Consider the following 109,593-nt stretch of genomic DNA (forward strand, 5'->3'; position numbering starts at 1 on the left):
CGGTCTACTCATGGGACGGAAAGTGATCGCCGCTGCACTCTGCGCAGTCCTGGGGCTGGCGTCGTGCGCGTCGCCCCCTCCTCCCCCACCCCCTCCGGCGTCGCCGTCGCCGTCGGCTTCGCCACCGGTCGAGCCGGCCCGGTTTCCGGTCGGGTCGCGGCAGGTCGCCTGGTCCCGCGGCGCCGATCGACCCTTGCGTACGCTGCTGCTCTTCCCCGCCGCGACCACCGCCGACAACCCGGGCCCGGCACCGGCACCGGCCGCCGTCCCCATCCGGCGGGCCGCCCCGCCGCGCACCGGCAGCTACCCCCTCGTGCTGTTCAGCCACGGCCTGCACGGCTCGCCCGAGGGCTACTCGGCCGCGGCGGCAAGCTGGGCCGCGGCCGGCTTCGTGGTGGCGCTGCCGGCCTATCCATACACGAACCACAGCGCCGACCCGTACCGCCGCAGGGACATGGTCAACCAGCCCGCCGACGCCGCCTACCTGCTACGCAAGCTGATCGCCGTGGCCGCCGACCCCGGAGATCCGCTGTACGGCCACATCGACACGACACGCGTCGCCGCGGTCGGCCACTCGGCGGGCGGCTTCACCACCACCGGGCTGTTCCGTGCCGGCCACGACCGGCGCCTGGTCGCCGGCGTGGTGATCGCCGGCTGGATGGCGCCCGGAAAGTTCGGCGGGGCGCCGGCCCGGCTGCTGTTCGTGCACGCCGACAACGACAAGGTCATTCCCATCGCGGACGGGCGGGCGGCGTACGCCCAGGCGCCGTGGCCGAAGAAGTTCGTGGTGCTGCCCGGGGCGACCCACGCCGCGTTCATGCACCCCGGCGAGCCCGGTTATACCGCCATGGACCGGACAGTGACCGCTTTTCTCCGTCAGACACTCGGTGGACATTCCGCGTTTACCACGAACGCGGCATCATCCTAGGCATGAGCGCCACCCACGGCCCGACGCGACTGGTTCACAAGGCTCGCGACGTCGCCCAGATCCTGCTGGCCGGCCTCCCCGAGCGCTGGCGGCACACGATCGGCGTGGCCCGCCGCGCGGAACACGCCGGCGCGACGGTCGACCCCGCCGAGAGCGAGGTGCTGGAGGCCGCGGCCTGGTTGCACGACATCGGGTACGCGCCCGAGCTGCGCGATTCCGGCTTCCACCCACTCGACGGCGCCCGCCACCTGGCCGCCACCGGCTGGTCCGACCGCATCGCCGGCCTGGTCGGGCACCATTCCGCCGCCTTCTGCGTCGCCGAGGTCCGCGGCCTGGCCGCCGAGCTGGCCCGTTTCCCGCACGAGGTCTCCCCGGTCAGCGACGCCCTGACCTACGCCGACCAGACCGTGGGCCCGAACGGCAGGTTCATGAACTTCGACCAGCGCCTGGCCGACATGCTCGAACGCCACGGCCCCCACTCCCCCAACGCGGCCGCCCACACCAAGCGTTCCCCTCTCCTACGCGCCGCCGTCGAACGCGTCGAACGCCGCCTGACCGCCGCCCACTCCCGCCCCGCCGCCTGACCGCCCGCCCCACTCCCGCCCCGCCGCCTCACCGCCGCCCACTCCCGCCCCGCCGCCTCACCGCCGCCCACTCCCGCCCCGCCACCGCACCGCCGCCCACTCCCGACCCGCCACCGCACCGCCGCCCACTCCCGACCCGCCACCGCACCGCCGCCCACTCCCGACCCGCCGCCTGACCGCGGCGCCGCCCGCACTCCAACGCCGGCGCGGCCGTCACAGAAGCTCAGCGCGGCCGGACTACGGCGGCCAGCGGTCGCGGGCAGGCACAATTGGCCGCGTGCCGAGGCGTACCCCACTGATCTTGACCCTGGTTCTGACCCTGACCGCGGGCTGCTCACCCACCGCCACACCCGCCCCGAACCCCTCGGCACCCGCCGCCGGAGCACCCGCGTCCTCCGCCTCAGCGCCCACGTCCCTCGCCACACCGCCAGGGTCCTCTCGGGCGCCGGCCGGGTCCTCCGGCCTGGCCACGCGAGCCGCCCCCGCCGACGACCTGCCCATCGCCAGCCGCGAGCTCGACCTCCAGCGCGGCCAGGACCGCCCCCTGCCGACCACCGTCTGGTATCCCACCGCCGGCCCGAAGCCGTTCCCTCTCATCGTCTTCAGCCACGGCCTGACCTCCGAGCCCGAGGCCTACGCGACGATCCTCGAGGCGTGGGCGCGGGCCGGCTTCGTCGTCGCCGCGCCCAAGTTCCCCCACACGAAGTACCGGGCCGAGGACTACGACCCACTCGACGTGATCAATCAGCCGGCCGATGTCAGCGAGGTGATCACCCGGATGCTCGCCTATGGCCGAGAGCACGACGGCCTGATCGACCCGAGCCGCATCGCCGCGGCCGGGCACTCCGCGGGCGGCATCACGACGGTCGGCCTCTTCAGCGGCACCCGCGACAAGCGCCTCACCGCCGGCGTGGTCCTTTCCGGCCGCCAGGTGCTGCCGGTCCCGTTCCAGGGCGCGCCGGCCCCGATGCTGTTCGTACACGGCAAGCTCGACAAGACCGTGCCCTACGCCGACGGCAAGGCCACATTCGACGCCGTACGCTGGCCAAAAGCCCTGCTCACCGTGACCGAGGGCGGCCACGTGGCGCTGACCAAGGACTTCGCACCGGTGATCGCCACGACCACCGACTTCCTGCGTTACGCCCTCTATGGCGACGCGTCCGCTCGCAAGCGCCTGAAGAAGGACGCCACCAGGGGCGGCCTCGCCACCCTGACCGACGACCTCTGAGCCCCTGACCCCGGAAGCCGAAGCCGCGTCAGCGCGAGTGGTCGAGGACCACCTTGCCGAACACCGTGCCCGAGTGCAGATGCTCGAAGGCCTCCGCCACCTCGGCGAACGCGAATGTCGAGTCGATGATCGGTCGCACCTCCCGCTCGGCCAGGAAGCCGACCAGCGACCGCAGCTCGTCGGCCGTCCCCATGGTCGCGCCCAGGATCTCGAGGCGCATGGCGAAGACCCGGCGCAGGTCGACTGTGGCCTGGTGGCCGCCGGTCGCCCCGCAGACCACGATGCGCGCCTCGGGCTTGGAGCTTTTCATCGAGTGGTCGAACGTCGGTGCGCCGACCGACTCGATCACCACGTCGACCCGCTCGGGCAGCCGGGCACCGGGCTCGACCGCCGTGGCGCCGAGCGCGGTCACCCGCTCACGTTTCCATTCCTCGCGGCTGGTCGCGTAGACCCGCTTGCCCATCGCCACCGCGAGCACCACCGCGGCGGTCGCCACCCCGCCGCCGGCCCCCTGCACCAGCACCGCGTCGGCCTCGGCGACCCGGCCGCGGGTGGTCAGCATGTTCCACGCGGTGAGCCACGCGGTCGGCAGGCAGGCCGCCTCGGCGAAGGTCAGGCCGGCCGGTTTCGGGATGAGGTTGGCCGCGGGCACCGAGACCCGCTCGGCCAGTGCGCCGGGGTAGCGCTCGGACAGCAGCGACAGGCCGCGCGGGTCGCCGTCGTCGGGGACCACGGAGTAGACGATGACCTCGTTGCCGGCCGGGTCGACCCCTGCGGCGTCGCAGCCCAGGACCATCGGGAGGCGGTCGGCGGGCAGGCCGACGCCGCGGAGCGACCAGATGTCGTGGTGGTTGAGCGAGCTGGCCCGCACGTCGACGGTCACCCAGCCGTCGGGTGGCGTGGCCTCGGGCAGGTCGCCGACCGTCAGCGCGGACAGCGGGTCCTCGGAATTCGCCTTCGTGGCGTACGCAGCTCGCATGCCCTTGAACTTAGACCGGTTGGGCCGCGACGGCCGGAGTGCCTGTGGACAACCGCCGGGCCACGCCGTCCCGCTCGGCCGCCGCGGCCACCGCGGCCGCCACCGCCGGCGCCACCCGCGGGTCGAGCGGCGACGGCACGATCGCGTCGGCCCGCAGGTCGTCGGCGACGACCTCGGCGATGGCCTCGGCCGCGGCCACCTTCATGCCCTCGGTGACGGTGGTCGCCCGGGCGTCCAGCGCGCCGCGGAAGATGCCGGGGAAGGCGAGCACGTTGTTGATCTGGTTGGGGAAGTCGCTGCGCCCGGTGGCGACGACCGCGGCGTACCGGTGGGCGATCTGCGGCATCACCTCGGGCGTGGGGTTGGCCAGGCCGAAGATGATCGCTCCGGGGGCCATGCCGGCCAGGGCGTCCTCCTCGATCGTGCCGCCGGACACGCCGATCAGGACGTCGGCGCCGATCAGGGCTTCGGCGATGCCGCCGGAGCGGCCGGAGAAGTTGGTCAGGGCGGCTAGCTGGGCCTTGGCCGGGTTGAGGTCGGTACGCTCCGCGTGCACGATGCCGCGCGAGTCGCAGACGATCATGTTGGCCCCAGGCACTCCGGCCGCGACCAGCACCTTGGCGATCGCGACGCCCGCCGCGCCGGCCCCGCTGATCACCACGCGCAGGTCGCCGAAGCGCCGCTCGAGCAGCTTGGTGGCGTTGCGCAGCGCGGCCAGCACCACCACCGCGGTGCCGTGCTGGTCGTCGTGGAAGACCGGGATGTCCAGCTCGGCGTCCAGCCGCCGCTCGATCTCGAAGCAGCGGGGAGCGCTGATGTCCTCGAGGTTGATGCCGCCGAACGACGGTGCCATCGCCTTGACGATGGCGATCAGCTCGTCGACGTTCTGGGTGTCCAGGCAGACCGGCACCGCGTCGACGCCGCCGAACTGCTTGAACAGCACCGCTTTGCCTTCCATGACGGGCATCGCGGCGCGCGGGCCGATGTTGCCGAGGCCGAGCACGGCCGAGCCGTCGGTAACGACCGCGACGGTGTTGCCGGTCCAGGTGTAGTCGGCGGCCAGGGCGGGGTCGGCGGCGATCGCCTCGCACACCCGCGCGACGCCGGGCGTGTAGGCCAGCGACAGGTCGTCACGGCTGGCCAGCGGGACGGTCGCGGCGATCTCCATCTTGCCGTGCTGGTGCAGGTCGAAGACGGGATCGGCGGCCAGGGCGGGGTCGAGCTCGAAACTGAAGTAAGACACGGTGACTCCCAGAAAAGGCATCTGTGGAAGAAGGCAGCCGGTCGGCGGCGCGAGTCTGCGCGGCGGCGGCATGCGATGCGGGGGTCACCCGAATGCAGAGGACCCTATCGGAGACGTCGCGGTCGCGGCCAGTAACGCCACAAAACCCTCCCGATGACATCTGCCACTCCGTACGCCCGTGAGTCATCGGTCACGAATTCGTTGTCGCCCCTTACCCACCAGCCGCCGTCCTGTTCGCGCACGGCCCGCTTGACGACCAGCAGTCCAGGACGTGCACGAAACGTGGCAACGACCACATCACCAGCGTTTATGCGACCGCCGCGCCACACCAGCAGAGCGTCGCCGTCGTGCAGGACAGGCGTCATCGAGGGGCCGCGCACGAGGGCGGCGAAGAGTCGCGGTCGCATGGCGTTACGCCCGTTCGGTAAGGGGTAGTGTCGTCCACGGATCATCGCAAATTCCAATGGAGGGGTCCTGATGCGACTTCCGCGTTTCCTCATGCCTCGCACCGTGGTCAGTGCCCACTGCGACCTGCCGTGCGGCGTCTATGACCCGGCCCAGGCCCGGATCGAGGCCGAGTCGGTCAAGGCGATCGCCGAGAAGTACCAGGCCAACACCGACCCGGAGTTCCGGACCCGGGCCATCTTCATCAAGGAGCAGCGCGCCGAGCTGGTCAAGCACCACCTGTGGGTCCTCTGGACCGACTACTTCAAGGCGCCGCACTTCGAGAAGTACCCGAACCTCAACCAGCTCTTCAACGAGGCCACCAAGCTGGCCGGCGCCTCGGGCGTGAAGGGCTCGCTGGACCCGGCCGTGGCCGACCAGCTGCTCGCCAAGATCGAGGAGATTTCCAAGATCTTCTGGGAGACCAAGCAGGCCTGAGTCCGGAATCGGACGAAGAGTCACCAAAGGTGGGCGCGCCTCCCGGTGGGGCGCGCCCACCTGTGTGGGCCTCCCCGCATCGGCCGTTCAGCGGCTAGAGTCTCGTCCATCGGGAGGATGGGTACGGTGACGCAAGCGACTCAGGCGCATCAGGAGCCGACGATCGGGGACGACGTCGTTCTGCTGACGGTGCCGGCCGACGGGGGCTATCTCGGGGTGCTCCGGACGGCGACGGCCGGTCTGGCCGCGCGCCTGCATTTCGCCCTGGACGAGATCGAGGACCTCCGCATCGCGGTGGACGAGGCCTGCGCCATGCTGCTGGCCATTGCCACCCGCGGCGCCGAGCTGGAGTGCCGGTTCGCGGTCACCGACGACGCGTTGACGGTCGAGGTGGCGGTGAGCACGGTCCGCGGTGCGCGGCTGCCGTCCGAGTCGTCCTTCGCGTGGAAGGTGCTGACCGCCCTGACCACGTCGGCCGAGGCCGAGACGAACGGGCAGACGGCGACGATCCGGCTGCTCACCCGGCGTACCGAGAACTAGGCTTTCAAAGCGAGGCGACGAAGTCCAGGTGCCGCCGCGCCGCGCCGGTGGCTCCCTCCATGTCGCGCGCCTCGATCAGGCCGAGCAGCTCCCGATGGTCGGCGTCGATCCGCTGCCAATAGTTGGCCGGTGCCGTCTCGATCAGCTCGCTGCCGAAGGTGACCTGGTAGAGCGGCCGGGTGACCAGTTCGAAGAGCGGGTTGGCGGTGGCCTTGGCGACGGCCGCGTGAAATTCGGCGTGCGCCCGCACCATCACCGGCGGTTCGTCCAGGTCGGGGTCGAAGAGGGCGGACCGGATCTCGCACAAATGCTGGTCGGTGCGGCGGGCGGCGGCCAGCCCGGCGGCCGGCACCTCCAGCGCGCGGCGCAACTCCAGCAGGTCGGCCAGGCCGATCTCGGCGGCGTTGCTGAGCAGCGTCAGCCCGGTGCTGAGCGATTCGGAGATCTGGGCCGCGTCCGGGTGCGCGACGAAACTGCCGCCGGTCACCCCGCGGGTGGTCACGATCAGGTGCTGGCTGGCCAGCAGGCGCAGCGCCTCACGGACGGTGCTGCGACTGACGCCGCTGCGCACGCACAACTCCGGCTCCGGGGGGAGCCGTTCGCCGGGCTGCAGGCGGCCCGACGTGATCTCGTCACGCAGCTCGTCCGCCAGCACCTGGTAAGCGGGCGGGCGCACCGTAGATCCGGTCACAGGCTCAGGGTAGGACGAAACCAGCAGTTCGGATGGGTTTAACGCAGGCCAAGTCGGGAAGCCGCCCGGATCAGTCGACGCCGAGCGCGCGCGTGGTGGCGGGCATGATGACCAGCGCGCCGATCAGGACGCCCCAGACGATCAGCAGCCAGCCGGCCCAGGCCGGACCGGTCTGCACCAGGAAGCCGCCCGATGCGATCACGAAGAGTTGCACCACGATGGCCGGACCACGCGCGCCCTGCGTACGTCGGCCCAGCGCACGGGCCACCGCGACGATCGCCGCGGACCCCAGAGCGGCGAGCACGATGAGTGAGATCGCCACACCCAGGTGCACGCCATCGGTCGTCAAGAGCCGCACGATGAGGTACGCGGTGAGCACGGCGAGCCCGGCCGCCTGCACATAGAGCAGCCGGATGGTCCAGGTCAACGTCCCGGGATTGTCGGATTCCGCACCGGTCACCGGAGCACCATACCGACAGCTCCGTAGGCGTTCGCGATGTACAGTGCCGCGCATGCGAGCGTTACTGGTGGTTAACCCCAAAGCCACCACGACCAGTGAGCGCAGCCGCGACGTTCTGGTGCGGGCCCTGCGCAGCGCGGTCGACCTCCAGGTGGAGTACACGCTGCGCCGGGGCCACGCCGCCGCGCTGGCCCGCGCGGCCGCCGAGAGCGGCGTCGACGTGGTGGTCACCCTGGGCGGCGACGGCACGGTCAACGAGGCGGTCAACGGGCTGATGACGGCCGCACCGGCGCTGGGCGACCCGGACGCGGCGTCCTGTTACCGGCTGCCCGCGCTCGGCGTGGTGCCGGGCGGCTCGACCAATGTCTTCGCCCGCGCCCTGGGCCTGCCGCACGATTGGGCCGACGGCACCAGCGTGATCCTCGACGGCCTGCGCGACGGCCGGCACCGGGTGATCGGTCTGGGCAAGGCCGACGACCGCTATTTCACCTTCTGCGCCGGCATCGGGCTGGACGCCGCCGTGGTCCGGCGGGTCGAGCAGGCCCGCCGCCGCGGCCGCACGTCGACGCACGGGCTCTACATCCGCTCGATGGTCGCGCAGTTCCTCAGTGGTGAGGACCGCACCGCGCCGCCGTTGTCCCTGGAGCGCCCGGGCGAGCAGACGCAGTCCGAACTGAGCATGGTCATCGTTCAGAACACCGCACCGTGGACCTACCTCGGCGACCGTCCGATCAACCCCAACCCGGACGCGTCCTTCGACCGGGGGCTTGACGCGCTCGCGGTTCGGCAGCTCTATGTCCCTAGCACCATACGGACAGTGACGCAGATGGCCTCTCGTAAGGGTGACCCGCACGGCAAACAGGTGCTCAAGCTGCACGACCAGGACCAGTTCACTGTGCTCTCCGCCCGGCCCCAGCCGTTCCAGCTGGACGGCGACTACCTGGGCGAGCGCCAGAAGGTGCACTTCGTGTCCGTCCCCGAAGCTCTGCGTGTGATCTGCTGAGTTCGGGGTACCAGCCGGTAACGAGATCGGCCGATCATCACGATCCGTTACAGAAATTCGGTCGAACACTCGGCTTTGGGGCCCGGACCGTACTACATTGATGGAGGCGGTGGTCATCCGGTCCTGCGGAAAATTCGCAGAACCGGACATAGGGGTTGTGGCTCAGCTCACCCGGCCGGAGAAACTTCCGGCGCTACCCTTGACATCGCGAGAGTTCGTGAAAGCATTCACAAGCGATAAGAAGTAACCGGTGGCCGCTCGCGCGCGTTCCTAATCCAGAAGCGCAGCAACGGTAGCCGAACCAAAGCTTGCTAACGCATGGGTGATGGGACGGATGCAGTCCGTCGGGTCGCCAAACGCGTACGCATTTGAGTAAGACCGAACCGCATTGTTTTCCACCCATCCGAAACAAGGAGTGTTGCCGCCATGGACTGGCGTCACCATGCGATCTGCCGCGACGAGGACCCGGAGCTGTTCTTCCCGATCGGGACGTCTGGCCCCGCGCTCCTGCAGGTCGAGCAGGCCAAGGCCGTCTGCCGGCGGTGCACCGTGACCGAGGCTTGCCTTGCTTGGGCCCTCGAGTCCGGTCAGGACGCCGGCGTTTGGGGCGGTATGAGCGAGGACGAGCGGCGCGCAGTGAAGCGTCGCGGTGGCCTTCGGGTCGGCGCTCCCACCGCCTGATTCCCCAACTTCACAGCATTTGCGCCCCGAGCCGATCGGTTCGGGGCGTCTTGCTGTTTAGGGACCGGTGCTGAGTGTGACAGCACGACTGCGGAGAATATCGATCACTTATAGGTTCGCGAAATGATCTCGAAAATGCTCGCCAACGCGTTTAGTTTCGAGTTGCGCACCGTCCGCAGTGGATCCTGAGAAGAAGTTGAAAGCATGACCGACGCGCCCGGAGAAGTCGCCGAGAGGACCGGTTTCCGCATCGACACGCTCCGCTACTGAGAGCGCACCGATCTGTTGTCCCACATCGACCCCTGGCCGACCGGGCCTCGGTCTGGAGAACTCGGCCTGGATCAGGCGGCGGCACCACGTCCGGATGCTCGCGACGTGCCGCCCGGTGGCTAAGCCGCCACCAACCCTTGATTCAGCGCACCGGCGACCTTCAGGCCGACCAGCGTCACCAGTTCGGGTGCGTCCTCCAGGGGCGGCGCCACGGCCACCGCACCGGCCGCCCGGGCCGCCTCGACCGCCTTGTCGTAGAGCCGACCGGGCGCGAGGAAGTAGGCCGCGACCCCGACCCGCCCCGGCAGGGAGGCCACCGCGACGTCGGCGGTCGGCGGTGCGGCCGAGGCGTACGCCACCGTGCACGGCAGGCCGAGCCGGGCGCCCAGGGCCTCGGCCGCCGCGGCGACGGTCGTGCGGGCGGCGGCGTCACGTGTTCCCGCCGCCGCCAGCACTACCGCGTCCAGTTCCGTCGTCGGCAACCGCCGGACCAGACCATCAACGAGCAATTCGGACACCGTGCCCAGCACGTCGGCGAGCGTGATGTCCAGATCCAGCGACGAAGCCTCCCGCACCACGGCGGGAATGTCCACCTTGCCGTGGTACGCCGCGGTCAGCAGCAGTGGCACCACGACCGCGCGGCGGCAGCCCGAGACCGACAACCAGCGCAGCACGTCCAGCGGCCGCGGCCCGGCGTGGTCCAGGTAGGAGGCATGCACCTCCCACTCCGGATGCGCCTCAGCGACGGCCGTGGCGAGGGCGGAGGTGGCAGCGGCCGCGCGTGGATCCCGGGACCCGTGCGCGACCAGGACCACGCCCACTCTCGAACTCGCCGCACGGGCGGGCGTCGCGCCGAGCGAACTCGCCGCACGGTCCGGCGTGGGACCGAGCGAACTCGAAGGCGGGCGCCCTAGACGTGGAGTCCGCATTCGGTCTTCTCGAACATCGCCCAGCGGCCGGCCCGCGGGTCCTCGCCGGCCTTCGTGCGGCGGGTGCACGGCCAGCAGCCGATCGACCCGTACCCCTTCTTGAAGAGCTCGTTGACCGGCACGTTCCAGCGCGCGATGTACTGGTCGACGTCGGCCTGGGTCCAGGCGGCGATCGGATTGACCTTGACCTTGCCCTTCTTCGCGTCGAACACCACGACCGGCGTGTTGGCCCGGGTCGGCGACTCGTCGCGGCGCAGCCCGGTGGCCCACGCGTCGTAGTCGGTCAGGGCCCGCTCCAGCGGCTCCACCTTGCGCATGAAGCAGCACTCGTCGGGGTTGCGGGCGAACAGCCGCGGCCCGTACTCACCGTCCTGCTGGCCGACGGTCATGTTCGGGCGGATCGACCGCACGTTCACGTTCATCGTGCGGGCGACCGTGTCGCGCACCTTCAGCGTCTCCGGGAAGTGCAGGCCGGTGTCCAGGAACACCACGTCCACGCCCGGCGCGACCCGCGAGAACAGGTGCGCCACCACGGCGTCGGCCATCGAGCTGGTCACACAGAAGCGGGCGCCGAAGGTGTCGGTGGCCCACTTGGCGATCTCCTCGGCCGGCGCCCCCTCCAGGCGAGCCGCAGCGTCCACGGCCAGCTTCTCCAGCGAGGGCGCGGCCGGCGCCCCCAGGGACACCAGGCCGAGCGAGGTGGCGGTCACGACCGTCATCGGTTCACACCCTTAGATAGCAACCCGTTGAACTTGACCGTGAAAACTCGCGCGCAGGAGTGGCACTCCCACGCACCGTGCGACGCCTCGTTGGGCCGCAGATCCTCTTCGCCGCAGTACGGGCAGTACAGCGGGGCGGAGCGTGCGTCGCTCATGCCAGCAACCCCTCGTCGGCGCGGACGACCCAGGTGGCGAACGACTCGTCGGCCGAGTCACGGTCGGCCAGGTAGTGGCGGGCCAGCCGTTCGACGTACCCCGGAAGCTCCTCGGCGGTTGTCTTGAGGCCGCGCACCTTGCGGCCGAAGCCGGCGGTCTGACCCTGCGCCATACCGAGGCCGCCGCCGAGGTGGACCTGGAAGCCCTCGACCTGCTCGCCCCGCGCGTTCATGACCAGCTGACCCTTGAGGCCGATGTCGGCGACCTGGGTTCGGGCGCAGGCGTTGGGGCAGCCGTTGATGTGGATCGAGATGTCGGCGTCGAAGTCGGCCAGCTGCTCCTCCAGCCGCTGGACCAGCTCCTCGCCGCGCGCCTTGGTCTCGACGATGGCCAGCTTGCAGTACTCGATGCCGGTGCAGGCCATGGTGCCGCGCCGCCACGACGAGGGCCGCGCCTCCAGGCCGATGTCGCGCAGCCCGCGGATCAGCCCCTCGACGTTCTCGTCGGCCACGTCGAGGACCAGGAGCTTCTGGTACGGAGTGAGCCGTACCCGCTCCGAGCCCGCGGCCTGCACCAGGTCGGCCAGCCGGGTCAGCTGCGCGCCCGAGGAGCGGCCGACGACCGGCGCCGCGCCGACATAGTTGAGCCCGTCCCGCTGCTTGTGCACGCCGATGTGGTCGATCGGCTTGGCCGGCAGCTCCGGCGGCGGTCCGTCGATCAGCGCCCGGCCCAGGTATTCCTTCTCCAGGACCTCACGGAACTTGGCCACACCCCAGTCGGCCAGCAGGAACTTCAGCCGGGCGCGGTGCCGCAGCCGCCGGTAGCCGTAGTCGCGGAAGATCCCGACCACGCCCTCCCAGACGTCCGGGATCTCTTCCAGCGGCACCCACACGCCGAGCCGCTCGGCCAGCCGCGGGTTGGTCGACAGGCCACCGCCGACCCACACGTCGAAGCCGGGACCGTGCTGCGGGTGCTCCACGCCGATCAGCGAGATGTCGTTCGACTCGTACGGCGTGTCGGCCAGCCAGCCGATCGACGTCTTGAACTTGCGCGGCAGGTTCGAGTACCGAGGGTCGCCGACGTACCGCTTGACGATCTCGTCGATGGCCGGGGTGCCGTCCAGCACCTCGTCGGCCGAGACACCGGCGACCGGGCTGCCCAGCACCACCCGGGGGCAGTCACCGCAGGCCTCGGTGGTCTCCAGCCCGACCGCCTCGAGCCGGCGCCAGATCTCCGGCACGTCCTCGACCCGGATCCAGTGCAGCTGGATGTTCTGGCGGTCGGTGATGTCGGCCGAATCGCGGGCGAATTCGGTGGCGATCCCGCCGATCACCCGCAGCTGCTCCAGGTTGAGGGCGCCGCCGTCGATGCGTACCCGCAGCATGAAGTACTCGTCCTCGAGCTCCTCGGGCTCCAGGACGGCGGTGCGTCCGCCGTCGATCCCGGCCTTGCGCTGGGTGTAGAGCCCCCACCAGCGGAATCGGCCGCGCAGGTCGGCCGGGTCGATCGAGGCGAAACCGCCGTGGGCGTAGATGTTCTCGATGCGGGCCCGCACGTTCAGCGGGTTGTCGTCCTTCTTGCTGCGCTCGTTGGGGTTCAACGGCTCGCGGTGACCCAGCGCCCACTGCCCCTCGCCCCGGGCCTTGCGCGGCCGGGCGGCGGGTCGTGCCGGGGTGCTGTCGATCGCCATGCTTGGCGTTCCTCCTGCTAAGGGTGGGCACGGAGGAACGCTGCACGGCCACTCTCAGGCGGAGGCTCGTGACATCAGTGTCAGGAGAAGGCCGGCGCGTCATCCGCGCCCGACGAGAAAGGTCGGGGCGTCAGGAAGCCGGACAGATCGCGCTGCGGACGCGGCCGTAGTCGACGTGGCGGCGAGCCACGAAGCGGCGGTCAACTGCAGCGGTCATGAGGGCTAGCCTGCCACGAGGATCGATTCTCGGCCAGAGCAGTCCAGATTGCGGGAGTGTGCGTCGCGGCACAATCACTCACCGTTTACCCAACGGCACCACCAGCACCGCTTCCGTTCCACCGCCGGCCCGGTTACGAAGTTCGATCGTTCCCCGTAGTTCTCCGGTGGCCAGAGCCCGCACGATCTGAAGACCCAGCCGCCCGCCGGCGTCGGCCCGGAAGTCGTCCGGCAGACCCCGCCCGTTGTCGGCCACTGTCACGTGCAGCTGCTTGCGGAACCGGTGCGCGGTGACCACCACCTCGGCCGTCTCCGGCGGCGTCCCGTCGCCCATCTCGTTGAAGCCGTGCTCGACCGCGTTGATCAGCAGCTCGTTCAGCACCATCACCAGCGAGGTGGCGATCTCGGCCGGCAGCACACCGAAGTTGCCCTCCCGGCGCATCTTGACCGACACCTCGGTCGACGCCACCTCCATGGCCGCGGTGGCCACCCGGTCGACGATGCCGTCGAACTCGACCGCCTCGTCACTGGACATCGACAGCGTCTCGTGGACCAGGGCGATCGACGCGACCCGACGGACCGACTCCTCCAGCGCGTTCTTCGCCTCCGGCACGTCCACCCGGCGGGCCTGCAGGCGCAGCAGGGCGGCCACGGTCTGCAGGTTGTTCTTCACCCGATGGTGGATCTCCCGGATGGTGGCGTCCTTGGTCATCAGGGCGCGGTCCCGCCGGCGCACCTCGGTCACGTCCCGGACCAGGACCAATGCCCCGATGGGTACGCCGGCCGGCAGCAGCGGCAGCGCCCGCATCAGCACTGTCGCGCCGCGCGCCTCCACCTCCTGCCGGGGCGGCGACTCCCCGCGCAGGGCGGCCAGGATCCGCTCGGACGCGTCGTTGCCCTCCAGCGGGTCGGCCGCCACCCGGCTGAACAGAACCGCCAGTTCCTCGCCGACCAGGTGCGCGTTGAAACCCAGGCGGCGGTACGCGGATTGAGCGTTCGGGCTGGCGTAGGTGACCTTGCCCGCGGCGTCGAGCCGGATCAGCCCGTCACCGACCCGCGGCGCCGACGTCGTCTCGCCCGGCACCCGCGGCGGCGGGAACGTGCCGTCGGCCACCATCTGGGCCAGGTCGTCGGCCGTGGTCAGGTAGTTGAGCTCCAATTGGCTCGGGGTACGCGCGGTGGACAGGTTGGTGTCCCGCCCGATCACCGCGATGACTTCCGGGTACGCGTCCGGCGCGACCTCCTCGTGCCGGCGCACCGGGATGGCCTCGTGCCGGGCCGGGGTGTCGCCATACCAGACCGGGTCGCCCTCGCGCCAGATCCGCCCCTGCGAGAACGCCACGTCCAGGTGCGCGACCTCCGGCCCGCCCACGATCTTGCCGACCTGGTCGTCCTGGTAGGCGGTCGGCGCGGTGACCGGCCGCACCTGGGCCACGCAGAGGAACGACCGGGGCCCGTGGTCGCCGCGCACCGGCACCCAGAGCAGAAGGTCGGCGAACGACAGATCGGACAGCAACTGCCAATCGCCGGCCAGCCGGTGCAGCTGATCGATGTCGGCCGGGCCCAGGCCGGTGTGCTCCTCGGCCAGATCACGCAGGGTGGACACCCGTCCAGCCTGCCACGTCCATGTTTCGGCCAAGTCCCACCTCTGCCGCCCCACCCACCACCCGCGCCGCAGCAACGCGGGGGGCGGCGGACGGGCTACAGCGTCGAGGTGACCTTCTTGAGGCCGCGAGGCGCGTCAGGATCGCCGCCACGGGCCAGGGCCAGGGACAACGCGAGGCGCTGCAGCGGCAGGATGTCGAGCAGCGGCGCATAGCGCTCGTCCACCGGCGGCACCGCCAGCCGCCCCGATGCGCCGGTCACGTCGACCGGCCCGATGGTCACCACGTCGGCGCGTCGCTCGCCGAGCCGGTTCACCACGTCGCTCATCGCCTGCCCGCCCGGCCCGCCACCGACCACGGCCAGCACCGGCACGTCGGGGTCGGTCATCGCCAGCGGCCCGTGCAGCAGGTCGGCCCCGGAGAAGGCGAGCGCCGGCAGGTAGGACGTCTCCATCAGCTTCAGCGCCGTCTCGCGGGCGGTCGGGTACGCGTACCCGCGACCGGTTGTGACCATCCGGGAGGCGAACCGGTAGCGCTGGGCCAGGTCGTCGACGGTGCGGTCGGCCAGCACCTGCTCGGCCAGCGCGGGCAGTTCGCCGATGGCCTCGCGTTCGTCGGCCGGCAGCGTGCCGTCGCCGTTGCGGACGCCCTCGACCAGCAGCAGCAGGGCGAGGAGTTCGGCCGTGTACGTCTTGGTGGCGGCGACCGCCCGCTCGTGCCCGGCGCTCACGTCGAGGGACAGCTCGGCCGTGGTAGCCAGCACCGACCCGGGGTTGTTGGTGACCGCCAGGGTCAGGGCGCCGGTCTCCCGTGCCACCTTGAGCACCCCGGTCAGGTCGGGTGAGCCGCCGCTCTGGCTGACCCCGACCACGAGCGCGTCGGAGAGGTCGGGCCGGGCCCCGTAGAGCGTGATGGTGCTCGGCGAGGCGAGCCCGACCGGAATTCCCAGCCGGATCTCGGTCAGATAGGCGCCGTAGAGCGCGGCGTGGTCGGATGTCCCGCGGCCGACGAAGACGACCTGCCGCGGCCGGCGTTCGGCCACCTGCCGTGCGACCTCGGCGATCGCCGCCGCGTGCTCGCCCTCGAGCAGCCGGGCGTACCCCTCGGGCTGCTCCGCGATGTCCGCGGCCATGCCCGCGCCACGTTCCGCCACAACGTCCTCCCACCACCGCCGAGCGTTCCGAAGAACGCAAGATCTGCTTGCTCTATGCGCAATGTTGCACGGAACAGGGCTTCATCGCAACGTTTCGCGCAGCTGCACGCACTGACAAGGGACTGACATATCGAGGATCGTCGCCTAGGCTTCGCACCGTGGCGCGCTCGCGCGCAACTTGCACGACTTGGCACAAAGTTCCGGAGAGAGGGCATGGAGGAGTCCCGGCAGTCGGCCGACCGCGACCTGGCGCAGGCGCGGGCGGCGATCGAGCGCGGTGAAATGCGCCATGCCGCGGACCATCTGGCCGGGGCGATCGCGCAGGCGCCGACCCTGCCCGAGACCCATGAGCTGCTCAGCCGGCTGGCCGCCCGGTCCGGTGGCGCCCTCGAGCTCTTCCCGCTGGAGCAGAACGCGTTCGTCGGCACCGTCGTCGCCCGGGCCCATCTGCTGGCCGCGGCCGGCCGCCCCGAAGACGGATTGCCGCTGCTGTTCGCCGCGAGCGGGCACACGCCGGGTCGCGACTGGGCCGGCGTCCCCTGGGTCACCGACCCGTCGCTCGGTGTCAAGGTCGAGCCCGGACTGCTCGCCCGCAACGTCATGCAGCTGTGCACCGCGATCGGCGACCCCGACGCCGAGGCCGCCCGCTCGGTGCTGCGCCCCTATCTGACAGTGGTCCGGCACGCCATCGCCGCGCATCCCGAGCACGCTCTGCTGCTCGGCGCCGGTTCGGCCCTGGCCCGCCGGGTCGGCGAGCCCGAGACCGCCGTCGACTGGGCCCAGCGCGGGGCCCGGGCCCGGCCGTCCAAGCTGGCCGAGATCTGGCTCGGCTACGCCTATCGCAGCGCCGGCCGCGTCGGGGAGGCCTTGGCGGCGCTGCGCCGGGCCGTCACCCACGACCCCGAGGATCTGTCCGTGTACGCGGACATCGCCGCCACGCTGGCCGACGCCGGTCGCATGGACGACGCCCTAGCCTGGGTGGAGCGTGCGCTGGCCAAGGACCCGTCCTTCGACTGCGCCGTGCACACCGCTCATCGGCTCCGGTTCCGCGCCGACGGCCGGCTCAGCCACCTGGTCGACCTGGCCGATTTCGCCGCCGAGCACCCCGACGACACGCACGAGCACACCGACCTGGCCGAGTGCTGCGTCAACCAGCCCTGGCTGGGCGGCGTGCCGGAGGCCGCCCGCGGCACCGACGACCCGCGCCGCCGCGCCCCGTCGAGCGAGCCGCCCACCGCGGCCGCGGTCGAGCGGCTGCTGCGCGTCGCCCGGCCGGCCTGGCCGCATCCGCCGGCCGCCTACGACGCCGCGCTGGGCCTGGTCCTGGTCGAGCCCGAGCAGCTGCTGGCCCTCCTGGCCGACCCGCCCGGCAACACCGAGAACGATCGCCGCGCGGCCCTCGTCTGGGCCTGCCTCGGGCTGCTGCACCACGACACCGACGAGGGGTGGATGGGCTCGTCGCGCCGCCGCCGACTGGTCGAGCTGGCCGTGGGCGGCGCCGACGCGATCACCGAGGCGGCGATGTTCGCGCTGGTCGCGTACGCCTGGGTCGACCCGGCCGCCCGCACCGACGTGACCGGCCTGATCACCGGCCGGCTGATGAGCCTGGCCGGCCCGTCCCGCAAGAACCGCCCGCCGATCGCCTGGTCGGTGGCGCAGCTGGCGCTGGCCACGCCCGACCTGGCCGACGAGACCCGCGAGATGGCCGCCGCGGTGGCGAAGGCCGAGGAGGAGCGCAACCGCCCCCGCATCCCGCGTCAGCGCCCCCGCAAGCCCAAGAAGTCCCGCCGCCAGCTCCTCCGCTGGCTCACCCGCTGACCTGAGCTAACCCTCGATGACGGCGATCAGGTCGCCCTCCTGGACCACGTCACCCTCGTTCACAGCGAGTTGAGACACCGTGCCGTCCGATTCGGCCACGACCGGGATCTCCATTTTCATCGACTCGAGGATCACCAGCGTGTCGCCCTCGGCCACGGTCTGACCGGCGGCGGCCACGACCTTCCACACGTTGGCCACCATCTCGGCGCGGACTTCCTCAGCCATGGCTCTCCTTCATCCGTGGTGTCCGGTCCATCCCATCATGATCTGACCGGATGGGGCGACTACCATCGTCGGGTCGAGAGGAGTCAGTCATGGCGAAGAAGGCCCGCAAGAAGAAGGCTCGTAAGAAGAGCAGCGCGAACCACGGCAAGCGCCCGAACAGCTAGATACAGATCGAGCCCGGTCCTCTTGCTTGGACCGGGCTCGATGGTTTCCCGAACTCAGTATTCTTTCGAGACCTCGAGCAGCTTGGCGCGGAGGCGGGCGCGCAACTCGGCCGGGGCGGTCTCGTCCCCGCAGCACCGGCCGACCAGGGCCTTCACCTCGTACTCGATGTCGTACTCGTGGAAGCAGTCGGTGCAGTCGTCGATGTGCTGCTTGATCAGCGCACGCCGCGTCTCGCTGCACTCCAGGTCGAGGTAGAGGTACACCTCGGAGAGAACCGTGCCGCAGTCGGCCTTCTTCTCCTCGTCACCCATCTCGCTCACGCCTCCTGGGGTTCCGTCGCGGCCCGGGTGATGCCCCGGTCGGCGGCGTAGTTCTCCAACAGCCTGCGCAGGCTGCGCCGGCCACGGTGCAAACGGGACATCACCGTGCCGATCGGCGTACCCATGATGTCGGCGATCTCCTTGTAAGAAAACCCCTCGACATCGGCGAGATAGACGGCGAGCCGGAAATCTTCCGGCAGCGACTGCAGCGCCGACTTGATGTCGCTGTCCGGCAGGCGGTCGAGCGCCTCGGTCTCGGCCGAGCGCAGACCGACCGAACTGTGCGACTCGCTGGAGGCCAGCTGCCAGTCGGTGATCTCCTCGGTCGGCGCCTGCACGGGCTGACGCTGCTTCTTCCGGTACGAGTTGATGTATGTGTTGGTCAGAATGCGGTACAGCCAGGCCTTGAGGTTCGTACCCTCTTCGAACTGGTGGAATGCCGCATATGCCTTCAGGAACGTCTCCTGCACCAGGTCTTCCGCATCGGCCGGGTTGCGGGTCATCCGCAGGCCGGCGGCGTAGAGCTGGTCCACGAACGGCAGCGCGTCACGCTCGAAGCGCGCGCGGCGTTCGTCCGTACGTTCTCTCTGGGCCACTCGTTCCTCTCCCCTCGACCGCTGCGCCGAGGATACGGCTAGTGCCCCGGGAACCGGCTCGAAAACCGCGGGTGTGCTGACGCTCACCGTCTGCGTTTCCGCGGCCGGCCATTCCGGGGACCTCAACAGTGTCCGCACCCGGTTCACTTCCCGGCCGTCCCGATCGAGCTCAACCATTCCGGCTGGCACTGGCGTTCACCCCTTCCGACGTAGGGTCGTTCCGGGTGATGTAACGGCGGCGCACCGGCCGGCATTCCTTACTTGGCCCAGCCCTTCCCGACCAGCCACCGCAGCACGACCGCGCCCGTGCCGGCCAGGTCTTTGCGCAGGTCATGGGTGGCGCCGGGCCGCACCGCGACCTCGATCAAACCCGATGCGGTGGGTACGCCGAACGGATCGCGATCCCCGTTGACGATCAACGTCGGGAGGTCCTGGGGCAGCTCGCCGGCCCGCGACCGGTCGGGCTTGCCCGGCGGATGCAGTGGGAACGCCAGGCCGAGCACGCCCACCGCGCCGAGCTCCGTCGCGGTACGACAGGCGACCCTGGCCCCGCTGGACCGGCCGCCCACCACCAGCGGAAGACCTTGAGAGAGGACGCGTACACAAGCCGTCCAAGCCTCGTCCAACTGACCGGCCGGCGCCGGCGCACGACGCCCGGCCACCCGATAGGGCTGGGTGACCAGCGCGACCCGCACTCCCGCGGCGACCGCGACGTCGTGCACGCGGGTGAGATCCGGGGCGTGCACCCCACCGCCGGCACCGTGACCGAGGACCAGCAGACTGACGGGCGGACCGGCGGGGTCGGTGATCTCGACCTCCGCCGGCCCACGCGGCGTTTCTATGCGCACGGCCTCATTCTGCTAGCCGTTCAGCGGAATCAGCGTGAGCAGCTTGCGATCTTCCTCGTCCGGCCCGTCATCGACCGGATCACCGTTGGGCTGGACGCGCTCGCGCCAGGCGACCAGCATGGCGCGGCGTTCACGCGGCGTCGTACCGCCCCAGACGCCGTGACAGTCACCCACCTGCAGCGCCCAGGCCAGGCAGGCGCCCCGCACCTCGCAGCTGCCACAGAGCGTGACTGCGCCTTCGGTCGGCTCGTTCGGCGCCGGAAAGAACGTCTCCGGATCGACCTCGCGGCAGGCGCCGCGGATCCGCCAGGCCTCATCGGACCGGCGCTGCTCGATCGCCTCCAGCAGCCTCGGGTCGCGCCTGGCAATGGCGACCTCGTGCGGACGCGGCATACGTGCCCGTGTCATCAGCCCACCTCCCCCGTGGGACCGGTTCCACCCGTGGTGGGGTCTGTTCTGTCGACCGGCCGAGTGCTTGACAACCGCGCTCCCGGCCGGTCGACAGGACAGACCCCGGGCCCCCCACCCCGTGCAGAGGGCACCACAACCGGCACGGGTTTGTATCCCAAGACCCAAGATCGAGGCAAGGGTTCGTGTCGATCTCGAAACAAACTTCACAGTAAGTGGGCAGGACATATCCTGATCAATGCCCGCGAATCGGGAGTCAGAAGAGTGTCGGGATTTCCGGTTCTTGCACGTGCCGCGCAATCAATTGCGGGCCATTGTTGTGCACGTTCCCGACTTCGGCCCCGACCGGGCGAATCTCGATGAAGCCGAGCTCGTCCGCACCCATCGGGCGCACACTCGGCGCGTCACCCACGAGCCATTCCCCCCAGCGCTCCGGCGGAAGGATCAACGGCATTCGATGGTGTACGCCGGCCAGCCCGCCGACCGCCTCGGTAGTGATGATCGTGCTGGTCAGAACATCCCCGCGCCACATGCTCCAGAGCCCCGCGAAGGCCAGCACCGAGCCGTCGGCCGGAGTCATGAAATAGGGCTGCTTCCGCTGCCCGTCCCGCACCCATTCGAACCAGCCGTCGGCCGGCACCAGACAACGCCGCTGAGCGAACGAGGGCCCAAAAGCCGGCGAACTCGCCACCGTTTCCGCCCGCGCATTGATCATCCTCGATCCACTCCGCGGATCACCGGACCACGAGGGGATGAGCCCCCACTTTGCCCGATCCAGCACACGCCGTCGCTCCGCGACCCGCACCACCGGCACCGGATCCGTAGGCGCCACATTCCAGCTGGCGTCGAAGCCGTCGGTCACATCCTCGGCCTCGAAGAGCAGCGTGAGGTCGGCGTCGCTCCTGGTCGTCGCATACCGCCCGCACACACGAGCGACAGTACGCCTCCGCCGCCCTTCCATGGGGGCACCGAACCCCCACACCGGCCGCCCCTGGCGCTTCCCACCGCCCCCGCCGCCTGCGGACAGGGGACCCGGCAGAATGTCCGGGTGACCGCATGGACCGCCCCGCACGCTTCCGCCCCGGTGACCGCTTCCCTCCGGCTCCCCGGCTCCAAGTCGATGACCGCCCGCGCCCTGGTCCTCAGCGCCCTGGCCGACGCCCCTTCCCGGGTCGTCCGCCCGCTGCGCGCCAATGACACGACCCGCATGGCCGCCGGCCTCACCGCTCTGGGCGCGGTGGTGGACACCGCCGACGACGAGGTCTGGACGGTCACGCCGGGCCCGCTCCGGGGGCCGGCGACGATCGATGTGGGCCAGGCGGGGACGGTTATGCGGTTCGGGACTCCGCTCGCCGCTCTGGCCGACGGGACGGTCACGATCGACGGGGGCGCGCAGGCCCGGCGGCGGCCGTTGAAGCCCATTGTCGACACGTTGCGGGCGCTGGGGGTCGATCTGGATGCCGATGAGGTGAGTGGCGGGCTGCCGTTGACTGTCCGGGGGACGGGGCGGGTCGAGGGGGGCGAGGCGGTGATCGACGCCTCGGGGTCGAGTCAGTTCGTGTCGGGGCTGCTGCTGTCGGCGCCCCGGTTCAGCAAGGGGCTGGTGCTGCGGCATGAGGGGGCGCCGGTTCCGTCGGCGCCGCATCTGCGGATGACCACGCACATGTTGCGGGCGGCGGGGGCCTCGGTGGACGAGAGCGTGCCGGATGTGTGGGCGGTGGAGCCGGGTGTGCTGCGCGGGCGCGAGTGGGTGATCGAGCCGGATCTGTCGGGGGCGGCGCCGTTCTTCGCGGCGGCGCTGGTCACCGGTGGGGCGGTCACGCTGGCTGGGTGGCCGGCCGAGAGCTGGCAGCCGGTGGAACGGCTGGCCGAGTTGGTCGCGCTGATCGGTGGGTCGGCCGTGGTCGACGATCAAGGTCTGACGGTACGCGGGACAGGTGCGCTGCACGGCTTCGACGCCGATCTGTCGGAGGTCGGCGAGCTCACGCCGGTGCTGGCGGCGCTGGCCGCGCTGGCTGACGGGCCGTCGCGGCTGCGCGGGGTGGAGCACATCCGCAGCCACGAGACCGACCGGCTGGCCGCTTTGGCGACCGAGCTGGGCAAGGCGGGGGTACGGGTGACCGAGCACCGGGACGGCCTGGACATCACGCCGGCGCCGCTGCGGGCGGCCACCTGGGCGACCTACGACGATCACCGGATGGCGCACGCGGCGGCGGTGATCGGGCTCGCTGTCGAGGGCATCACCCTGGACGACGTAGCGTGTACCGCGAAGACGCTGCCCGAGTTCCCCGAGCTGTGGGAGGAGCTGACCACTGCCGGCTCGTAAGCGGGAGTACGACGAGGATGACGTCCGGATCCGCCCAGGCCGGTCGTCCCGGCCGCGTACCCGGACCCGGCCCAAGCACGAGGACGCGGTGGACGCCCTGGTGGTGACCGTGGACCGCGGCCGTTACGGCTGTGTGCGCGACGACGACGTTGACATCCTGGTGGCCATGCGGGCACGGGAGCTGGGCCGCAAGTCGGTGGTCGTGGGTGACCGGGTGGCGCTGGTCGGTGACACTTCGGGGGCGGCGGGGGCGCTGGCCCGGATCGTGCGGATCGCCGAGCGGACCTCGGTGCTTCGGCGTACGGCGGACGACGACGACACCACGCCGGAGGGCCGGCTCGAACGGGTCGTCGTGGCCAACGCCGACCAGCTGGTCATTGTGAGCGCGCTGGCCGATCCGCCGCCTCGGACCGGGTTCATCGACCGGTGTCTGGTGGCCGCCTACGACGCCGGCATCGAGCCGCTGCTCTGCCTGACGAAGGCCGACCTGGCCGGCCCGGAGCAGGTGCTCGACTACTACGCCGAGCTCGATCTGCCCTATGTCCTGTTGCGCCCGGACGCCGATCTGGCCGACCTGCGTACCCGGCTCGCGGGGCGGATGTCGGTGCTGGTCGGCCACTCCGGTGTGGGCAAGTCCACCCTGGTCAACCGTCTGGTGCCGGAGGCCTTGCGCGCGGTCGGGGTGGTCAGCGCGATCGGCAAGGGCCGCCACACGTCGACCAGTGCGGTGGCGCTGCGGTTGCCGGTGGTGGGCCGGCGCACGGGCTGGATCATCGACACTCCGGGCATCCGCAGCTTCGGTCTGGCCCACGTGAGCGCCGACAGTCTGTTGCACGGCTTCCCCGACCTGGTCGAGGGCACTTTCGACGACCAGCCCAACTGTGATCACACGACCCCGGACTGCGCCTTGGAGAAGTGGGTCGCCGAGGGCAAGGCCGACCCGCGCCGCCTGGCCTCCTACCGCCGCCTTCTGTCCTCCCGCGCCGGCGAGGAAGCCTCTCGTTCCGGCGAAGAGTCGTCCCGCTCCGGCGAAGGCGTAGAGGCCTCCCGCCCGGGCGAAAGCGAAAGCGCAGGCGAAGAGGCCTCCCGCTCGGGGGACGAGGGTTGAGAAAGAGTGACCACTCCCGCACGTGGAGCGAAGCGACCCTCGGCGGGAGCGACGGTCGGCACCACCCACCGAGCTACGACTTCACGCTCTTGAACTTGATCTTGAAGGGTTGACAATGGCCGGTTACGCGGACGATCTCGCGCTCGCCCACCTGCTCGCGGACACGGCCGACACCATCTCGATGGCGCGGTTCCGGGCGCTCGACCTGCGGGTGGAGTCCAAGCCCGACCTGACCCCGGTCTCCGACGCCGACACCGCGGTGGAGAAGGCGATCCGCGCCACGCTGGCCCGGGCCCGGCCGCGTGACGGCGTGCTCGGCGAGGAGTACGGCATGTCCGCCCCGGCCAAGGGGACGCGACACTGGGTGATCGACCCGATCGACGGCACCAAGAACTTCGTCCGCGGCGTACCGATCTGGGGGACGCTGATCGCGCTGATGGAGGGCGATGTGCCGGTGGCCGGGCTGGTCTCCGCCCCGGCGCTGGGCCGCCGGTGGTGGGGCGCGGTCGGTCACGGTGCGTACGCAGGAAGGCACCAGCGCGCCGCCAGCCGGATCATCGTCTCCAAGGTGAACCGGATGGCCGACGCCAGCTTCTGCTACTCCAGCCTGACCGGCTGGGCCGAGAGCGGCCGCCTGGAGCCGATGCTCGACATCATCCTGCAGGTGTGGCGCAGCCGGGCCTACGGCGACTTCTACGGCTACATGCTGCTGGCCGAGGGCGCCCTGGACGCGATGGTCGAGCCCGAGCTGTCGTTGTGGGACGTCGCCGCGCTCATCCCGATCGTCACCGAGGCCGGTGGCCGCTTCACCGATCTGGACGGTGTGCCGGGGCCGGGCGGGGGCAGCGCGATCGCCTCGAACGGCCTGCTGCACGACGAACTGCTGCGCCGCCTGACGGCGGAGAAGGACAGATAGCCGCTACCAGGCTGGTCTATCCTCGCTCAGGTGGTGACTCCGGGCTGGTTCTTCCTCGCTGCGATGATCGCGGGGTACGGGGTGGCCAACCTGTTGCAGTCGAAGGCGATCGCCCGCACCACCGTGCACCACACTTTCGATCCGGGGCTGCTGCTGCGGCTGGCCGGTCACCGCACCTATCTGCTCGGCATCGCCTGCCAGGTACTCGGCTTCGTCTTCGCCTTCCTGGCCCGCCGCGACCTGCCGCTGTTCCTGGTGCAGGCCAGCGTGGCGGCCGGGCTGGGGGTGACCGCGGTGCTGGGGGTGGTGATCCTCAAGTGGAGTCTGCCGCGGGCCGAGGTCGCGCTGCTCGGGTTGCTGCTCGGCGGCATCACCGCGCTGGTCCTGTCGGCCCAGCCCGCGCATTCGCGCCCGATCGGGACGGCGGGGCTGGTGGCGCTGGGCGTCGCGGTGGCGGTCTTCGCGGTGCTGGGCTTCTTCGCGGTACGCCTGCACGGCGCCCTGGGCTCGGTGGTGCTCGGTTCGCTGGCCGGTATCGCGTTCTCGGCCGCGGCGATCGCGGCCCGTCCGCTCGCGGGTGAACATTCGGTGGCCGGTTTCTTCACCAACCCGCTGCTCTATCTCCTGATCGCACATTCGATCATCGGTCAGCTGCTGCTCGGCCTGGCCATGCAGCGCGGGTCGACGACGGCGGCGGTGGCGGCCATGGACGCGGCCGGTGCGGTGCCGGCGGCGATCGTCGGGCTGCTGTTCCTGGGCGACCAGATCTCGCCGGGGCGGGAGTGGCTGGCCGGCGTCGGCTTCGTGGCCACGCTGGCGTCGGTGATCGGTTTGACCCGGTACGCCGAGCCGCAGCACCACCACGCCACCTCGGCCGCCCCGGCTCGGCCGGTCTCCCGGGGCAGCTCCAAGAGCACTGTTCCGGGTGTACGTGCATGAGGTTACGTCGAGCGGGTAACCGCTTGACCGTGGCGATCCCGCGCTTACCACGCCATTAGCCCATACCACTCAAATGGGACTAAATGGTCGTGGTGCGTCCGCTCCGAATATGCGTGGAGGAGCTGCCCTATGCACAATGGAGCGATCATGCCGAGCGAGGTTGCACACCTGGTGGACACCGATCAGACCTTTCCGGTGATCCGCCTCTCCGGGTTGCTCGATCCCGCGGCGACGCCGGCGGTCCGCTCGGCGCTGCTCGAGGTGCTCGCCGGCCAGCCCGAAGCCCTGATCGTGGACGTCGCGGGCCTGCGCCCAGCCGACGCCACCTCGGCCGGCGTGCTGGCCGAGGTGGCCGCCGAGAACGCCGAGTGGCCGGCCACCCGCATGGTCCTGGCCGCCACCGGCGCCACCGGCTGGGCCGGCAGCGGTCTGCCGATGTGGGACGACCGGGACGCCGCCCTGCACGCGCTCGGCCCGGCCCACCCGGACGACCGCCGCGAGCTGCTGCTGGAACCGGTGGTTGGGGCGGCCCGCCGCGCCCGCGAACTCGTCACCGCGGCGTGCGAGCGGTGGGACCTGACCGACCTGACCGGCTCGGCCCACATCGTGGTCACCGAGATGGTCAACAACGTGGTGGCGCACGCCCGGACGCCGATGGTCGTGCTGCTGTCCCGGCAGGGCGACGCGCTGCGGGTGGCGGTCCGCGACCACTCCGGCACCACGCCGCGCTTCACCGGGCCGGTGGCACCGACCTCGTACGGCGGCCGCGGTCTGCTGCTCATCGACTCGGTCGCCGACCGCTGGGGCAGCCTGACCGTCCCCGGCGGAAAGATCGTCTGGGCGCTGATGTCCGACGCCACGACCGGCATACCTGACCCCGCGCAGGGGTAGGTTTCGGTCATGCGTGACAACGACTACCCGGCCGAGGTGACCGACCCGGAGGCCTCCGGGTTGCCAGACACCGCGGACGACGATTCCAGCGCCTACGACGAGGTCGACAGCCCCCGCTGGGCCGACGGGGCCGACCCGTCGGCGCTGGCCGGTGTGGGCCCGGGCGGCTCCAACCGCTTCGGTGACACGGCCGAGGAGGCCCGGCAGGGCGAGGGCCTCGACCGGCGGCTGCGGCAGGAGGAGCCCGACTTCGGCGCCGAGGACCCGATCCCGCCGGCCCGGGATCCGTACGACGAGACCGTCGACAGCTCCGAGGAGCGCGGCCGGCTGGCCGACGAGTGGGGTGCGAGCCCGACGTCCGACCCGAACTCGCAGATCTCCCTGTACGACGACGGGCAGCTCGACGACGACACCCCGGGCACGGTCGGCCGGCTGGTCGCCCCGGACGAGGGTGGCGGCTTCGACGACGAGGAAGACAGCGTCGCCTACGACGCCGGGTCCGCCGGTGGCGGCGCCTCGGCCGAGGAGCTGGCCATCCACGAGACCAACCCGCCCAACTACCAGTAGCCGGTCACTCCAGGCCCTGCTCGATGGCATAGCGGGTGAGCTCCACCCGGTTGTGCAGCTGGAGCTTGCCCAGCGTGTTCTGCACGTGGTTCTGCACGGTGCGATGGCTGAGCACGAGCCGCTCGGCGATCTGCCGGTACGAGAGCCCCTTGGCCACCAGACGCAGCACCTCGGTCTCGCGTTCGGTCAGCCTGGGGGCGCCCGTGTCGGCGGACGGCGGCTGCCCGGCCAGTCGCCGGAACTCGCCCAGCACCAGGCCGGCCAGCCCGGGGGTGAAGACTGTGTCGCCGGCCGCGGTCCGGCCGACGGCGTCCAGGAACTCCTCGAGCGCGGCCGACTTGAGCAGATAACCGGTGGCGCCGGCCTTGACCGCGTCGAGGACGCTCTGCTGCTCGCCCGACGCCGACAGCATCAGCACGCGTACGCCCGGCACCGCCGCGCGCAACCCGTTGACCACCTCGACCCCGGAGATGTCGGGCAACTGGAGGTCGAGCACGACGACGTCGGGCCGCGCCGCCGCCGCGATGCGCACCGCCTGCCGGCCCTCGCCGGTCGTGGCGACCACGTCGTACCCGGCCGCGGTCAGGTCCCGGCTGACCCCTTCCCGCCACATCGGGTGGTCGTCCACCACCATCACGCGCACCGCTTCGCTCACCGGCCCACCTTAGGTAAGACCAGCTCGACCTCGGTGCCCGCCGGGCCGCTGGTCAGCGCCGTCCGGCCGCCGAGGGCCGCGACCCGGCCCCTGATCGACTGGGCCACGCCCAGCCGGCCCCGCGCCTCGGCCTCGGCCAGCCGGTCCGGGGCGATCCCGCACCCGTCGTCGCGCACGCTGACCGTCACCGCGCCGGGTTCGTCCTCGACCAGCACCCACGCCTTGGTGCCGGGCGGGCAGTGCCGGGCCACGTTGTCCAGCGCGGCGCCGACCGCCGCGGCCAGTTCGCGGGCCTCGTGTCCGGGCAGCGGCACGGGGCCGGCCGGCGCGGCCACCGACACGGTCGTCGACGCGTACCCGGACAGCAGCGTCACCAGGTCGAGGTTCCCGGCCGAAGCGGCCGCCGGACCGGTGACCAGCGCCCGCAGGGCGACCTCCTGCTCGCCGGCCAGCCGGGCCAGTTCCCCGGCCTCGCCGTCCAGTCCCGCCCCGCGCCGCTGGACCAGCGCCAGCACCTGCAGCACGGAGTCGTGGATGTCCCGGGCCAGCCGTTCCCGCTCCCGGGTGGCCGCTTCCAGCTCGATCGCCCGCTGCAGCCGGGCGTGCGCCTCCTCGGTGATCCGCACCAGGTAACCGACGGCGAACGCGGCCAGCAGCATCAGCACGGTGCCGGTGACCGCCTGGTTGCTGCGGGCCCGGATGAGCAGGTCGGTGGCGCCCATGGCCAGCGCGGCGACGATTCCGGCCCGGCGGCCACCGGACACCGCCCAGGCCAGCACCGGGGCGGTCTGCCAGGCCACGGCCAGCGTGGACGTGCCGGTCCGCAGGGCCTCCGGGCCGACGACCCAGAGGCTGACGGCCAGCACGGCCATGGTGACCAGCTGATCGGCGAGCAGCAGGGGCGGGCGACGGTTGGCCGGGCGGGCGTACGCGTAGGTGGTGACGACCGTCCACGTGGTCGACACGGCCAGGACCGGCCCGGCGAGCATCGGGCGCGCGTACCCGGAGACGTTGTTGATCACGAGGACGGCGACGTAGATCAGCGCCGCGATCCGGAACACCGAGATGGCCCGCCACAGCGGCGTCAGCGGGCTGCTCGGCCGGGACACCGCGACGCTCATGGGCCGACCATGCCACATCCGCGAGCTGCGGAATGATCAGCACGGCACTACGGTCGACGCATCGGCGCCGAGGTCCTTCTCTCCCAGAGTTTCGACCGTGGCCGGGTGACCGGCCTGCGGCACGCCGTCGCGTCCTGCGCCGGACAGGCCGGCCTGTCCGGGTCGCGGCTGGACGACTTCGTGGTCGCGGCCAACGAGCTGATGACCAACGCGGTACGCCATGGCGGCGGACTCGGTCACGTTGCGTTGTGGCGGGAGGCCGGGTCGGTGGTGTGCGAGGTGTCCGATCACGGGCGCGGAATCGTGGATCCGGCGCTTGACCATCCGCATCGCCCACAGGCCGGCGAACCGGGCGGCTGGGGCCTTTGGCTGGCCGCCGAACTGACCGATGACCTGCGGCTGAACACGAGTCCTGAAGGGACGACAGTTCGCATCTCGACCCGGTCTTCTTAAGGGAGCTTTAAGTCTCCGAAGCTGGCTTGCGCGGGGGACGGCCAATATCCGAAAGTTCTTCTGCCTTTCCAGAAGGCCGCCGAAAAGGAGGACCTTCGTCCATGCCCCCCAAGCGCCGCTTCGTCGCCCGTCACTCCGCTCCGTCTCGCACGGTGCGCACACGCTCCGTGATTACGCTCGCTGTCGCGGCCACCGGCCTCGCGACCGCCGTCTGGCTGCCCGGCCGCTTCGACCAGGCCGAGGCGACCACCCAGTCGCCCGAGCTGACCCAGGTCTTCGCGGACGAGTTCGACGGCGCCCGCGGCGACAACCCGGACGCCGGCAAGTGGTCGGTCGACGGCCGTGGCGTGCGCCTGGACGGCGACGGCAACGTGGCCATCTTCGCCCGGGCCGACCGGCGCGAGCAGCTGGCCGACGCCGGCGTGCAGAGCCGGTCGACGTTCCGGTCGGCGGCGGGCAAGGTCGAGGCGAGGGTACGGGTGGCCGACGGCGAGTCGGTGCGGTCGGTCTTCCAGTTGCTGGGGGCGGACGACTCCCGGCTCGACGTGATGGACAACCGGGGCAACCGGTCCAAGTTCCTGCACGGCGCCCTGGGCCGGGACGTCACCGGGCAGCTCGAGTCGCCGCAGTCGTTCGCGGCCGATTTCCACACGTACGCGGTCCGCTGGCAGCCCGGCCAGGTCGTCTGGACGGTCGACGACCGCGAGTTCCTCCGCACCGAGACCGACCTGGACCAGTCCTTCGCGGTGGCGCTCGAGGTCACCGCCGGCGCCGTCGACCGCGACACGACGGCCCGGCGCATGCTGGTCGACTTCGTGCGCGTTTCCACCGCCCGCGAGGACGAGGAGCAGCCGCCCCCGGCGGACGACCCCACCACGCCGCCGCCCGCCGAGGACCCCACCACGCCGCCGCCTTCCGAGGAGCCCAGCACCCCGCCGAGCGACGAGCCCAGCGCACCGCCGTCGGAGGAGCCCAGCGCACCGCCGTCGGAAGAGCCGAGCGCGCCCGCGGCCAAGGCCTGGGAGCCGTTCCAGCAGTTCAACGCGGGCGACCGGGTCACCTTCGACGGCGTGACGTATGAGGTGCTGGCCACCCACACGTCGTTGCCCGAGTGGGAGCCCCCGGCCGTACCGGAGCTGTTCAAGAAGATCTGACCGGCTCCCGGCCCGGTGTGATCACCGGATCGAGAAGGAGTCGCCGTAGACCCGCCAGGTCAGCGGCGTGTTCAGATCGAGGTCGGCGGCCTTGAGAAAGAGTCGCTGAGCGGTATCCACCCGGGTGGTGTCGCTGTGCGCCTCTTCGGTCTTCATCGCCCGCACCCGGGCGTCGAGGAACGCGTTCAGCCAGGTGATCTCGTCGCCGCCCGGCTTCGGCGGCTGGGCCGTACGCATCGCCGCCTCGCGGATCCCCCGCAGCCCGGACATCCCGTGCATGACCGCGGCGTCGTAGTAGGCGAACTGGCCCAGGGCGCGGAGCCCGTCGGCCCGGGCCAGCGTGACCGCCGGATCGAAGTACAGCCGGTCCCGCTCGTCCTCCTGGACCTTTTGCATGACCGGGTCGGTGGCCGCCTTCTTCCAGGCCCCCGGGAAGCCCGGGTCGAGGCCGGCGTGCGAGTCCGAGCCGTCGACCGTACGCAGCGCCGGCAGGTAGCGGGCGAGCAGGTTGCCGGGCTTGCGGCGGGAGTATTCCTCGACCACCTCGAGCATGTCGGAGGTGCCGGAGGTGAAGCCGACCAGCCCGCCGGTGTAGCCGCGGCCGTCGCCGATGTCCTCGATGTAGCCGTACTGCCCGCGCCAGTTCAGGCTGGAGTTCTCGGCCGACGAGACCAGCCGCTGGGCGAGTTCCTTGGGCCGGGGCTCGGTCAGCGGCGCAGCCTGGGCCGGCACGGTCCAGCCGGGGTCGGCGATCGTCCGGCTCTCGGGGGCCGGGCCGGGGCCGTACACCTGCACCTCGGCCAGTGAGTAGCCGGCGCCGGTTCCCCGCAGGGCCAGCACCCGCACGTAGCGGCCGGTCCCGTTGAGCCGCTTGAGGTCGTCGGTTCCGCCGTCACCGGCCCGCACCGACGCCAGATCGGTCCAGGCCGAGGCGTTCGACGACACCTGGACCCGGTACGTCGTCGCGTAAGCGTTGTCCCAGGTCAGGCGTACCCGATCGATCTTCACCGGCGCACCCAGATCGACCCGCAGCCACTGTGAACCAGCCACCGCCGGGGCCGCCCATCGGGTGGTCGGGTCCCCGTCGACCGCCGCCGTGGCACTGACCTCGGGGTTCTGCGCCGCCGAGGCCAGCACCGCACGGGAGCGGGAGAGCAGCACGTCGCTGGCGGCGTCCGCGGTGACCGTCACGACCAGCGGGACGGTCAGCAGCGCGGCCACGCCGGTGCCGAAAGCCACCGCGCCGGCTCTGATCCCCACGCCTTCCACGCTAGGGCGGGAGGAGCCGGTGCCGGTTCGATTCGGCGAAATCAGCGCTTGCGACGCCGGGAGATCAGGACGACGGCGAGGATGATGCCGGCCACCACCAACAGGCAGCAGAGGCCACCGAAGATCGGAAGGAAGCCACCACTGCGACGACGGCGGTACTTGGCCGCCTCGATGGCGATGTCGGCGGTCCCGTTGCTCGCCGCCCACGCATGTACCGGGATCACAAGGGTAAGAACCATGCCGGTCACGGCTGCGGAAGCTCGCGACCACCACTTCACTGCTGCGGACATGCGACCCATCGTGACCCATCGAGGCAACGACTGAGAGGCTGGGGTCATGGACAGGGATCTGGCCGCGCTGGCGGCGGCGCACGGGGTGGCCACGTCGTACGAGGACTGGCACCGGGCCGAACGACAGGTCGCCCCGGAGTCCGTGATCGGCGTATTGGGCCTGCTCGGAGTGGATGCGAGCACCCCGGCGGCGGTCCGCGCGGCGCTGGCCGCCGTCCCGGCCAAGCAGGACCTGCCGGGCACCGTGGTGGTCCGCGAGGGCACCGCCCGTCCGCTCCCCGGCGTGTCCCGGATCACCCTCGAGGACGGCACCGGCCGCGAGGTCACCGAGATTCCGGCCGACCTGCCGCTGGGCTGGCACCGGCTGCGCCACGGCGACCGCGAGGTGACCCTGGTGGTGGTGCCCGAGGCGCTGCCCGAGCCGCCGGAGACCTGGGGCTGGATGCTGCAGCTGTACGCACTGCGCTCGGCCGGGTCGTGGGGCATCGGCGACCTGGGCGACCTGCGTACGTTCATCGAGAACAGCCACGGCGCCGGGCTGATCCTGCTCAACCCCCTGCACGCGATCACCCCGACGGTGCCGGTCCCGCCGTCTCCGTATTCGCCCTCCAGCCGCCGTTTCGCCAACCCCCTCTACCTCCGCGTTTCCGACATTCCCGAATACCAACGCGCCGATCCCGCGTTGCGCACGAAGATCGACGCGCTGCGTCCGGCCCCGACCGACCTGATCGACTACACCGCGGTCTGGGAGGCCAAGCGCGCCGCCCTCGAACTGCTCTGGCCGCTGGCCGGCCCGGTCGAGCGGAACGCCGATCCCGGGCTGACCGGCTTCGCCGAGTTCTGCGCCCTGGCCGAGAGGCACGGCGCCAACTGGCAGGCGTGGCCCGCGGATCCGGGACAGCCCGACGACGACCGCGTCGACTTCCACATCTGGATCCAGCACCTCGTCGAGGAGCAGCTGGCCGCGGCCAACCAGGCGGCCGCCGGGATGGCCGTCGGCGTGGTGCACGACCTGGCCGTGGGCATCGACCCGAGCGGCGCCGACGGCCGACTGCTGCGCGACGTGCTGGCCGCCGGCGTACACATCGGGGCCCCACCGGACGCGTTCAACCAGCTCGGCCAGGACTGGGGGCTGGCCGCGTGGCGACCGGACCAGCTGATCGAGACCGGCTACGCGGCCTACCGGGACATGCTGCGGCGGATCTTCCGGCACGCCGGCGGGCTGCGCGTCGACCACGTCGCCGGGCTGTGGCGGCTGTGGTGGGTCCCGCCCGGCCTGGGCCCGGCCGAGGGCACGTACGTGCACTACGACCCCGAGGCGATGCTCGGCATCCTGGCCCTGGAGGCGCGGCGGGCCGGTGCCGTGGTGATCGGCGAGGACCTCGGCACTGTCCTCCCGGAGGTCACCGAGGGCCTCGAACGGATGAACATGCTCGGCTCGGCCGTGCTCTGGTTCACCCGCGACTGGGACGACCCGGATCAGGTCTTCATCCCGGCCGAGGACTACCCGCGCAACGCCCTGGCCAGCATCTCCACCCACGACCTGCCGACCGCCGCCGGCTTCCTGGCCGGCGAGCAGGTCCGGGTCCGGGCCGAGCTCGGGCAGCTGGCCGGCCCGGTCGAGGAGGAGCGGCGTACGGCCGACGCCGACCGGGCCGCCCTGCTCGCCGCGCTGACCGAGGAGGGCCTGATCACCGGTGCGAGCACCCCCGAGGAGATCGTGGTGGCCATGCACGAGTTCCTCGCGCGTACGCCGTGCCGCCTGGTGACCGCCTCGCTCTACGACGTGCTGGGCGTCCTCGACCAGCCGAATCTGCCCGGCACGACGGACGAGTACCCGAACTGGCGGATGCCGATCACGACTAGCCTGGAGCAGATCGCGGTAGACCCCCGAGTACGCCGCATCGCCGGCGTGCTGAACGCACGAAAAGGAGCGGAATGAGCTTCCTGGACAAGGCGAAGGAGTTCGCCGACAAGCACGACGAGCAGGTCGACCAGGTGCTGGAGAAGATCGGCGACGAGGTCGACAAGCGGACCGGCCACAAGTACGGCTCGCAGATCGACCGTGGCGTCGACGAGGCGCAGAAGCGCACCGGCGACGGCGACACCCGACCCTGAGACCTGTTCCGAATTCGCCGCCAGGAGAAGCGCCCCGAAAGCGAATGTGAAACAGGGTTCAACTGGCCAGTGGCACGGGCGGCGGGTCGTCGTCCACCGCGAACAGCATCGGGTGGTCCGCGGCCGGCGTCGACGTCCGCTCGCGGCACCGGGTCGGCGGCAGCAGCGAGGAACGGTGCTCCGGGTGCTCGGCGCAGTGCCGCAGCGCCCGGGTGACCGCGTCCGGGTGGTGCCGTCCGCCACCGTATTCGCCGCAGCGGACGCAGTCCCACCGCCAGTAGGCCGGCCCCTCGTCCGACTCGTGGCGGCGGATGCGCAGCGCCGGACGGGACCGGCTGTGCTCGGCCGCCGCCGCGGCCAGGATCTCGGCCATCGCGCTCGCCGGTGGCGGCCCGGCCGGACGCCCGGTGAACTCGGCCAGCACACTGCTCGAGCCCGACACCTCGGCCCTCCGTCCTTCCCGTCCACGGCGGACGGGTCCCGTGGGGCCAGTGTGGCGGGACGATCCGGGCAACATGAGCATTTTGGCGAAAACGGGCGGGTATTCACCCGTGATCCACATCTTGACCGGTGCTACGGTGGCGAAGCTGACCCTCACACGATGCAGGACGCCGTGCCCTTCACGCACTCGGCATTTCTCTACGACTCCCCCGACGACTACCGCGACTTCCTCGTGCGCTTCATCCGCGAGGGGGTGGAACGCGGCGACGCCATCGCCATGGCCATCCAGGCCGACCGGGTCGAGTTGCTGCGTGAGGCTCTCGGCCCCGAGGCCGCCCAGGTGCGCTTCCAGCCGACCGAGGACTGGCAGATCCGGCCGGCCCGCTCGATCGGCGTCTGGTCGAGGCTGCTCCGGACCGCGGCCACGGCCGGGCGCCCGTCGGCGCGGCTGATCAACGAGATCGACTTTCAAGATCACCTTCCATCGTGGGTACGCGCGGAGTCCGCGAGCAACGTCTCCCTGGCCGGCCTCAACGGGCACCTGCTGTGTCCGTACGACCGCGGCGCCCTGCCCCCCGACCTGATCACCGCCGCCCGCCGCACCCACCCCGACCTGTACGACGGCCGCTGGCGCGACAGCGACGAGTTCGTCGAGCCCCGCGTCCTGCTGGCCGGCATCGAGGAACCGCCCTACCCGGCCGCCGGTCGCCCGCTGGTCGAGGTCCCGGTGGCCGACTCGGTCGCCGACCTGCGCGCCCACCTGCGCAACCAGGCCACCGCCGAGGGCTGGCTCCCGCCCGACCGGGTCGAGGTGCTGATCCTGGCGCTGAGCGAGCTCGCCACCAACGGCATCCGGCACGGCGGCGCCCACCGTGACCTGCGCGTCTGGCTCAACCCGGAGGCGGTGGTGTGCGAGGTCACCGACGACGGCCCCGACCCGCCCGGCCCGCTGGCCGGCTATCTGCCCCCGGTGCCCGGCATCGTCGGCGGCATGGGCCTGTGGCTGGTCGGCCAGATCTGCGACGCCCTCTCGGTCACCACCGCGGACGGCGTCACCCGGGCCCGGTTCGCCCTGCGCCGCTGAAAGAACCGGCCCGCGAGCGCTGCCCCACCCCTGTGGGTGGGGAGGAATGTAGCGCGCGGGTCCGACATTTTCGGGCCGTCGTCCACAGCCGCCGACCGCCCAGAAGAACCGGCCCCTCGGGTGGGGGAACCCGAGAGGCCGGTGCTGGTGCGTACGACCCGATCAGCAGTAGGTCTTGCCCTTGCTGGTCCGGGCGTACTTGCAGGTGTCGATCGTCTTGCCCGAGCCGCTGCGCAGGTAGGCCGTGTCGCCACCGTTGTCCCAGATGAAGCCGGTGCGGCCCCAGTACCGGTAGTTCGACGACGGCCGGCCGTTCGTGCCCCTACCCGTCGGCAGGATGATGTTCTTGTAGCCGCGCAGGTACACGTCGGTGGTGAAGCGGTACGTGTGGCCGGCCCGGTCCTTGATCGTCCAGTACTTCAGGTTGAACGTCGTGGTCGTGTAGTTGGTGATCCGGACGTACTCCTGGTTGAGCTTGGCCGCGGTGTCGGTGCCGGCCGGGTCGTAGGCGATCAGCGAGAAGCGGATGTCGCCGGCCTTCGGGGTGATCGGCGCCGGCTTCGGCGGGGTCACCACCGGCGGCTTGGTCGGCGTGGTGGTCGGCGGCTTGGTCGGGTCGGACGGCGGGTTGGGCAGGCCGCCGTTGATGCCCACCACGGGCGAACTGCCGACCAGCACCAGGTTCGACGGGTCCGGGCCGACCAGCGCGCGGTAGTTCTGCGCGCCGCTCTGACCGGTCAGCACGGTCGAGTAGACGCCGCTCTCCGCGGTCTGGCCGTCGGCCACCTTCGCCCACGAGCTGCCCGACTGGCGCTGGATCTCCACCGGCAGGTAGGCCTGGCCCGGCTCGGACACCACGTTCACGGTCACGCTGGTGCCGGAGACGCTCAGGTCCAGGCTGGGCTTGACCACGATGCCGACGTTGAGCGGGGCCGACCGCAGCGCCGCGTTGCCGTTGGCCTCGGCGACGAACGTGAAGCCGGAGTCCAGCCGGCGCTTCAGCGTGAAGTTGCCGCTGCTGTCGGCGGTCGTCTCGACGATGTCCTCGGGGAAGTACTGCGTCGCGTAGTCCATGTCGGTGCGGTACACGTAGGCCGCCTCGCGCAGCCGGATCGTCGCGCCGGGGTCGGCCTTGCCCTTCAGCGTCGCCCAGTTCCAGCCGACCACGCTGGCCGGGCCGGTCAGGGTGGGCACGGTGGCGGCCATCGCGGGGCTCGCGCCGAGCAGCGCGGTGCCCAGGCCCAGGGCCGCGGTCACCGTCGCGGCGGCCAGCCGCGGTGAACGTACACGCATCACAGGTCTCCTCGAGTCGATGCTCGGAGCCTATGAGCTATGACTCTGTGTGTTGATCACCCGGAACGTCGGCGCCTTTTGGCTGGTCGGACTAGGTCTTGCAACCGGATCGACAGTACGGAGCGTTAAATGCTAAACCTGGACTCATGCCTTCAAAGCCGGTACAACTAGCTGCCGATTGCGCCCGATGTGCGGGGCTCTGCTGCGTTGCTCCGGCCTTCGCGCGGTCCTCCGACTTCGCCATCGACAAGCCGGCCGGCCGGCCCTGCCCCAACCTGGCCGACGACTTCCGGTGCGGCATCCACGAGCATCTGCCCGAGCGCGGCTTCCCCGGCTGCGTCGTGTTCGACTGCTTCGGCGCCGGTCAGCAGGTGACCCAGCACACCTTCGGCGGGCGCGACTGGCGATCCGAGCCGGCGCTCGCGCCCACGATGTTCGCCACCCTGCCGGTGATGCGGCAGCTGCACGAGTTGCTGTGGTACTTGACCGAGGCCCTGCGCCTGGACGCCGCGGCCCGCGTACACCCCAAACTGCGCGCAGCGCTCGACCACACCGAACAGATGACCATGGGTACGCCGGACGAGCTGGCCGCCATCGACCTGGACGAGCACCGGCGCCGGGTCAACCCGCTGCTGCAACGGGCCAGCGAACTGGCCCGGGCCGGCGCCGGCCCGCGACCCGACCACCGCGGCGCCGACCTGATCGGGCGCACGCTGCGCGGACGCGACCTGCGCGGCGCCAACCTGCGGGGCGCCCGGCTGATCGGCGCCGATCTGCGCCAGGCCGACCTGCGGCGGGCGGATTTCACCGGAGCCGATCTTCGGGGCGCCGACCTGCGGGAAGCCGATCTCACCGGAGCACTGTTCCTGACCGCGGCCCAGATGCGCTCGGCGCGGACCACCGATAACCCCTAGCATGAGCGCATGCAGGTGTCCGGGCTGGTCTGGGCGCTGACCGTGGCAGGGATCGCCGGGCTGATGCTCTTCGATTTCCTCTTCCACGTCCGGCGGGCGCACATCCCCTCGATCAAAGAGGCGGCCATCTGGTCGTCGATCTATATCGGCATCGCCGTCCTCTTCGGCCTCGGCATACTCGTCTTCGCCGGGACCGACAACGGCGCGCAATACTTCGCCGGCTGGGTGACCGAGGCGATGCTGTCGGTCGACAACCTCTTCGTCTTCCTGATCCTGCTCGGCAGCTTCAAGGTGCCCCGCGCCGACCAGCAAAAGGTGCTGCTCTTCGGCATCGTGTTCTCGCTGGTCGCCCGGACCGGGTTCATCTTCCTGGGCGCGGCGCTGATCAACTCGTTCGCCTGGGTGTTCTACGCGTTCGGCCTGATCCTGCTGGTCACCGCGGGCAACCTGCTGCGCGACAACAACGACGACGGGGAAGAGCGGTCGGCCGACAACCTGATCATCCGGGTCGCCCGGCGCTTCCTGCGCACCTCGGAGACGTACGACGGGGACAAGCTCTTCACCGTCCAGGACGGCAAGCGCGTGATGACCCCGATGCTGCTGGTCATGGTCGCCATCGGCGGCACCGACCTGCTGTTCGCGCTGGACTCGATCCCCGCCATCTTCGGGCTGACCCAGCACGTCTACCTGGTCTTCACCGCCACCGCGTTCTCCCTGCTGGGCCTGCGCCAGCTCTACTTCCTGCTCGAGGGCCTGCTGGACCGCCTGGTCTTCCTGTCCTACGGGCTGGCCGCGATCCTGGCCTTCATCGGCGTCAAGCTGGTCCTGCACGCCATGCACGAGAACAACGTCCCGTTCATCAACAGCGGCGAGCCGGTCGACGTGGTCGAGATCAGCACCGGCATGTCCCTGGCCTTCATCGTCATCGTCCTGGTCATCACCGTGGCCGCCTCGCTGCTGAGCCCCAAGGGCCGGGCCCAGACGTACGTGTCGGCCGCCCGCCGCCACGCCCACGAGTTCCTGAACATCGAGCAGGACCCGGCCTACTGCGACGAGGTCTACCACCGCCTCCTCGACGAGGAGCAGAACCTCAGACAGCTCCCCGAGAAGTACCGCCGCCGCATCCGCGAGGAGGACGAGCTGATGGACCTCCTCCGCCAGGCCCACCAGGCCCACGACGAGCGCGTCGCCGCCGGCCACTGCTTCGTCCCCGCCCGAACCTAGATCCGGGGCCGCCGCACCGCCCAGGCCTACACGCCGGCGAGCTCCTTCTCCGGGACACGCAGCTCCGCGCCCTCGATGTCGACGTGCGGGGTGGCCCGGTCGAGCCAGCGCGGGAACGCCCACGCCATCCGCCCCATCAGGGTCAGGACAGCCGGCACCAGCGTCATGCGGACCACGAACGCGTCGATCAGGACGCCCACCGCCAGCCCGAAGCCGATGGTCTTGATGATCGGGTCCTCGACCAGCACGAAGCCGCCGAACACGGCCGACATGATCAGCGCCGCGGCGGTCACCACCCGGGCACCGTGGCCGACGCCCTCGATCGTGGCGGCCCGAGGCGACAGGCCGTGCACGAACTCCTCGCGCACCCGGGACACGATGAACACCTCGTAGTCCATGGCCAGGCCGAACAGAATGCCCAGCATGATGATCGGCAGGAAGCTGACCAGCGGGCCGGGCCGGTCCACCCCCAACAACGACGAACCCCAGCCCCACTGGAACACGGCCACCACCACGCCGAACGTGGCCCCGACGGTGAGCAGGAAGCCCAGCGTCGCCTTCAACGGGACCAGGATCGAGCGGAAGGCGAGCAGGAGCAGCAGGAACGACAGCCCGATGACCACGCCCAGGTATTCGGGCAGGGCGGCGGTCAGCTTCTCCGAGACGTCGATGCCGACCGCTGTGGCGCCGGTTACGCGTACGCTGCTGCCGTTGGTGGCCAGCGGGGGCAGCGCGTCGCGCATGGTGCGGACCAGGGCGTAGGTGGCCTCGGCGGTCGGGCCGCTCTTCGGGACGACCACGAGCAGGCTGGTCGTGCCGGCCGGGGTGGCGCCGCCGGGCGAGACGGCGGCCACGTCGGGCAGCTTGCGGGCGGCCGCGGTGATCCGGGCGGTCAGCGCCGACACCGCATCGCCCCGGCTGCCGCGGATCACCACGAGCAGCGGGCCGTTCGCGCCCTCGCCGAAGGCGGCGCTGGTCAGGTCGTAGGCGACGCGTTGATGGGACCCGTCGGGTGCGGTCCCGTTGGTCGGCAGGGCGAGCCGCAGGTCGTGGGTGGGGATGGTGAGCACAGCGAGGACCCCAACCCCGACGATCAGCAGGGGTACGCGGAACCGCACGACCCCGTGCGCCCACCGGAACCCGAAGCCCGGCTCGGGCCTGCGGTGTGACGCCCGGCGTACCCCGATCCGCCCGCCGGCGAACGCGAGCATGGCCGGCAGTAGCGTCAACGCGACCGCGACGGCGGTCAGAACGGTCCCGGCCGCGGCCAGCCCCATGGCCGTCAGGAACGGCACCCCGACCAGCCCGAGCCCGGCCAGCGCGACCACCACGGTGGCGCCGGCGAACAGCACCGCCGACCCGGCCGTGGCCGTGGCCCGGGCGATCGACTCGTCGATGGCCATGCCGTCGCGCACCTGCGCCCGGTGCCGCGAGGTGATGAACAGTGAATAGTCGATGCCCACGGCCAGCCCGAGCATCAGGGCCAGGATCGGCGCCGACGACGACACGTCGACGGTCGCGGTGACCAGGAGCAGCCCGCACATCCCGACCCCGACGCCGAGCAGCGCGCTCAGCAACGTCATGCCGGCGGCCACGAGCGACCCGAAGGTCAGCACGAGCACAGCGGCCGCGATGACCACACCGACCGCGTCGAGGGCGCCGAGTTCGGGCGCTCCCCCGCTGACCCCGCCCGGCACCACCCGCAGCGTGGTCCCGCCGCCGCCGGCCAGCGCGTCGAACGCGGCCCGGTCGTCGGCGGTCAGGTCGGCCTCGCCTTTGGCGTACTGCACCGCCACCAGCCCCACGGTCCCCGCCCGATCGATGCGGCCGCTCGCGTACGGATCAACCACGGCAACCACGTCGGGCAGCTCCCCGGCCCGCGCCACCAGCGCCACGACCTGCTTCTTGACCGCCGCGTCGGCCAGCTTGGCCCCGGCCGGCGCCCGCACGACGATGGTCAGGGAGGCGCCCGCCGCGGCCGGCAGATCGTTGTGCAGGTCATCGAGGGCCTGCTGGGACTCGGTGCCCGGGATGTCGAACTGGTCGACCGTCTTCCCGCCGAGCGTCAACGCCCCGACCCCGAGCACCACCAGCAACAGCGCCCACAGGGCGGCGATCCGTCTCCGCCGCCGGACGGCCAGCCGCCCCAGCCGATACAGCAGGTTCGCCATGACCCGGCCGCCCTTCATCCGGACATATCGTCCCGAATCAGGCTAGCGACCGGCGCTCGTGCCGTCAGGCCTTTGTCAGGGACCGGGTACGCAGCATGCGAGCGACCTGGTCGGCCCGCTCCCGCAGCGACTTGCCGACCACCGGGGCCACGTCGCCGGTGGCGGCCTCGACCGCCCGGGCCAGGTAGGCCTCGTCGCTCGTGAAGACCGGGAACAGGCGGCGGGTGTAGTGCATCGCCACGATCATGCCGCTGCGGTGCAGGGTGGGCAGCAAAGTCAGGTACTGGTCGCCGAAGCCGGCCAACGCCTCGTCCTGGCCGGGGCGCCAGAACGCCGTGGTCACCGCGTTCGTGGCACCGATCGACACGATGCGGTCGATGGCCAGGGCCTGCCAGATCTCGGCTTTGGCGGCCGGGTCGGGGGCGGCCGCCCGCACGGTCATGGCCCGGTACCTCGCGTCCGGGTCGGGGTCGCGGGCCAGCAGGGCCGCCACCTCGGCGTCGGTGTCGCCACCGAGCTCGGACTTGCGGACCAGGGCCCGCCAGGTCAGGTCGACGTCGTCGCCGGCCGCCTCGAGCAGGGCGTCGACGTCGGTGGTGACCCGGGCCAGGGCCCGCAGGGCGATCTGCCGGCGGGCGGGCGCCCCGGCCAGGCGGCGGCACATGTCGGCCACCTCGGCCGCGATGGCCTCGCGGGCGGCGGGCGGGGCGTAATAGTCGGCCACGTTGCCGGCCAGGAACAGGTACGGTTCGATGACCGCGGGGGCGGTCTCCACGCCGAGCACCGAGACCAGGCTGGACGCGGTCTCGGCGGCGGTCGCCTCGCCGGTGACCAGGGCGTCCCACACGGTGGCGACGGCCACGCCGCGGGCGATCGGGGTGGGCAGCTTCGCGGCCACCGCCGGTGCCGCCGGGCGGGACGTCGCGAACGTCAGGTCCTCGTCGTTGACCAGGTAGAAGTCGGCGCCGACGGGCAGCGGGACGGTGGTCCGCTCGGACTGGACGTCGACGATCGCGCGCTCCGTGCGTACCAAACCCTGATCTTGATTTTGGTAGGCGCTGACCGCGAGCACCTGCGGCCGGGGCGGACCGGCCGGACCGCGACCCACCAGCACCAGCTCGTCGCCGGCGGTCTCGAGGGTCAGGCGGTCGGTGCCGGCGGTGGACAGCCAGCCGTCGCGCCACGCGTCGAGGTCCTTGCCGCTGACCGCCGCGAGCTCGTCGATCAGGTCCTGCAGCACGGTGTTCTGCCAGGCGAACTTGGCGAAGTACGCGGTCATGCCGGCCCGGAACGCGTCCTCGCCGACATAGACCTGCAGCTGGCGCAGCACCGAAGCGCCCTTGGGGTAGGTGATCGAGTCGAAGATCGAAGCGGCCTCGGCCACGTTGTCGATCCGCTGGTGGATCGGGTGCGAGGTGGGGCCCTGATCGGCCAGGTACGCGTCCAGCTTGTCGTCGGCCAGGTGCCCGGCCCAGGCGTCGGTGTACTCGGTGGCCAGCGACGCCGCCCAGTTGCAGGCGAACTCGGCGAACGCCTCGTTCAGCCACAGGTCGTCCCACCAGCGCATGGTCACGATGTTGCCGAACCACATGTGGGCCATCTCGTGCAGCAGCACCTTGGCGAACAGCTCGTCCTCGGCGTGCGTCGGCGCGGCCCGCCGCAGGAACGTGTCGGCCCAGGTGACGCAGCCGTAGTTCTCCATCGCGCCGCCGTACTCGGGCATGAACACCTGGTCGTAGCGCGGCTGCGGGAACGGCATGCCGAACTGCTCGCCGTAGAAGCCAAGGCCCTGCTCGGTCAGGGTGAACAGCTTGCCGGCGTCCCGGTCGAGCACGGCGGCCAGCGACCGCCGGCAGTACAGGCCCAGGTCGTACCCGTCGATCTGCCGCCGCAGCTGGTAGAACGGCCCGGCGTTGATCACGGTGTTGTACGGCGACAGCGGCGGCGTGGCCGGGAACGCCCACACCTCCGACGACCCCGACGAGGTGACCCTGGCGTTGCCGGAATTGCTGGTCACCGTCCAGCCGGCCGGCGCGGTCACGGTGAAGACGTGCGGCGCCTTGAGATCGGGCTGGTCGAAGCAGGCCCACACCCAGCGGGCCTCGTCCGGCTCGAACGACATCCACAGGTAGACCTCGCCGTCGGCCGGGTCGACCGCCTTGTGCACGCCCGCGCCGTCCTGGGTGTTCGGCTGCTCGCACTCGACCACCAGCGTGTTGCTCGCGGCGAGGTCGGGCAGGGTCAGCCGGCCGTCGGCGGCCGGGCCCAGCTCACGGCCGTTCAGGGTGGCGCGCAGCACTGTCGCGGCGGCGTCCACGAAGGACTCGGCGCCCGGATTCGTGCAGGTGAACGTGATAGTCGATGTGCTGCGGACCCGTGGCCCGGTGGGCAGATCGGTGAGGTCAACCGCGATGTCGTACCGTTCGACGGCCAGCAGCGCCGCGCGCTCCTCGGCCTCGGTCTGGGTCAGGCTCTTCACGCTCACCCACCCCACCCTAGGGCGCATCTGACGGATCACCCAAGTGCGAGGCGAGGTCCAGAGCCCTGGGTGATCCGTCAGATGCGCCCTAGGACCTTTCTCAAATTCAGTCCCAGTTAAGGCGCCCCGAAAGCGAGTTTGAGAAGGGTCCTAAGCGCTCTTTGCCCTCAGCGCGCCCGCGGCTGCGCCCATGGCCCCCAGCAGCACCGCCACCAAGACAAAGGAGACGGTCAGGGACCAGACGTGGCCGATGCCGCCGAGCACGCCGGGCGCGATCAAACCGCTTCCGTACGCGATGCCGGCCACCCCGGCGATGTTGCGGCCGGGTGGGCCGTCCAGTCGCCCGGCCGCCGCGAAGACCAGCGGCACCACCACCGCGATGCCCACCCCGATCAGCCCGAACCCGAGCACCGCCAAGGGCACCGACCGCCCCAGGACGACGATCATCGCCCCGGCCAGCGCGCACACCGCCGCGATGCGCACGGTCAGCGCCGCGCCGAGCCGCCGCACCACCGCGTCCCCGGCGAACCGGGTCAGCGCCATCGCCACCGAGAAGATCGACACGGTCAGCGCGGCGGTGCTGGCCGTGCCGCCGAGCATGTTGCGCACGTACACCGCCGACCAGTCCAGCCCGGACGCCTCGGCGAACACCGCGCACAACCCGACCAGCCCGATCGGCAGCACCAGCCGGGACGGCAACGCGAAGGCCGGCGGCTCGTCGGCGTCCGGCTCGGGCCGGTGCGGCAGCAGCCACGCCGCGCCGACCAGGGTGATCAGACCGAGCACGACGGCCGTGGCGGCGAAGTGCACCCGCGCGTCCAGCCCGAGCTTGGCCGCCAGCGCGGCCACCGACGAGCCGGCCAGGCCGCCCAGGCTCCAGAACCCGTGGAAGCCCGACATCACCGACTTGCCGAGCCGCTCCTCGATCACCACGGCGTGCGCGTTCATCGCCACATCGGCCACGCCGGCCGTGGCGCCGTACACGATCAGCACCGCGCACAGCAGCGGCAGCGAGGCCGGGACGGCCGGCAGCACCAGCGCCGCGCACCACAGCAGCATCAGCACCCGGGTCAGGGCGCGCAGGTCGTAGCGGTGCACCAGCCGCCCGGACAGCGGCATGGCCAGCAGCGCGCCGACCCCCGGCATCAGCAACGCCACCCCGAGCCCACCGACCGTGACACCCACGTGGTCGGCGATCCACGGCAGCCGCGCCGCGAACGTGCCGGTCACCGCGCCGTGCACGGCGAACATGGTCGAGGTGGCCACACGGGCCCGGGTCAGCATGAGATCACGTTATTACTGACGGATACTTACCCGCGTGCCCCGACGACAACAGGTGATCTCGGCGGGCCGGGCCGAGCTCGTACCCGACCCGGACCGCGCCGCCTCGTGGACCCTGCGCATCGACGGCACCCCGCAGTCGTACGTCGATCTGGCCGACCCGACCCACCTCGAGTTCGAGTACGTCCGCCGGATGGCCACCGCGCTCGACCTGCTCACGCCGGCCGGGCAACCGCTGCGCGTGCTGCATCTGGGCGGTGGGGCGCTGACCCTGCCGCGCTACCTGGCCGCGACCCGGCCCGGTTCGCCGCAGCGGGTGGTGGAGATCGACGGCGAGCTGGTCGAGCTGGTGCGGCGCGAGCTCCCGATCAACCCCAAGGCCAAGATCCGGGTACGCGTCGCCGACGCGCGCGAGGTCGTCAGTGGTGCCACCGGCGGCGGGTACGACGTGATCGTGCTGGATGTCTTCGCCGGTGCCCGGACCCCGGCCCACCTGGCCTCGGCCGAGTTCTTCGCCGAGGTGGCCCGGGTGCTGGCGGCCGGCGGTTTCCTGCTCGCCAACATCGCCGACGGACCACCTCTGCGGTACGCCCGCACCCAGGTCGCCACGATCCGCACCGCGCTGCCCGAGGCCTGCCTGATCGCCGACGCCGCGGTCCTGCGCGGCCGCCGGTTCGGCAACCTGGTCGTGGTGGCCGGTCGCACCCCGCCGCCGGTGGCCGAGCTCACCCGCCGGGCCGCGGGCGACTGGTTCCCCGGCCGCGTCGAGTCCGACCTGGACCGATTCTCCGGCGGCGCCGCCCCCGCCCACGACGCCGACGCGGTCCCCTCCCCCGAGCCGCCCCCGGGTCTCTTCAGCGCCCGCCCCTGACCCGGGTGGAGTCTCGGATCGGCCGGGGCTGCGGCGTGGTCCAGGGCGCGCTTCGCACTCGGCCGATCCACAAGAACACCACCGGGGGTCGCGGACCTTATCGTCCGAAAGTGCCGGTTCGCCAGCCCTCAAGTGTCGACTATCCGCCAACTCGCGAATTCCCGGCGCGCGGACTTGTCGTTGTCGATGCGGTCCCGATGTAATCGATGCGGCCACGACGCGACGGATCGTGGTGCCGACGGGAGGCGCGCGGATGTTCGAACAGCACTTCCTGTCCCCGGACACCGCCGATCCCGCGGTCTTCGGCCCGCTGCAGGGCGGCGAGCGGGTGATGTGGCGGGGTCGCTGCGGCGTCGCCGAGTACGCATTCGACCAGGCCGCCTCGATGCCGCGGTGGACGCTGCCCGAGTCAACCGACGTCCTGGTCACCGACCGCCGGGTTATCTACGCACACACGCCCAAGGACGGCGAGCGGGTCCGGTCCGGCGAGTTGCAGTGGCTCTGGCCGCAGCACATCCGGGTGCAGCCGGGCGCCCGCAGCGACAACCGGGGCGCGGCGGCCACCCAGATCCAGCTGGTCTGCGGCGGCGCCGACGGCACGTTCCCGGCCCTGGTCTTCGCCGGCGGCGACCTGGCCACGGCCGGTGACGCCGACCGGGTGGCCAACACGATCCGGCAGGCGATCGCGCGCTTCCGCATCGACAACGCGGCCCGGCTCGACCTCGACCCGCACCAGACCCGGATGCTGTCGCGTGCGCTGATCGGCCCGGAGTTCCGCAACCATCAGGGCGGCGCCGGCCAGACGGTCTCGGTCATCGGCGCTCTGCTGGTCAACCGCCCGTCCGCGGCCGCCGCCCCGGCGCCCGGCTTCGCACCGGTGTCCGATTCCGCCCCCGCGCCCGAGTCCTCGCCGACGAACGACGATCATGCTTCGTTCCTGGACCGGGCCGAGGGCACCCGCCCGATCAGCTACCGTCCGGGCCGGGCCGCCGACGCCGCCCGCGCCATCATGGCCGCCCGGGCCGAGCAGGAGACGCAGCAGTCCGAGCCCGCGGTCGCCTCTCGCGCCGCCGACCTGGCCGCCCGCGTCGCCGACCTGGTCAACGCCTCGGTTCCGGAAGAAAAGCCGGAGGTACGGCTGGAAGAAAAGCCGGAGCCCTCCGGCGAGTCGGCCGTGATCATCGAGTTCCCGCTCCGGATGTCCAAGCGTCCGGCCGAACCGCGGATCCCCGAGCCCCGGCACTCCGAGCCGCGCTACACCGACCCGCGCCGGGCCGACGACGTACCCACCGCCAACCTCGCGGCCCGCGCCGAATCCCTGCGCAAGACCGCCGCCCGGATGGCCGCCAACTCGGGCCGGGGCCGGCTCGGCGCGCGTCGCCCGTCCGACCGGGAGCCCGGGATCACCAGCCGCGGCAACCGCGACCGCTGACCCCGGGCGTTCGCTCGCTCAGCAGCTGGCCTTGTACACCGCGTCCTTCTGGTCGCCGGACAGGTTCTGCTGCGTGATGATCGAGAATCCGGTCTGTACCTCCTTGGTGACCTGGCCACCGTCCAGCGCCGCCACCGCCTCGCCCAGTCCGACCTGGCCGATGTAGCCGGGCTGCTGCGCGATCAGTGCCTGCACCGTGCCCGCCTGCAGGGCCTTGACCTGGTCGGGGCCGGCGTCGAAGCCGATCACGTTGACCTTGCCCTTCTTGCCGGCCTGCTGGATGCCGGTGGCCGAGCCCTGGGCGGCGAACAGGTTGGCCGCGAAGACACCGACGATGTCCGGGTCCTTCTGCAGTGCCGCGGTCACCAGCTGGGCCGCGGTGGCCGGGTCGTTGTGCGAGTACTGCACGCCGACGTACGGGTACTTGCCGTCCGCGGCGGCCGCCTCGGAGAAGCCCTTGACCCGGGCGTCGGTGGTCGAGATGCCGGGGTCGACCGAGATCGCCAGCACCTTGCCGCCCTGCGGGGCGAGCTGCTTGATCGCGTCGAAGGCGGCCTTGCCACCACCCTCGTTGTCCGAGGCGATCGCCGACACCGCGTACGACGGGTCCTCGGTCGTGGTGTCCACCAGCACCACCTTGGTGCCGGCGGCCGCAGCGGCGGCCAGCGGCGCCTGCATGGCCTTGACGTCGGTCGGGGCGATCAGGATCGCGTCCGGCTTGGCGTTCACGGCCGAGTCGAGGATCGGCTTCTGCAGGGTCGGGTCGAACTTCTGCGGCCCCTGGGTGTTGACGGTGACGCCGAGCTTGGCCGCCTCCTCCTGAATGCCGCACTGCATGGTGATGTAGAAGGCGTCACCCTGGACGCCCTGGATGAACGTGACGTTGTAGTTCTTGCCGGCCTTGGTCGGCAGCGGGATCTCGGGGGTGGCCGACGACGCGGACGACGACGGCTGGGTGACGACGCCACTTCCGCCCCCGGTCGACTCGTCCTTGGTCGAGGAGCAGGCCGACGCCGAGATCACGACGGCCGCACTCAAGGTGATGGCGCCGAGAACGTTCCCTCTTCTCATGCTTTGGTTCCTTCTTTCGATTGCTTTCCACGGGGGGCACCGCGCTGCGCGGCAGCACGGCGGGTCTGGTCGACATAGACGGCGGCGATGAGTACGGCCCCGACGGCGACGCCCTGCCAGAACGGGTCGACGCCGATGATCACGAAGCCGGACTGCAGGATGGCCGGGATGAACAGGCCGACCATCGTGCCGAACATCGAGCCGTAGCCGCCGAAGATCGAGGTGCCCCCGATCACCACGGCGGCGATCACGTTGAGGTTGGTCAGCGACTGGCCGCCGATCGTGGTGGTGCCGAACTGGGCCAGGTACATCACCGCGCCGATGCCGCCGAGCACGCCGGTGATCAGGTAGACGAGCATCAGGTGCCGGTCGACCCGGATGCCGACCCGGCGGGCGGCTTCCTGGTTGGAGCCGATCGCGTAGGTGTGCCGGCCGAACCGGGTGCGGTGCAACGCGATCCCGAAGATCACGACGATGACCAGCGCCAGCAGTGGCAGCGCGGGGAGCCCCGCGAATCGTGTGTAGATGCCGAAGTCGGTCAGCGACGTCGCGTCCACGGTGATGTTGACGCCCTTGCTGAGCACGTAGGCCAGGCCCAGGGCGGCCGACAGGGTCCCGAGGGTGACGATCAAGGCCGGGATCTTGGCGTACGCGATGAGAAAGCCGTTGAGCCAGCCCCACGCCGCGCCGGCGACGACCGCGGCGAGGATGCCGGCGATGACCACCCCGGCACCGTCCCCGCCCATCGAGGCCATCAGTTTGGCCGAGATGACCGAGGCGAAGACCAGCACCGAGCCGATCGACAGGTCGATGCCGGAGGTGATGATGACGAAGGTCATCCCGGCCCCGAGCACCGCCAGTACGGCCAGGTTCTGGGTGATCAGCGAGAAGTTGTCGGCCGAGAGGAAGCGGTCGCCGCCGGAGATCGCGAAGAAGGCGATGATCACGACGAGTACGCCGAGAATCCACACCGCCTGCGTGCCGGCCAGCCGCTGGAGCAGCGTCCCGGACTCGTCGTCGTCCCGCTCGACCGCCGGCGTCGCCGTACTCGTGGTGGTCACGCCGCCTCCTTGAAGTCCAACGCACCGGTCATGGCCCCGACCAGTTCCTCCACGTTGGTGTCCTGCCCCTGATAGGTGGCCACCCGCCGGCCGAGCCGCATCACCTGCACGCGGTCGGCGATTTCCAGCACCTCGGGCATCGAGTGCGAGATCAGCACCACGGCGATGCCGCGGTCCCGGACCCGCTTGATTGACTCGAGGACGTTCTTGGTCTGCACGACGCCCAGCGCGGCGGTCGGCTCGTCCAGGAACACCACCTTGTCGGCCCAGGCGATGGCCCGGGCGATGGCGATCTGCTGCCGCTGCCCACCGGACATCGAGCCGACCGGCGAGTTCAGCGCGCGTACCGTGCCGCCGAGGTCGGCCAGCCGCTCCCGGGTCTGGTCCCGCATCGCCTTGTTGTCCATGAAGCCCAACCGGCCGAGCAGCCCCCGGGCCGGGATCTCCCGCCCGAGGAACATGTTCTGCGCCGGGTTGAGGTGCGGTGCCAGCGCCAGGTCCTGGTGCACCACCTCGATCCCGAGCCGGCTGGCGCCGGTCGGCGAGTCCAGCGTCACCCGCCGCCCCTCGAACTCGATCACTCCCGAGTCCAGCGCGAGGTTGCCGGTGAGGGCCTTGACCAGTGTCGACTTGCCCGCGCCGTTGTCCCCGATCAGCGCGACCACCTCGCCCGGGTCGATATCGAAGTCAGCGCCGTTGAGGGCCATCACGTGCCCGAAGGACCGGGACAGACCCTCCGCTCTGAGAACCGCTGTCATATGTTGCACCTCCGTCGGGGGGAACTACTCACGCATCAGGTCAGCTCGGGCCATCCGACGCCCGGGCGGCAGATCGCCACCCGGGCCGCGCCGGTCACGGTCCAGTCGCCGAGGCCGGCCGGCACCGCGTACGCCTGACCCTGGTTGATCGCCGCACGCCCGCCGGACCAGCCCAGCTCACCGGAACCGCCCAGCACGATCGCGACGGCGAAGCCGCGCGGAACGACCACCTCGCCCGGCTCCGGGCCATCGCCCGGTGCCGCGATGTCGACCCGGAAGAACGAGTCCGCGGCCGGCGGCAGCCCACGCTGGAGCGCACCGTCACGCGTCGCCGGATCGACGTGGTGCCGCAGCGTGGCCAACTCGTCCGGGCCGACCGCCCGGTGGCTGACCCCGCGCAGCGCAGTGTCGAAACCGAGGTCCAGATGCGACTCGTCGCGGGTCGCGGTGGTGACCGACCACTCCAGCAGAATCGAGAAGTCGGTGGGTTCCTGCACCTCGACCAGGAAGATCCCCGCACCCGTCGCATGCGGCTGCCCGGCCGGCACCAGCACACCGTCGCCCGGCCGCACCGAGATCTTGTTCATGTGCCCGAGCAGCCACTCCGAGTCCTGCGCGTCCACCCGCGCGGCCAGCTCCGCCGGATCGACGTCGGCCCGGAACCCGACCCAGACGGCGGGATCGTCGCCGCGCACATCCAGGATGTGCCAGGCCTCGGTCTTGCCGTAGCAGGAATGCAGATGTGCTTCGGCAAAGGGCCGAGTCGGATGTACGTGGACCGGCAGTCGCTGCCCCGCGTCCAGAAACTTCACCAGCAACCCGACATCGGCCGGTCCCGCCCCCGGCGCGCCCTGTGGAAAGCCCGTCCACCCGACCGGATCCGCCTCGACCAGCTTCGCGAACAGCGTGCCGTCCTCGAGCCGGCTCAGGCCGACATCCGGCTCACCGGCCCGATGCACGGTCGCCGCCAGCCACTCCTCCGGGCACCGCTCGCTCGCTAACGTCACGCCCCGGAGCGCGGCCAGCCGGTCGCCACCCCGATAGAAGTGGTCGATGATGTTCGGCGGCAGCAAGACCGGTCGCATGTCTACCGGCGGCATGGCAACTCTCCGGATCCCCGCTTCACCAGCGGCGTCGGCAACAGGATTTCGGCCGGGACCAGGTCGGTTCCCCCGATCCGGGCCAGCAACCGCTCGACTGCGGCGGCGGCGATCAGGGCCGGGTCGTGGTCGACCACGGTGATCCCCGGCTGCAGCGCGTCGGCGAGATCGAAGTCCCCGAAACTGATCAGCGCTACGTCGGTCCGCCCGGCCCGGTGCAGCGCACGCACCGCCCCCAGGCTGGTCCGGGCGTTCGACGAGAACAGGGCGGTCGGCGGATCGTCCAGCGCCAGCAGCTCGTTCACCGCCGTACCCCCCGGATCTTCCATCGCCAGCGACCCACGGTCGAGTTCCTTCTCCACCCGCACGCCGGCCGCGTCGAGGGCGGCCAGATATCCCTCGCGGCGGTGCACGGTCGTGGTCAGCTCGGAGTGGTCGCCGAGGAAGGCGATCCGCCGGTGCCCGAAGGAGAGCAGCTGCTCGACCGCGACCCGCGCGCCGGCCCGGTCGTTGACCCCGACCATGTCCAGCCCCGATCCCGGCCAGCCGCGGTCGACCAGCACCGCCGGCACGTCCTTGACGGTGACGTCGAAGTAGCCGTGGTTGCCCATCGTCGGCGCCAGCATCAGCCCGCGGACGTTCTCCCCGGTCATCCGCAGCAGCTGGTCCCGTTCCCGCTGCGGGTCGCGCCAGGTCGACGCCACCTGGGTGCTGAACCCGGCGGCCAGCGCGGTGACCTCGACCAACGACACCAGCGAGGCGAAGAACGGGTCGGCGATCGAGTCCACGATCACGCCGATCGTGCTGCTGTTGCCGGTCACCAGGCTGCGCGCGGCCGGATTGACGACGTACCCGAGCTCCTTGATCACGTCGAGGACGACGTTGCGGGTCTTGTCCGAGACGCCCGGAGCGCGGTTCACGACCCGGCTGACCGTCTTGATCGACACTCCCGCCACCCGGGCGACGTCGTACACGGTCGGGCGGCCCGCGGGCAGCTCAGCCACCATGCGCCACCTCCCCGGACGGTCTCATGTCATCCGTAACAGCCCCGAAACATCAACCCCAGGGCCGATCCTGCGCCCGCCCTGACAGCGCTGTCAACAGTTCCGGGTTTCGTGGTCGAATGGGAGCGCTTCCACCAGGGCAAACTCCCGTGACAGCGCTGTCTGGCCCGGCCCGAATGGGACTCATGCGCCACTGCCGGCCGGCATCCGAGGATGAAGTGGTCCTGGCCTTCCCGCGCGGCGAGATCGACTCGGAGCGGTTCGGGCCCCAGGCGCGCGAAGCACTCGACGAGGTCGGTGGGGGTCGGCTCATCCGGAAACCCGACCTGACCTCCGCGGCCGAGAACCGGGCACGGGAGCGGGCCCTCGCCACGACTCGGGGGTGGCGTGACTGTTCGAGGGGTTTCCCGATGGGCTGATTGTCGTGGGGACGCCTGATCTTCGGCAGCTCGTTCTGCTTCAAGGGCATGCGCGAGTTACGGCGTTGTTCGCCTTTCTTGGGGTGGCGGATGGGATTTCGCGGTGGGGGTGCTTCTAGAAACCGGACCCGGGGCCAGCGGTCGGTGGGACGTTGCGGTCGAGAGGCCACCTGCTCCAGCGTTGATCGTCGGAGTCAGGACAAAGGCTCCACCGGCGGAGGGGGAAGGGGGTCTTGACACCAGTTGCGGGCCGTTGCTGGCTGGGGTCAGGTCAAGACCGGGGCGCTGCGGCGGCTTCCATCGGCGCGGTGGGACTCGCAGTGCGGCTGGGGGTCGGGGCGCGGAGGCAAGCCAATCACCCTTTTGCGGGCTTGGTTTTCGGGCCGGTTGTTGGATATGCAAAAGCGCGGCCCCGGTTGGGACCGCGCTTTTGCATATCCTCTTTGTAGCGGGGACAGGATTTGAACCTGCGACCTCTGGGTTATGAGCCCAGCGAGCTACCGAGCTGCTCCACCCCGCGTCGGTAGTTAAACCCTACCCCAGGGCGTTTGCGGGGTTGTCGTTGGGTCCTAGTTGTTGCTTGTGGTGATTGGTTGGCGCAGGTATCCGCGGATGCTTAGGCTGTCGCGTCGCTGGGGGCGGCCTGCCGCTTCCAGGGTGGGGAAACGGTTCAGCAGTGCGGGGAAGGCGATCTGCGCCTCCAGGCGGGCCAAGGGTGCTCCCAGGCAGTAGTGGATGCCACCGCCGAAGGTCAGCGGGGTGGTGCCGGAACGGTCCAGGGCCAGGCGGTCGGGGGTGGGGAAACGCCGGGGGTCACGGTTGCCGGCGCCAAAGTAGGCCACCAGGCGCTCTCCGGCCGGTAGCGGGATGCCGGCGATCTCGGTCGGCTGCTGGACCACGCGGCCCACCAGCTGGATCGGGGCGTCGAAGCGCAGGAGCTCCTCGACCGCCGATGCCGCAAGGTCGGGCCGCTTCCGCAACGCCGCCATCTGGTCGGGGTGTTCCAGCAGCGCCTGAAGGCCGTTGCCGAGCAGGTGGGTGGTGGTCTCGAAACCGCCCAGCATGAGCAACGCGGCCAGGCCGACCACCTCGTCGTCGCTCAGCGCGGCCTCGTCGTCCCGTGCCGCCACCAGGGCGCTGATCAGGTCCGCGCCGGGGACACGGCGGCGCCGCTCAACGAGGTCGGTGAAGTAGTCGATGATCACCACGGCGGCGCGGTCGGCGGTGGCGATGGCCTCGGGCGAGATCCCCTCCATGACCAGAGTGAGATCCCTGATCAGATCCTGAAACTGGGCCCGGTCGGCTTCCGGGATGCCGAGCAGTTCCCCGATCACGGTGACCGGCAGCGGAAAAGCGAACGCGTCGATGAAGTCCACCTCCGCCTCACCCGACATCCGGTCGAGCAAGCCGTCGACCATCTCAACGATCGCCGGCCGCAACTCAGACACCCGCCGAGCCGTGAAGGCCCCGCTGACCAGCCGCCGCAGCCGAGTATGCCCAGGCGGATTCATCGCCACCAGATTGTCAAACACAAGCCGCAACGAAGGATGGTCACTCAGGCTGGGAAACCCAAAGGCCACCAGCTGCTCAACCGAAGCGCGCCCACACCGAGGATCCCGAACCACCGCCTCACAATCCTCATACCGCGTCACGACCAACCCCCCGTCGGCCCCCCGCACCACCGCCCCGATCTCCCGAAGCCGCGCATACAACGGATACGGATCATCCCGCCCCGCCGCCGTCCCCAACACGCCCAGCAGACCCCGAGCATCATCACTGTCAACGATGGACACCATGCCACGCGACGCTAACAGAACACCGTTTCCTTATCAAATCCGCATCGAGCTGCCACTCAATCAAGTTTCCCGCCGCCGGGGTCCGGGGGTCAGTCGAGCCCGCCCGAGCCGCCGCCTTCAAGAGCCGCACAGCTGGATCACCGGATTCGAAAGGTGCCGTCTCGCAGCGGAGACAATCACCCCTCGTGTCCCAGCTCCGCGCCAACAGCCTCCAGCCGCCCACAGCCGTTCAGCCGAGCAGATCCGCTCGCCAGATTCACCGCGGTAACGAAGTCACGAGCCGCCCCCGGCGCCCACCACCCGCCGCGCCACCCCACCCGCCGCGCCACCCCACCCGCCGCGCCACCCCGCCCGCCGCGCCACCCGCCGCCACCCGCCGCGCCACATCCTCCCCCGCGCAACCACCGCAACGTGGGGGTCTGGGGGGCTCGGCCCCCCAGGCGGAATAACGAAAGAGACCCCGGTCCAGCAAAGCTGGACAGGGGTCTCTCGTCTCTGTAGCGGGGACAGGATTTGAACCTGCGACCTCTGGGTTATGAGCCGTTCGACCCACGTCTCAGGAGCGGTGCCCATGCTCAGGCGTCGCGTCGTGAACTGCAACAACTCGCAGATGTGTCTCACCGACGCCAAGGTGTCGCATGAGTTCTGGGCTGTTCTTACTACCGCCGTACTACCAAGATCGCTTCACCGCATCCAGGTCAACACTAGAGCGAGCAGGCCCGCTGCGGCGACAAGGAGGCCGGTCAGCTCGGTGAGCAGGCGGCGCAAACGACGGATGGTGCTTGTCATGGTGGCGAGGCGAGAGTTCAGCGCGTTCCGATCCTGCCGGATCCCATCCGAGCACTCGCCGTTCCGTGAGTCGAAAACCATGCCTTCGAAGATGAAGCATCAGTTACGAGTAACATAAACTGATGCAAGAGGATGAGCTGCGAAGATACGTCAGTAGGAAGCTTCGACGCCCTCAGCTGTTCCCCGGCGTCTGGGGCCTGCTGATGCACGAAGGGTACGTCGAGGACGTCCTATACGGTGCTGAAGACCGCGACTGGCTGGTTGAGCGCGCTCGCGAGATGCTGGACTTCGGTCCTGCCGAGAAGCCAGCTGAGTCCGCCGACCAGCGTGGACCGAGCGTTGGCCAGGAACGGGCTTGGGCGTTGTCTCAACTGGTCGCCCACCATGCCGCCGGCGATCCCGACGTGGTGGCGTTCCGCGCCAAGCACCTCCCGGACGGGCTCATACCCTGGGCTGACGTCGAGAGTTGGATTGAGACCCGCTCAGCCCTGGAGGGCGAACGAACCAACGACGTTAAGTTCACAATTCCCAAGGGCACCCACATTGAGCGGGAGCGCGCAAGTACCAGATTCAACCCACCAATCGCCGAGGTGACGACCGGAATCCAGTACTCTAGCCGCACCATCGCGTACGCGATCCCCGGCGACACGGCCGTTCGTCGTCGCTTCGCCAACACCAACGGCGTGCTCGACCGACTGTCCAGACTCGGAGAAAGCTTGGCCGACGCTTTCGGTTGGCAACCCGTTCAAGGGACGGTATTCGTGCTGACGGGGGTCACCCCCCTGATCGCCACGGTCAGGCTGACCACGCCTGGGATCAAGATACGCCACAACTACAGTGTGGACTGGGCGCGGCGCATCACCCTGGACATCGACCCCGCTGCCACCTCCGACGAAGTCCTCGCGGCATTCGAGCAGGCTCGAAATGAGTTCGGGCAAGCAAGCCGACGTCGGCGTATGACCCCGAAGCATCTTCGGCTCGCGGCTTTCACCGGCGCCGAGCATGCCGACAAGCCCTGGGCGGAGCGGCACCGGCTTTGGAACGAAAAGTTCTCTGATTGGGCCTACCCAAACCAGTCCAACTTTCGTCGCGACGCAGCCCAGGCCCAGCGCCGCTTGTTGAACCCATGGAGCGAATAGCCACATCAAACGCCAGCTGACATGACCTTCGGCTCGCAATCAGGGCCCCAGTGAGTCGGCCTTACTACCGACCTACTACCGGTTTACTACCACTCAATCCAAGATCAGCGCCGGTCGGCGCTCGGTCGTCGCTCCGGGGCTCCGTGCTGCCTGGAGGACTCCCTTTGACTAACGAAACCTCGCGACCGCCACGCCGTCACGGCCACGCCGAGCGGTTGGAACGCGCCGCCTTGATCCTCATCCTCGCCGTCGTTGCGGTCCTGGCTGGCAAGGTCGCATTCGGACGCGTGGTCGACTGGACGATGGCGAACAGCCCGGACGCCATGCCACGAAGTGCCGGCTGGACCAACGGGGTCATCAGCGAACTGCTGCCGATCGGCGTCCTGCTGTTCATCCGCCACCAGAAGCGCCAGGGCCGCGCGCCGGGCGCTCTCGCGTGGATTGCACTGGTCGGCGCCTTTCTCTTCTCACTGACCGCTCAGCTCGCTCAAGCGGAATCGAACGTCTTCGGCTGGATCGTGGCAGCCATGCCCTCGGCAGCGTTCATGGTGCTGAGCAAGATGGTCGTCTCGATGCGGCCGGCGCAGCCCACCCCCGCGTTGGAGACCATCGTCGGCGAACATCACCCGAAGGTCGCTCCGGTCGTCGAGCCGTCGGTCTCCAGTGAACCCGAGCCGGAAGAGTGGCGTTCACCGGCTCTGGAAAGGGAGCCCGAACCCATCAACGGGCCGCAGACTGAGCCTGAGTGGCAAGTAGCACCCGAGTCGAAACCTCACCTGCCACGTCGGGTACACCCTCGATCGCTGACCAGCCGGACTGCCGTTGAGGCGGCGGCCAAGGAGTTGGGATCACACGCAAGCGTCACTGCGGTTGCCGCCCACGCCCAAGTCAGCGAGAGCACTGCCCGTCGGTATATGCCACGGGGTGCGTAATGGTCCCGCAGGGGCTAGTCATTATCAGGCACCGAAGGAAAAGGCGATCGATGCACTATGGCGGAAAGTAGCTGCCTATTGTCCCCCTCGCCCCGCCAGCGCAAGAAGTCGATCCTCTCTCCCGAAATCTCTTTAAACTCAGCGTTTACTGGCGAAGTGAGGCCATGGTTCGACACAATTAGAAACCTCGCATCAGGAGGCCCGGTTCTCAGATATTCAACCGCGCTCAACACCCTCCGACGTAAATGAGAGGGCTCGATCTTTTTGAATCGATAAATACTCTCGACAAGTATCGTTTCTTTATTCGTGAGAACGATAAAGTCAAAAGGATCTGTTCGGTGATGCTTGTCACCAACAAGGAGGGCGAAATCTGGCGCAACTACGGGCAGAATCGTCTGAAATGAAAGCAGCGACGAACGCAGCTCCTGCTCATACAATAGACCTGAGTCCCGAACGCTGACGCTGCCGCTGAGCCGCACAGCGCTCCGCACCTCCCCCATGAGGTCGATTGCCGCCGGGTCGGTAACCTGGAACCTCTCATTATCCGAGGCCGCCACCCCCACGCCGGGATCCTCTGCGTTATGCCGGGATATGTGCTCTGCGTCGGCCTGATCCGGACCGTTTCTATCCACCGAAGTGTCGTCAACCTTCGCTTCCTTCGCGATTGGCAGTTCGACTTCACTCCGATCAATCCGGGAAGACGGCTGAAACATCGATAAAATCGAACTTACTGTTCCCGCTTGGAGGCTATCGCCGGGAGGCTCATTCGCTCGCTGCGCCAACTCTGTCAACATTGTAAACGTCACAATATGTGAAAGCGCCTCCCTCTTCCCGCCCTCCACAACTGCCCTGTCATAGACCCAGCTTAAAGTGTCCCACCACCGATCGTGACGCTGCTGTCGCTTCGTATTTGAGAGCTGCGCCCTGGCAATTAAGGCTGCAATAATTGCAGCCAAGAGGGCCGCCAAGCCACCAGCGCCGGCCGAAGTCAGGAACCGCTGGATAAACGGTTCCATTGCGGGCGCTACAACCGGATATGTTGAGACTGCGGGGCTGGCCGGGGACACGTTGATCGGTAATGATGAGGGATCCGGACTGGGGACACCTAGAGCAGCAATCAAATCAAGCCGGAAGATCATAATTGCCAGCCCCTTCAGCGTCGCCACTACAGGATCATATTAGCCGTCCTAGTGGACTGGCCAGATCGATGACCTGTAGCGAGTAGACGTGAGAGGCCATCCACTTTCAGACGGGAATTACGAACGATCCCACAGTCGGTGTTGGTATCCGCCTGTCGTGGAGGTCTCCGCCCCGCCGGTGCGACGTGAGCGGAGACTGTCCTCAAGGCTGAAGGGCTCAGGCGTAATCGACATCAAGTTCCGTCTTGGCCACGGCAAGCAGTTCGTCCGCCAGCTTCGAGTTGTCGACGGTGCTGAGCCAGTCGATTAGGAGGTCGCGCGCCCTGTCGATCTCTGCGGCGAGTGCGGCGGGGTCGGCGAAGCGGGCGGGTGCGATCGCCCGGCGCAGGTCAGTGGATTCGATCGCGGCTGAGGCGAGCTTTTCGCCGATCCAGTATCCGGTCCGCTCGCGTACGACGAAGGTCAGGTGAACGCTCTGCTCCTGCTGACCGTGCGCGTGGGGGTTGTGCACCCATCCACGGGGCAGCACGAGAACCTGGCCGGGGCCGAGATCGAATTCCATATCCGGGCCTGCGGCCTTCAGCCGATCGACCAAGTCGGCCAAGGGGTGGGTGTTGGACGCGTGGTGGTCGCGGTGCGGCTCCTCGACGACCGGTTTCCATATCTGCCAGGTCTTGCGTCCGGCCATCTGGTAGATGATTCCCATGTTCTGGTCCCAGTGGTAGTCCAGCCCCTGCGCGCCGCCGGGGGTGACGAAGCCGGTGACGTAGCAGCCATAGCCGGTCTCGCTTTGGATGGCAGCGCACATGGCGTGCAGTGGCGGGTACCAGCGGTTGAGGTTGCGCAGTTGGAAGCTGTAACCCCGGTCCCGCCACATGGCGACCTTGGCTGGGTCGAGGTGACCGCCGGTGGTGAACGCACGGGGATGCCGTGCTGCACCATCCTTGATCACGTTGATTTCTTCGGCGGGAGCGGTACCGGTGTCAAGGTAACGGGTCAACATCTGCGCATTGACGATCTGCGGGAGATGGCTGTTGGCCGGCAGCTCGACAACCGTGGGTTTGGTTGGCCACTCGATGAGCATGTCGTGGCGGGTGGTGTCGTCGAACAGCATCGCGAGGCTCATTCTGTCCTCCGGTAGTTGACGATGATTCAGGATTTCGGGGGCATCGGGCAGGGGATCTCACGGCGATGGCTGTGCCGGCAGCAGACGGCCGCGAACACGACCTGCCCTTGGTCACTGGTGTAGTACTGCCACCAGGCGTCGACACCGTTGATCAGGCCGTCACGGCTGATGACCTTGCGACTGTCAAGGCTCACGTACGCCTGGGCGCCGCCCGGGTGTTCCATCGGGGGGTGGCGCTGGTAGTTCGCGACGAGCCAGGCAATGGCGTCGTCGGGATCGGTCCAGGTGCGGCCGGCCTCTGGGCGTCGCAGGAGGTAGTGGCCGGTTTGCAGGGGCGGCAGGGTCGACCGGATGAACGCGTCGGTCTCGGGCGCGCCGGTGGGACCGGGGCGGCGCAGAGACTCGTTTCTCAGCTCGGCGCTCGCGCCCATCCAGGAGTACCCGTGCCAATGCCGCGCCGCGGTCATGTTTCCCCTTTTGCCGTTTGCTGGGTGGCGGGCCGCGCGAAGGCGGCCCGCCGGTTTGACTGGTTCTGCTGGGTCAGGCGTTGACGTCCGGCGCCGCGGACACGGCGGCGACGAAGTCCGTCATCTCAGCGGCGCTGAACCGCAGCTCCGGGCTGGCCGTGCCGCGCTTGGTGTCGCGGATGGCGTAGGCGCCAGGGGTACCAGGGATCTCCGCGTACGAGACGCAGGACTCCAGGCTGCCGCCGATGTTGCCGCCGCACGGCGTCTGGAACGCCTCGTCCGGGATCTCCACGGAGTACAGGTCGTCCTTGGGCATGACAGGATCTCCTTTGCAGGTGCCGTTGCGGAGATGCGGTCTCCGCGCCGTAGTGCACTTGCACCCCGGCTCGGGCCGTCTGCTTTCCACGGAAGGCGGCTCCGGGCCGGGAGCCTTATCGCCGGCCGACGGCTACCTCATTGAGAGCAACGATCGGTGCGGCACTCGACAGCTCACGAACCGTGACAAGATCACCTAGTAGGCGGATACTCCTCGGTCGCAGCGAGCCGGATCATTCGATGAACGTCATTGGTGTCCTTTGTTCCGCGCCGGTGCGACGTGGCGGCGGGCGTCGAGGCATTCCGGTGTGGCCCTGCGCGGCCCTGGGCGGCCCTGGTGAGCGGGGGCGCGGACTGGGGGGTACACGTTTGCGTCCAACTCCGCCCCACGTGGATACGGCGGAGCCGGACGGCGCTTGTCCGGGCTCGCGGCGCCATTCGCTGATCAGTACGGGCCGTGGGGACGCCGGCTGGTTCGGTTCGGAGGTACCGAGCAGATCGAGGCCGTCGAAGAACGCGGCGACTTCCTCATGGTTGCGGGGGTAGAAGCCGTCCTTGCCGGGGTAGTCCTCGCCGGTGAGCCGCTTGACGTTCTCTGTCGGGATCAGGTCGTAGCTGGCGTGGGAGAGCACCAGCAGACTCCCGGCGGGCAGCGCGTCCAGCAGAGTGCCAACCACCCGGTAGGGCTCGTCGGCGTCCGAGAGGAAATGCGCGACCGCCACCAGCATCAGGGCCACTGGCTGGGTGAGGTCCAGGGTCTGGTGAAGGACGTCGTGGTGCAGGATCTTCTCGGGCTCACGCAGGTCCGCGTCGAGGTACGCGCAGCGGCCCTGCGGGGTGCTGGTCAGCAGCGCACGGGCATGGGTGAGGACCAGGGCATCGTTGTCGACGTACACGATCCGGCAGGACGGGTCGATGGCTTGTGCGACCTCATGGGTGTTGTTTGCGGTGGGCAGGCCGGTACCGATGTCCAGGAACTGCCGTACCCCCGCTTCTTCGACGGCGTAGCGGACGGCGCGTTGCAGGAACCCGCGGTTCTCCCGAACCGCGACAACGATGTCCGGCCAACGTTGCAGGATGGCGTCGCCTGATTCGCGGTCGGCGGCGAAGTTGTCCTTCCCGCCGAGCCAGTAGTCATAGCGGCGCGCGGGATGCGCGACGGAGGTGTCGATCCATGGTGCCGGTGCGCCGCCCGGATCGGTGTTGATGTTGGGTTCAGTCATCATCGGGTGCCCGCGCTTAGATGTTGATCACGGCGGTGATCAGGTAGTGGTCGGATGGGTACGGCCGACCGGCTGCCTGGCGTTCGTGGTAGCTGTCGGGGTGGACGTGCACGAGCGGGTCGGCTGGTTTGTGGACCTGGTAGCTGGCCGGGTCGACGTGCGGGCGCATCGCGTCGTTGACCAGGAGGTAGTCGACGAGGTCGGGGCCGCCTTCGCCGGGTTTGTCGGGCACGCTGGGTTGGATGGGCTGGCCGGTGGTGTGCCAGGCGAGTTCGGTGATGGCGTGGTAGCCGGCGCCGCCGTGGCGTGAGCGGGTGTGCGGGTTCCATCCGCCGATGAGGAAGTCGAGTGCGGCGGTGTCGGCACGGACCGGTCCGTGTAGGCCGCCTTGTTCGGTGTCGAAGCCGGCGTGGGCGCCTTTGTATCGGCGGAAGGCGGGATGGGCTGTGGTCCAGTCGCGTTGCGGGAAGTGTGGTCCGCTGGCCGAGCAGTTCAGATCTCCCCCGCCGATGAACGGCAGGCTGCTGTGGCCGTGCTGTCCGAGCAGTTTCGCGGCGTACAACCGTTGGCAGCCGTGCCAGGGGTCGAAGTGGGCGACCCAGGCGCCGAACTCGTTGCCGGTGGTGTTGGACCGGAACCGGCCCACATTGCGCTGATCCTCGAACACCGAGGGGTCGTGCGGGTCGTCGCCGGGCCAATGCAGGCAGGTCAGCAGGTTCTGGTTGTAGAAGATCGCCGGGGGCATCGGCCCACGCTCCAGGGTGCCGAGCAACCCGAAGTACGGGGCGCCGAACTGCTCGGTCAGGGCGCGTTCGGCCAGCCGTAAACCGCGGTACTGGTCGTGGCGGTAGAACTTGGCCTCGCAGAACAGGATCATCGCGGGTGGCGTGTCGAGGACGGCGAACGCGTCCTTGAGCGGGTTCATGTCGAAGCCGTCGCCGGTGCGGCGGTGTCCGCCGGATTGGTAGTTGAACGTGGCGATCAGCAGGCCGCTCATGAGCGGGACCCCTTCGATGTTGTGGTGGCTGTGCCCGGGGTGGGCCGGGTCGGCTTGCGCTTGCGGGGGCCGCCGCGTCGGCGCAGGGTCACGCCGGCGTCGGCGAGGAGTTGGCGGGTGGAGCCGTAGCTGCGGCGGGTGTTCCGGCTGATCTCGCGGATGGTGTCGCCGCGCTGGTAAGCCCCGACCACGACGACGCTCAAAGCGCGTAACTCGTCAGGGGTGAGCCGGATCTGCGGTTGCCGGGGGCCGTTGAACGTGCGCAGTTTGATGCCGGCTTCGGCAAGGAGGGTGCGCACGACCCAGGGATTACGCCCGATGGTGGTGGCGATGCTGGCAACGTTGTGGTCCCGCCGATAAAGATTGGCCACCCTGTTGCGTTCTTTGTCGCGTTCGGAGCCGGTTAGCCGCTTCCGGACCGGCGTCTGAGCCGGGCTCACCGCAGCGCCCCCGTCGGCGCCGTGTCGCGGATGGTCGCGTGGCTGACTGGCCGAACCTGCCGAACGGAGTCGCCGATGGTGGGCAGGATGCCGACGGTGCGCCGGCTGTCGGAGCCGGTGTGACGGTGCCCGCCGGACTGGTAGTTGAACGTGGCGATCAGCAGACGGCTGCTCATCGGCGGGCTCCTCTGCGTGTGGCTGGTGCTGATGGCGTACGCGGATCGGTCTGGCGGGCCCGGCTGGTGGCACGGGGGCCGCCGTGTTGGCGCAGCTTCACGCCGGAGTTGGTGAGCAGGCGGTGAACGGCGCCGTAGCTTCGCCCGGTGGCGTCGGCGATCGTGCGGATGGTGTCGCCGCTGCGGTACGCCCGAATCACGTAGGCGCGGTGGAACGCCAGCTGATCACCGGTCAATCGCTGGCCCCGCTTGTACGGCGGTCCGATACTCGCCGACGTGGCAGTCATCGGATGATCCTCCGTTGCGGGCGGGGCTGGGAGCGGTGCTCAGCCACACGGGCGGGCAGCATGACCACGACCGTGACGTAGAACGCGACCACCACGGCGCGCAGCTGAGTTCCGAGTCGGTTCACCGGGCCACCGCCGTCGCCGTGGTGTCGCGCTTGACCGCCCGGTTGGTGGTGAACTTGTGCCAGAGGGCTTTACGGATCGGTGGTATCCGGCCGACGGTGTGCCAGGTGTCGCGGCCGGTGTGCTGATAGCCACGGGCCAGCAGCCCGCTGGTCAGGCCGGTCAGGTGCCGGGCGCCCCAGATCGGCACCACGTCGCCGCCGAGGGTGTCGATCGTGTCCAGGACCAGCTTGTCGCGCTGCTCCAGCATGACCTGGTCGAGGTCGGTGCCCCACTCGCGTTGCATCCAGCCCGGCACCAGCCCGATCACTCGGAGACTGACGGTCAGCCGGAGCCGCATGACCGCTTGCAACTGGCGGGGGTCGAGGGCTTGTCCGGTCTTCTTGTTGGTGGTGGCAGCCGTGACGGTCTGCTGGACGTTCTGCGCGCCGGCCTGCTGCACGAAGGCCGCCATGGACAGGTCGACGTAGTGCCAGTCGTCGCGCCACCCGAACGCGAGGTGCTCGTGCGTCCACCCGAAGTGCTGCTCGAACGTCGCGGCCATGGCGAGCTGCATCTGCACGTACCCGCCCAGGGCGGTCTTCTCGGCTTCGTTGGCCTGGGCCAGGTCCGGGTCGTCGGCGGGGGCCGTTTTCGTGCCTTCGCGCAGCACGGTGGCGCCACCTTGTTGCAGGACAGTGATGGCATGCAGCAGCCGCTGGTAGTAGCCCGGGGTGCCGTAATGGTTCGTGGCGACCACGGTCACCCGACGGCCGGTCTGCGGATGCCGGAAAGCGCGGATCGGGGTTTGCAGACGACCGATCGGGGCGAGCCGGGCGAACTTAGCCATGACGGAGCAACGTCTCCTAAACGAAGAGGGGTGAAAATTTTCGACAGGGGTGGAGGTGCTTCAGAGGTGTTCGGGGCCAGGCCTGGACGTCGCCCACCCGAAGGCGGAGGGAACTTCGTGGCTGGCGACGCCCCAGCCCCCGGGCCGAGCCGCCAAACCCAGAGGTGCGCGTCTGTCGGGACCGGTCTCAGCCCGAGCGGGAAGTCATCGGCTGGCAGCCGCAGCGGCCGGTTCCCCGGCCCGGTCCGTGGTATTGCTCGCGGGTCGCCACATCGGCCACAGCTGAGGTCCGTCTCCAGCGATCCGGAACGAAGGCCGGGGTTGATAGCCGTGCCGGTCGTACAAGGCGGTGGGTCCGGACCCGGTGGACTCCAGATAGCACGGCAGCCCTAACCGGTCGGCGAGCTGATGCAGGTGGTCGAGCAGTGCTGAGCCGTATCCGCGCCGTTGCGCGTCGAGGTTGACCGCGACGAACTGCACGTACAGATGCTCGACGTCGTCGGGGTGGTTCGCCTCGGTGGCCGCGTCCAGGGCCCGGAACCGGTCGACGCGATCGCCGAAGATCTGCTCCATCCGGTGCTCGTAGGCCGGGATCTCGGGCACGCGCCGGCCGCCGCCACGCAGGAACATCACCGCGACCGCTTTGCCGTCGGTGGTGATGTTAACCAGCCCGTACTCCAGCGCGTGGCGGGTCAGCATCCCGAAGTACGGCCGGTACATGCGACGCCGCTGCGTCTTGTTCGGGACCAGCCACGGGCCGAGATCCCCGCCGACGAACGCCGAGACCAGCACGCTGGTGACGTGTACGGCATCGTCGGTGCTCGCCTGGCGGCCCTCGATCGGCTGCGAGGCCCGGATCACCGGACAACTCCGGTCGTCGGCGTCCTCAGGGCGGCAGCATCCCCGGCCGGACTGACGGTGCGGTGGGCACCGAGACCGATCCTGGCGTACACCTCAGGCCTGGCTCTACGAACGATGAACGCCCACACCACCCCGACGGCGAATACGGCCGGGTAGGCCCCGAGCAGCCACCATTGCGTGCCCGACGCGGGGTCGACCCCGAACAGCGCAGCCGCGTTGTCTACCGTCGCGTAACACACCCCAGCGAGAGCGACAAAAGCCAACGCGGGCGCCACCCGGCCTTCCCACACACCCGCCTGGTTGTCGCGGCGGGCGAAGAAAGCGACCACCGCGCTGCTAGTAATGGTCATCAACGCCAGCACCCCGACTCCGCCGAGCACGGTGAGCCAGAAGAATCCCTTGGTGAACGGGTCCCAGCCAGTCAGCACGAACGCGACGATCCCGGCGAACGCGACAACGGTCTGAGTGATGCTGCCACCCACCGGCGCCTTTGACCGCTTCCCGACCCGGCCCCACAGGGTGGGGAACACGCCCTCGCGGGCAAGGGCGAACACAATGCGCGCGTCAGTGTTCTGAAAGGCCAGGATCGCGGCGAAGATGCTGGACAGCAACAGGAACTGGCCCGTCGTGATCACCGCCGGCGGCAGGTGGGGCGCGGCCAGGTTGAAGATCAGCGCCGATCCTTCCGCGGTGGACCGGGCGACAATCTGATCCGGGCCGGCCGCCACCGACATCGCCCAGGCGCAGAAGGCGTAGAGGCCACCAATCAGAGTGACGGCGATGAACGTCGCCCGCGCCACCGTCCTGCGCGGGTCTTTGGTCTCCTCGCTGAACACAGCGGTGCCTTCGAACCCGACGAACCCGGCGATCGCCGTCGCCAACGCCGCACCCAGCCCCGTCGTCAGCAGATTCGACGGCGACAACGTCATCACCGACAGGCGCCCGCCCGCCGGATGTCTTACCTGCACCACGGCCAGCACGACCGCCACGCAGATCTCGGCGACCAGCAGCACCGACAACACCACGCCGAGCAGATCAATCCGTGTCACACCCAGCACCGCAGCGATCGCCCACGCCGCGTAGGCCCAAATCCACCACGGCATCGTCAGACCGGCGTGGGCGGTCATGAAATCGGCCGCGACCACCCCGAACCCGCAATACAGGCCGACCTGCATCAACGGCCCGTACGCGGCCAGCGCCATCAACGCGCCCCCAACACCAGCAGGCTTGCCCAGGCCACGACTGATGTAGGTGTAGAACGCGCCAGCGTTCACGATCCGCCGAGACATCGCCACATACCCGACCGCGAACAACCCCAGCACCACCGCCACCACCACATACGCCAGCGGGATACCCGTACTGCCGGTCACGGCGAACCCGGCCGTCGCACCACCAGCGACCACCGTCAACGGCGCCGCCGCAGCCATCACACTGAACACCAGCGGAGCAACACCCAGCCGCGACCTCGCCAAAGCAGCCGCGACACCACCCCGACCCATGGCGGTGGCTCTACGTACGTCAGGCATGACAATGAACTCCTCAACGAGGGGAAAGAGGGAAAGAGAAAACGTTCGGCCAGCTCACAACGGCGAACGCCCGCGCGATTCAGCGGATCAGGACACCGGCCCCGACGACCGCCTCGGTACGGGAAATCAGATCTTGCACATCAACGGGCACGAGCTGGGCGACCTGATAACGGATGTGCTGTTCAATACCGGGATCCCAGGTATTGAGGACTTCGTGGTGCAGACCCATCGCCACCATCAACCCGGCCAACACCGCATCAACAACATGCAAGTACTCGCCCCGACGGATGGTGTCCGCGATCCGAGCCGCCGGCGCCGCCGCCTCGACCGTGTCCACCGGAACAAACCGCGTCACCCGCGTCAACCCCAACGTCCGAAGCTGACGAGGCCGCTCAACACGGATCTGACGTGCCTTTACCAGCCGGTTACTCATCTCGGCGACCGCATCCAACGCCAGCGCAGCGACCCAGTCGCTAACCGGCAGCAGCTGCTGCTCCGCACGTACCCGGGCCAGCACCGTATTCGCCAAATCGTCCGACGGGGCGGCAGTGTCCACGACCATCAACAATCCGTCCCGTGACGTCACCCGGCCGACCAGCATCAACTCGGCCAGCAACGCCGCACCCAAACCGACCGCGACGACATCCGGATGCACCTCAGGCTCACCGAACGAATCATGCGCAGCAAAGAACAGCTGACCGGCCAACGCCGGCCACGCCTCCGCGCGGCGCCGATGCAGACCAGGCTGACGTGACACACCCCCAACCAGCGGAGGCCATGCACCCTGCTGCCATTCCGGCGCAGGTCGTCCAGGGGGCTGAGGGTGACGGCTGCTTTGTCGGCGCATCACGACCGCCGCACCAATTCACTAGACAGCTCCCGCGTGGATGCTCCACAACTCGGGCACCATCGGGCCTTGACCTTGAACAAAAGCAGCCCGGCCAGAAAGCCCACCACCAACGCCGCCACGAGGGCCGTGATCAACACGACGTACTCCTTTGTCGAGTGGTTGATTTGCCGGTTCACGGCCGGCACGCACCATCGCCTTCGTGCTGCCGGTCACAATGCGTTGCGATCAACAGCCTGGTTGCAAGGAGACGTGGAGCAAAGTGGACAGGCGTAAGCCGCTGTCAGCCGACACCATGATGGGTTGCTTACATCGGCCAGGGTGCGGCTAAGGTCCGTTCATGAGCACGGAGCCCAAGCGAGCGAGCGAATGGACCATCCACGGAGAGCGAGTCGTTGACGACACCCGTAGAGCAGTGCTGAGCGTCGCTGATGTGGAGCTGCCCGACGGTGTTCGATTTGAGCAGTACGTCCTGCGCGTCCCACCCGCAGCGATGGTCGTCGTCATCGACGATGACGACCGCATCCTCATGATGTGGCGGCACCGTTTCATCGCAAACCGATGGGTATGGGAGCTTCCGGGCGGCTACCTGGACCCAGCAGAGGATCCGGAAACATGTGCCGCCCGCGAAGTGGAAGAGGAAACAGGGTGGCGACCGCGAAAAATGGAAAGAATGGTTACTTTCCAGCCAATGATCGGTACAATCGATCAAGAGAACGTTGTGTACCTAGCTCGCGGCGCTGATTACACTGGTTCGGCGCCGGACATCAACGAGGCAGAGCGAATCGCGTGGATCCCGATCAGTGAAGTGCAGCGGCACATGGAAGACGGATCAATCGTCGGCGCTGGATCAGTTGCCGGCTTGTTTGCCGTCCTGCTGCTCAAAGCTCAAGGGAAGCTCTAGCTAGTCGCTTCGAACCTGTCGGAAAAGTCTCGCACGGCTGGCAGGCCTACGTGCTTGGAGAGCCGACCTGCCAGCTCAGCGAGGTAGTCGCCGGCCCTCGCTGAGGAAAGTCCTTCTGCTGCTTCGACCGCGTCAATTCCGACACGGCTTGCTTCCTCGATCTCCCCAGTTTGGACATGAGCAAGTGCGAGCAGAGCGAGGTTAAATTGACGGCCCCTTGCGTACTGCTGTCCGTCCATTTCAAGCGATCGCTTGGCAAAACGCTGAGCAATGTCTCCCCGGCCCAGCGCGACAAAACAGTGTCCGAACTTCGCCGCGAGGTACGCCTCATCGAAATATCCGATCCACTGAGGATCGGCGCCGCGATCTGTCTTGTCGAATAGTTTCTCTGCTGTATCGAGCGCCGCAGCGCACGCTGCCTCATTGCCGCTGACAGCGTGGCCTTGGGCCTCTAGGACTGCCGACTCCGCGCGGATCGCCCCAACGCCCGCTTCCAGAGCCGCTTTTCCGGCAGCGCGAGCAAGGTCGATCGCCTCGTCCGGACAACGCATGTACGAAGCCTGGTGACTCATCGCGGCCAAGATCTCCGCACCAAGTGGACGGTCGGAGGCTCCAGCCGCAAGGCGCAGCGCCTGAATCAGATACCGTTGTGCAAGCCCATGCATGCCGGCGTCGTATGAAGACCACGCAGCTAATTGCACGGTCTCAGCTACGGCGGCCAAGAGCTTCTTGCCGGTGGCAGCATTGTAGCGGCCGTTGACCAGTTCCGTTACGTCGCTGCCCAGAAAACGTACAACACTTTCCCGAACGTGACCGCCCCCAAATTTATTGTCGAGCGATCTGTACGTTGCCGTTATCTGCCGTACCATTTCTACATCAGGCAACCCAATCGCCTTCTCGCCATCCCCAGTCGGATTTTCATCGAGGGGAGACATCAGCCAGCGCATGGCTGGGGGCAGGAACGACGCTGCGCTGAATCCAGCGCTACGGAGGAATCTTCGTCGCTGCATGTCTCCCCGCCACAGGTCCGCTGCGGCATCTATGGCGCGCCGCCAGTTCGGTGCGAACTGTAGCTCGGCGGATGGTTGAGCTGCCGCCACCTCGGGCATCACCGACCGTACGCCGGTGTCGGCTGACACTTCGTAGACCAGGGCTGACAACCGTCCGCCCGCCTCTAGTGCGTCGTCGAGCAGAGTTGCGACAGCAACACTAGGCCGCTTCTTCCCCGACTCAAGATCCCACAAGTAGCCATGCGAACAATGAATCTGCTGGCCGAGGCGCCGCAACGAGATACGTCGCGCCGCACGGAACTCCTTCAGGAGGTGACCAAAACCAGGATCAGCAACGACAGTCCGTCGTGGCATGTCCAGCCCCCAGGGTTCGCAGTCATGGTTCCGTTGGCTACATAGAAGGTGAGGCTACCCGACACCTAAGCCAGGCGCCATGTTCAACCAATCGGCAATTCAATTGCAGCCTTTTGCTAGGCACTGAGTTGAAGTGGTGAACGAAAAGCAGGCCCCGCTCCGTCATGCGACGGAGCGGGGCTTGTGAGGATTCCGCTACTTGTCCGACTCAGATTCTGTTCCGTTTAGCGTTTCGACGATGCGGCCGACCGCTCGGGCGAGGCGCTCGGATGCGGTGGATGCGGCGATGCGCTCATGGCGGGCGATGGTCTTCTGTGGCCAGTCGAGGCCGAAGCGCATGATCAGGGCGCGTCGTTCGGTGTCGTTGAGCGGGGCGTGCTGCCAGCCGGTGTGGATGTCGGCGAGGTGGGCGTACAGGGTGCCGGCGTGGGCGGGGTCCGCGGTAGGTCGTGGCATGTCGGGGTCGGGGGCGGTGGGGTTGGCCATGCCGTAGGCGGTGTCGTGGTCCCAGACGGCGGGCAGGAGCTGTTCGACCAGTTCGCGGGTGTAGGTGCTCATGCCACCTCCGCTCGAATCAGCTCGTAGGAGATGTGACGGGTGCGGCGGTTAGCCTCCGTCTTAACCATGTCGACCAGGTCGCACCAGAGCCGGTGGTGCAGCAGGCCGAGACCCTTGCTCGGATCGGCGATGTAGCCGCGGACGTTGTCGGCCTGTTCGGCGAGCCGGATGACGGCTTCCTGGTACAGGTCGTCGTATTCGGTGGTGTTGCGGTATTGGGCGGCGACCTTCGCGGCGGCTTTCTGAGCCACTTCGGTGACGCCGTCGATGTCCAGGACGGACCAGTCCCCCGTGGTCAACGCACTACCTCCTTGATGTTGGTGTGTCCTTGCTTGGTGAGGGCGACGATCAGCCCGGGTGCGCCTCCGGTGCCTTTGGCGTGGCGCCACCAGGTGCTTTCGCTCTCCATAGCCGGAGGCTGGATGAACTGCCGCCAGCCGTCGGAGTCGATGAGTTCGTGGTGCAGGTGACCGGCGACCAGCAGGTCCGCCTGGTGCATGGCGCTTTCCTTGTTGAATGCCTGCTGGCGCCACCACTCGAAGTGCCGACCGGGCTTCCACTGGTGGCCGTGCGCGTGCGCTATGACGGTGCCGGCGATGTCGAGTACGACGGTCAGTTCGTCGGTGCGCGGAACGTAGAACTCGACGTGGCCGAAGGCGTTTGGGTTGAGACGTGCGGCGTCGTGGACGGCGATCAGCGATTCGGTGTCGTGACTGTCGTCGTACCTGGTGACGCCGCCCTTGCCGAACCGCACGGCTTCCCCGTGGTTACCGGGTACAGCGGCCATCGAGATCCGATTGGCCAGCGGCGCGAACACGGTCAGGGCGTGCAGCATGACCCGGCGGGTGAGCCGGATCTGATCGGTGAGCGGCAGCGGCGTCCGCCAGGCATTGGCGCCGCCTTGGGCAACGAAGCCCTCGACGTGATCGCCCATCCAGCCCACGTGGACGTGGCCGATGTTCGCCCGCTTGCGGTATTCGGTGAGCAGGTCAGCAGCTCGGTTCAGGCCGGCGACCGTACGTCTGAGCGCGCCGGCGGCTCCGTCGCCGTCGATCTTGCCGAATTGCATGTCCCCGAGCAGAACCAGAAATCCGTGATCACCGTCGGGCCGTACCGGGTTCGGGCTGTACTGGCGGACCTGGGTCACCAGCTCATCGACCGGTACCCGGGGCACCTCACCGTGTCCGGTTCGGGTGAAGGTGTAGCGGGTGCTGATGCCGTCGTCACCGTTGGGCATCGTCCAGGTCGACGAGCGGAACCCGGTGGCGATCCACCGTTCCGGGTCGAGGCCTTGGGCGCGCAGGTACGCGGAGGCCGCGTCCTCGGTTACCTGCCCGTTGTCGCCGCGGACGGTGACGGTTGCGACGTCGCCACGGACTTCGACCTCACGGGTCAGATCGCCAGGTCGAGTTTTTCGGTTCGGCAGGGTCGGGCCGATGGGCTTGGCCAGCAGTTCGTGCAGAAGTTCATCGGTCATCGTCGGGCCTCCCCGGGTGGCGCAGGGCGCGCCGGTAGGTGCGGATGGTGGAGGCGGACACCGGTGTTCCCGCGCGGTGGAGCCAGCCGGCGAGGTATTCGGCGCTGGTCCGGCCGAGCAGGTGTAGCCAGAACGCGGCCCGGGTCGGCTCGTCCATGGCGTCCCAGGCGGTGTTCAGGCGCTGGCCTGGAGTGCCGGGCAGCTCGACAACGCGGCTCATGGCGACACCTCGACGATCCGCACCCGGTGCTCGATGCGGATTTGCGAGGGGCTGTCGGTCCAGTCGGTGCCCATGTACGCCCAGTACGCGCTGTGACTGTCTCCGCCGGGGTCGCGGTATTGGCCGAGCCGGTTGCTGCCGGTGCCGTGGGTGTACCGCACGATGGCGTAGTCACCGTCGCGGAGACATTCCTTTGTGCCGCTCATGCAGCCACCTCCGTGCCGACCAATGCGTGCAGGGCGTTCGCGCCGTCTCGCAGGTAGGTGTCGGTGACGTCGCCTCGCCGCAGTCGCACGCCCTTGGCGGTACGCAGCGACCGGCAGACGCGGGTGGTGAAGTCCGCGCCGGCGTCATCGGCATCGCCCCACACCCACGCGCGGGAGAACCCGGCGAGCATCCGCCGGTGGTGTGCCTTCCAGCCGGAGGCGCCAGGGATGGCAATGGCCGGCAGACCGACGATCGTGAGCACCTGGGCGTCGAACTCGCCTTCGGCAATGTGGATCTCGTCGTCGGCCCGATGCACGGCGGACACGTTGTACACGCGGGCCGGTTCGCCGGCCAGGCTCATGTACTTGCCGTGCCCGTGCTCGCGGTGGACGTGGCCGTCGTTGAGGCAGCGGAACCGGATGCTCAGCGGGTGGTCGTCGCGGTCCAGGTAGGGGATGGCGAGGTAGCCGCGGAAGCGTTCGTGGCCGGGCAGCGGGTCAGCGACGACGCCAAGCCGGAACGTAGCCGCCGTGTGCTGGTCGATTCCGCGTGCTAGCAGGTAGCGAGCGGCGTCGGCCGTAACGGCTGCCTGATAGGTCGCTGTCGCCTCCTCCAGCGCTTCCCGTTGGGAGGCCGAGAGAGGCCGCAAGGGCTCTTGCTCGGACAAAGTCCACGCCTTCTTTCTCCATGATCAGGGTGTAGGCGTCGCCGCCTCGGCTGCAGGAGTGGCAGCGCCACAGGTCTTTGTTCGTGTCGATCGAGCAGGACGGGGTGTGGTCCTCGTGCAGCAGACAGGCGATCATCTGGGTGGTGCGTGACGGCTCGTACGGAACCTCGTAGTGCTCCAGCACTGCCGTCAGCGAGGGCTTGTCGCTCGTTGACGTCCTCCTGTTGGCCTGGCCTTGTAAGCGTCGCCCGGCATCAGCCGGATGGATAGCTGTCTCAGGTTGTCTTGGGTTGACTGGGGTTGACTGGGGTTGACTGGGGTTGACCCGGCGTGGGGTTCATCCGGTTCACAGGCCGAAGTAGTCGCGCACGGTGGTCAGCACGTACGCGTCCTTCCAGTTCTTGCCTCGTGACTTGGCGATAACGACGCCGCGCACGTCGGCCGGATCCAGTCCTCTGGCCTTGGCGTAGTTGATGCGCTCGGTCATCGCCTCGCGGACAAACTCGGCCGGATGCAGAACGCCAGCCTTGGCCTCGACCACCACGTGCTGGACGTTGCGGTCCATGCACTCGATGACTCTGACCACGAGGTCACCTTCGTCGTGCTGGCCGGCCAGGCGGAGCCGTTCGACTTCGTGGCCGTGCTCGCGCAGGCCCTTCAGCAGAGCGACCTCCCAGTCCGCTCCCGCCCGCTTGTTGCGCCGATTGCGGCCGGTGGCGTCAGTCATCGCAGGTCACCTCAGTTATCTCCAGATGCGAGAAGTCGGTCATCGATTCACCCCTGTCGGGACAGGCCGAGAACGTTGCATCGGTGACGTGGCGTGAAAGCGGGTCCGTTCGGGGTCGCACCACAGCACCGCGTACTGCCGCGCGGTCGGATCGGACGGGCCCATACGCTGCTTGATCACCGCGATGCGGAACTCCATCGAATGCGGGTCCAGCGCCACCGACAGCGACAGCTCCGGCTTCTCTGACAGGCCGCCCTTGACCTGGTCCCGGCTCGGCGGGGCCCACGGGTCGGACTTTGCCTCCCAACTCTTGTCGCTGGCGTGGTGCAGCACGATCACCGTGGCGCCGGTCGCGCGGGCCAGCTCGGTCAGCCCGGACATCACGGCCATCTGCGCGGTGTAGTCCGACTCCGCGGCGTCGAAGTCCATCAGGTTGTCGCAGACGATGACCTGCGGATAGGCGTCCCACAGCTCGACGTACGCCTCCAACTCCTCGTCGAGCGCTTGCCAGGTGATCGGCGAGCCAAATGCGAACGTGATCCGGCTCGGCGCCAGGGCGCGCAGGTAGCGGGCGCGTTGCTCGCCGCCGGCCGCCATGCCGGCTTCGACCTGCCCGGTGCTGTCGCCGGTGACCATCGACGCGAGCCGCGAGGAGGCGGTGAACGGACTCATGTCGGCCGACATGTAAAGCGTCGGCAGGTTCATCTGGGCGACCCAGAACAGGGCCAGACCGCTTTTCTGGGTGCCTGAACGGCCGGCGATCATGATGACTTCCCCGTGCCGGGGCCGGCACCCGCGGCGATACAACGCCGCGAATGCCGGAACCCGGGGAAGTTCACGACCGGACTCGGCGTGCAGGCTGAGCGACCGTCGAGGCGTCAGCATCTGCTCCGCCCCGCTCAGTCGAACGACGGCATGGCGCCGGACTCGCGGGCCGCGTCCACAGCGGATTCGCGTTGCTCCCAGTAGGCGCCGACCGCGGCCTCGGTGTCCCACTCGACGTCCCGGAAGGCATAGCCGGCACCGGACTGGGTCGGGATCTTGCGGACCACGGCGACCATCGCGCCGCCCATGACGCGTTCGAGTGTGGAGGTCAACATGCCGTGCACCACCCGGGCGCCCTTGATGAGGGCGGTCGGCTCGCCCTTCTCCAGGGCCTCGCTGGTGGCGAAGACGGTGATATCGGCGGTGACCTCGTCGCGCAGCGTGGTCCGGCCCTGGTAGGTGTTCTCGACGCCCTTGACGATGCTGGTCGGCTCGATCAGCAGGGCGAGGTCGTTCATGTGATCGGCCGGCTTGAAGAACGTGCCGCCGGAGATCGCGGACGGCTTGGCGAACGAAAAGCTCATCGTGCGGTGTACTCCCTCACGAACGTCTGACTACATTTACACGTTTGAGTACGGATCAACCCGCCCTGGTCAGGCTGCGGCCACGGACTTTCCATGCGGCGGTGACTGCCGGATCGGCGAACGCGTCCTGATTCTCGGCCCACAGCCGTTCGAGGCTGCGCACGTCCGGCGCCTGGGCGATCAGCGCGAGGAGCGGATTGGCGGCGGGCTCCGCCTGCGGGCGCTCAGCGGTTGCCTGTTCCCACGCGCTGGAGCGATCGGTTGCCGGCGGCCGGCTCGCCGCCGGGCGCGTCTGCACGGGCGGCGAGTTTCGCGACTCGACAACGGTGGCGCCCAGGCCGGAGGTCAACGCCCCGACCGCTTGGGCTGCCGTGGTCGCGTTCGCGACGAGATCCGACAGGGTCAGGCCTGCCACATCGTCGGGCTGCATCCCGAAGAAGGTCGCGATGTCCTCGCGGACCTGCTCGGTCGTGCCGTGGAACACGGCCCAGGGCTGTTCGTAGCCCTTGCCGTACTTGATCGTCACGGTGATGCCACTGGCCAGGGGGTCGGCGGGGATACCCATGCGGCGCTCCTCTCGATCGCAAGCGACTACATTTACACGATGGGTCATTGATCGACCACGACATCCGCAGCAGAGTGATCGAGCGCACGGAACGGGATCATGAGCCGACGCTTGGACCGCAACGCGCGGACCTGCTGCGCCACGAGGACGGCTTGCCAGCCGACCGTGAGGTCGATCCAGTAGACCGTGCACTGCCCGGTGCCGGCCGGTAGGTGGATGATCAGGCCCCACTGCTGGCTGACGTCCGGCAGCGGGCTGCGGGCCTGGGTGATGTGGTCGTAGAACTGGCCGCGCGAGTAGACGGCCAACTGCATGGCCATCTTCAGACCGCCGCGCTCGACCGAGCCGGTCTTCAGATCAGTGATGACGTTACCGGCGAACGGCGTGCCGTCGGGGCCGGGGCCGGCGTAGAAGCAGATCCGGTCCGGCGTACCGGCGACAGTGAGCGCGTCGACGACCACCAGCCGCTCGACGTGTACCACGTCCAAGTGCAGGGTTGCGGCCTTGTATGCGGCCATGTCCGCAACGTCCTGATCGGTGGCACCGGGAAGGGCTTCGCCGCGGTCGACGTACTCCGACAGCTTGTGCAGGTGGGTGCCCTTCTCGCGCTTGGCGTGCGCGCCCGCGAGGGCGGTGGCCCGCTCGGCAAGGCTGTTGAGGGCTCGTTTGCCGGCGGGGTCGAGCGGGTCGAGCTGGCGCGCCTGAGCGACAAGCGCGGGGTCGTGGGCGGCGCCGACCAGGACCATGCGTTTGCCCCAGGCGTTCAGGGCCGACTTGTCCTCGATGCAGTCCACGAAGGTGGTGCAGCGCGTGTACGGGGTGGGCTTGGCACGGCCCGGTATGTGGATGAGGGGGCGGTCGTAGCGATCGCGTGGAACGCCGGCCGATGACGCAGGCTCTGCGGGACTGTCGAATTGGCTTGGCCGCGTGATGCGATAAGTCAGGTGCACTACCTCCCGATTGTCGTCGTGGACAAATCCTGTTAGGACAGCAAGGGATTTTTGGGTCCGGAGTACGAGTCGGTGGTCGTCAGCCAGATGCGGACCGAACCGTCATCAAAGAGTTCCGGATCGACCTCGTCGGGGTCCATTGCTTCCAGACCCTGCGCGTTGGCGGAGGAAAGTGCCTCGGCGATATCTGCCGACGCGTAGCCCGGGGCCGCGTCGAGGTAGAACTCGAAGGCGTCGGGCTTGTTGACCAAGGTCACGAGGCTGGGAGGATGATCCTGCTCCTTGCCCCCGTGCCGGCCTGCACCGCGGGGCGATGACTGCACCATGCAACATTCACCTGCGCCTTTGGCTGATGGCTCGGGAAGCTGCCCCCGCTGACGGTTCCCGGTTCACGAGGTGACTCCACCCTTCCTGACGCGCCGAGTTCCCACCACGCGTGCATCGTCAAGAGACCCGACCGCCCAGTTGCGAGCGGGGCTCATTTTGGGACCAGTGGATCACTCTAGCTACTTAGGAGCAAAGCCGAAATGACCGTTCAATAGTGAACGTCGCCTTCGCCAGACGTGACCGAAAGAACGAGTGGGGGTAGCCCGAACGGCCACCCCAACCGCACTGCGGTAAGCGAATCAAGAAGCCCCTGGCAGGACGTTCATTCGGTGGCGCGTCGCTTACCGGTGGCGGTCGTAGGTCGCCGGATGATGTCGTCATCTTCCGGCAGACGCGGCTGCTCGGTGAAGCCGGTCGTGTCGCCGTAGTCGTAGGCGATGACCACACCGCGCTCATCTAAGCCCTTGAGCCAGCTGGCTAACCGCCCGCGATCGACGGGCCGGATGTCGGCTTCCTTGTTCTCACGGCGGCGAGCCTCCAGGCGCAACATCAGCGCCGGGTACGCGAAGCGGTCTTCCTCGCGCAGCTTCCAGGGCAACAGCTCGTCGTTCTGCGTCGTGCGGCGGTCCAGGCCGTAATCGCGGCGAATGTTGCCCCACATGCTCGGGGTCGTCGAGACGCCGTACTTGGTCTCGTACTGCTCGACCATCCACCGATACTTACGGCCCTCGGAGAACCAGCGAAGCACTTCTTGCAGGTCGACGATTTTCGTCTTGGCCGCCACCGACGCTCCCCACCAAAGCTCGCCCACTCGGGCTGGGCCCGCGCCCCCCGTTTCAACGTGTAATTAGAACCGAGGGTGTGATGGGGGTCAAGCCACGATGCGTGACATTCGAGCACAATCGAACGGTAAAGAATCCGACCGATGCGCCATCACGCACGACATCGCTTTCCTGCGGTGTTCAAGGCTCGGCAGTCGCGCCGACCCTCGTCGCGAACAGGACGTTCTTCAGCGCCACGGCGTGGCGCCATCAACCGCAGACCATATCTCGCCGCATCGCTCGAACGTATGTTCGAGCTGAGTGTGCGGGCCGATGGATCGCCGGACGGTGATGCCTTTGGCGACACTCCGTAGATATTTGAGGGTGATCGCCAGGCCTGCGTCTAGACGTTCGTCGATTAATCGCTTGTGCTGTCGTCGGCGTCCCGCTCGTGGGCGGACAGCCACGGCGCGTAGGTGTCGATGAATCCGATAACCACCGGCAGGGCCATCAGGCGGGTCACGATCGTGGCGCCCGCGGTGATGGCGGCCGCGACCGCAGCGAGGGCCGCGAATGCCTTGGCGGGCAGATGATCCTGCGCGACCTGCATGACGACGGGGATCACGACGAGCAGGACGCCTGCCGCGGAGACGGCAGTCTGGAATGCGGTACGGATGGTGCGGCGTCGGGATTCGTTCAAGGTGTTGGCCTCCTGACTCAGAACCGGTTGGTATTGAGGCGTCTCTGGAGCGCCTTGATGCAGTCCGACGGCTTGTCGAGTTTTCCGTCAGTCGGGGTGCCGAGGTATCTCTGAAGCGCCCGGATGGTGTGGGTGACCTTGCCGTTCTGCGCGATGCCCTTGCCGTCGACCGCGAGCTTGGGGTTCGCACCGTGGGCGTTGAGGAACCGCTGGACCGCCTTGACCAACTCCGAATTCGGACTGATCTTGCCGTCGACCGGCGTGCCCATCACCCGCTGCCAACGCGAGATGGTCTTCGGCCCAAGAACGCCGTCCACCGGCAACGCCGAGCCGCCGCCCGAGGAGGCGGGCGGCCCGCTGGGCTTGCCACCGGTTGCCTTCTGCCAGTCCGCGATGGTCTCGCCCTTGAGGATGGACAGGATGCGTCCGATGGCGTCGGCGCTGGCTGCGAACTTGCGGATGAAGCTGATGTGGATGTGTCCCAGGTGCGAGCGGTCGCGGCCGGAGTCCGGGCCGCTGTCCGCACCCACACCCTGCGCCTTGCCGCCGGTGAGCATGTAGCAGCGCACGGTCCTGGAGTCCAGGGTGCCGATGTACTCGCGCACGATCGGTTCGCCGTTGATGTAGAGCCGCCCGTCCTTGGCCTTCATGGCGTCGTCGAGGCGTTTGCTGTACTTGCGCATCTCGGCGGCCGGCAGCGTCAGGTCGATCGCGCTGGCCAGCTTCGCCGAGCCCTCCCGGTCGTTGGCGACCTCCTCGACGCTGTAGTCGTGCGAGGACAGGTGCTCCCGGGCGTTGTGGTAGCCCGGCTTGTCGGCGTAGATGCCGCCGAGCTTGACCTTCGACTCGAACGCCTTGAACTTCAGCCACAGCTCCCACATCGCCGAGCTGATGCGGGTCGGACTGGGGTTGCTTGCCACGTGGTTGCCTCCTGAGCACAGCAAGAAGGCCAGGCTGCACATGGCGGCCTGGCCGGAGTTGGGATAGATCGTCGGTGAGCGACCCGAACGGGCGTGGGATTGTTATCAATTAGAGGAACGACACAGTAAGGAGTCGGCGAGTAGGCGCAGGCAAGCCATATCCGCAGCTAGGCGCCCTGTGTCGCGGTACTAAAAAGGTCTAGATAGCTTAGTGGGAACTGATCATCTTCGCCGAAGCCGCATTATTTCGATAACCGCGTTTGCGCATATATCTGTCGTCCGGCACGCTCGTCCCGGCCAGCCCCAATCGAGCGGGCATTGTCGGACGTACACTGTGCACAGGGCAAGTCGTTGTCGTGGATCTGTTCGCGGGATGGGGAGCCCTGGCAATGGCCTTCGAGGACCGAGGAGCGAGCTGAGGGAATGGCGAAGTCAGACAGCAAGGGGCATGCTGCGGTGATCGGTGCGCTTGCCAGCGGCGTCGCTGGAGTCTTGTTGGCCGGCGCCAAGGGTGGGGTCTCGACACCCGTAACGGTCGCGGCGATCGTCGGCCTTGTTGCCATGTCGATTACGTATCTGGTGCTCGTTATGCGCTCGGAGAATCCACCGTATTCCGCGGAGATCAATAATCGGTCGACGGGCAAGCGCCTCGGATATCGGCCCTCGACGCGCGCCGACCAGGATGCGGAATAGGCGGTGGGGCTTATCGTTCGTAAAGCCGGTCGACGCGGCGTTCGAGGTCGTTACGTTCGACGCGTTCGTGGCGTATCTCTTCGCGCAGGCCGCCGATCTCTTTGGTGTGCAGGCGCTGGGTGTGTTCGACGCGGTCCAGGGACGCAAGGACGCGGTCGATGTCGTCGCGCAGGTTGGTGGCGTGGCTGTTGTGCACCTGTGAGACGGCGACGTCGGCCTTCTGCTCGACCTGTCCGAGCTTCTTGTGCGAGCGGCGCACCATTTCCAGCAGCACACCGATCAGGGCGGCCAGAACGGCGCCGGTCGCGGTGACAACGGCTGCTTGGACAGGGGCTTCGAGGGCCAACGCGGTGTTCACCTCCAATCGGTGCCGGTGCCGGTCTTGAGCTGGGTGAGCACCCATTTGGTGCCGTCACCGACCCAGACGATCGCGTCAATCCAGGCGGTGCCGTCACCTACCTTGACGCCGGACAGCGTCGTGAACGTCGCGACCGCCGACCAGGCCCCGGTGCCTGCCGCGTTGATCGCCCGGACGCGGACGAAGTAGGTGGTTCCGGGCAGCAGGTCGGCCAAAGCGATGGGCGAGGCGGAGTCGCTGAGCGTTGCCACCGCCCCGGAGAAGGCGGCATCGGTGGCGGACTGGATCTGATAACTCGTGATGCTCGCGCCCCCGGTGTCGCTCGGTGCCGACCAGGCGACCGCAGCCGAGGTTGTGCCGACGTTGCTGACGGCCGGGATGCCTGGGGCGGACGGCGCGGTGGTGAGCGTGGTGAAGGTCCGGCTCGCGGACCAGCTCGACCATCCCTCGCTGTTCTGCGCGCGTACGCGTACGTACAGCACTGTGCCCTTCGGCAGGCTGGTCAGTGTCCGGCTGGTGGCCCAGCCGGTGCTCCAGGACTGGATGACGTTGGTGAAACCCGAGTTGCGCGACACCTGCCCGCCAGCGCCGTTCAGCGATGCACCGTTGGCCGCGGGCGCGGACCACGCGGGCGTTGCCGTGGTGGCGGTGATCGCGCTGACGGTGGGCGCTCCCGGCGTGCTCGGCTCTGACGGTGGGCGCCGGGGCAGGGTGATCGAGCGGGAGTGCGTCGGCGCGTCGCCGTTGAACGCGCCGGACAGCCTCGCCGAGTAGGAGTAGGTCGGGCCGCCGGAGTAGCCGATGGCTGCGCTGAAGCTGTGGGAGTACAGCAGCTTCGATTGGTTCTCGTCGAGGCTGTTGTGGAATGAGCCGGAGTCTCCGCCGGTGCCGGACAACGACCAGCTCTGATCATCGTCGAAGTTGAAGTTGTCGCCGCACTGGACGTACAGCTTGACCGTGACCGTGACCGATGTGCTGCTCGCGGCCGGCGTCGTGGTGGTCAAGTCGATGCCCAGCCGGAGGTGGCCGTCGTAGGACCCCCAGGTGATCGCCACTGCGGAACCCCCTAGCTCATCGGCTGAATCCAGATTCTGTCGGCGGTGGGTGCGCCGGACGGCGTGGTGGGTGAGACCGTGAGCGCATAGCCGTTCCAGCGGGTTGCGTTGTCGGCGGTCGGCGCCACCATGTCGATCCAGGTCGTGCCGTTGAAGAACTCCCACTTGCCGGTCGAGGTGTTGAAGCCAAGCCGGTAGCGGCGCGGGTCAACAGGCCTCTGTGCGGTGGTCCAGGATCCGACGCGCGATCCGACGTACCTGCGCTCGTCCACGACGTTCGCCGAGTTGAGCGTGGTCGAGTTGGCCGCGACGTTGATCAGCGCCAGGCTCAGTTCGTAGACACCCGTGTCGGTCTGGGTCAGGCCGATGTTCGGTCCGGTCAGGATCGCCGGGGTGATCGTGTTCGCGGTCGGGTCGAGACGCAGAACGATGCGGTCCTGCCGGGCGGCGGAACCTGCGCCGGACAGCGTGAGGGTCTCGACGGCGGTCGAGGCGACCGCGTGGCCGCGCACGATGGCCAAGCCCGGCTGGATGCTCAGCGCCAGGCCGTTGCCGGTGGCTGCCACCAGGAATGCGGGGCCGCCGATCGAGTCGGCGACGCCGGTGTCTTGAAGCTCGCGGAAGAGCTGGCTGTACTGTGTCTCCGTGGTGTCCTGCCCATCGAAGGGGTAGGCCGAAATTGCCACGCGGGGATACCTCCGGGATCAGTGGGAAGCGGCGCCGACCGCGTGGTACTGCACGGCGAAGACGACGGATCCGCTGGCCAGGACAGTGCCGGCCGGGTGGTAGACCAGCAGCGTGCAACCCGTGGTCGTGATGTCGACGGCTCGGCACTGAAGCGACCGGTAGTAGACGGCCGTGTTGGCGTTGGAGATGGCCGGCACAACCACCGGCGGGACCGGGAACGGCTTCGCGAACGTGACCGCCGCCGTCCACTGCGATGCAGTCGGCGCGATCGTGATGCTCTTGGTGCCCCAGTCCTGCTGGACCTGGGAGAGAGTGTCGAAGTCCGCCGCGTTGTAGGCACCGACCGTGACGAGTTTCCGCCACACCGACCAGCCGTGAACGCCAGTGCCGGAGTCCACGTAAAACTCCGGATTACCGTCCGGCGCGGTCGTCGCGAAGGTCTGATATGAGTCGTCGCCACCATCGCCGACCGTCATGACATAGCCGGCCAGGCCCTCCGGAAGAGCCCAGTTCGCGCTGTCGTCCCGGGTGATGCGGGTGAGAGTCACCCCGGCGTCGAAGCCGTCTGGTGGAATCTGCGAGACCTCGTCGTCAGCTTCAGTCAGCAAGTGAAAACCGTTGAGCGGCGTGCCCGTCGCTTCCAGCTGCGACACCCGGGTCTCGACACCCGTCACCCGCCGGGCCAACACGGCGTCCGGGTCGAACCCGGTTGCGGCGCCGATCACCGCGCCGACACGGAATCCGGTCGCGTCGGACTTGATGACGAAGCCCGTCACGGTGCTCGACAGTTCCTGGCCTTCCACGACCACAGTGACCGCGTCGCCTTGCCGCCACGCGGTGCCGTACGGCATCGCGCTGTCCTCCATCGGCACGACCTGCACGGCCAGCGTGGAGAACCCTTCATCGGCCAGCACCTCATCACCGGCCCGTTCCAGCTCGGCCACCACATCGGTGTTGCGCTGGTCCTTGAACACCTCGATGTGGCGGCCCCACTCGATCTCTGCGGCCTGAGCGTCAGCGTTGGTCCGCGTGACGAACCGACGTTTGACGCCTTCGTTCTGGCCAGCGACCAGAACCAGCGTCGCGCCAGGCGGTGAGACGGCGACCTTGTGGCCGGCCAGCGTGCTGTTGTAGATGTCGAGCCGGATCTGCTTCGTGCGGTCCGCCACGGTGTAGGTCTCGAACGCGATGGTCGAGCCGCGCTGGACCATGCGGAAGCCGAGACCCGAGCCGGTGGCCAGCTCGCTCAGCAGGTTGCCGAGCACGCGGAAACGGGCGCTCTTCGAGGTGGACATGCCGCGTTCACGGTTGGTGCCCATGACGACTTTCGACAGCAGCGTCCCGTGGGGCCGGCGTGCGGCCGGTGCGCTCGGGCCGATGTTCGCCGCGACGAAGGCGTGCATCAGCGACTCGATCGGGCCGGTCCGCTGGTCGTTCACTTTCGCCTGCTTCGTCGGGTCGCCCTGGGCCGGATCGGGGTAGGCCAGCACGTCAGCCAGCAGGCAGGAATCGGAGACGCCTTCAACGGTCAGCGCGCCGGCCGGGTCGTCGGCGGTCGCCGAATTCTCGGCCTTCGTGACCGGTCCTGACATCAGCACGTCGTCCGGGCCGGTCACGACGATGCCCGCGCCGGGAGTGCGCAGCGCTGCGGCCAGCGGGTGCTCGACCGCCATGGCGATATTCCATGTGCCGACGTTGTTGAAGGCGTCCTGGAGTGTCAGGTCCAGTTCCTCGGGGCGGATCAGGCCCAGCCGGTTGAGCTGCTTGTCGCGGACCTCGACGGTGATGTCAGACAGGCGCATCAGATCACCACCCTCTTGCGGGGCCGCCAGGTGCACACGATGACGGACGCCGTGCTGGCGTCGTCGAGCGAAGCCGTCGCCGTGCTGGTACCGGGCGGCACTGCCCAGAACCGGGGAGCCGCGGCGAGACCGGCGTACCGGTTTGCCCCGGCCGCGTCGGTCACGGTCCCGGCTTGCGTGTCGAGGATCAGCGTCTCGCCGGCCGACAACGTGCCGGTCCAGCGCAGCACCTGGCCGGTCGGTGAGATCGCCGCGAAGTTCTTGCCAGGTCCGGTGACTGCCCACACCGGGTAGGCGGGTGCGGTGCCGCTGTTCTCGAGCACGATGGTGCCGATCGCCTGGCTCGGCGCGACCCGCAGGTTCGCGAGGCTGCCATTGAGCAGACCCCGGCCGCCGCCTGCGTTCGTGATGCGCTGACTGATCGCTGTGCTCGACGTCCAGTACGGCGAGCCGGCCCGCAGGGTGATGACGGTGGACAACTCACGGGTACCCGTCGTGTCCGTGCCGTAGACCCACTTCCCGCCGCCTTGCCAAGCAACCGGGGTGGACCAGTCGGTGCCGTCGTCCTCGACGAACCGCAGCACGCACTTCTCGGCGAGCATCACCTCCAGCCGGGCCACCAAGGCTCTGAGACCCTGGCGGTTGTCAGCGAGCAGGTGCAGCGGCAGGTCGATGTCGCGTGAGCGAAGGCGCGAGCCGCGATAGGTGGCGCCGTCACCGGCGCCTTCAATCCATTGGGCCGCGACGTCCGGGAAACCGAGTCCGGTCGCCCCGGTCAACGCCTGCACGCCGGACCCGGTCTGCGCGACGTCATCCAGGTTGAGTGAGTCCGTGGCGGACTCCAGCACCAGATGCGGCATTACCAGCCCACCATCCTCGCCCGACCTGCTGCCGCAAACAGGTCTTCCTCGCTGTCGAGCGAAGACCCCGGCGCCGCGTAGTAATTCAGAACCTTCGTCGTACCGTTCGCTTCTGCGGACGGGTTGATAGCGCCCGTGACGTGGGCGGACAAGCCTGCGGCGGAGAACCCCGCGAGAGCCGGCGCCCGGATCGTCGTAGCGCCGACGTCGGCGGTGAGGCGGGCCAACGACCGGCGGACCGCGTCATAGCGCGACTCCAGCCCGGTGATGAAGCCGTCCATCACCAGCCGGCCGGCGTCGACCAGCAGGAGCTGGTCGCGGGCCGGCGGCCCTTTCCAACTGGTCAGGCTAGAGGTGAGGCTGCCCAAGGTGGCTTTGACCTTGCCGAACATCGACGTAATGCCGTCGATGAACCCTGCGATCAGTTGCACCCCGGCGTTGACCAGCGTCGAGGACAGGTTGCCCAACGCGGCCTTGGCCTTGCCGGGCAGGTCTCTGACGACATCGACGGCGTTGCTGACGCCGTTGTTGAAAGTCGACGTCACCGAGTTCCAGGCGGACGAAGCGGTTGCTTTGATGTCCGACCACAGGGTGGAGAACGTGCTGCGGATGCTCGACCAGGCCGCGCTCGATGTGGTGGTGATAGCGCTGGTGATCGACGACCAGGTGGCGGTCATCCAGTTCCAGATCGAAGCGGCGACCGACTTGATCGCGTTCCACGCGATCGACCACAGGTTCTTCGCGTTGCTCAGGCCCGCGGAGAGGTTGTTGAGCAGGATGTCGATCACACCGGAGAGCAGTGCGACGATGCCGTCCCAGACGCCGCCGAAGATTTCCTTGATGCCGGTCCAGACGCGGTTCCAGTCGCCGGTGAACAACCCGGCGAAGACATCCCAAATCCCTTGGATGATCTTGACGGCTGCGGCGATGACGTCGACGACCGTGGTGATCGCGACCACCAGGTTGTCGATCAGCACCGACGCCATCGCTTGGATGGCCGGCACGAGGTACGGCATCAGGAAGTCGATGAGCGTCTTCAGCATGTTCAGCAGCGGCTGGATCGCGGTCGCCGCCTCGGCGATCCCGGCGGCCAGCGCCGGCAACGCTGCCGCCACGACGTCACCGAGCGCCGCCACCAGCGGTGTGATGATGGACGTCAGCAGCGAGAGCAGCATCGTGATCAGCGGGGTGAGCGCCTGCACGATGACACCGAGCGCCGGCCCCAACGCCGCCAGGATCTGCCCGACGATTGGGGCCAGTGACGTCAGCAATTGGGCGATGACCGGCGCAATCGCCGCGAGAAGCTGCGCGATGATCGGCAACAGAGGGGTGACGGCGTTCAGCGCCGTCACCAGCACTGTGCCGAGCAGACCGCCCAAGGCGGTCACCACCGGCGTCAGCGCGGAGAACGCTGACGTCAGCGCGGGCACCAGCCCGCCGGAGATCATCGACGCCAGCGCGGTCGCGACCTGAGCGATGATCGGCGCCAGTGACGCCATCGCCGAGCTGAGCGCCCCACCCAACACGGTGATCAGCGGTTGCAGCGCCGGGGCCAACGTCGTGACGGCTGACGCCAGCGCGGCGAAGACCGTGCCCAGCGTCGGGCCGAGCGTGGCCATGAAGGTGCCCAGCACCGAGCCGAGCGCGCCCAGCGCGGCGCCGAGCGGCCCGATCGCCGGCGTCAGCCCGAGGACGGCGTCACGGATGCCGGAGAACAGGTCGAGCAGACCCCGCTGAAACTCCGGCTGTGCCAGCGCGGAGGCAAGGCTGCCCAGCAGCGCACCGATCGCCTGCCCGGCCACCGGCAGCACCGTTTGCAGCGTGTCGGCGAACTGGACGAACAGGTCTTCCAGCGCCGGCCCGGCCTGGGTGACGATGCTGTTCATCGCCTCGTGCGCCGCCAGGAAGACGCCGGTCAGCGTGGTCTGGAACGCCGGGCTGTTCACCACATCCGCGATGTGCGCGAGCCCGTCAGCCAGCACGGCGAGCGAGGTGCCGCCCGAGTCGGTTGCCGCCTTCGCGACGCCGGCCAGGATCTGCCCGACCGACAGCAGGACCGTGCTCAGGTCAGACAGCGCCACCAGCGCGGTGTTGATCCAGCCGGTCAGCCGGCCGTCGTTGGCCGCGCCCGACAGCCAGTCGTTGAAGGTGGTGGCGATGTCGACGAACCACTGCGCCAACTCGGGCAGATACCCGGCGCCGGTCTCGCCCAGAATCTTGATGATGCTGGCCAGCGCCCCGGTAGCGCCGGTAGCGATGGTGATCGACGACGACAGGTCGGCGAACATGCCGGCCAACGCGCCGTCGAACACGCCGCTGAACGCGGTGGCCAGTCCGGCGAAGAAGCCGCCGAGCTCGGTGCTGACCGCCGCCATGCCGGCGGAGAGCTCCGGCAACAGGGTGTCGACGAGGCTGCGGATCGGCGCCTCGGCCGGGCTCCAGAAGTTGCCCGACATCAGGTCCGCGAGTGCGGACAACTGGGCTTTGACCTCGGGCAGGACGCTGTTGAAGTCTTTGAAGGCCACCAGGGTCGCGCCGAGCCCGAGCGCCATCCCGCCCAGCAGGCCCGGCAGCACCAACGCGAGCGGGGCGATGCTGGCCAGCGACGCCGACAACGCGGCCAGGTCGCTGGCCGCCGCGATGCCCACGCTGCCGAGCCCCGCGATGGCCAGGGCCAGGCCGCCGATGATCGGGGCGGCCTTGTCGAGGTTCTTGATGACCTGCCAGAGGTTGTCGAGGATGTCGCTCACCGACCGGGCGCCTGACAGGGCGGCGAGTGCGGTGGCCGCGCTGATCAATGCGCTCTGATCAACCGTCGGGATCAGCGGGACTGTGCGCGGCCGGGTGAGCAGCTTCAGCTTCGCGTTGACCAGGGCGCCGGAGCCGGCGGCGTAGTCCGGCTCGACCTGGACCTTCAACGGGCTGATGTCGTCCGCCCAGTCCTTCAGCTTGTCCTCGACGTGCTTCAGCGACTCCTCGTCCAGGTCGGTCGCCACGACCGCGCCGACCAGGTCCGCATTGATCTGGATCTTGCGGCTGTCGGCCTTCTCCTGGAGCTTGCGGACGGCTTTGGTGATCTCCTCGTCCATGTTCGACGTGGCGATCGTGGTGTAGATCCGCATCTTGCGGCCGTCGTTGACCCGGTTCTCCTGGTTGATGCGCCGCAACTCCACCAGCGCATCGCGCAGCCCGCCAGTCAGGTCGATCTTCGCCTGGACGGTGACTTGGAGTTGCTTCTCGATCCGGTCGAGACTGTTCTGCGCCTGGCGGCGAAAGTCGTCGGTGTCGGGCAGCACCTTCACCGAGACGCGGCCGATCACCTGGCCAGCGGGCATCTGGTCACCTCCGCTGGAATCGCTGATACAGCTCGGCCACCGTCACCGGCTTCTTGCGTTCGGGCTTGGCCTGGCTGCTCGGGCGCGGCCACGCCGGCAGCGTGGGCACCTTGCCCTTGGCCCAGTGGCCAGTGGCCCGGGTGTTCTGGTTGAGTGCGTCGTACAGATCGGCGATCAGGTGCCGGTCGACGCCCCACCCGAAGTGCTGCCGCCCGCCCGAGGCAAGCGCGACAGTCAGCGAGGTGTCGGGGAGCCTCTGCGCGAGTGCGAGCACCAGCGAAGGGGCCGGCCCGTCGCCCGCGATCACCCGGGTCAGGTCGACGCCGTAGTGATACAGCAGGTCCGGGTAGAGCCCTTCGCCATGCTCGTCGATCAGTCGCGCGAGGCCGAGGCTTCCCCCACCTGCGTGCCCTCGCTGTAGCGGGAGAAGACCTCGACCAGCACGGCCAGGTCGTCACCGATCGCCGCCAGCAGGGCCTGGGCCGCAGCCGGCGTCTCGGTCACCAGGCTCAGCGCCTCCGACAGCAGGGCCTCCTGATCGGCGTCCCCGGCGTTCAGCTTCTCCTGCACCGCGATGAGCGCGGCGCGCTGTTTCTTCGGCAGTCGCAGTGGGTTGAGCAGCTTCACCACACGGGTGCCGAGGTCGATGTCGGTCGAGCCGTACTTCACCTCGGCCGCGGCGCGGATGTCGTCCAGCATGAACGAGGACATGGGTATCGGACCTCCACGGTCAACAAGAATGCGGAAGGGGCGGGTGTGCCGGAGGCGGTCACACGGTGATCGCGTCTGCGTCGGGGTCCGGCTCGATGGTCGCGCCCAGCGGGGTGACGGCGTACGTCCAGGCGTTCGCCCCGTACGTCATCGGTTTGACTCCGAGCGGCAGACCGGCCAGGGATTCCGTATCTGAGGCGCTGAAGTCGTCGGCCCGGTACACCTCAGCCTTCGGCGCGTAGAAGCCGAAGTGGTTATCCCCATCGACGAAGACGACAAGGAAGGCGCAGATCGTGGGGACCGGTTCGGCCGGCACACCGAGCAGACCGTTGGGCAGCATCGGGGCGTTCGCCCCGTAGTACAGGCGCAGGCCATCGACGTCGAACTGCTGCAACGTGAACGCCAGCGACTCCGTCCTTGCGCTGTACTTCGTCCGCAAGTTCTTGTTCTGCAACGTGCCCAGCACCGTCGCCTCGCCACCCTCGGAACTGATGCCGAAGATGTCTTCCAGCGAGGTGTGCCCGACGTTGTCCCACGGCGACGCCGGGGCGAGCAGGTCGGCCGGGAACTCGGTTCCGGTGGGCGCGGTGAAGTAATTGCCACTGCCGATGACCAGGGTGGCATCGTCATTGATCACGTAAGCAAGCTCCTCAAGGGGCAAGGCGAAAGACCCGCCCTTATCGCGAGAGCGGGTCCTTCGGAGCGGAAGTCAGGCGGTGGGGAACGGCCGGACGCGCGGCTTGCGGATCGCGATGCGATACAGCGACTCGTACCGCCACACACCGGTCGGTAGATCGGCGTACTGCACCGGGCCGGTCGCGGTCGCCCAGTCAGTGACCCGGCGAGGCGCCGAGGTCATCGTGACCCTGGTCAAATGCCCGCGCTGCGGCACCGAACGGTGCTGCAACCACGCGTCGCGCAACGCCACCCGGACCGCTTCGGCCAGCAGCGCTGCGTCCTCGTCACCGTTCGGGTCCTCGGCAAAGGTGTGGATCACCAGGTCAGCCGAGTCGAGGAACCGGGTGTCGCCGAGCCATTCGCCGAAGGACGGTTGCCGGCGCATCAGCACCAGCGGGAAAGTCTGGTTGTCCCAGATCAGCGACTGCACGCTGACCCCAGCCAGGGTCTCACGAAGCAGGTACAGGAGCAGATCCTCGGCCGGGCTCAGCTCGACCATCGCGCGGATGTTCGCCGGTAGCCCGCTCATCCGTTCCCCTTGCGTTTGCGCAGCGGCGGGACGCGGATCTTGGAGTGCGCGCCCTTGGGCAGGTGCGCGGCGTTGTGCAGGATGAACAGCCCGTCCATCGCGCCCCACTGCTCTCCGGTCTCCGGGTCGGTGTAGCCGGCACGGCCGTACTCGATCGACATCGCGGCCTTCTGCCCGCGCTCGTCGGACAGGATCACGTACCAGTCGACATCGCCGTGCTCGATGTCGATCTCGGCGTCGCCGTCCTGCCGGTGACGCACCAACTCGACCTCCGCGCGAGCGGCGATCTCAAACGTGCGGGCCTCCAGCTCGGCCTGCACGCCCTCGTTCTGCGCGACCTGCTTGGTCGCGCGACGGTAGATTTTCGCCATCAGGGACGCTCCCGGATGTCGATCGACCAGTGCCGTACCCGGCGGCTCCCGAGGTGCAGCGCGGGTGGGGTCACGACATCCCACAGCCGGCCGTTCCATTGCACCCGGGACCAAAGGTCGACGTCTTCGACATCAGCGTCGATCAGCATGCGGATGACGTTGATCTGCGCCTGGCCGGGCACCTCTGCCCGAGCTGACCGCTGCGGAAGGAACACCGCCCGAACCTTGTACGGGCCGTCGTCCTCCGCCACCCGCACCTCGTTGCCACGGTTGTCGATGATGGCCATGCTTTTCCAGATGAAAGCGGTCTGACCGCGGCGCCGCTGAACGCTCACCAGGGCTCCACCTCATCGCTGAACAGCGGAAAGGGCTTACCGCCGCCGGCCACCGGAACCACGCCGACGGGCGCCTCACGCTGCGATTCCCAGGCGGAGATCGGCACTGAGGCCAGCGAAGGACTCTTGCCCGCCAGCCCACGCAGGAGCTTCTGCTCCTCCTCGGTGAAGTACACCGTCCCGGCATTCTCACCAGCTGCGTCGCTCCAACCCAGCGTCTCATCGCCAGCACGCGACTGGGTGTAGCCGTTGGGGTTGTTCATGTACCGACGGCACGCCTTAAGGACCAACGTGCGCACCAGGCGAGGCGCAGACGCTGTGTCCCAGTCGCGGCCGTAGCTGCGGGCCAGCTCCGAGGCGTCCTCCAGCGCGGCTGCCGCGATGCGGGTCTCGTCGGGGTCAAGGGCCCAGTCCAGACGTTGAGTCAATTCGTCGATGCTGGCAAGTGAAGTTATGAGGCCTCCCTCAAGCGATGGGCATCCGAAGGCGTTATCGGCGGCGTGGTCGAAGGCACCAGACTTCGGAAGCGGTCTAAAATGGGTGCGTTCGGCACACCGCACGAAACCGCAGAAACCGGAGAACGTCACCTTGAATTATTTGAAAAGATCGGAAAGCGCGAGGACTTAATGTCATTCTCGTCCATGCTCAAACGCATCGGATCAACGGTAACTCTCGTCCGGGACGCTCCAAACGGGGAACTTCGAGTCGAAGTCCTCGCTTCCATTCAGAAAGGCAAAGCGTTCTTCGACATCACCACGGATGTCGAGGAAGGTGACTTGATCGAGCAGAAGATCCCAAGCGGCAAGTTGGTGACGCACCGCGTAACGGATGTTACGCACCACCAGGCCCCCGCGCATTTTTCTCGGGGATCACACATCGAAGCTGACATCGAGAAGTTTGACGGCTCCGCGGCCAACAGCGTTCGGTCTGCTAGGACTCGGGAGATCGCACGACGAGACCGGGAACCACTGCGCATCCTCTATATGACAGCCGCGCAAGCGGGAGATCTTCGCGTAGACAGGGAAGTTCGAGCGGTGAGGGAGGCAGTTCGGGCAGCTACGCATCGAGACATGGTTGACATTGAACCGCTACCCGCCGCCACCGGTTCCGATCTACTGAATGGCCTGACGCGATTTCGGCCACACGCAATCCACTTCTCGGGGCATGGCAATGAATCAGTCTTGAGCTTCGACGCGGGCGAGACGGGACCGGCGCACGGATACGCGATGGCCGCTGATACCTTCGTCGGCGCACTACGGGCAGTGGACCATCCTCCCCGACTTGTCGTGTTGAACGCCTGCAAATCTGAGGCACAACTCGAAACGCTAACGAGCGTCGCGTCGGTCGCTGTTGGAATGTCCGGCAGCATCGGCGACAGCGCCGCGATTTCATTCGCTGCGCGCTTCTACTCGTCGATTGCTGAAGGTCAGTCCGTCGCCAGCGCCTTGGCATTGTCCAAGGTTGAGCTGAGCATGGCCCATGTCGCGGATGCTGACCTACCGACCCTCAAGGCCGCATCCGGCGTCAACCCGGCCACGGTCGTCTTGGTCGCCTGAGGGATGAATCCTTCTAGCCGTGGCGCCCGGTAACGAGCGCCACGGCGGAGGCCTCGGAGGCTCATCGGTTGCTCCGCGCCTTCCGCGATCAGGTGGGGACGCGACGGGAGCTGGCCGATGAGGTGGACCTCATTGACCCGGTCCGCGGCCACTGCGCGGCGTCGGAGATGCCGGTGATCTTCGCCAGTTCGCCATCGGCCGGCGGGTAGGCCGAGGTGCCGTCGAGGCTGAGCCGGATACCGCGCACGAAGTGCTCACCGGTGGACACGACCTCGGATTGCTTGGCCTCGTCCCAGCCGACCAGTACATCGGTGACGGAACGGAACCCGGCGTAGGTGTTGACCACGGAGCGGTCCCACATGAAGGTGGGGTCGTAGTCGCGGACCCAGCGCAGGGCGATGCCCTCGAAAGACGTCGTCGCACCGTACGGGACTGACTGCGGGACGCTCGGAGCGCCGGACAGAAATACGAACGCCGAGGTGGCGAACGCGTACGCCGATGCAGCTGGGATCTCCTGGCTGACGATGATGCGGAACCCGCGCCGGTTTCCGATGGTCGCCGTGGTCAGCGCGCTTTCGGCCTCGCTGTCGCCGACGAACTGGGCCAGGTTGAGCTTGTCGTCGTTGAGCAGCGCGGACTCGAAGTCTGAGCCGACCAGCAGATAGCGGTTGCCGTCGGGGACGTTGAACTTGTTGAGGACTCGCCTGGCCTCGGTGATCGCTCCGCGCAGGTTCGCCTCGGCGCCGCCGATGGTGACCGGGTAGACCTGCCGAGTCAGGGTGTTGACCGCGCGGCGGGACAGGCCGCGGGCGACGGCCTTGACCTGGGGGCGCAGCAGCCTTCCCCAGTCGGAGAGGTCGAAGTCGTTTTGCTCGTCGGTCAGCCGCACTGCCGAGTAGACGTTCCCGCCGAACGTGACCGCGATCTTGCGTTCGCGGTACTCGTCGAACTGGATGGGCTGCGATCGGTCGTTGCGCCAGCCGTAGTCGTGGAAAGGCAGGACGCCCTCGACCGGCACGCTGATGGTGTCGTTGTCGGCGCCCTTGAACTGGTCGACGCCTTCCTTCTGGAACAGGTTCGGGACGACCAGCTCCTGTTCGAGCATGCCGACCGCAGTGGCGGCCAGCTTCTCGGGCTTGACGATCTGGTGCTGTGCCACGTTGTTGTGCCTCCAGGCATGACAAAGCCCTCGTCACCGAAGTGGTGCGAGGGCGGAAGACTGCGCGATGGTCAGCGGCGACGACCGCCGTAGCGGCGGGCCAGCACGCGCGGATCGGTTTCGGTGTCGCTGTCGTCGGTGGGATCCAGGCCGCCGCTGAGGGCGACCGGCTCGGCCGGCGCCGCGTACTTCTGGAGCTTCGCGGCGTCGGCTTCCAACTCCTCGACCGTTCCGCCGTGCAGGCGCTCAGCGAGGTCGTTCGGAAGGCTGAACTTGCGGGCGACGCGTTCACGGGCGAGCTGCTGCTCCAACTCCGCGTTACGGGTCTTGATGTCGGCGACGGCCTGCTCGTACTCCTCGGCCGTTTTGGCTCCGTCAAGACGCGCCTCGGCCTCCCGCAGCCGGGTGCGGTAGTTCGCCGCCTCGGCGTTGGCGCGGGTGAGGCGCTTACGCGCCCACTCGGGCAGCTCACCGTCCAAGCGGTTGTCCTCGGCGCTCGGCTGCTCCGTGCCGGCGGGCTCTGCCGGAGTCGTCGCCGGCTGTTCGGCGTCGCTGTCGGGACCGGGCGCGGTCTGCTCGGCGGGGACGGCCGGGTGGGTAGGGGTGATCACGGTTTCGCGCCTCCTGGACGTTCGAAGGTGGCCGCGCCTGCTGGGCTGCGGCTTGCTGTTGACGGGATGAAGCGGCGCCACGCAGACAGGGCGGCCTTTCCGGACAGCCCTTGGGTGACCTGCGGCCACAACGCGCCGTACTCGCGGTTCAGCGCGTACCGGGCGGAGCCGGTGAACTGGTCTCTGGCAAAGACTGGCTCGGCGTAGCAATGACAGTTGTCGTGATACGCGTCGCCGTCGGCGTACTGAGCCGTCCGGGCGCTCTTGTAGACCGCACCTCGAGAAATCAACATGGCGCACCAACCGCATGGGGTACCGCTCCGCGACAGCCGCACGTAGCCCAGTGCCCGGCGGTCGCGATCGATCAGGGTCCACGCGGCGCTGCGGGCGCCATTCATAACGAGGCGTTCCGCGGCTGCTGCCTGCCGGGTACCGGCGCGGCGGTGCGCGTCGTCGCGCAGCCGGTCCACCTCGTTGGCTGGCGCGGACGTGTCGATGTCGGCGACCTTGCGACCCAGGTTGTGCGGGCCCAGCTCCTCCAGAGCTATCCGGGCTTCGTCCTCTGCGGCCTGCTCCAGCCGTTGCAGTTCCCGGTCCAGAGCCTCGATCTGCTCGACCAGGATCTGGTCAGGATCGTCACGCGCGTCGTCGTTCGCCGGCGTATCTGGTGGCGCGTCGCGCGCAGCCGGCCCAGCGTTCTCCGGCGCCGCCTGTGTGGTTGCGGCCGGAGCCGGGTCGACGAGGGCGGCGAACTCGCTGCGCAGCGTGGCGAGGGTGACGTAGGCCGGTTCCGGCCGTCGCGGGTCCGCGACGGTCCTGCCGGTACGCAACGCCCGGACGAGGCGGTAATACGCCATGGCCAGGTCCCGGCCCCGTTCGCGGCGGGTCATCACCAGGTGGATGGCCCGCCGCAGCCACGCCGCGCTCAGCGCGGCCGTGCGGATGGGCGGCACGCCGTCCCAGAGCTTCAGCGCGTCCTCGATGGTGGCCACGCCAAGCTGCGCCAGCGCGGTGTGGAAAGCGGTCGACGCCTGGTCGGCCTCCGCCACGCGGGCCCGGCTGGTCACGCGGCCAACGCCGATTCATCCGGCTGGGGTGTGGCCCTGCGGATGGACTGGGCGAGCTGAAGTTCAGCGTCGTCGTCCTCGCGGATCTGTTCCCACTCGCCGATCTCGGTCGCGGTCACTCCAGGCACCCGCGGCCACAAGCCCCGCTTCGGGATGTCCAGGGAATCGGCCAGCTTGCCGAGCCCGTCAGCAGACTGGGCGAGCGACTTCATCTCCATGTCGCGCCACAGCACCTCACCCGCGTAGTCCTCCGCGGATGCCGTGTCGCCGGACAATTCGGCGGCGACCCTGAACACCCGTTCCCAGGACTCGCCGAACATGGCCCGGAACTCGGCGATCTTGCGGGACAGCGCGGTCTCCGCGGCGAGGAGGGCTTCCGCGCTGAGGTTGGCGATTTGCCCCAGCAAGTGGTGCGGCGGGGTCTGAGAGATCGCGGACAGGTGCCGGATGCTCATGTCAATCGAGTCGATGAACCCGGCCAGCGGGGTCTCGGCGAGCGAGCCGAACTCGACGTCGGGGTCTTCGGCGAACAGAAACCGCTTGGCGTTGACGTTGACCGGAAGCGGGATTGGCTGGCCATTGTCGTCGAGCACCGGCTCACCGTCGGCGTCACGTTTGATCGGCGGTGCCATCCCGGTGGCGGTCCGCACCTTGAACGACGCGTAGGTCTGGGCTACGAGCAGGTCGAAGACGGTCTGGTTGATGCGGTTCTGGAGCGCGATCATCGGCTCGACCACGCCGACCGTGCGGCCCTCCAGGTCCACGGCTGCCGCGAACCGGGTCACCGGGCACTCGGAAGCGCCGTGCCGGCGCACCGCGCTGACACGGACGCTGTCGGCGTCGGTAAGGCCCTTGAACGTCACCCGGTACTCCGTGGTGGCGTCCCACATCCGCGCGGTGCCGGGCTGCTCGCTGCTCGGACGGCGCGTCACCGTGAGCACGGCGTACGGGGTGTCGTCGTTGGCCGGGTCCTCGTACAGTGCGGCCGTCTTCAACGCCGACAGACCCTTGGTACGTACCTCGCCTTTGACCGTCTCGGTCAGCGCGAAGCTGTGGCCGAAGGTCAGCGCCCCGCGATGGATGGCCGCCTGCCTGGCGTCAAGGCGCGAGCGTTGCCAGTGCTTCCACTCTGGGAGCTGGGCCGCTGGCTGCGTGTCGATGGTCCGGCCGCGCCGGAAGCTGTCGACGTACAGGGCCTGCGCGGGTGTGCCGACGAGCAGCGGCATCCAGTTCGCGACCGCCCTTTTGGCCAGCAGCCGGTACTCGTCGTCGGCGAAGGCCGGCATGTACGGGTCGTCGTGGCGGCCCTGTACGTAGTTGTCGATACGTTGCAGGCGTGGCAGGTCGCGGTCGAGCGTCGCTAGCAGTTGCTGAGCCAGGGCCCGCGGTGTTCCGCTCGGGGCGTCGGTCATCGTTCACCGCCTTCACAGGAAGTAGCCGCGACCGGTGCGCTGGCGGGTCTTCTTGCCGCGAGTGCGCAGGTCGTACAGGGCCTCGTGGGCGAGCATCAGCGCCGCGTACAGGTCGACCTTGCGGGGACTTTCGCGGCTCTCTTTGCCGAAGCTGACGCCGTAGTTGTTGGAGCGGCGCCGCGCGTTGAGCACGTGGCGCCGCAGGCTTAGGTCACCGTCGTGGTGGAGCTTGCCGTCGAAGATCGAGCGCATCAGCCGCTCGTGCGCCCGGGTGACACGCTGCAAGCTCTGCCGCATGTCCCAGGCGATGGCGTTGCGCCCCTCGGCCTTGACCGCCAAGCCCTCGCCGTAGTCGGCGGCCCAGTCCGTAATGTGGCTTTCCCACAGGGCCACGTCGGCGTAGAACCCAGCCACCGTGAAGATCCGGAACGCGTCGTGCACGGCCGAGTCCACGGCGGCGCGGTCGACTTCCCAGCCGTCGCCAGAGGGTCCGTCTGGGCGTTCCCACAGGCCGAGGACGAAGGCGACCCGGTCGGAGGTGCGGATGGCGACCAGCGCGGTCGCATCGTCAGTCTTGCCGCCGTCGAAGCCCAATACGATCTCGTCGCCCGGTTTGAGGGTGGCGCCCTCGACCAGCAGGGGAACCCAGTTCTCCGGGCCGTAGAGCGCATCTTCGTCGGCGACGATCTGGTTGAGCCACATCCGCCGCGAGCGGGCCGGCGACAGCGTGATGTCGAGGACCGATTGGATGATCGTCTCGACGTTGAGCCATACCGCGTCGCCGCGGATCTTCGGGATGACGATGTGCAGCGCCTCGGGCGTCAGCGGGGTCTTCGGGTGCGCCTCGATAGAGTCGTATAGGAACCCGACATCCAGCGCCCGGCCCTCCGCGATCTTGTCCCACGCCTCGCGCATCCGCTCGCCTACGGAGTCTTCGCCGGGCAGGTAAGCGTTGGTGATCGCCAGGTACCGCGAGTCCTTCTTGGTCGCGTTTCCGTCGATCGTCTCGTACATCTGGTGGCCGTTGTTGCCCTTGATCCAGTGATGCGTCTCGTTGAGCACCACAAACGTCGACCGGCCGCCCTCCAACGCGCGGTACGAGCTGGTGACCGCTTCCAGTCGCTGCCGGCCGCCATTGGCGCGGATCAGCTCGGCGCCGGCCTTGATCCCGTAGGTGGCGATGAAGTGCTTGCTCATCAGCGCCGGGAACAACGTCATGGTGTTGCGGGTCTGATCCCGCGAGACCGCGGCAACCTGCACCCACGCCTGCGGATGCGCGACGCCGACCGGCTCACCGTTCGCGGCGAAGTGCGAAAACCGGGACGGGCCGACCAGCTCGATCAGGCACATCACCGCAACCAGCGGGTCCTTGCCCCAGCCCTTGAGCCGCTGGAGCACGCCCTTGCGATAGACGAAGCGTCCGGACGCATCGACGGCGTACCACCAGAGGATGAAACGCAACTGCTCGCGGGTGAACCGCCACGGCTGGCCGTCGTCGCCCCTGAGGTACTCGGCGCACCAGCCGGCGATCTGCCAGCCCAGCGTCCATCTGGGCAGAAGCCAAGTGCCGTCGTCGCTGCGGCGCCAGGTTGGACCGATATAGGTCGGCTGAAGGAGTGCGATCTCGTCGGGGGTCAACAGCCGCACCCCCTCGGCGGGCGTTAGGCGTCGAGCCCCAAGTCCCGCTTGTAGTCGGCGATGGCCAGGACCGACGCCGGCTCGCTGTCGTCCTCCGGCTCGTGCAGCTCGATACGCACCCGGCGCCGGTCGCCCTCGGTCACCAGCAGCCGCTCCAGAGCGGAATAGATCGTCTGAAGCATCTGACCGGACCGCTTCATCGACTTCTTGTAGTGCGACAGGTCGTCGCAGACGCTCATGGCGAACGCCCAGTCGGAGTTCTGGTAGAAATCTGCCTGCCCTGACGAGCGCAGCGACTCGTACAAACGAGTGGCGAGCGGGTGCCAGGCGGGGTCCGCGGCGGGCACGGTCACCGGCTTCAGCTCGCCCTTGACGATCGGCTGTGCTTGGCTGCCGCCACGCTCTCGCGGACGGGCAAGGTCGGCCTCACGGTGCGGAACAGGGCCCGGCATGGCGATCACCTCGCATATCACAAGCGCAAGCGCCTTCCGGGTCTGTCCACAGGCTGGCGCTGTCCACAGTCGCCACAACCAGAATTGGCTTTCCGGATGACCATGGGAGGCATGGCAAGCAGGATGGCGGAACTAACCGGAGAGGAAACTAGGCTTGCAGCATCGAAGGCCATCCCGTCCGTTCCGTGCATCAGTGAGGGAAGGCCGGTCCTAGGTGTGCACTGAAGTTCCACCTGGATGAAAGATAAGTTGACAAAGGCTTTGCAAGTCCATAGAATTCGCGCCCATTGACGCATGACTAGAGCAAAGCCGGCGCTACAAATAGCCGCACCGAGCCCGCGATCAGCACCCATCGGCTGGACTTGATCACGCCAGGTGCAGAAGAGTGCCAACTTCTGTCGGGTACCCGACAGATCATTGCACTCCTTGCTTTAATCGTACTCAGCGGTCACTGTGGACGCTGCGTTCTGAAGGCGCCACATAGAAAGTCGGCGGCACCCGGTGGCACCCGGATGCCGCCTTATCACCGAGACCCCATGCAGAGGAGTCGCTATGACTGTAAACCCCGCCCGAACGGCGCAGGCAGACCCTCCGCCGGATCGGTCAACCCGACCACCTGACCCGGCGGGATCACCGCCTCCAGCGTCGGTGCGCAGCTTGTGGCTGGCCGTGATGCTCGTCGCTAGCGCCCTGATCGCTACCGCCGCGGGTTTGCTGTCCTGGGCAGGGGGCAGCAGAGTCTCCACCGCGTTGCTGACCAGCGGCGGGGCATTCGGGGCTGGCCTTCTGCTGCTGATCGCTGTCTTCCGGTTCGCCACGTCTGATTCGAACGGCCGGTAGGGGAAGCGGGACCCGCAGGCGGGCATCACGAATGACCATTGCCCGCCTGCGTCCCTACCAACTCCTGAAGACGATATGCGGCACGAACCAGACGATGAAGCCGACCAGGGCTGCGACGAAGCCGAGGGCACCCCCGGTCTTCCAGGTGCGGTCGGTGCCGAGCCAGTGCCGGGTGTTCTCGCTGAGGGTGTCGCCAGGCGCTCGGCGGACCAGCGCGATGCCTTCAAGTACGGCGAAGGTCACGGCGACGACGGCGAGCCAGATTCTCCAATCGTGGCCCAGAACGAGCGGCGGCGCAGGTTGTGCGGTCCGTCAGCGGTCACGGTGGCCCTCCTTGAGGCGTGAAAAGAAGGGTGGCCCCCGCCCCGGGGCGATGACGCCGGCCGAGGCGGGGGCCACGCTGGAGGGGGCTCTCAGACAAGACCGGGGTGGGTCTCGGAGCGCCTGTACCTGCGGTCGTGCCGCCGCCGTTGGGCGGCGCGTGCCGCGGCTCCCTCGCGTGAGGATTTGCGCTGGTGATGCCACCCGCAGAGCGATGTCAGGTTGGCGTCTCGGTGGTCGTCACCAGCAACGATGTGGTCCACATCCGTAGCGGGCTCCGGGCATTGGACACCGTTTGCGTCTCTGGCGGTGCAACGGTGCCCATCGCGACGCAGGATGCGGGGTCGAATCCTGCTGTTCCAGTCCGGGGGGAGCCGGTCTCTTCGGTCTGATCCATGCCAGTCCGGCATCCGGCTCCCCCCCCTCATGGTGGAGGTTGGTCCCGACGACGTGTGCGCGGACGCGTGCCGACCCAGGACCAAGAATGGGGAGAGGCTGTATGTAATACAGCGGTGCACACCTCTTCTGATAGAAGAGAAGCGCGACCGCTTCGGCCTCACACTATTAATACGCAACGGCGAGGACGAATCTTCGTCGACCTTTGACGTGAGCGCCGCCACACCGTCGTTGCATGCTTCGGTAGCAGGCCGAATCCCTGCGCCTTTGCTTCGACGATTAACCTCGACGCTGCTTAGGCATAGGCATTGTTGGCCCCGGAGGGGCCTTCAACCGAAGCCGCAAAGGCTCTACAGCATTAATACGACCTCAGCCGGCGAAGATTTCGGCAGAACGACGCGTGAGTGCCGTCACACCTCCAATCGAGTCCGGAGTGACCCTCGCCACCACCCGCGAATTGGCTCCCCGTCCCGATCGAATGAGTAGTAGGGGCGGCACAGACGAGACGGGAGGCCGGGAGTTGAGACAACAGGTGAACGCGCCGAGCGACGGCGAACACGGACGGCGGCTGTTAGAAGGGCTCTGCGTATGGTGCGCCACACCGCTGCCCGCCGACGCCTCGTTTCAGCGCGAGTTCTGCGGCGCGGCGTGCCGGCAGCGCAACCATCGCGCGCTGCGGAGAGCCGGACTGCGGTAGGCAGGGTCTTATTAGCCTCAAGGAATCGCAGGTTGGACGGTTTCCAGCTTTGTCACGGCGACTTCGAAACCATGGCATTCTGCGAGCTGCTACGACATGGCGGTATTCGCGTTTCTCAGTAAGAGGTATACCCCCCATCGCCACCCTTCCGCCGTCGCTAAAAACCAGCGTTTCCTCAGTTCAGAGGCAGTGCGCGCCGCAGTAACAAGCGAGCGCGGAACGCTTCCGAGAGGCGCGGCAGGGCAGTGCGACGGCGCATTTATCACCATTGACCAGCGCATTTGACAGCGCCCCATAGCGACGCCTAATGTTTGACCCGTCACCGCAACTGAGCAGCACAGCGGAGACAAGCGACAAACCCGATTCCGGGGGTTGCGAATACCGAAGCGAATCGCTTACGGTGGATTGCAGATCGGAGCGCAGGGCACGGCAGTGAGCACCAATGCCAAACCGGGTGCGAACGGAGCGGGACGGTAACAGTACCGGCTGCCAAGCAAGCGTGACGTCGATGCAAAGCGCATCCCACGAACACGGGAACGCAGCACAGCAACACCCAACAATGCACGACAGCACCAGGGCGACCCAGCGTGGCCCAGAGGCTGGGAACGGCACGAAGAGCGGCCGGGTTCTTGGCGGAACCTATCCGGCGACATGTTCGTTGTGAATTCCATATTGGGCTAGCGGTTGATACTCCGCACTGCCGATACAGATACCGCCGTAGCGGGTGGGTCTGGAAACGCGAGGCAGGGCGAGCGAACCGGAAGCGACTGCCGGACCCTTAGCAGGGTGAACCGGGGCTCCGAGGAACGCGCCGCTACCGGCACGGATGTCGACTCCCTGGGAAATCTCCATGGGGCAGAGCGCCGTACCGAACACTATTGACGCCTGCGATCCACTACCCGCCTTCATCACGGGATGAGTGGCATCAGCGTCATGGCTGATCGCAGGTTCTGAACCCTGCCCTATTGTGTAAATGTAGTCGGGAGGTTGACATGGAAACGAAGATCACGGATCCCGCGATGCTGAAGGCAATCCTGACGTACTGCCGCGAGAGGCGGATCCCGATGTGGGTCGTGCACACCCCGCCACTATCGAAGATCGGCGGCTTCTCCTGTGAGCTGCTGAGCATCGACGGAGCCACTAGCAAGACACGGATTGCCAACGGCGACGTGCGCACGGTGATGACCGACGAGATCCACGCTCGGGGACGGCTCTGATCCAAGGTCGCCGTCTCTTTCCGCCCCATCGTGTAAATGTAGTCAGGAGTTGGTATGACGCGTAAACACATCGGCCCGGAGTTCCACGTGTGCATCGGGACTCGGCTCGCCGACGGAACCGAGTTGCACGACGTGTACGTGGGTGGCCGCTGCCCGTTGGACGGGGGCGGCGCCCGATACCCGCTTGGCCGCAGGCTCGGCCGGGCGTGGAAGCAGGAGGGTTACGGCTGGGTCGCCGCGCCGCTGGCTCTGCCGGACTCGGGGCCGGATTCGTGGAGTGCGGAGGTCAGCCGCTCGGTGCGGCACTTCCGTACCCGGAAGGACGCGTGCCTGTTCCTGTACGGCTGGGCAAGCGGACTCGGCGCCCTGAAAACCCGTGACGCCGTGCGGGAGCTGTGGCCGCGGGTAGCGGCGGCATGAGCGTGTCCGGCGGGGAAGAGGTCGACTTCGATCGACCGGTCTGCTGCGTGTGGTCCGCCTACGGCCATCGGTTCATGGGGACCGGAAACAGTGCCTCGGATGACGGCCGCAGCGAGTACGAATCGTGCCTTACCTGCGGTGCTGAGTACGTGCTGCGCAATCTCGGCAACGGGAACGGGGAGTACGTCACGAACGCCGGAGAAGACCCGCAGGAGTGTTCGGGTCGGACCGATCTACAGCACGGCCATGAACGGCATTGCAGCGCCGATAACGGGCGAGGCTGCGCCGACTCGATCGAGTCGGGAACCTGTACGCACACCGTTTTTGAGTGCAACTGCTGCCTGTGTGACTGAAATTCGCCGAAACCCCTTCGGGGGTCCACCGGATTGGCATTCCGGCGCTGATGAGGCTGCCACCAACAACCGAGGAGTCTGTGTGGAAGCACCGCATATCACCGCGCTGGTCGAGGCTGTGGAGACCATGGCTGAGCAGCTGAACGGGATCGACGTCGGCGACGTCTTCGGCGGGTTCACCTGCTCCGAGCTGGACAGCATCGCGCGCGTTCTCAAGATCGCCGGACACGCCGGGACAGCGGCGTTCATTGTGATGCGTCACGCCGAGAGCGACGAGTTCCCGGACGATGGCGACCTCACGGACTGGGACGGCGACATGCACGCCCCTGTCGCCCTGGCCCACTCTCAATCGGACGGTCCAAGTCTCGACGGCCCAGCAATGCAGGCGTCGAAGCGTTACGTCAGCCAGCTTTAGATCGCAAAGCATGAGCCGACCACCCTAACCATGAACGATTTGCCGAAACCTCTTCGGAGGTCCGCTGGGCTGGCATCCCGGCGCTGACGATGGCTGCCGCAAGAAGCGAGGCGACATGGCAAAGACGGACAACGTTCAGTCGTACACCGAGGCGGTCCACACAGTGTGGGCGGATGTGTCTGGAGCGGACCTCGTGGCCATGACCGGCCGCCACTTCCGGCCAGCGCGCATCACCGTGAAATACGACTGGCGTACCCAACTGTCCGACAAGGAATGGTCCGTGCGATCCCTGGTCCTGAGCGGTCCGTGGGTTCTGCCTGACGGCATGACGTCCACGGAGACGGGTTCCGGAAGCGCCCAAATCTTCCTTAGCAACGCAGCGGAATGGGCGCGCGACTTCGCGGCGGCGAACGTCCCGCGAATGGCCTTGGTCGACAAATGACAACGCCGAAACCCCTTCGGGGGTCGGGTGGATTGGCATTCCACCCCTGACGATGGCTGCCGCTATGGGGAGGAACAGTTGGACGAGAACACGCTTTTCAAGCTCGACGAAACCGAGGGAACGTTCTGGGTGGAGATCCTGTCCGCCGTCGAGGAAGACGTGTGGGAGGACGACCGACGGGTCCGCAAAACGTTCCCGGTTCTGCGGGTCACCACCTACGCCGATGCCCAGATCACCGCGGAGAACCGGCGGTACATCGCGTTGCGGGGCCGTAAGTACAGCATCGATGAGGTGCACGTGTGGCGCGGCTACGAGCCGCCGCACGACTGGGGCAGCGACCACCGCACCCACTACGCGAAGTACTTCGAGACGGAGGCGGGCACACCGCTGGACTGGAGGTCTCCCGTACGAGACAAGCTCCGCGCGATCGAGTACCGCGTGCGGGATCGGTTCGTCGCCGAGCACCCGGAGTGGCAGCGCACATCGCTGCGGCGCCGTGTCGTGTGGCAAATCGAGCAGGCAACCAACGAAGCCGCGATGCACCGCAGGAAGGCGGAAGCAGCCGACGCCGTCGCCGCAAAACTACTCGCTGGTCTTGAGGCGATGTAGCCAGCCCAACCCTATCGAGCCGAAACCGCGTCCGGCTCGATGCCGGGCCCGGTCCGCCGGACTGGCATTCCGGCGCTGACGATGGCTGCCTGACCCAAGGAGTCCACGTGCTCCACCTGAACACCCACCAATTGCAGATCGGTGACACCGTCCACCTATTCGGCATGCGGATCCACCTAACCCGAGAGCCGATCATCACCCAGCGCGAACGCACGGTCTACGTCTGGATCGGCGACGTACTCAACCCTCACGAGGTGATCGCGGCCGACCTCGTGCCGAAAGGGTTCCTCGGCGAGGACGTATGGGTCGAGGGCCGAGGCTGGGTGTGGAAGCAGACCAACCGCTGGGAGGTCCAAGGCAACGACCTGGCGCTGTGGGCGGTCGAGCGTCCCATCGAGGCGGAGACGAACTGATGGCACGCAAGGTGTCACAGCAGCTCACCGACGGCACCACGATCAGGGTGCGCCGTTCACGCACGCTGACCGGTACCTACTTCACGGAGGTTCACTCCGTACGCGGCGTAAGCGAGAACCCGCTGCTGTGGATGAACGGCGGCATATACGCGCTGTACGGCAACGGGGACATGACGCGGATCAGTCACCCGGACTACAGCTACGCCAGCAGCGAGGCCGAAGCCGGCCGCAAGGCGCTCGCGTTCTTCGTCGCCTGCGCCGAGGACGTGATCGAGTACGCCACGAAGGAGGGCATCCCGGTAGCCGACTGCTACTGACGGCCTCCTCCGCAGGACCGCTGAATCCCTGTTGAGCCGAAACCGCGTCCGGCTCCAGGGCCGGGCGCGGTCCGCCGGACTGGCATTCCGGCGCTGACGATGGCTGCCACGGAGGAGCGCGGACATGGACGACGAGCAGATGGTCTACGTCAACTTCACCGAGACCAACGAATTCAACCTGGAGTTGGAGTTCGCCGAGATGGCGAAGGTTCTCGGGGTCAGCAAGAAGAAGCTCACAGCAATCCTGGTCGACGGCGAGGACTTCGAGCCGTCCGACGCCACCGTGGCCCGAATGCGTAGGCAGGCCGACCTCACCGACGGGCAGGTGACGGTCGACGACATCGGCGAAGCCTGAACCCCGCGCCGAAACCCGCCCCGGACGCGATGCCGGGGCCAGTCGCGTGGATTGGCATTCCACGCCTGATGACGGCTGCCAAACACGAAAGGAGGGCCGGTGACCATAACGCGTGGACTTCGGCTCAGCGCCGACGACAAGAGGCGGTTGCACCGTTTCCGCAGACTCGCAGGCCCGTACCGCAAGGCCGGGCGGATGTCCCGCTGGACCTACAGCTACATCCCTCCGTCACGGGTCCACATCTGGTGGGGGCCGAACGGCGGCAAGGTCAAGGTGATTCCGACCGGCGGGGTCGAGTTGACTGCACCGACCGGCGAGGTAGCCATCATCAAATCCAACGGCGGCACCATCAGCCCCGGTACCGTGCTGCGGCTCATGGCGGTCCTGCACATGATCAGCCCGGTAACCGCCGGCCGGCGATTCCAGGACCTCCGATGAGCGAGGCTCTGGAATTTCCTCTACGCATCGGCCCGCATCGCGTCGTGGCCTTCACCCGCATCGGGTCGGCGCCCGGCACGCGCCCCAGCCAGGGCGTCGCGATCACTCAGGACGAGGACGGCTTCAACGTCCATTCCGTTTGGCTCGCCGACGCCGAGATCGGCCGGTGGGAGGGGCAGAACGGCCGGTACGGCGTCACCTGGCAGCGCGCCTTGGACGCGTTGGTCGATCGCGCCGCTCCCTTGCCGCCTCCGTGAGCCGAAACCCCGCCCCGGGCCTGCCGGGTGCGTGGGTCGCCCGCGGGGTGGCGTCCCGGGCCTGACGATGGCTGCCAAAGCAGGAGGCATAGATGGACGACTACGTGCGAGCCGACGCGACGGTGACGGTCACGCTCGATGCGGACCTGGCGATGCTGCTCATGTCCGGTATCCGCCAGATGGATACGGCGTGGGTCGCGTCGCTCACCGAGGAGGAGGCCAACCGCAAGATCGAGCCCGACATCCACGCGGCTCGCAACCTGCCCAACCACATCGCCCGCGCACTTCGCGAACTGGGCGAGAAGGTGAGCACGGCCGAGGTCAGCTTCGGCACACCGGCAAAGATCATCAAGTAGCCGAAACTTGCCCCCGGCATCGTCCGGGGTGCAGGTCGTGTGGGCCGGCATCCCACACCTGACGATGGCTGCCACCAGGGAACGCGCGTGATACGGCGCCCCGGTGGGCGGCCATCACGCAATTCTGACCCGCCCCGCGCTGCGCCGTTGGTTGAGGTACCTCCCACGGCTGCCGATCCGCGCCGGGCGGCATCTGCCGAAAGGCAAGGAGGCTATCCCCTGGTGCGTCTGACACCACGCAAGGAAGAGATCGACGGCGTCAAAACCATCTTGGAAAGCGACGACTTCACCTCGGCCGACCAGATGGCCAAGGCGCTCATCAAAGAAGTCGCCGAGATGCTGTGGATGCGCGACTGGTTCGCCCTCGTCCACATCGGCAGCGCGGGAAAGGCCGGGCTGAACTGGGCGCCGTTCGCCAGTCCCGTCGAAGCGCTGAACATGGCCGAGAAGATCGCCATCGGCGGCCGATTCGGCACGGTCAAGCTCTTCAGCCCCGGTGTCCTGCTCGGCAACACCCTCGGCAAGCCGAACTGGAAAGGCTTCTGCCGCGCCGAGGGCTGCGGCCACGCCCCATTCCTGCACCTGAGCGATGGCAACGCGCGCGGCGCCTGCGGCCTCGCCTCCATGTGCACCTGCAAGAAGTACACCAAGTGACTCGGCCGACGGGGAACGAACACATGCCGCACCTGCACGAGCTTGACGACCTGCCCGCGCTGATCTCCGTGCCGCACGCCGCGAAGCTGCTCGGCCTCAGCCGGGCCTCCGCGTACCGCTACGCCGCAGCCGACGAACTGCCCATCAAACGCCTCGGCGGCCGGGTCTACGTCATCACAGCCAAGATCCGGCCGCTGATCACCGGCCAGGAGGAGCCGGTACGACCCCAATAGGAAGGAAGTGAATGGCGCGCAGGAACCGTCCGGCCACGGCGGACGAACCCCGGAAGAACAGTCGTGGCCCGATCCCGAAGGTCAAGGGCCTCACGATCTACCAGCGTGGCAACAAGTGGTCCTTCACGCTCTACGGCGAGGCGGACCTGCTCACACAGAAGCGGGAGCGACATAACCGAGGTGGGTTCGCCAGCGACTGGGACGCCTTCGACGCCGCGATGCTGCTAAAGGCCAAGCTCGCCACCGGCGACGTGGTCAAGCAGCTCCAGCCCAACACGGCCACGGTCGACGAGGTCATGGCGGTGTGGCTGGAGAGCGTCAAGCCCGTGGTCAAGGCGACCACGTACGCGAACTGGAAGATTAACCATGACGCGTACGTCTCGCCGATGATCGGCCACCACCGGATGCGGGACGCGGACGTGTTCGTGCTCAACGCCTTCTACAAGAAGCTGGGCAGCGACGGCCGGCGCCGGCCCGACAACGCCACGGCCATGTACCACTACTGGAAGGAGAACGCCCACCAGCGCGACGGCCAGGGGCCGACCTCGACGGAGATTGCCAAGGCGTGCGGCGTCACGATCTACGCCGCCAAGGCCGCGCTGACCAAGTTCCGACGCGGCCGGGTACCGACGCCGCAGCCGAGCGGCTTGGCCCGCAAATCGATCAAGAACATCCACGACATGCTGTCGCTCGTCTGGGTGGACGCGATTGGCTGGGGCTACGCGGTCACCAACGCCACGGCCAACGCGAAGCTACCCCGTGACCCCGGCGGACGGCGCATCAAGGCGCGACAGCAGCCCTGGACCGTTGACGAGTTGGCCCGGTTCCTGCACATCGCAGTGACCGACCGGTTCGCCGCACTGTGGGTTCTGGTCGCCACAACCGGCATGCGACGGTCCGAGCTAGCCGGCGTGGACGAGGACGCCATCGACTGGGAAAGGAAGCTCCTTCACGTGCGGGACACCCGGGTCGTGGCCAACGGCAAAGCGGTGGACTCCGACGGCAAGACCGAGGCCGGCTGGCGAACCATCTCCTTGGACGACTTCACCCTCAGCGAGCTGGACCGCCACGTGAAGAAGCTGGAGAAGGAGCGCAAGGACTTCGGCAAGGACTACCAGCGGACGGGCAAGCTGTTCGTCTGGCCGAAGGGCAAGATCCCGCACCCGGACACCTTCACCCGGATCTTCAACCGACTCGTCGACCAGGCGGGCCTACCGCCGATCGAGCTGCACGACATGCGGCACGTCTACATCACCCTGGCGCGCGTCCTCGGCGTGAACCGCAAGATCCTGGCCGATCGGGTCGGGCACGCCAACGAGACTGTGACGGACACCATCTACACCAACAAGACCACCGGCCATGACCGGGAGATCGCGGAGGTGGTCGGAACCGTGATCCGAGATGCGCTCAAGCAAGCGGCATGAGGGTGTAAGGACCGATTCTTACTACTGGTTTTACTACAAGCGGCCCTCCGGAGAAGATCCGGAGGGCCGCTTTCCCTGGTAGCGGGGACAGGATTTGAACCTGCGACCTCTGGGTTATGAGCCCAGCGAGCTACCGAGCTGCTCCACCCCGCGTCGGCTGGTTAACACTAGCGCAAGGCCTGAGTTACCTGCAAAACGGGTCCGGGTGGCCCGCCCCACACCGGTGAGGCGGGCCATCCGGGCCGCCGAATCAGCCGCTCGGCGTGGCGTTGGGCGACGGCGCGCCGCCGGACGGAGGGGTGGACGGCGGGTTGGTTGTGGTGGTGCCGCCGGCCGCCCGGACCGCCTCCTGGTACTTCGTCATGGCGTTGTCGAGCTGTTGCAGGGCCTGACCGTAGCGGGCGAAGTCGCCGCTCTTCTGGGCCTCGCGGGCGTTGTTGATGGCGGTGTCCAGCTCGGTGGCGGCCTGGGCCACGGGGCCGGACAAGCCGGGTGTGTTGTTGCCGGTGTTCGCGGGCGGCTGGGTGCCGCTCGGCGGGTTGTTGTTGCCGGAGGCTCGGCCCTGGTTGATCAAGGTTTGCAGGCCGCCGGCGAGGCTGTCGGCCAGGGTCACGTACTGGCTGCCGTCGCCGAAGGACATCAGGACCTTCTGGAGCAACGGGGTGGCGTTGGC

At 68.5% G+C, this 109,593-nt stretch carries 125 protein-coding genes, 2 tRNA genes, 3 other RNA genes and 1 pseudogene (1 of these 131 only partly in view); 46 read left to right on the plus strand and 85 right to left on the minus strand.

Going from position 1 to position 109,593, the window contains the following annotated elements; genetic code table 11:
- Positions 1-10 precede the first annotated feature (10 nt).
- The 3 genes from ACGFIO_RS01715 to ACGFIO_RS01725 all read left to right on the plus strand — a co-directional run bounded on the left by ACGFIO_RS01715 (position 11) and on the right by ACGFIO_RS01725 (position 2,740).
- Positions 11-928 carry an alpha/beta hydrolase family protein gene (locus ACGFIO_RS01715; protein ID WP_392820692.1) on the plus strand — a complete coding sequence of 306 codons (918 nt, stop codon included), beginning with the start codon at positions 11-13 and terminating at the stop codon, positions 926-928.
- Between the two features lie 2 nt (positions 929-930).
- Positions 931-1,512, plus strand: coding sequence for an HD domain-containing protein (locus tag ACGFIO_RS01720; protein ID WP_392820694.1), 582 nt, complete (start codon positions 931-933; stop codon positions 1,510-1,512).
- Positions 1,513-1,789: 277 nt separating this feature from the next.
- A complete protein-coding gene (locus ACGFIO_RS01725; RefSeq protein ID WP_392820695.1) occupies positions 1,790-2,740 on the plus strand; it encodes an alpha/beta hydrolase family protein in 951 nt (316 codons plus the stop codon).
- 28 nt (positions 2,741-2,768) lie between these two features.
- Here the strand turns inward: ACGFIO_RS01725 and ACGFIO_RS01730 are convergent, their stop codons facing one another.
- The 3 genes from ACGFIO_RS01730 to ACGFIO_RS01740 all read right to left on the minus strand — a co-directional run bounded on the left by ACGFIO_RS01730 (position 2,769) and on the right by ACGFIO_RS01740 (position 5,414).
- Entirely contained in the window at positions 2,769-3,719 is a 951-nt protein-coding gene (locus ACGFIO_RS01730; protein ID WP_392820699.1) for a zinc-binding dehydrogenase, read from the minus strand.
- Between the two features lie 10 nt (positions 3,720-3,729).
- Positions 3,730-4,983: an NADP-dependent malic enzyme gene (locus tag ACGFIO_RS01735; RefSeq protein ID WP_392820701.1), complete on the minus strand. Its 1,254-nt coding sequence runs from the start codon at positions 4,981-4,983 to the stop codon at positions 3,730-3,732.
- Between the two features lie 83 nt (positions 4,984-5,066).
- Positions 5,067-5,414: a S26 family signal peptidase gene (locus tag ACGFIO_RS01740; protein WP_392822526.1), complete on the minus strand. Its 348-nt coding sequence runs from the start codon at positions 5,412-5,414 to the stop codon at positions 5,067-5,069.
- Positions 5,415-5,439: 25 nt separating this feature from the next.
- Between ACGFIO_RS01740 and sodN the strand changes: the two genes are divergently transcribed.
- Together sodN and ACGFIO_RS01750 are read left to right on the plus strand one after the other, a co-directional pair.
- Positions 5,440-5,844 carry a superoxide dismutase, Ni gene (gene sodN, locus ACGFIO_RS01745; protein ID WP_392820702.1) on the plus strand — a complete coding sequence of 135 codons (405 nt, stop codon included), beginning with the start codon at positions 5,440-5,442 and terminating at the stop codon, positions 5,842-5,844.
- Positions 5,845-5,970: 126 nt separating this feature from the next.
- The gene (locus ACGFIO_RS01750) at positions 5,971-6,384 is read left to right on the plus strand and encodes an ATP-binding protein (RefSeq protein WP_364314556.1); all 414 of its coding nucleotides are present in this window, start codon (positions 5,971-5,973) and stop codon (positions 6,382-6,384) included.
- Positions 6,385-6,388: 4 nt separating this feature from the next.
- On the opposite strand, the gene ACGFIO_RS01755 is transcribed toward ACGFIO_RS01750, so the two are convergent.
- Complete coding sequence (locus ACGFIO_RS01755; protein ID WP_392820705.1) at positions 6,389-7,075, minus strand: FadR/GntR family transcriptional regulator; 687 nt, start codon at positions 7,073-7,075, stop codon at positions 6,389-6,391.
- A 70-nt stretch (positions 7,076-7,145) separates the two neighbouring features.
- A complete protein-coding gene (locus ACGFIO_RS01760) occupies positions 7,146-7,535 on the minus strand; it encodes a hypothetical protein (RefSeq protein ID WP_392820708.1) in 390 nt (129 codons plus the stop codon).
- Between the two features lie 52 nt (positions 7,536-7,587).
- Here ACGFIO_RS01760 and ACGFIO_RS01765 point away from each other — a divergent pair, with 52 nt between their 5' ends.
- Complete coding sequence (locus tag ACGFIO_RS01765) at positions 7,588-8,538, plus strand: diacylglycerol/lipid kinase family protein (RefSeq protein ID WP_392820710.1); 951 nt, start codon at positions 7,588-7,590, stop codon at positions 8,536-8,538.
- Between the two features lie 426 nt (positions 8,539-8,964).
- On the plus strand, positions 8,965-9,219 hold the full coding sequence (locus ACGFIO_RS01770) for a WhiB family transcriptional regulator (RefSeq protein ID WP_364314545.1): 255 nt from the start codon (positions 8,965-8,967) through the stop codon (positions 9,217-9,219).
- Between the two features lie 389 nt (positions 9,220-9,608).
- On the opposite strand, the gene ACGFIO_RS01775 is transcribed toward ACGFIO_RS01770, so the two are convergent.
- From ACGFIO_RS01775 to ACGFIO_RS01795, 5 genes are all read right to left on the minus strand, one after another.
- Entirely contained in the window at positions 9,609-10,304 is a 696-nt protein-coding gene (locus ACGFIO_RS01775) for a sirohydrochlorin chelatase (protein WP_392822529.1), read from the minus strand.
- 95 nt (positions 10,305-10,399) lie between these two features.
- Complete coding sequence (locus tag ACGFIO_RS01780; protein WP_392820713.1) at positions 10,400-11,137, minus strand: phosphoadenylyl-sulfate reductase; 738 nt, start codon at positions 11,135-11,137, stop codon at positions 10,400-10,402.
- A gap of 151 nt (positions 11,138-11,288) precedes the next feature.
- On the minus strand, positions 11,289-12,983 hold the full coding sequence (locus ACGFIO_RS01785; protein WP_392820715.1) for a nitrite/sulfite reductase: 1,695 nt from the start codon (positions 12,981-12,983) through the stop codon (positions 11,289-11,291).
- A gap of 295 nt (positions 12,984-13,278) precedes the next feature.
- Positions 13,279-14,805, minus strand: a complete 1,527-nt coding sequence (locus tag ACGFIO_RS01790; protein ID WP_392820718.1) for a sensor histidine kinase — start codon at positions 14,803-14,805, stop codon at positions 13,279-13,281.
- Positions 14,806-14,900: 95 nt separating this feature from the next.
- On the minus strand, positions 14,901-15,935 hold the full coding sequence (locus tag ACGFIO_RS01795; RefSeq protein WP_392820720.1) for an SIS domain-containing protein: 1,035 nt from the start codon (positions 15,933-15,935) through the stop codon (positions 14,901-14,903).
- Between the two features lie 234 nt (positions 15,936-16,169).
- Between ACGFIO_RS01795 and ACGFIO_RS01800 the strand changes: the two genes are divergently transcribed.
- Positions 16,170-17,774 carry a tetratricopeptide repeat protein gene (locus ACGFIO_RS01800; protein ID WP_392820722.1) on the plus strand — a complete coding sequence of 535 codons (1,605 nt, stop codon included), beginning with the start codon at positions 16,170-16,172 and terminating at the stop codon, positions 17,772-17,774.
- A 6-nt stretch (positions 17,775-17,780) separates the two neighbouring features.
- On the opposite strand, the gene ACGFIO_RS01805 is transcribed toward ACGFIO_RS01800, so the two are convergent.
- Positions 17,781-17,999, minus strand: coding sequence for a biotin/lipoyl-binding carrier protein (locus tag ACGFIO_RS01805; protein WP_392820725.1), 219 nt, complete (start codon positions 17,997-17,999; stop codon positions 17,781-17,783).
- 89 nt (positions 18,000-18,088) lie between these two features.
- Between ACGFIO_RS01805 and ACGFIO_RS01810 the strand changes: the two genes are divergently transcribed.
- The gene (locus tag ACGFIO_RS01810) at positions 18,089-18,163 is read left to right on the plus strand and encodes a 50S ribosomal protein bL37 (RefSeq protein WP_369752275.1); all 75 of its coding nucleotides are present in this window, start codon (positions 18,089-18,091) and stop codon (positions 18,161-18,163) included.
- Between the two features lie 54 nt (positions 18,164-18,217).
- Here the strand turns inward: ACGFIO_RS01810 and rsrA are convergent, their stop codons facing one another.
- The 5 genes from rsrA to ACGFIO_RS01835 all read right to left on the minus strand — a co-directional run bounded on the left by rsrA (position 18,218) and on the right by ACGFIO_RS01835 (position 21,264).
- Positions 18,218-18,475: a mycothiol system anti-sigma-R factor gene (gene rsrA, locus ACGFIO_RS01815; protein WP_392822531.1), complete on the minus strand. Its 258-nt coding sequence runs from the start codon at positions 18,473-18,475 to the stop codon at positions 18,218-18,220.
- A gap of 5 nt (positions 18,476-18,480) precedes the next feature.
- Complete coding sequence (locus tag ACGFIO_RS01820) at positions 18,481-19,269, minus strand: sigma-70 family RNA polymerase sigma factor (protein WP_392820728.1); 789 nt, start codon at positions 19,267-19,269, stop codon at positions 18,481-18,483.
- Between the two features lie 68 nt (positions 19,270-19,337).
- Entirely contained in the window at positions 19,338-19,928 is a 591-nt protein-coding gene (locus tag ACGFIO_RS01825) for an alpha/beta family hydrolase (protein WP_392820730.1), read from the minus strand.
- 12 nt (positions 19,929-19,940) lie between these two features.
- Positions 19,941-20,336 carry a WhiB family transcriptional regulator gene (locus tag ACGFIO_RS01830; RefSeq protein ID WP_392820733.1) on the minus strand — a complete coding sequence of 132 codons (396 nt, stop codon included), beginning with the start codon at positions 20,334-20,336 and terminating at the stop codon, positions 19,941-19,943.
- A 256-nt stretch (positions 20,337-20,592) separates the two neighbouring features.
- Positions 20,593-21,264: an SOS response-associated peptidase gene (locus tag ACGFIO_RS01835; protein WP_392820736.1), complete on the minus strand. Its 672-nt coding sequence runs from the start codon at positions 21,262-21,264 to the stop codon at positions 20,593-20,595.
- A 120-nt stretch (positions 21,265-21,384) separates the two neighbouring features.
- Here ACGFIO_RS01835 and aroA point away from each other — a divergent pair, with 120 nt between their 5' ends.
- From aroA to ACGFIO_RS01865, 6 genes are all read left to right on the plus strand, one after another.
- A complete protein-coding gene (gene aroA, locus ACGFIO_RS01840) occupies positions 21,385-22,662 on the plus strand; it encodes a 3-phosphoshikimate 1-carboxyvinyltransferase (protein WP_392820738.1) in 1,278 nt (425 codons plus the stop codon).
- A complete protein-coding gene (rsgA, locus tag ACGFIO_RS01845; RefSeq protein ID WP_392822533.1) occupies positions 22,649-23,770 on the plus strand; it encodes a ribosome small subunit-dependent GTPase A in 1,122 nt (373 codons plus the stop codon). The genes aroA and rsgA overlap by 14 nt, the downstream gene beginning before the upstream one ends.
- A 115-nt stretch (positions 23,771-23,885) precedes the next feature.
- On the plus strand, positions 23,886-24,686 hold the full coding sequence (hisN, locus tag ACGFIO_RS01850) for a histidinol-phosphatase (RefSeq protein ID WP_392820741.1): 801 nt from the start codon (positions 23,886-23,888) through the stop codon (positions 24,684-24,686).
- A gap of 63 nt (positions 24,687-24,749) precedes the next feature.
- On the plus strand, positions 24,750-25,625 hold the full coding sequence (locus ACGFIO_RS01855; RefSeq protein ID WP_392822535.1) for a hypothetical protein: 876 nt from the start codon (positions 24,750-24,752) through the stop codon (positions 25,623-25,625).
- Between the two features lie 147 nt (positions 25,626-25,772).
- On the plus strand, positions 25,773-26,516 hold the full coding sequence (locus tag ACGFIO_RS01860; protein ID WP_392820744.1) for an ATP-binding protein: 744 nt from the start codon (positions 25,773-25,775) through the stop codon (positions 26,514-26,516).
- Positions 26,517-26,525: 9 nt separating this feature from the next.
- Positions 26,526-27,083 carry a DUF5709 domain-containing protein gene (locus ACGFIO_RS01865; RefSeq protein WP_392820746.1) on the plus strand — a complete coding sequence of 186 codons (558 nt, stop codon included), beginning with the start codon at positions 26,526-26,528 and terminating at the stop codon, positions 27,081-27,083.
- Positions 27,084-27,087: 4 nt separating this feature from the next.
- On the opposite strand, the gene ACGFIO_RS01870 is transcribed toward ACGFIO_RS01865, so the two are convergent.
- Positions 27,088-27,717, minus strand: coding sequence for a response regulator (locus tag ACGFIO_RS01870; protein WP_392822536.1), 630 nt, complete (start codon positions 27,715-27,717; stop codon positions 27,088-27,090).
- A 17-nt stretch (positions 27,718-27,734) separates the two neighbouring features.
- Positions 27,735-28,859, minus strand: coding sequence for a MacS family sensor histidine kinase (gene macS, locus ACGFIO_RS01875; RefSeq protein ID WP_392820748.1), 1,125 nt, complete (start codon positions 28,857-28,859; stop codon positions 27,735-27,737).
- A gap of 60 nt (positions 28,860-28,919) precedes the next feature.
- Here macS and ACGFIO_RS01880 point away from each other — a divergent pair, with 60 nt between their 5' ends.
- Both ACGFIO_RS01880 and ACGFIO_RS01885 read left to right on the plus strand, forming a co-directional pair.
- Positions 28,920-29,312 carry an ATP-binding protein gene (locus ACGFIO_RS01880; protein ID WP_392822538.1) on the plus strand — a complete coding sequence of 131 codons (393 nt, stop codon included), beginning with the start codon at positions 28,920-28,922 and terminating at the stop codon, positions 29,310-29,312.
- A gap of 167 nt (positions 29,313-29,479) precedes the next feature.
- Positions 29,480-30,466: a carbohydrate-binding protein gene (locus tag ACGFIO_RS01885; RefSeq protein WP_392820750.1), complete on the plus strand. Its 987-nt coding sequence runs from the start codon at positions 29,480-29,482 to the stop codon at positions 30,464-30,466.
- A 21-nt stretch (positions 30,467-30,487) separates the two neighbouring features.
- Here the strand turns inward: ACGFIO_RS01885 and ACGFIO_RS01890 are convergent, their stop codons facing one another.
- The gene (locus ACGFIO_RS01890) at positions 30,488-31,726 is read right to left on the minus strand and encodes a chitosanase (protein ID WP_392820753.1); all 1,239 of its coding nucleotides are present in this window, start codon (positions 31,724-31,726) and stop codon (positions 30,488-30,490) included.
- Between the two features lie 50 nt (positions 31,727-31,776).
- Positions 31,777-31,974: a hypothetical protein gene (locus ACGFIO_RS01895; protein WP_392822541.1), complete on the minus strand. Its 198-nt coding sequence runs from the start codon at positions 31,972-31,974 to the stop codon at positions 31,777-31,779.
- A gap of 97 nt (positions 31,975-32,071) precedes the next feature.
- On the opposite strand from ACGFIO_RS01895, the gene ACGFIO_RS01900 reads away from it, so the two are divergent.
- Both ACGFIO_RS01900 and ACGFIO_RS01905 read left to right on the plus strand, forming a co-directional pair.
- Positions 32,072-33,967: a 4-alpha-glucanotransferase gene (locus tag ACGFIO_RS01900; protein ID WP_392820756.1), complete on the plus strand. Its 1,896-nt coding sequence runs from the start codon at positions 32,072-32,074 to the stop codon at positions 33,965-33,967.
- A complete protein-coding gene (locus ACGFIO_RS01905) occupies positions 33,964-34,143 on the plus strand; it encodes an antitoxin (RefSeq protein ID WP_392820758.1) in 180 nt (59 codons plus the stop codon). Before ACGFIO_RS01900 ends, ACGFIO_RS01905 begins: the two co-directional genes overlap by 4 nt.
- A 58-nt stretch (positions 34,144-34,201) precedes the next feature.
- Here ACGFIO_RS01905 and ACGFIO_RS01910 read toward each other — a convergent pair whose 3' ends face one another.
- Positions 34,202-34,585, minus strand: a complete 384-nt coding sequence (locus ACGFIO_RS01910; protein WP_392820759.1) for a hypothetical protein — start codon at positions 34,583-34,585, stop codon at positions 34,202-34,204.
- Between the two features lie 159 nt (positions 34,586-34,744).
- On the opposite strand from ACGFIO_RS01910, the gene ACGFIO_RS01915 reads away from it, so the two are divergent.
- On the plus strand, positions 34,745-35,668 hold the full coding sequence (locus ACGFIO_RS01915; RefSeq protein ID WP_392820761.1) for an anti-sigma factor RsbA family regulatory protein: 924 nt from the start codon (positions 34,745-34,747) through the stop codon (positions 35,666-35,668).
- 162 nt (positions 35,669-35,830) lie between these two features.
- On the opposite strand, the gene ACGFIO_RS01920 is transcribed toward ACGFIO_RS01915, so the two are convergent.
- Complete coding sequence (locus ACGFIO_RS01920) at positions 35,831-36,961, minus strand: lamin tail domain-containing protein (protein WP_392820764.1); 1,131 nt, start codon at positions 36,959-36,961, stop codon at positions 35,831-35,833.
- A 146-nt stretch (positions 36,962-37,107) separates the two neighbouring features.
- On the opposite strand from ACGFIO_RS01920, the gene ACGFIO_RS01925 reads away from it, so the two are divergent.
- Together ACGFIO_RS01925 and ACGFIO_RS01930 are read left to right on the plus strand one after the other, a co-directional pair.
- Positions 37,108-37,875, plus strand: coding sequence for a pentapeptide repeat-containing protein (locus ACGFIO_RS01925; protein ID WP_392820765.1), 768 nt, complete (start codon positions 37,108-37,110; stop codon positions 37,873-37,875).
- Positions 37,876-37,884: 9 nt separating this feature from the next.
- Positions 37,885-38,871: pseudogene (locus tag ACGFIO_RS01930) on the plus strand (TerC/Alx family metal homeostasis membrane protein); the annotation flags it as partial.
- Positions 38,872-39,125: 254 nt separating this feature from the next.
- Here ACGFIO_RS01930 and ACGFIO_RS01935 read toward each other — a convergent pair.
- The 3 genes from ACGFIO_RS01935 to ACGFIO_RS01945 form a co-directional block, all read right to left on the minus strand.
- Positions 39,126-41,270: an MMPL family transporter gene (locus ACGFIO_RS01935; RefSeq protein ID WP_392820768.1), complete on the minus strand. Its 2,145-nt coding sequence runs from the start codon at positions 41,268-41,270 to the stop codon at positions 39,126-39,128.
- 64 nt (positions 41,271-41,334) lie between these two features.
- Positions 41,335-43,755 (minus strand): aminopeptidase N, encoded by a 2,421-nt coding sequence (pepN, locus tag ACGFIO_RS01940; RefSeq protein WP_392820771.1) that lies wholly within the window; start codon positions 43,753-43,755, stop codon positions 41,335-41,337.
- Between the two features lie 144 nt (positions 43,756-43,899).
- Positions 43,900-45,033: an MFS transporter gene (locus ACGFIO_RS01945; protein WP_392820774.1), complete on the minus strand. Its 1,134-nt coding sequence runs from the start codon at positions 45,031-45,033 to the stop codon at positions 43,900-43,902.
- A gap of 34 nt (positions 45,034-45,067) precedes the next feature.
- Between ACGFIO_RS01945 and ACGFIO_RS01950 the strand changes: the two genes are divergently transcribed.
- Both ACGFIO_RS01950 and ACGFIO_RS01955 read left to right on the plus strand, forming a co-directional pair.
- Positions 45,068-45,901: a spermidine synthase gene (locus tag ACGFIO_RS01950; protein WP_392820777.1), complete on the plus strand. Its 834-nt coding sequence runs from the start codon at positions 45,068-45,070 to the stop codon at positions 45,899-45,901.
- A gap of 253 nt (positions 45,902-46,154) precedes the next feature.
- Positions 46,155-47,333, plus strand: a complete 1,179-nt coding sequence (locus ACGFIO_RS01955) for a translation initiation factor 2 (RefSeq protein WP_392820780.1) — start codon at positions 46,155-46,157, stop codon at positions 47,331-47,333.
- A gap of 18 nt (positions 47,334-47,351) precedes the next feature.
- On the opposite strand, the gene ACGFIO_RS01960 is transcribed toward ACGFIO_RS01955, so the two are convergent.
- The 7 genes from ACGFIO_RS01960 to ACGFIO_RS01990 all read right to left on the minus strand — a co-directional run bounded on the left by ACGFIO_RS01960 (position 47,352) and on the right by ACGFIO_RS01990 (position 54,542).
- On the minus strand, positions 47,352-48,404 hold the full coding sequence (locus ACGFIO_RS01960) for an ABC transporter substrate-binding protein (RefSeq protein ID WP_392820783.1): 1,053 nt from the start codon (positions 48,402-48,404) through the stop codon (positions 47,352-47,354).
- Positions 48,401-49,465: an ABC transporter permease gene (locus tag ACGFIO_RS01965; protein ID WP_392820786.1), complete on the minus strand. Its 1,065-nt coding sequence runs from the start codon at positions 49,463-49,465 to the stop codon at positions 48,401-48,403. Before ACGFIO_RS01965 ends, ACGFIO_RS01960 begins: the two co-directional genes overlap by 4 nt.
- The gene (locus tag ACGFIO_RS01970) at positions 49,462-50,223 is read right to left on the minus strand and encodes an ATP-binding cassette domain-containing protein (protein ID WP_392820789.1); all 762 of its coding nucleotides are present in this window, start codon (positions 50,221-50,223) and stop codon (positions 49,462-49,464) included. Before ACGFIO_RS01970 ends, ACGFIO_RS01965 begins: the two co-directional genes overlap by 4 nt.
- Positions 50,224-50,258: 35 nt before the next feature.
- A complete protein-coding gene (locus ACGFIO_RS01975; RefSeq protein WP_392820791.1) occupies positions 50,259-51,308 on the minus strand; it encodes a class I mannose-6-phosphate isomerase in 1,050 nt (349 codons plus the stop codon).
- A 2-nt stretch (positions 51,309-51,310) separates the two neighbouring features.
- Positions 51,311-52,330, minus strand: a complete 1,020-nt coding sequence (locus tag ACGFIO_RS01980) for a LacI family DNA-binding transcriptional regulator (RefSeq protein WP_392820793.1) — start codon at positions 52,328-52,330, stop codon at positions 51,311-51,313.
- A gap of 862 nt (positions 52,331-53,192) precedes the next feature.
- Positions 53,193-53,266, minus strand: a tRNA-Met gene (locus ACGFIO_RS01985).
- Positions 53,267-53,315: 49 nt separating this feature from the next.
- Entirely contained in the window at positions 53,316-54,542 is a 1,227-nt protein-coding gene (locus ACGFIO_RS01990) for a cytochrome P450 (protein ID WP_392820796.1), read from the minus strand.
- Positions 54,543-55,453: 911 nt separating this feature from the next.
- Here ACGFIO_RS01990 and ACGFIO_RS01995 point away from each other — a divergent pair.
- On the plus strand, positions 55,454-56,470 hold the full coding sequence (locus ACGFIO_RS01995; protein ID WP_392820798.1) for a hypothetical protein: 1,017 nt from the start codon (positions 55,454-55,456) through the stop codon (positions 56,468-56,470).
- A 164-nt stretch (positions 56,471-56,634) separates the two neighbouring features.
- Positions 56,635-57,402, plus strand: a complete 768-nt coding sequence (locus tag ACGFIO_RS02000) for a hypothetical protein (protein WP_392820801.1) — start codon at positions 56,635-56,637, stop codon at positions 57,400-57,402.
- A gap of 14 nt (positions 57,403-57,416) precedes the next feature.
- Here the strand turns inward: ACGFIO_RS02000 and ACGFIO_RS02005 are convergent, their stop codons facing one another.
- The 14 genes from ACGFIO_RS02005 to ACGFIO_RS02070 all read right to left on the minus strand — a co-directional run bounded on the left by ACGFIO_RS02005 (position 57,417) and on the right by ACGFIO_RS02070 (position 67,617).
- Positions 57,417-58,568, minus strand: a complete 1,152-nt coding sequence (locus ACGFIO_RS02005; protein ID WP_392820803.1) for a hypothetical protein — start codon at positions 58,566-58,568, stop codon at positions 57,417-57,419.
- A 190-nt stretch (positions 58,569-58,758) separates the two neighbouring features.
- On the minus strand, positions 58,759-59,655 hold the full coding sequence (locus ACGFIO_RS02010; protein ID WP_392820805.1) for a JmjC domain-containing protein: 897 nt from the start codon (positions 59,653-59,655) through the stop codon (positions 58,759-58,761).
- A 38-nt stretch (positions 59,656-59,693) separates the two neighbouring features.
- A complete protein-coding gene (locus ACGFIO_RS02015) occupies positions 59,694-60,134 on the minus strand; it encodes a hypothetical protein (protein ID WP_392820808.1) in 441 nt (146 codons plus the stop codon).
- A gap of 73 nt (positions 60,135-60,207) precedes the next feature.
- Positions 60,208-60,450, minus strand: coding sequence for a DUF397 domain-containing protein (locus ACGFIO_RS02020; RefSeq protein ID WP_392820811.1), 243 nt, complete (start codon positions 60,448-60,450; stop codon positions 60,208-60,210).
- A gap of 232 nt (positions 60,451-60,682) precedes the next feature.
- Positions 60,683-61,672 (minus strand): SAM-dependent methyltransferase, encoded by a 990-nt coding sequence (locus tag ACGFIO_RS02025; RefSeq protein WP_392820813.1) that lies wholly within the window; start codon positions 61,670-61,672, stop codon positions 60,683-60,685.
- A gap of 16 nt (positions 61,673-61,688) precedes the next feature.
- Complete coding sequence (locus ACGFIO_RS02030; RefSeq protein ID WP_392820816.1) at positions 61,689-62,669, minus strand: hypothetical protein; 981 nt, start codon at positions 62,667-62,669, stop codon at positions 61,689-61,691.
- Positions 62,666-63,109 (minus strand): helix-turn-helix domain-containing protein, encoded by a 444-nt coding sequence (locus tag ACGFIO_RS02035; protein ID WP_392820818.1) that lies wholly within the window; start codon positions 63,107-63,109, stop codon positions 62,666-62,668. The genes ACGFIO_RS02030 and ACGFIO_RS02035 overlap by 4 nt, the downstream gene beginning before the upstream one ends.
- Complete coding sequence (locus tag ACGFIO_RS02040; protein WP_392820820.1) at positions 63,106-63,285, minus strand: hypothetical protein; 180 nt, start codon at positions 63,283-63,285, stop codon at positions 63,106-63,108. The genes ACGFIO_RS02035 and ACGFIO_RS02040 overlap by 4 nt, the downstream gene beginning before the upstream one ends.
- Positions 63,282-63,572, minus strand: coding sequence for a helix-turn-helix domain-containing protein (locus ACGFIO_RS02045; RefSeq protein ID WP_392820822.1), 291 nt, complete (start codon positions 63,570-63,572; stop codon positions 63,282-63,284). The genes ACGFIO_RS02040 and ACGFIO_RS02045 overlap by 4 nt, the downstream gene beginning before the upstream one ends.
- Positions 63,569-63,697: a hypothetical protein gene (locus ACGFIO_RS02050; RefSeq protein WP_392820824.1), complete on the minus strand. Its 129-nt coding sequence runs from the start codon at positions 63,695-63,697 to the stop codon at positions 63,569-63,571. Before ACGFIO_RS02050 ends, ACGFIO_RS02045 begins: the two co-directional genes overlap by 4 nt.
- Positions 63,694-64,524, minus strand: coding sequence for a hypothetical protein (locus ACGFIO_RS02055; protein ID WP_392820826.1), 831 nt, complete (start codon positions 64,522-64,524; stop codon positions 63,694-63,696). The genes ACGFIO_RS02050 and ACGFIO_RS02055 overlap by 4 nt, the downstream gene beginning before the upstream one ends.
- Before the next feature lie 204 nt (positions 64,525-64,728).
- Complete coding sequence (locus ACGFIO_RS02060; protein ID WP_392820829.1) at positions 64,729-65,385, minus strand: GNAT family N-acetyltransferase; 657 nt, start codon at positions 65,383-65,385, stop codon at positions 64,729-64,731.
- Entirely contained in the window at positions 65,382-66,884 is a 1,503-nt protein-coding gene (locus ACGFIO_RS02065) for an APC family permease (RefSeq protein WP_392822544.1), read from the minus strand. The genes ACGFIO_RS02060 and ACGFIO_RS02065 overlap by 4 nt, the downstream gene beginning before the upstream one ends.
- A 106-nt stretch (positions 66,885-66,990) precedes the next feature.
- Complete coding sequence (locus ACGFIO_RS02070; protein ID WP_392820832.1) at positions 66,991-67,617, minus strand: GPP34 family phosphoprotein; 627 nt, start codon at positions 67,615-67,617, stop codon at positions 66,991-66,993.
- Positions 67,618-68,098: 481 nt separating this feature from the next.
- On the opposite strand from ACGFIO_RS02070, the gene ACGFIO_RS02075 reads away from it, so the two are divergent.
- Positions 68,099-68,662 carry an NUDIX hydrolase gene (locus ACGFIO_RS02075; RefSeq protein WP_392820834.1) on the plus strand — a complete coding sequence of 188 codons (564 nt, stop codon included), beginning with the start codon at positions 68,099-68,101 and terminating at the stop codon, positions 68,660-68,662.
- Here ACGFIO_RS02075 and ACGFIO_RS02080 read toward each other — a convergent pair.
- From ACGFIO_RS02080 to ACGFIO_RS02160, 17 genes are all read right to left on the minus strand, one after another.
- Positions 68,659-70,026 (minus strand): helix-turn-helix domain-containing protein, encoded by a 1,368-nt coding sequence (locus tag ACGFIO_RS02080; RefSeq protein WP_392820837.1) that lies wholly within the window; start codon positions 70,024-70,026, stop codon positions 68,659-68,661. The genes ACGFIO_RS02075 and ACGFIO_RS02080 overlap by 4 nt on opposite strands.
- A 195-nt stretch (positions 70,027-70,221) precedes the next feature.
- Positions 70,222-70,584 carry a hypothetical protein gene (locus ACGFIO_RS02085; protein WP_392820839.1) on the minus strand — a complete coding sequence of 121 codons (363 nt, stop codon included), beginning with the start codon at positions 70,582-70,584 and terminating at the stop codon, positions 70,222-70,224.
- The gene (locus tag ACGFIO_RS02090) at positions 70,581-70,883 is read right to left on the minus strand and encodes a hypothetical protein (protein ID WP_392820841.1); all 303 of its coding nucleotides are present in this window, start codon (positions 70,881-70,883) and stop codon (positions 70,581-70,583) included. The genes ACGFIO_RS02085 and ACGFIO_RS02090 overlap by 4 nt, the downstream gene beginning before the upstream one ends.
- Positions 70,880-72,061, minus strand: a complete 1,182-nt coding sequence (locus ACGFIO_RS02095; RefSeq protein WP_392820843.1) for a hypothetical protein — start codon at positions 72,059-72,061, stop codon at positions 70,880-70,882. Before ACGFIO_RS02095 ends, ACGFIO_RS02090 begins: the two co-directional genes overlap by 4 nt.
- Positions 72,051-72,281, minus strand: a complete 231-nt coding sequence (locus tag ACGFIO_RS02100; protein ID WP_392820845.1) for a hypothetical protein — start codon at positions 72,279-72,281, stop codon at positions 72,051-72,053. Before ACGFIO_RS02100 ends, ACGFIO_RS02095 begins: the two co-directional genes overlap by 11 nt.
- Positions 72,278-72,487 carry a hypothetical protein gene (locus ACGFIO_RS02105; protein WP_392820848.1) on the minus strand — a complete coding sequence of 70 codons (210 nt, stop codon included), beginning with the start codon at positions 72,485-72,487 and terminating at the stop codon, positions 72,278-72,280. The genes ACGFIO_RS02100 and ACGFIO_RS02105 overlap by 4 nt, the downstream gene beginning before the upstream one ends.
- The gene (locus ACGFIO_RS02110; RefSeq protein ID WP_392822546.1) at positions 72,484-73,104 is read right to left on the minus strand and encodes a toprim domain-containing protein; all 621 of its coding nucleotides are present in this window, start codon (positions 73,102-73,104) and stop codon (positions 72,484-72,486) included. The genes ACGFIO_RS02105 and ACGFIO_RS02110 overlap by 4 nt, the downstream gene beginning before the upstream one ends.
- Positions 72,986-73,291: a CHC2 zinc finger domain-containing protein gene (locus tag ACGFIO_RS02115; RefSeq protein WP_392822548.1), complete on the minus strand. Its 306-nt coding sequence runs from the start codon at positions 73,289-73,291 to the stop codon at positions 72,986-72,988. The genes ACGFIO_RS02110 and ACGFIO_RS02115 overlap by 119 nt, the downstream gene beginning before the upstream one ends.
- Positions 73,292-73,501: 210 nt before the next feature.
- On the minus strand, positions 73,502-73,882 hold the full coding sequence (locus ACGFIO_RS02120; RefSeq protein WP_392820850.1) for a hypothetical protein: 381 nt from the start codon (positions 73,880-73,882) through the stop codon (positions 73,502-73,504).
- Between the two features lie 39 nt (positions 73,883-73,921).
- Entirely contained in the window at positions 73,922-74,767 is an 846-nt protein-coding gene (locus tag ACGFIO_RS02125; protein ID WP_392820853.1) for an AAA family ATPase, read from the minus strand.
- A 14-nt stretch (positions 74,768-74,781) separates the two neighbouring features.
- Positions 74,782-75,231 carry a hypothetical protein gene (locus tag ACGFIO_RS02130; RefSeq protein ID WP_392820856.1) on the minus strand — a complete coding sequence of 150 codons (450 nt, stop codon included), beginning with the start codon at positions 75,229-75,231 and terminating at the stop codon, positions 74,782-74,784.
- 55 nt (positions 75,232-75,286) lie between these two features.
- Positions 75,287-75,796 (minus strand): hypothetical protein, encoded by a 510-nt coding sequence (locus tag ACGFIO_RS02135; protein WP_392820858.1) that lies wholly within the window; start codon positions 75,794-75,796, stop codon positions 75,287-75,289.
- 44 nt (positions 75,797-75,840) lie between these two features.
- Entirely contained in the window at positions 75,841-76,746 is a 906-nt protein-coding gene (locus ACGFIO_RS02140) for a hypothetical protein (RefSeq protein WP_392820861.1), read from the minus strand.
- A 32-nt stretch (positions 76,747-76,778) separates the two neighbouring features.
- On the minus strand, positions 76,779-77,072 hold the full coding sequence (locus ACGFIO_RS02145; RefSeq protein ID WP_392820863.1) for a hypothetical protein: 294 nt from the start codon (positions 77,070-77,072) through the stop codon (positions 76,779-76,781).
- 323 nt (positions 77,073-77,395) lie between these two features.
- Entirely contained in the window at positions 77,396-77,857 is a 462-nt protein-coding gene (locus ACGFIO_RS02150) for a hypothetical protein (RefSeq protein WP_392820866.1), read from the minus strand.
- 395 nt (positions 77,858-78,252) lie between these two features.
- Positions 78,253-78,534 carry a hypothetical protein gene (locus tag ACGFIO_RS02155; RefSeq protein ID WP_392820868.1) on the minus strand — a complete coding sequence of 94 codons (282 nt, stop codon included), beginning with the start codon at positions 78,532-78,534 and terminating at the stop codon, positions 78,253-78,255.
- Positions 78,535-78,551: 17 nt separating this feature from the next.
- Complete coding sequence (locus ACGFIO_RS02160; RefSeq protein WP_392820870.1) at positions 78,552-79,496, minus strand: peptidoglycan-binding protein; 945 nt, start codon at positions 79,494-79,496, stop codon at positions 78,552-78,554.
- Positions 79,497-79,877: 381 nt separating this feature from the next.
- Here ACGFIO_RS02160 and ACGFIO_RS02165 point away from each other — a divergent pair, with 381 nt between their 5' ends.
- Complete coding sequence (locus ACGFIO_RS02165) at positions 79,878-80,147, plus strand: hypothetical protein (protein ID WP_392820872.1); 270 nt, start codon at positions 79,878-79,880, stop codon at positions 80,145-80,147.
- 10 nt (positions 80,148-80,157) lie between these two features.
- Here the strand turns inward: ACGFIO_RS02165 and ACGFIO_RS02170 are convergent, their stop codons facing one another.
- The 13 genes from ACGFIO_RS02170 to ACGFIO_RS02230 form a co-directional block, all read right to left on the minus strand.
- Positions 80,158-80,505 (minus strand): hypothetical protein, encoded by a 348-nt coding sequence (locus ACGFIO_RS02170; RefSeq protein ID WP_392820875.1) that lies wholly within the window; start codon positions 80,503-80,505, stop codon positions 80,158-80,160.
- Positions 80,502-81,560 (minus strand): fibronectin type III domain-containing protein, encoded by a 1,059-nt coding sequence (locus ACGFIO_RS02175; protein ID WP_392820878.1) that lies wholly within the window; start codon positions 81,558-81,560, stop codon positions 80,502-80,504. Before ACGFIO_RS02175 ends, ACGFIO_RS02170 begins: the two co-directional genes overlap by 4 nt.
- Before the next feature lie 11 nt (positions 81,561-81,571).
- The gene (locus ACGFIO_RS02180; RefSeq protein WP_392820881.1) at positions 81,572-82,246 is read right to left on the minus strand and encodes a hypothetical protein; all 675 of its coding nucleotides are present in this window, start codon (positions 82,244-82,246) and stop codon (positions 81,572-81,574) included.
- Between the two features lie 18 nt (positions 82,247-82,264).
- Positions 82,265-84,049 (minus strand): siphovirus ReqiPepy6 Gp37-like family protein, encoded by a 1,785-nt coding sequence (locus tag ACGFIO_RS02185; RefSeq protein WP_392820882.1) that lies wholly within the window; start codon positions 84,047-84,049, stop codon positions 82,265-82,267.
- Positions 84,049-84,909, minus strand: a complete 861-nt coding sequence (locus ACGFIO_RS02190; protein ID WP_392820884.1) for a phage tail family protein — start codon at positions 84,907-84,909, stop codon at positions 84,049-84,051. The genes ACGFIO_RS02185 and ACGFIO_RS02190 overlap by 1 nt, the downstream gene beginning before the upstream one ends.
- On the minus strand, positions 84,909-88,244 hold the full coding sequence (locus tag ACGFIO_RS02195; RefSeq protein WP_392820887.1) for a hypothetical protein: 3,336 nt from the start codon (positions 88,242-88,244) through the stop codon (positions 84,909-84,911). The genes ACGFIO_RS02190 and ACGFIO_RS02195 overlap by 1 nt, the downstream gene beginning before the upstream one ends.
- Before the next feature lie 4 nt (positions 88,245-88,248).
- Complete coding sequence (locus tag ACGFIO_RS02200) at positions 88,249-88,551, minus strand: hypothetical protein (protein WP_392820890.1); 303 nt, start codon at positions 88,549-88,551, stop codon at positions 88,249-88,251.
- 65 nt (positions 88,552-88,616) lie between these two features.
- On the minus strand, positions 88,617-88,955 hold the full coding sequence (locus ACGFIO_RS02205) for a phage tail assembly protein (protein ID WP_392820893.1): 339 nt from the start codon (positions 88,953-88,955) through the stop codon (positions 88,617-88,619).
- 58 nt (positions 88,956-89,013) lie between these two features.
- Complete coding sequence (locus ACGFIO_RS02210) at positions 89,014-89,592, minus strand: hypothetical protein (protein WP_392820895.1); 579 nt, start codon at positions 89,590-89,592, stop codon at positions 89,014-89,016.
- Between the two features lie 72 nt (positions 89,593-89,664).
- Positions 89,665-90,162, minus strand: a complete 498-nt coding sequence (locus ACGFIO_RS02215) for a hypothetical protein (protein WP_392820898.1) — start codon at positions 90,160-90,162, stop codon at positions 89,665-89,667.
- Positions 90,159-90,533, minus strand: a complete 375-nt coding sequence (locus ACGFIO_RS02220; RefSeq protein WP_392820900.1) for a DUF5403 family protein — start codon at positions 90,531-90,533, stop codon at positions 90,159-90,161. Before ACGFIO_RS02220 ends, ACGFIO_RS02215 begins: the two co-directional genes overlap by 4 nt.
- The gene (locus ACGFIO_RS02225) at positions 90,533-90,868 is read right to left on the minus strand and encodes a phage head-tail adapter protein (protein ID WP_392820903.1); all 336 of its coding nucleotides are present in this window, start codon (positions 90,866-90,868) and stop codon (positions 90,533-90,535) included. The genes ACGFIO_RS02220 and ACGFIO_RS02225 overlap by 1 nt, the downstream gene beginning before the upstream one ends.
- The gene (locus ACGFIO_RS02230; protein WP_392820905.1) at positions 90,865-91,296 is read right to left on the minus strand and encodes a hypothetical protein; all 432 of its coding nucleotides are present in this window, start codon (positions 91,294-91,296) and stop codon (positions 90,865-90,867) included. Before ACGFIO_RS02230 ends, ACGFIO_RS02225 begins: the two co-directional genes overlap by 4 nt.
- Positions 91,297-91,404: 108 nt before the next feature.
- Here ACGFIO_RS02230 and ACGFIO_RS02235 point away from each other — a divergent pair, with 108 nt between their 5' ends.
- A complete protein-coding gene (locus tag ACGFIO_RS02235) occupies positions 91,405-92,424 on the plus strand; it encodes a CHAT domain-containing protein (protein WP_392820907.1) in 1,020 nt (339 codons plus the stop codon).
- Between the two features lie 88 nt (positions 92,425-92,512).
- Here ACGFIO_RS02235 and ACGFIO_RS02240 read toward each other — a convergent pair whose 3' ends face one another.
- The 7 genes from ACGFIO_RS02240 to ACGFIO_RS02270 all read right to left on the minus strand — a co-directional run bounded on the left by ACGFIO_RS02240 (position 92,513) and on the right by ACGFIO_RS02270 (position 99,846).
- Positions 92,513-93,583, minus strand: coding sequence for a hypothetical protein (locus ACGFIO_RS02240; RefSeq protein WP_392820909.1), 1,071 nt, complete (start codon positions 93,581-93,583; stop codon positions 92,513-92,515).
- Positions 93,584-93,654: 71 nt separating this feature from the next.
- Positions 93,655-94,194 carry a hypothetical protein gene (locus tag ACGFIO_RS02245; RefSeq protein WP_392820912.1) on the minus strand — a complete coding sequence of 180 codons (540 nt, stop codon included), beginning with the start codon at positions 94,192-94,194 and terminating at the stop codon, positions 93,655-93,657.
- Positions 94,191-95,261 carry a hypothetical protein gene (locus tag ACGFIO_RS02250; protein ID WP_392820914.1) on the minus strand — a complete coding sequence of 357 codons (1,071 nt, stop codon included), beginning with the start codon at positions 95,259-95,261 and terminating at the stop codon, positions 94,191-94,193. Before ACGFIO_RS02250 ends, ACGFIO_RS02245 begins: the two co-directional genes overlap by 4 nt.
- The gene (locus tag ACGFIO_RS02255) at positions 95,258-96,673 is read right to left on the minus strand and encodes a phage portal protein (RefSeq protein ID WP_392820916.1); all 1,416 of its coding nucleotides are present in this window, start codon (positions 96,671-96,673) and stop codon (positions 95,258-95,260) included. The genes ACGFIO_RS02250 and ACGFIO_RS02255 overlap by 4 nt, the downstream gene beginning before the upstream one ends.
- Positions 96,674-96,685: 12 nt before the next feature.
- A complete protein-coding gene (locus ACGFIO_RS02260) occupies positions 96,686-98,311 on the minus strand; it encodes a terminase (RefSeq protein ID WP_392820918.1) in 1,626 nt (541 codons plus the stop codon).
- Between the two features lie 23 nt (positions 98,312-98,334).
- Positions 98,335-98,763: a hypothetical protein gene (locus tag ACGFIO_RS02265; RefSeq protein WP_392822550.1), complete on the minus strand. Its 429-nt coding sequence runs from the start codon at positions 98,761-98,763 to the stop codon at positions 98,335-98,337.
- 894 nt (positions 98,764-99,657) lie between these two features.
- Positions 99,658-99,846, minus strand: a complete 189-nt coding sequence (locus ACGFIO_RS02270; protein ID WP_392820920.1) for a hypothetical protein — start codon at positions 99,844-99,846, stop codon at positions 99,658-99,660.
- A gap of 2,163 nt (positions 99,847-102,009) precedes the next feature.
- On the opposite strand from ACGFIO_RS02270, the gene ACGFIO_RS02275 reads away from it, so the two are divergent.
- From ACGFIO_RS02275 to ACGFIO_RS02355, 17 genes are all read left to right on the plus strand, one after another.
- A complete protein-coding gene (locus ACGFIO_RS02275; RefSeq protein ID WP_392820923.1) occupies positions 102,010-102,234 on the plus strand; it encodes a hypothetical protein in 225 nt (74 codons plus the stop codon).
- 54 nt (positions 102,235-102,288) lie between these two features.
- Positions 102,289-102,654 carry a hypothetical protein gene (locus ACGFIO_RS02280; protein ID WP_392820926.1) on the plus strand — a complete coding sequence of 122 codons (366 nt, stop codon included), beginning with the start codon at positions 102,289-102,291 and terminating at the stop codon, positions 102,652-102,654.
- A gap of 435 nt (positions 102,655-103,089) precedes the next feature.
- Positions 103,090-103,422, plus strand: coding sequence for a hypothetical protein (locus ACGFIO_RS02285; RefSeq protein WP_392820929.1), 333 nt, complete (start codon positions 103,090-103,092; stop codon positions 103,420-103,422).
- A gap of 115 nt (positions 103,423-103,537) precedes the next feature.
- Positions 103,538-103,864 carry a hypothetical protein gene (locus ACGFIO_RS02290; protein ID WP_392820932.1) on the plus strand — a complete coding sequence of 109 codons (327 nt, stop codon included), beginning with the start codon at positions 103,538-103,540 and terminating at the stop codon, positions 103,862-103,864.
- 78 nt (positions 103,865-103,942) lie between these two features.
- On the plus strand, positions 103,943-104,473 hold the full coding sequence (locus ACGFIO_RS02295) for a hypothetical protein (protein WP_392820935.1): 531 nt from the start codon (positions 103,943-103,945) through the stop codon (positions 104,471-104,473).
- A 17-nt stretch (positions 104,474-104,490) separates the two neighbouring features.
- Positions 104,491-104,567: hammerhead ribozyme type II (locus ACGFIO_RS02300), an RNA gene on the plus strand.
- 13 nt (positions 104,568-104,580) lie between these two features.
- Positions 104,581-104,886: a hypothetical protein gene (locus tag ACGFIO_RS02305; protein WP_392820938.1), complete on the plus strand. Its 306-nt coding sequence runs from the start codon at positions 104,581-104,583 to the stop codon at positions 104,884-104,886.
- On the plus strand, positions 104,886-105,203 hold the full coding sequence (locus ACGFIO_RS02310; RefSeq protein ID WP_392820941.1) for a hypothetical protein: 318 nt from the start codon (positions 104,886-104,888) through the stop codon (positions 105,201-105,203). The genes ACGFIO_RS02305 and ACGFIO_RS02310 overlap by 1 nt, the downstream gene beginning before the upstream one ends.
- 34 nt (positions 105,204-105,237) lie before the next feature.
- Positions 105,238-105,315: hammerhead ribozyme type II (locus ACGFIO_RS02315), an RNA gene on the plus strand.
- A 12-nt stretch (positions 105,316-105,327) separates the two neighbouring features.
- Positions 105,328-105,558: a hypothetical protein gene (locus ACGFIO_RS02320; protein WP_392820943.1), complete on the plus strand. Its 231-nt coding sequence runs from the start codon at positions 105,328-105,330 to the stop codon at positions 105,556-105,558.
- A 99-nt stretch (positions 105,559-105,657) separates the two neighbouring features.
- Positions 105,658-105,996: a hypothetical protein gene (locus ACGFIO_RS02325; RefSeq protein WP_392820945.1), complete on the plus strand. Its 339-nt coding sequence runs from the start codon at positions 105,658-105,660 to the stop codon at positions 105,994-105,996.
- Entirely contained in the window at positions 105,993-106,253 is a 261-nt protein-coding gene (locus ACGFIO_RS02330) for a hypothetical protein (protein ID WP_392820947.1), read from the plus strand. The genes ACGFIO_RS02325 and ACGFIO_RS02330 overlap by 4 nt, the downstream gene beginning before the upstream one ends.
- An RNA gene (locus ACGFIO_RS02335) (hammerhead ribozyme type II) lies at positions 106,253-106,333 on the plus strand. Before ACGFIO_RS02330 ends, ACGFIO_RS02335 begins: the two co-directional genes overlap by 1 nt.
- 12 nt (positions 106,334-106,345) lie before the next feature.
- Positions 106,346-106,609, plus strand: a complete 264-nt coding sequence (locus ACGFIO_RS02340) for a hypothetical protein (RefSeq protein WP_392820948.1) — start codon at positions 106,346-106,348, stop codon at positions 106,607-106,609.
- A 147-nt stretch (positions 106,610-106,756) separates the two neighbouring features.
- Positions 106,757-107,263, plus strand: a complete 507-nt coding sequence (locus tag ACGFIO_RS02345) for a hypothetical protein (RefSeq protein WP_392820950.1) — start codon at positions 106,757-106,759, stop codon at positions 107,261-107,263.
- Positions 107,260-107,496 carry a helix-turn-helix domain-containing protein gene (locus ACGFIO_RS02350; RefSeq protein WP_392820952.1) on the plus strand — a complete coding sequence of 79 codons (237 nt, stop codon included), beginning with the start codon at positions 107,260-107,262 and terminating at the stop codon, positions 107,494-107,496. Before ACGFIO_RS02345 ends, ACGFIO_RS02350 begins: the two co-directional genes overlap by 4 nt.
- 11 nt (positions 107,497-107,507) lie before the next feature.
- Positions 107,508-108,920 (plus strand): tyrosine-type recombinase/integrase, encoded by a 1,413-nt coding sequence (locus ACGFIO_RS02355; RefSeq protein WP_392820955.1) that lies wholly within the window; start codon positions 107,508-107,510, stop codon positions 108,918-108,920.
- A gap of 76 nt (positions 108,921-108,996) precedes the next feature.
- On the opposite strand, the gene ACGFIO_RS02360 is transcribed toward ACGFIO_RS02355, so the two are convergent.
- Positions 108,997-109,073: transfer RNA gene (locus ACGFIO_RS02360), tRNA-Met, on the minus strand.
- A 97-nt stretch (positions 109,074-109,170) separates the two neighbouring features.
- Positions 109,171-109,593, minus strand: partial view of a UPF0182 family protein gene (locus ACGFIO_RS02365; protein ID WP_392820957.1) — the final stretch only. The gene runs 2,532 nt beyond the window's last position; only the last 423 of its 2,955 coding nucleotides appear in the window; its start codon lies off the right edge, out of view — the gene reads right to left on this strand; it ends in the stop codon at positions 109,171-109,173.

It is taken from the genome of Actinoplanes sp. NPDC049265 (assembly GCF_043197135.1).
Taxonomy (GTDB): Bacteria; Actinomycetota; Actinomycetes; order Mycobacteriales; family Micromonosporaceae; genus Actinoplanes.

What these genes read in the sequence shown, in the direction of transcription:
- ACGFIO_RS01855 (WP_392822535.1), top strand. Translation starts at nt 24,750, where the DNA reads ATGATCGCGGGGTACGGGGTGGCCAACCTGTTGCAGTCGAAGGCGATC.
- ACGFIO_RS02040 (WP_392820820.1), bottom strand. Translation starts at nt 63,285, where the DNA reads ATGAGCAGCCGTCTGCTGATCGCCACGTTCAACTACCAGTCCGGCGGG.
- ACGFIO_RS02310 (WP_392820941.1), top strand. Translation starts at nt 104,886, where the DNA reads ATGGCACGCAAGGTGTCACAGCAGCTCACCGACGGCACCACGATCAGG.
- ACGFIO_RS01740 (WP_392822526.1), bottom strand. Translation starts at nt 5,414, where the DNA reads ATGATCCGTGGACGACACTACCCCTTACCGAACGGGCGTAACGCCATG.
- ACGFIO_RS01955 (WP_392820780.1), top strand. Translation starts at nt 46,155, where the DNA reads ATGTTCGAACAGCACTTCCTGTCCCCGGACACCGCCGATCCCGCGGTC.
- ACGFIO_RS02275 (WP_392820923.1), top strand. Translation starts at nt 102,010, where the DNA reads ATGGAAACGAAGATCACGGATCCCGCGATGCTGAAGGCAATCCTGACG.
- ACGFIO_RS02125 (WP_392820853.1), bottom strand. Translation starts at nt 74,767, where the DNA reads ATGCTGACGCCTCGACGGTCGCTCAGCCTGCACGCCGAGTCCGGTCGT.
- ACGFIO_RS01990 (WP_392820796.1), bottom strand. Translation starts at nt 54,542, where the DNA reads ATGGTGTCCATCGTTGACAGTGATGATGCTCGGGGTCTGCTGGGCGTG.
- ACGFIO_RS01795 (WP_392820720.1), bottom strand. Translation starts at nt 15,935, where the DNA reads ATGGCCGCGGACATCGCGGAGCAGCCCGAGGGGTACGCCCGGCTGCTC.
- ACGFIO_RS01920 (WP_392820764.1), bottom strand. Translation starts at nt 36,961, where the DNA reads ATGCGTGTACGTTCACCGCGGCTGGCCGCCGCGACGGTGACCGCGGCC.
- ACGFIO_RS01765 (WP_392820710.1), top strand. Translation starts at nt 7,588, where the DNA reads ATGCGAGCGTTACTGGTGGTTAACCCCAAAGCCACCACGACCAGTGAG.
- ACGFIO_RS02065 (WP_392822544.1), bottom strand. Translation starts at nt 66,884, where the DNA reads ATGGGTCGGGGTGGTGTCGCGGCTGCTTTGGCGAGGTCGCGGCTGGGT.
- ACGFIO_RS02115 (WP_392822548.1), bottom strand. Translation starts at nt 73,291, where the DNA reads ATGATCGCCTGTCTGCTGCACGAGGACCACACCCCGTCCTGCTCGATC.
- ACGFIO_RS02165 (WP_392820872.1), top strand. Translation starts at nt 79,878, where the DNA reads ATGGCGAAGTCAGACAGCAAGGGGCATGCTGCGGTGATCGGTGCGCTT.
- ACGFIO_RS01935 (WP_392820768.1), bottom strand. Translation starts at nt 41,270, where the DNA reads ATGGCGAACCTGCTGTATCGGCTGGGGCGGCTGGCCGTCCGGCGGCGG.
- ACGFIO_RS01870 (WP_392822536.1), bottom strand. Translation starts at nt 27,717, where the DNA reads ATGGTGGTGGACGACCACCCGATGTGGCGGGAAGGGGTCAGCCGGGAC.
- ACGFIO_RS01720 (WP_392820694.1), top strand. Translation starts at nt 931, where the DNA reads ATGAGCGCCACCCACGGCCCGACGCGACTGGTTCACAAGGCTCGCGAC.
- ACGFIO_RS02045 (WP_392820822.1), bottom strand. Translation starts at nt 63,572, where the DNA reads ATGACTGCCACGTCGGCGAGTATCGGACCGCCGTACAAGCGGGGCCAG.
- ACGFIO_RS01770 (WP_364314545.1), top strand. Translation starts at nt 8,965, where the DNA reads ATGGACTGGCGTCACCATGCGATCTGCCGCGACGAGGACCCGGAGCTG.
- ACGFIO_RS02015 (WP_392820808.1), bottom strand. Translation starts at nt 60,134, where the DNA reads ATGACCGCGGCGCGGCATTGGCACGGGTACTCCTGGATGGGCGCGAGC.
- ACGFIO_RS01895 (WP_392822541.1), bottom strand. Translation starts at nt 31,974, where the DNA reads ATGGTTCTTACCCTTGTGATCCCGGTACATGCGTGGGCGGCGAGCAAC.
- ACGFIO_RS01905 (WP_392820758.1), top strand. Translation starts at nt 33,964, where the DNA reads ATGAGCTTCCTGGACAAGGCGAAGGAGTTCGCCGACAAGCACGACGAG.
- ACGFIO_RS01830 (WP_392820733.1), bottom strand. Translation starts at nt 20,336, where the DNA reads ATGACACGGGCACGTATGCCGCGTCCGCACGAGGTCGCCATTGCCAGG.
- ACGFIO_RS02280 (WP_392820926.1), top strand. Translation starts at nt 102,289, where the DNA reads ATGACGCGTAAACACATCGGCCCGGAGTTCCACGTGTGCATCGGGACT.
- rsrA (WP_392822531.1), bottom strand. Translation starts at nt 18,475, where the DNA reads ATGGGTGACGAGGAGAAGAAGGCCGACTGCGGCACGGTTCTCTCCGAG.
- ACGFIO_RS02080 (WP_392820837.1), bottom strand. Translation starts at nt 70,026, where the DNA reads ATGCCACGACGGACTGTCGTTGCTGATCCTGGTTTTGGTCACCTCCTG.
- ACGFIO_RS02185 (WP_392820882.1), bottom strand. Translation starts at nt 84,049, where the DNA reads ATGCGCCTGTCTGACATCACCGTCGAGGTCCGCGACAAGCAGCTCAAC.
- sodN (WP_392820702.1), top strand. Translation starts at nt 5,440, where the DNA reads ATGCGACTTCCGCGTTTCCTCATGCCTCGCACCGTGGTCAGTGCCCAC.
- ACGFIO_RS02055 (WP_392820826.1), bottom strand. Translation starts at nt 64,524, where the DNA reads ATGGCTAAGTTCGCCCGGCTCGCCCCGATCGGTCGTCTGCAAACCCCG.
- ACGFIO_RS01780 (WP_392820713.1), bottom strand. Translation starts at nt 11,137, where the DNA reads ATGACGGTCGTGACCGCCACCTCGCTCGGCCTGGTGTCCCTGGGGGCG.
- ACGFIO_RS01805 (WP_392820725.1), bottom strand. Translation starts at nt 17,999, where the DNA reads ATGGCTGAGGAAGTCCGCGCCGAGATGGTGGCCAACGTGTGGAAGGTC.
- macS (WP_392820748.1), bottom strand. Translation starts at nt 28,859, where the DNA reads ATGAGCGTCGCGGTGTCCCGGCCGAGCAGCCCGCTGACGCCGCTGTGG.
- ACGFIO_RS01980 (WP_392820793.1), bottom strand. Translation starts at nt 52,330, where the DNA reads ATGGTGGCTGAGCTGCCCGCGGGCCGCCCGACCGTGTACGACGTCGCC.
- ACGFIO_RS02355 (WP_392820955.1), top strand. Translation starts at nt 107,508, where the DNA reads ATGGCGCGCAGGAACCGTCCGGCCACGGCGGACGAACCCCGGAAGAAC.
- ACGFIO_RS02330 (WP_392820947.1), top strand. Translation starts at nt 105,993, where the DNA reads ATGAGCGAGGCTCTGGAATTTCCTCTACGCATCGGCCCGCATCGCGTC.
- ACGFIO_RS02095 (WP_392820843.1), bottom strand. Translation starts at nt 72,061, where the DNA reads ATGACCGATGAACTTCTGCACGAACTGCTGGCCAAGCCCATCGGCCCG.
- ACGFIO_RS01960 (WP_392820783.1), bottom strand. Translation starts at nt 48,404, where the DNA reads ATGAGAAGAGGGAACGTTCTCGGCGCCATCACCTTGAGTGCGGCCGTC.
- ACGFIO_RS02340 (WP_392820948.1), top strand. Translation starts at nt 106,346, where the DNA reads ATGGACGACTACGTGCGAGCCGACGCGACGGTGACGGTCACGCTCGAT.
- ACGFIO_RS02215 (WP_392820898.1), bottom strand. Translation starts at nt 90,162, where the DNA reads ATGAGCGGGCTACCGGCGAACATCCGCGCGATGGTCGAGCTGAGCCCG.
- ACGFIO_RS01995 (WP_392820798.1), top strand. Translation starts at nt 55,454, where the DNA reads ATGCAAGAGGATGAGCTGCGAAGATACGTCAGTAGGAAGCTTCGACGC.
- ACGFIO_RS01975 (WP_392820791.1), bottom strand. Translation starts at nt 51,308, where the DNA reads ATGCGACCGGTCTTGCTGCCGCCGAACATCATCGACCACTTCTATCGG.
- ACGFIO_RS01715 (WP_392820692.1), top strand. Translation starts at nt 11, where the DNA reads ATGGGACGGAAAGTGATCGCCGCTGCACTCTGCGCAGTCCTGGGGCTG.
- ACGFIO_RS02020 (WP_392820811.1), bottom strand. Translation starts at nt 60,450, where the DNA reads ATGCCCAAGGACGACCTGTACTCCGTGGAGATCCCGGACGAGGCGTTC.
- ACGFIO_RS02255 (WP_392820916.1), bottom strand. Translation starts at nt 96,673, where the DNA reads ATGACCGACGCCCCGAGCGGAACACCGCGGGCCCTGGCTCAGCAACTG.
- ACGFIO_RS02120 (WP_392820850.1), bottom strand. Translation starts at nt 73,882, where the DNA reads ATGACTGACGCCACCGGCCGCAATCGGCGCAACAAGCGGGCGGGAGCG.
- ACGFIO_RS01730 (WP_392820699.1), bottom strand. Translation starts at nt 3,719, where the DNA reads ATGCGAGCTGCGTACGCCACGAAGGCGAATTCCGAGGACCCGCTGTCC.
- ACGFIO_RS02030 (WP_392820816.1), bottom strand. Translation starts at nt 62,669, where the DNA reads ATGAGCGGCCTGCTGATCGCCACGTTCAACTACCAATCCGGCGGACAC.
- ACGFIO_RS02105 (WP_392820848.1), bottom strand. Translation starts at nt 72,487, where the DNA reads ATGAGCGGCACAAAGGAATGTCTCCGCGACGGTGACTACGCCATCGTG.
- ACGFIO_RS02320 (WP_392820943.1), top strand. Translation starts at nt 105,328, where the DNA reads ATGGACGACGAGCAGATGGTCTACGTCAACTTCACCGAGACCAACGAA.
- ACGFIO_RS02195 (WP_392820887.1), bottom strand. Translation starts at nt 88,244, where the DNA reads ATGCCCGCTGGCCAGGTGATCGGCCGCGTCTCGGTGAAGGTGCTGCCC.
- ACGFIO_RS02075 (WP_392820834.1), top strand. Translation starts at nt 68,099, where the DNA reads ATGAGCACGGAGCCCAAGCGAGCGAGCGAATGGACCATCCACGGAGAG.
- ACGFIO_RS01900 (WP_392820756.1), top strand. Translation starts at nt 32,072, where the DNA reads ATGGACAGGGATCTGGCCGCGCTGGCGGCGGCGCACGGGGTGGCCACG.
- ACGFIO_RS01925 (WP_392820765.1), top strand. Translation starts at nt 37,108, where the DNA reads ATGCCTTCAAAGCCGGTACAACTAGCTGCCGATTGCGCCCGATGTGCG.
- ACGFIO_RS02190 (WP_392820884.1), bottom strand. Translation starts at nt 84,909, where the DNA reads ATGCCGCATCTGGTGCTGGAGTCCGCCACGGACTCACTCAACCTGGAT.
- ACGFIO_RS01785 (WP_392820715.1), bottom strand. Translation starts at nt 12,983, where the DNA reads ATGGCGATCGACAGCACCCCGGCACGACCCGCCGCCCGGCCGCGCAAG.
- ACGFIO_RS02100 (WP_392820845.1), bottom strand. Translation starts at nt 72,281, where the DNA reads ATGAGCCGCGTTGTCGAGCTGCCCGGCACTCCAGGCCAGCGCCTGAAC.
- ACGFIO_RS02235 (WP_392820907.1), top strand. Translation starts at nt 91,405, where the DNA reads ATGGGTGCGTTCGGCACACCGCACGAAACCGCAGAAACCGGAGAACGT.
- ACGFIO_RS02220 (WP_392820900.1), bottom strand. Translation starts at nt 90,533, where the DNA reads ATGGCGAAAATCTACCGTCGCGCGACCAAGCAGGTCGCGCAGAACGAG.
- ACGFIO_RS02265 (WP_392822550.1), bottom strand. Translation starts at nt 98,763, where the DNA reads ATGCCGGGCCCTGTTCCGCACCGTGAGGCCGACCTTGCCCGTCCGCGA.
- ACGFIO_RS02130 (WP_392820856.1), bottom strand. Translation starts at nt 75,231, where the DNA reads ATGAGCTTTTCGTTCGCCAAGCCGTCCGCGATCTCCGGCGGCACGTTC.
- ACGFIO_RS01735 (WP_392820701.1), bottom strand. Translation starts at nt 4,983, where the DNA reads ATGCCTTTTCTGGGAGTCACCGTGTCTTACTTCAGTTTCGAGCTCGAC.
- ACGFIO_RS01915 (WP_392820761.1), top strand. Translation starts at nt 34,745, where the DNA reads ATGCAGGACGCCGTGCCCTTCACGCACTCGGCATTTCTCTACGACTCC.
- ACGFIO_RS01865 (WP_392820746.1), top strand. Translation starts at nt 26,526, where the DNA reads ATGCGTGACAACGACTACCCGGCCGAGGTGACCGACCCGGAGGCCTCC.
- ACGFIO_RS02010 (WP_392820805.1), bottom strand. Translation starts at nt 59,655, where the DNA reads ATGCTGTTCGACGACACCACCCGCCACGACATGCTCATCGAGTGGCCA.
- ACGFIO_RS01945 (WP_392820774.1), bottom strand. Translation starts at nt 45,033, where the DNA reads ATGCTGACCCGGGCCCGTGTGGCCACCTCGACCATGTTCGCCGTGCAC.
- ACGFIO_RS01800 (WP_392820722.1), top strand. Translation starts at nt 16,170, where the DNA reads ATGGAGGAGTCCCGGCAGTCGGCCGACCGCGACCTGGCGCAGGCGCGG.
- ACGFIO_RS02205 (WP_392820893.1), bottom strand. Translation starts at nt 88,955, where the DNA reads ATGTCCTCGTTCATGCTGGACGACATCCGCGCCGCGGCCGAGGTGAAG.
- hisN (WP_392820741.1), top strand. Translation starts at nt 23,886, where the DNA reads ATGGCCGGTTACGCGGACGATCTCGCGCTCGCCCACCTGCTCGCGGAC.
- ACGFIO_RS02085 (WP_392820839.1), bottom strand. Translation starts at nt 70,584, where the DNA reads ATGAGCACCTACACCCGCGAACTGGTCGAACAGCTCCTGCCCGCCGTC.
- ACGFIO_RS02025 (WP_392820813.1), bottom strand. Translation starts at nt 61,672, where the DNA reads ATGACTGAACCCAACATCAACACCGATCCGGGCGGCGCACCGGCACCA.
- ACGFIO_RS02135 (WP_392820858.1), bottom strand. Translation starts at nt 75,796, where the DNA reads ATGGGTATCCCCGCCGACCCCCTGGCCAGTGGCATCACCGTGACGATC.
- ACGFIO_RS02160 (WP_392820870.1), bottom strand. Translation starts at nt 79,496, where the DNA reads ATGTGCAGCCTGGCCTTCTTGCTGTGCTCAGGAGGCAACCACGTGGCA.
- ACGFIO_RS02145 (WP_392820863.1), bottom strand. Translation starts at nt 77,072, where the DNA reads ATGGTGCAGTCATCGCCCCGCGGTGCAGGCCGGCACGGGGGCAAGGAG.
- ACGFIO_RS02290 (WP_392820932.1), top strand. Translation starts at nt 103,538, where the DNA reads ATGGCAAAGACGGACAACGTTCAGTCGTACACCGAGGCGGTCCACACA.
- ACGFIO_RS01970 (WP_392820789.1), bottom strand. Translation starts at nt 50,223, where the DNA reads ATGACAGCGGTTCTCAGAGCGGAGGGTCTGTCCCGGTCCTTCGGGCAC.
- ACGFIO_RS01860 (WP_392820744.1), top strand. Translation starts at nt 25,773, where the DNA reads ATGCCGAGCGAGGTTGCACACCTGGTGGACACCGATCAGACCTTTCCG.